The sequence below is a fragment of the Lactobacillus taiwanensis genome, from assembly GCF_017894345.1.
GTDB classification, from domain to species: domain Bacteria; phylum Bacillota; class Bacilli; order Lactobacillales; family Lactobacillaceae; genus Lactobacillus; species Lactobacillus taiwanensis.
The window spans coordinates 519,043-634,385 of the sequence record NZ_CP059276.1 but is presented as its reverse complement, the minus strand read 5'-3'; the positions used below and the strand labels follow the sequence as shown (position 1 = coordinate 634,385).

Annotated in this window: 99 protein-coding genes, 2 tRNA genes, 9 pseudogenes, 1 riboswitch and 2 other annotated features (2 of these 113 only partly in view); of the genes and pseudogenes, 32 read left to right on the top strand and 78 right to left on the bottom strand. The window is 33.6% G+C overall.

Features of this window, described 5'->3' with window-relative positions:
- The 18 genes and pseudogenes from H1A07_RS03010 to H1A07_RS02925 form a co-directional block, all read right to left on the bottom strand.
- Nucleotides 1-144 carry the beginning of a bacteriocin immunity protein gene (locus tag H1A07_RS03010; protein WP_094499126.1) on the bottom strand. Its footprint begins 171 nt before the window's first position, so 144 of the gene's 315 nt are visible here — the first part of the coding sequence; it begins with the start codon at nt 142-144; its stop codon lies off the left edge, out of view.
- A gap of 130 nt (nt 145-274) precedes the next feature.
- The gene (locus H1A07_RS10595) at nt 275-583 is read right to left on the bottom strand and encodes a LacI family bacteriocin immunity protein (protein WP_210145313.1); all 309 of its coding nucleotides are present in this window, start codon (nt 581-583) and stop codon (nt 275-277) included.
- A 486-nt stretch (nt 584-1,069) separates the two neighbouring features.
- On the bottom strand, nt 1,070-1,351 hold the full coding sequence (locus H1A07_RS03000) for a hypothetical protein (RefSeq protein ID WP_210145312.1): 282 nt from the start codon (nt 1,349-1,351) through the stop codon (nt 1,070-1,072).
- Nucleotides 1,352-1,724: 373 nt separating this feature from the next.
- Nucleotides 1,725-1,970: a hypothetical protein gene (locus H1A07_RS02995; RefSeq protein WP_210145311.1), complete on the bottom strand. Its 246-nt coding sequence runs from the start codon at nt 1,968-1,970 to the stop codon at nt 1,725-1,727.
- 520 nt (nt 1,971-2,490) lie between these two features.
- A complete protein-coding gene (locus tag H1A07_RS02990; RefSeq protein ID WP_210145310.1) occupies nt 2,491-2,775 on the bottom strand; it encodes a bacteriocin immunity protein in 285 nt (94 codons plus the stop codon).
- A gap of 49 nt (nt 2,776-2,824) precedes the next feature.
- Nucleotides 2,825-3,417, bottom strand: a pseudogene (locus H1A07_RS10465) (hypothetical protein).
- Between the two features lie 10 nt (nt 3,418-3,427).
- Nucleotides 3,428-5,270: pseudogene (locus H1A07_RS02980) on the bottom strand (peptide cleavage/export ABC transporter).
- A gap of 12 nt (nt 5,271-5,282) precedes the next feature.
- Nucleotides 5,283-6,080 (bottom strand): LytR/AlgR family response regulator transcription factor, encoded by a 798-nt coding sequence (locus tag H1A07_RS02975; protein WP_210145309.1) that lies wholly within the window; start codon nt 6,078-6,080, stop codon nt 5,283-5,285.
- A gap of 7 nt (nt 6,081-6,087) precedes the next feature.
- Nucleotides 6,088-7,395, bottom strand: a complete 1,308-nt coding sequence (locus H1A07_RS02970; protein ID WP_244974163.1) for a sensor histidine kinase — start codon at nt 7,393-7,395, stop codon at nt 6,088-6,090.
- Between the two features lie 4 nt (nt 7,396-7,399).
- On the bottom strand, nt 7,400-7,552 hold the full coding sequence (locus tag H1A07_RS10105) for a lactacin F inducer peptide precursor (RefSeq protein WP_244974162.1): 153 nt from the start codon (nt 7,550-7,552) through the stop codon (nt 7,400-7,402).
- A 256-nt stretch (nt 7,553-7,808) separates the two neighbouring features.
- Complete coding sequence (locus H1A07_RS02960; RefSeq protein WP_023599436.1) at nt 7,809-8,858, bottom strand: IS30 family transposase; 1,050 nt, start codon at nt 8,856-8,858, stop codon at nt 7,809-7,811.
- A 359-nt stretch (nt 8,859-9,217) separates the two neighbouring features.
- The gene (locus H1A07_RS02955) at nt 9,218-9,592 is read right to left on the bottom strand and encodes a LacI family bacteriocin immunity protein (RefSeq protein WP_011161713.1); all 375 of its coding nucleotides are present in this window, start codon (nt 9,590-9,592) and stop codon (nt 9,218-9,220) included.
- A gap of 86 nt (nt 9,593-9,678) precedes the next feature.
- A complete protein-coding gene (locus H1A07_RS02950; RefSeq protein ID WP_011161712.1) occupies nt 9,679-9,867 on the bottom strand; it encodes a Blp family class II bacteriocin in 189 nt (62 codons plus the stop codon).
- Between the two features lie 10 nt (nt 9,868-9,877).
- Entirely contained in the window at nt 9,878-10,105 is a 228-nt protein-coding gene (locus tag H1A07_RS02945) for a bacteriocin class II family protein (RefSeq protein ID WP_014567249.1), read from the bottom strand.
- A gap of 126 nt (nt 10,106-10,231) precedes the next feature.
- On the bottom strand, nt 10,232-10,825 hold the full coding sequence (locus H1A07_RS02940) for an HlyD family secretion protein (RefSeq protein ID WP_210145308.1): 594 nt from the start codon (nt 10,823-10,825) through the stop codon (nt 10,232-10,234).
- Nucleotides 10,826-10,835: 10 nt separating this feature from the next.
- The gene (locus tag H1A07_RS02935; RefSeq protein WP_210145307.1) at nt 10,836-12,995 is read right to left on the bottom strand and encodes a peptide cleavage/export ABC transporter; all 2,160 of its coding nucleotides are present in this window, start codon (nt 12,993-12,995) and stop codon (nt 10,836-10,838) included.
- Between the two features lie 12 nt (nt 12,996-13,007).
- Nucleotides 13,008-13,805, bottom strand: coding sequence for a LytR/AlgR family response regulator transcription factor (locus tag H1A07_RS02930; protein WP_210145306.1), 798 nt, complete (start codon nt 13,803-13,805; stop codon nt 13,008-13,010).
- A gap of 2 nt (nt 13,806-13,807) precedes the next feature.
- On the bottom strand, nt 13,808-15,004 hold the full coding sequence (locus H1A07_RS02925) for a sensor histidine kinase (protein WP_244974161.1): 1,197 nt from the start codon (nt 15,002-15,004) through the stop codon (nt 13,808-13,810).
- Nucleotides 15,005-15,579: 575 nt separating this feature from the next.
- Here H1A07_RS02925 and udk point away from each other — a divergent pair.
- Nucleotides 15,580-16,215, top strand: a complete 636-nt coding sequence (gene udk, locus H1A07_RS02920) for a uridine kinase (RefSeq protein ID WP_200953884.1) — start codon at nt 15,580-15,582, stop codon at nt 16,213-16,215.
- Between the two features lie 26 nt (nt 16,216-16,241).
- Here the strand turns inward: udk and H1A07_RS02915 are convergent, their stop codons facing one another.
- The 5 genes from H1A07_RS02915 to H1A07_RS02895 form a co-directional block, all read right to left on the bottom strand.
- The gene (locus tag H1A07_RS02915; RefSeq protein ID WP_210145304.1) at nt 16,242-16,469 is read right to left on the bottom strand and encodes a hypothetical protein; all 228 of its coding nucleotides are present in this window, start codon (nt 16,467-16,469) and stop codon (nt 16,242-16,244) included.
- Between the two features lie 7 nt (nt 16,470-16,476).
- Complete coding sequence (locus H1A07_RS02910; RefSeq protein WP_210145303.1) at nt 16,477-17,271, bottom strand: DUF4097 family beta strand repeat-containing protein; 795 nt, start codon at nt 17,269-17,271, stop codon at nt 16,477-16,479.
- A 100-nt stretch (nt 17,272-17,371) separates the two neighbouring features.
- Nucleotides 17,372-17,905, bottom strand: coding sequence for a PadR family transcriptional regulator (locus tag H1A07_RS02905; RefSeq protein WP_094499135.1), 534 nt, complete (start codon nt 17,903-17,905; stop codon nt 17,372-17,374).
- 64 nt (nt 17,906-17,969) lie between these two features.
- Nucleotides 17,970-18,530, bottom strand: a complete 561-nt coding sequence (locus H1A07_RS02900; RefSeq protein ID WP_210145302.1) for a phenolic acid decarboxylase — start codon at nt 18,528-18,530, stop codon at nt 17,970-17,972.
- Between the two features lie 134 nt (nt 18,531-18,664).
- Nucleotides 18,665-20,593: a PTS sugar transporter subunit IIABC gene (locus H1A07_RS02895; protein ID WP_210145301.1), complete on the bottom strand. Its 1,929-nt coding sequence runs from the start codon at nt 20,591-20,593 to the stop codon at nt 18,665-18,667.
- 193 nt (nt 20,594-20,786) lie between these two features.
- Here H1A07_RS02895 and treR point away from each other — a divergent pair, with 193 nt between their 5' ends.
- The 3 genes from treR to H1A07_RS02880 all read left to right on the top strand — a co-directional run bounded on the left by treR (nt 20,787) and on the right by H1A07_RS02880 (nt 24,137).
- Nucleotides 20,787-21,512 carry a trehalose operon repressor gene (treR, locus tag H1A07_RS02890; RefSeq protein ID WP_210145300.1) on the top strand — a complete coding sequence of 242 codons (726 nt, stop codon included), beginning with the start codon at nt 20,787-20,789 and terminating at the stop codon, nt 21,510-21,512.
- 14 nt (nt 21,513-21,526) lie between these two features.
- On the top strand, nt 21,527-23,185 hold the full coding sequence (gene treC / locus H1A07_RS02885; protein WP_210145299.1) for an alpha,alpha-phosphotrehalase: 1,659 nt from the start codon (nt 21,527-21,529) through the stop codon (nt 23,183-23,185).
- 103 nt (nt 23,186-23,288) lie between these two features.
- The gene (locus tag H1A07_RS02880; RefSeq protein ID WP_057718997.1) at nt 23,289-24,137 is read left to right on the top strand and encodes an Rpn family recombination-promoting nuclease/putative transposase; all 849 of its coding nucleotides are present in this window, start codon (nt 23,289-23,291) and stop codon (nt 24,135-24,137) included.
- Between the two features lie 61 nt (nt 24,138-24,198).
- Here the strand turns inward: H1A07_RS02880 and H1A07_RS02875 are convergent, their stop codons facing one another.
- From H1A07_RS02875 to H1A07_RS02810, 14 genes and pseudogenes are all read right to left on the bottom strand, one after another.
- Nucleotides 24,199-24,588, bottom strand: coding sequence for a hypothetical protein (locus tag H1A07_RS02875; protein ID WP_094496031.1), 390 nt, complete (start codon nt 24,586-24,588; stop codon nt 24,199-24,201).
- Nucleotides 24,589-24,777: 189 nt separating this feature from the next.
- Nucleotides 24,778-25,428: an amino acid ABC transporter permease gene (locus tag H1A07_RS02870; protein WP_057718998.1), complete on the bottom strand. Its 651-nt coding sequence runs from the start codon at nt 25,426-25,428 to the stop codon at nt 24,778-24,780.
- Between the two features lie 13 nt (nt 25,429-25,441).
- Nucleotides 25,442-26,080: an amino acid ABC transporter permease gene (locus tag H1A07_RS02865; RefSeq protein WP_057718999.1), complete on the bottom strand. Its 639-nt coding sequence runs from the start codon at nt 26,078-26,080 to the stop codon at nt 25,442-25,444.
- On the bottom strand, nt 26,077-26,901 hold the full coding sequence (locus H1A07_RS02860; protein WP_210145298.1) for a transporter substrate-binding domain-containing protein: 825 nt from the start codon (nt 26,899-26,901) through the stop codon (nt 26,077-26,079). The genes H1A07_RS02865 and H1A07_RS02860 overlap by 4 nt, the downstream gene beginning before the upstream one ends.
- A gap of 1 nt (nt 26,902) precedes the next feature.
- Complete coding sequence (locus H1A07_RS02855; protein ID WP_057719001.1) at nt 26,903-27,652, bottom strand: amino acid ABC transporter ATP-binding protein; 750 nt, start codon at nt 27,650-27,652, stop codon at nt 26,903-26,905.
- Nucleotides 27,653-27,785: 133 nt separating this feature from the next.
- Nucleotides 27,786-28,034 (bottom strand) — a binding site (T-box leader).
- A 56-nt stretch (nt 28,035-28,090) separates the two neighbouring features.
- Complete coding sequence (locus tag H1A07_RS02850; RefSeq protein WP_094496027.1) at nt 28,091-28,912, bottom strand: transporter substrate-binding domain-containing protein; 822 nt, start codon at nt 28,910-28,912, stop codon at nt 28,091-28,093.
- Between the two features lie 22 nt (nt 28,913-28,934).
- On the bottom strand, nt 28,935-30,704 hold the full coding sequence (locus H1A07_RS02845; protein ID WP_210145297.1) for an ABC transporter ATP-binding protein: 1,770 nt from the start codon (nt 30,702-30,704) through the stop codon (nt 28,935-28,937).
- On the bottom strand, nt 30,697-32,430 hold the full coding sequence (locus H1A07_RS02840; RefSeq protein WP_210145296.1) for an ABC transporter ATP-binding protein: 1,734 nt from the start codon (nt 32,428-32,430) through the stop codon (nt 30,697-30,699). The genes H1A07_RS02845 and H1A07_RS02840 overlap by 8 nt, the downstream gene beginning before the upstream one ends.
- On the bottom strand, nt 32,431-32,871 hold the full coding sequence (locus tag H1A07_RS02835) for a MarR family winged helix-turn-helix transcriptional regulator (RefSeq protein WP_210145295.1): 441 nt from the start codon (nt 32,869-32,871) through the stop codon (nt 32,431-32,433).
- Nucleotides 32,872-32,957: 86 nt separating this feature from the next.
- Nucleotides 32,958-33,808: pseudogene (locus tag H1A07_RS02830) on the bottom strand (alpha/beta hydrolase).
- Nucleotides 33,809-33,910: 102 nt separating this feature from the next.
- Nucleotides 33,911-35,143 (bottom strand): MFS transporter, encoded by a 1,233-nt coding sequence (locus H1A07_RS02825; RefSeq protein WP_210145294.1) that lies wholly within the window; start codon nt 35,141-35,143, stop codon nt 33,911-33,913.
- 90 nt (nt 35,144-35,233) lie between these two features.
- Nucleotides 35,234-36,640, bottom strand: a complete 1,407-nt coding sequence (locus tag H1A07_RS02820; RefSeq protein WP_210145293.1) for a C69 family dipeptidase — start codon at nt 36,638-36,640, stop codon at nt 35,234-35,236.
- A gap of 170 nt (nt 36,641-36,810) precedes the next feature.
- A complete protein-coding gene (locus H1A07_RS02815) occupies nt 36,811-38,304 on the bottom strand; it encodes a peptide MFS transporter (RefSeq protein ID WP_210145292.1) in 1,494 nt (497 codons plus the stop codon).
- Nucleotides 38,305-38,497: 193 nt separating this feature from the next.
- On the bottom strand, nt 38,498-38,650 hold the full coding sequence (locus H1A07_RS02810) for a beta-galactosidase (protein ID WP_244974185.1): 153 nt from the start codon (nt 38,648-38,650) through the stop codon (nt 38,498-38,500).
- A gap of 416 nt (nt 38,651-39,066) precedes the next feature.
- On the opposite strand from H1A07_RS02810, the gene H1A07_RS02805 reads away from it, so the two are divergent.
- The 4 genes from H1A07_RS02805 (at nt 39,067) to H1A07_RS02790 (ending at nt 44,587) form a co-directional block, all read left to right on the top strand.
- The gene (locus H1A07_RS02805; RefSeq protein ID WP_210145291.1) at nt 39,067-40,353 is read left to right on the top strand and encodes a phosphatidylserine decarboxylase family protein; all 1,287 of its coding nucleotides are present in this window, start codon (nt 39,067-39,069) and stop codon (nt 40,351-40,353) included.
- A gap of 161 nt (nt 40,354-40,514) precedes the next feature.
- The gene (locus tag H1A07_RS02800) at nt 40,515-41,801 is read left to right on the top strand and encodes a phosphatidylserine decarboxylase family protein (RefSeq protein ID WP_210145290.1); all 1,287 of its coding nucleotides are present in this window, start codon (nt 40,515-40,517) and stop codon (nt 41,799-41,801) included.
- A gap of 39 nt (nt 41,802-41,840) precedes the next feature.
- Nucleotides 41,841-43,274: a basic amino acid/polyamine antiporter gene (locus tag H1A07_RS02795; RefSeq protein WP_057719012.1), complete on the top strand. Its 1,434-nt coding sequence runs from the start codon at nt 41,841-41,843 to the stop codon at nt 43,272-43,274.
- Between the two features lie 26 nt (nt 43,275-43,300).
- Entirely contained in the window at nt 43,301-44,587 is a 1,287-nt protein-coding gene (locus H1A07_RS02790) for a phosphatidylserine decarboxylase family protein (RefSeq protein WP_057719013.1), read from the top strand.
- 262 nt (nt 44,588-44,849) lie between these two features.
- Here H1A07_RS02790 and H1A07_RS02785 read toward each other — a convergent pair whose 3' ends face one another.
- Complete coding sequence (locus H1A07_RS02785; protein ID WP_210145289.1) at nt 44,850-45,935, bottom strand: M42 family metallopeptidase; 1,086 nt, start codon at nt 45,933-45,935, stop codon at nt 44,850-44,852.
- A gap of 537 nt (nt 45,936-46,472) precedes the next feature.
- On the opposite strand from H1A07_RS02785, the gene H1A07_RS02780 reads away from it, so the two are divergent.
- From H1A07_RS02780 to H1A07_RS02750, 7 genes and pseudogenes are all read left to right on the top strand, one after another.
- Entirely contained in the window at nt 46,473-46,790 is a 318-nt protein-coding gene (locus H1A07_RS02780; RefSeq protein WP_244974160.1) for a MarR family winged helix-turn-helix transcriptional regulator, read from the top strand.
- A 15-nt stretch (nt 46,791-46,805) separates the two neighbouring features.
- Nucleotides 46,806-47,012, top strand: coding sequence for a hypothetical protein (locus H1A07_RS02775; protein ID WP_094522520.1), 207 nt, complete (start codon nt 46,806-46,808; stop codon nt 47,010-47,012).
- A 1-nt stretch (nt 47,013) separates the two neighbouring features.
- Complete coding sequence (locus tag H1A07_RS02770) at nt 47,014-48,225, top strand: MFS transporter (protein ID WP_210145288.1); 1,212 nt, start codon at nt 47,014-47,016, stop codon at nt 48,223-48,225.
- 73 nt (nt 48,226-48,298) lie between these two features.
- A pseudogene (locus H1A07_RS10515) lies at nt 48,299-48,991 on the top strand (PD-(D/E)XK nuclease family transposase).
- 212 nt (nt 48,992-49,203) lie between these two features.
- Complete coding sequence (locus H1A07_RS02760) at nt 49,204-50,853, top strand: APC family permease (protein WP_094496016.1); 1,650 nt, start codon at nt 49,204-49,206, stop codon at nt 50,851-50,853.
- A gap of 186 nt (nt 50,854-51,039) precedes the next feature.
- The gene (locus tag H1A07_RS02755; protein WP_210145287.1) at nt 51,040-51,888 is read left to right on the top strand and encodes an Rpn family recombination-promoting nuclease/putative transposase; all 849 of its coding nucleotides are present in this window, start codon (nt 51,040-51,042) and stop codon (nt 51,886-51,888) included.
- A 374-nt stretch (nt 51,889-52,262) separates the two neighbouring features.
- Nucleotides 52,263-53,248: pseudogene (locus tag H1A07_RS02750) on the top strand (IS30 family transposase).
- A gap of 445 nt (nt 53,249-53,693) precedes the next feature.
- On the opposite strand, the gene aspT reads toward H1A07_RS02750, so the two are convergent.
- Nucleotides 53,694-55,352, bottom strand: coding sequence for an aspartate-alanine antiporter (gene aspT / locus H1A07_RS02745; RefSeq protein ID WP_057718846.1), 1,659 nt, complete (start codon nt 55,350-55,352; stop codon nt 53,694-53,696).
- 25 nt (nt 55,353-55,377) lie between these two features.
- Nucleotides 55,378-56,994 (bottom strand): bifunctional aspartate transaminase/aspartate 4-decarboxylase, encoded by a 1,617-nt coding sequence (locus tag H1A07_RS02740; RefSeq protein ID WP_210145286.1) that lies wholly within the window; start codon nt 56,992-56,994, stop codon nt 55,378-55,380.
- A 317-nt stretch (nt 56,995-57,311) separates the two neighbouring features.
- Between H1A07_RS02740 and H1A07_RS02735 the strand changes: the two genes are divergently transcribed.
- The 9 genes from H1A07_RS02735 to H1A07_RS02695 all read left to right on the top strand — a co-directional run bounded on the left by H1A07_RS02735 (nt 57,312) and on the right by H1A07_RS02695 (nt 71,985).
- Nucleotides 57,312-58,700, top strand: a complete 1,389-nt coding sequence (locus H1A07_RS02735) for an APC family permease (protein WP_210145285.1) — start codon at nt 57,312-57,314, stop codon at nt 58,698-58,700.
- Between the two features lie 509 nt (nt 58,701-59,209).
- Nucleotides 59,210-61,048 carry a tyrosine decarboxylase gene (gene tdc, locus H1A07_RS02730; protein ID WP_210145284.1) on the top strand — a complete coding sequence of 613 codons (1,839 nt, stop codon included), beginning with the start codon at nt 59,210-59,212 and terminating at the stop codon, nt 61,046-61,048.
- A 19-nt stretch (nt 61,049-61,067) separates the two neighbouring features.
- A complete protein-coding gene (locus tag H1A07_RS02725; protein WP_210145283.1) occupies nt 61,068-62,495 on the top strand; it encodes an amino acid permease in 1,428 nt (475 codons plus the stop codon).
- 542 nt (nt 62,496-63,037) lie between these two features.
- Nucleotides 63,038-64,687, top strand: a complete 1,650-nt coding sequence (locus tag H1A07_RS02720; RefSeq protein ID WP_210145282.1) for an APC family permease — start codon at nt 63,038-63,040, stop codon at nt 64,685-64,687.
- Between the two features lie 33 nt (nt 64,688-64,720).
- Nucleotides 64,721-66,046 (top strand): C1 family peptidase, encoded by a 1,326-nt coding sequence (locus H1A07_RS02715; RefSeq protein ID WP_094499157.1) that lies wholly within the window; start codon nt 64,721-64,723, stop codon nt 66,044-66,046.
- A gap of 40 nt (nt 66,047-66,086) precedes the next feature.
- A complete protein-coding gene (locus H1A07_RS02710; RefSeq protein ID WP_210145281.1) occupies nt 66,087-67,511 on the top strand; it encodes a C69 family dipeptidase in 1,425 nt (474 codons plus the stop codon).
- Between the two features lie 71 nt (nt 67,512-67,582).
- Nucleotides 67,583-69,244 carry an APC family permease gene (locus H1A07_RS02705; protein ID WP_210145481.1) on the top strand — a complete coding sequence of 554 codons (1,662 nt, stop codon included), beginning with the start codon at nt 67,583-67,585 and terminating at the stop codon, nt 69,242-69,244.
- 25 nt (nt 69,245-69,269) lie between these two features.
- Nucleotides 69,270-70,598 (top strand): C1 family peptidase, encoded by a 1,329-nt coding sequence (locus H1A07_RS02700; protein WP_210145280.1) that lies wholly within the window; start codon nt 69,270-69,272, stop codon nt 70,596-70,598.
- Nucleotides 70,599-70,629: 31 nt separating this feature from the next.
- Nucleotides 70,630-71,985, top strand: coding sequence for a C45 family autoproteolytic acyltransferase/hydrolase (locus H1A07_RS02695; protein ID WP_210145279.1), 1,356 nt, complete (start codon nt 70,630-70,632; stop codon nt 71,983-71,985).
- An 89-nt stretch (nt 71,986-72,074) separates the two neighbouring features.
- On the opposite strand, the gene H1A07_RS02690 is transcribed toward H1A07_RS02695, so the two are convergent.
- From H1A07_RS02690 to H1A07_RS02655, 8 genes and pseudogenes are all read right to left on the bottom strand, one after another.
- Nucleotides 72,075-72,695 (bottom strand): phosphatase PAP2 family protein, encoded by a 621-nt coding sequence (locus H1A07_RS02690; RefSeq protein ID WP_057718833.1) that lies wholly within the window; start codon nt 72,693-72,695, stop codon nt 72,075-72,077.
- 260 nt (nt 72,696-72,955) lie between these two features.
- Nucleotides 72,956-73,327: a dihydroxyacetone kinase phosphoryl donor subunit DhaM gene (gene dhaM, locus H1A07_RS02685; RefSeq protein WP_094497337.1), complete on the bottom strand. Its 372-nt coding sequence runs from the start codon at nt 73,325-73,327 to the stop codon at nt 72,956-72,958.
- On the bottom strand, nt 73,324-73,908 hold the full coding sequence (dhaL, locus tag H1A07_RS02680) for a dihydroxyacetone kinase subunit DhaL (RefSeq protein WP_210145278.1): 585 nt from the start codon (nt 73,906-73,908) through the stop codon (nt 73,324-73,326). The genes dhaM and dhaL overlap by 4 nt, the downstream gene beginning before the upstream one ends.
- 12 nt (nt 73,909-73,920) lie before the next feature.
- Entirely contained in the window at nt 73,921-74,916 is a 996-nt protein-coding gene (dhaK, locus tag H1A07_RS02675) for a dihydroxyacetone kinase subunit DhaK (protein WP_057718830.1), read from the bottom strand.
- 217 nt (nt 74,917-75,133) lie between these two features.
- The gene (glsA, locus tag H1A07_RS02670; RefSeq protein WP_210145277.1) at nt 75,134-76,054 is read right to left on the bottom strand and encodes a glutaminase A; all 921 of its coding nucleotides are present in this window, start codon (nt 76,052-76,054) and stop codon (nt 75,134-75,136) included.
- A 93-nt stretch (nt 76,055-76,147) separates the two neighbouring features.
- On the bottom strand, nt 76,148-76,333 hold the full coding sequence (locus H1A07_RS02665; RefSeq protein ID WP_210145276.1) for a hypothetical protein: 186 nt from the start codon (nt 76,331-76,333) through the stop codon (nt 76,148-76,150).
- Between the two features lie 132 nt (nt 76,334-76,465).
- Nucleotides 76,466-77,554, bottom strand: a complete 1,089-nt coding sequence (locus tag H1A07_RS02660) for an AAA family ATPase (RefSeq protein ID WP_210145275.1) — start codon at nt 77,552-77,554, stop codon at nt 76,466-76,468.
- 109 nt (nt 77,555-77,663) lie between these two features.
- Nucleotides 77,664-78,104, bottom strand: a pseudogene (locus H1A07_RS02655) (family 1 glycosylhydrolase); the annotation flags it as partial.
- A 243-nt stretch (nt 78,105-78,347) separates the two neighbouring features.
- Between H1A07_RS02655 and H1A07_RS02650 the strand changes: the two are divergent.
- Nucleotides 78,348-79,679: a solute carrier family 23 protein gene (locus H1A07_RS02650; protein ID WP_210145274.1), complete on the top strand. Its 1,332-nt coding sequence runs from the start codon at nt 78,348-78,350 to the stop codon at nt 79,677-79,679.
- A 286-nt stretch (nt 79,680-79,965) separates the two neighbouring features.
- On the opposite strand, the gene H1A07_RS02645 is transcribed toward H1A07_RS02650, so the two are convergent.
- Nucleotides 79,966-80,394 (bottom strand): AraC family ligand binding domain-containing protein, encoded by a 429-nt coding sequence (locus H1A07_RS02645; RefSeq protein WP_210145273.1) that lies wholly within the window; start codon nt 80,392-80,394, stop codon nt 79,966-79,968.
- A gap of 89 nt (nt 80,395-80,483) precedes the next feature.
- Here H1A07_RS02645 and H1A07_RS02640 point away from each other — a divergent pair, with 89 nt between their 5' ends.
- Complete coding sequence (locus tag H1A07_RS02640) at nt 80,484-81,272, top strand: Cof-type HAD-IIB family hydrolase (RefSeq protein ID WP_210145272.1); 789 nt, start codon at nt 80,484-80,486, stop codon at nt 81,270-81,272.
- Between the two features lie 43 nt (nt 81,273-81,315).
- Here the strand turns inward: H1A07_RS02640 and H1A07_RS02635 are convergent, their stop codons facing one another.
- The 3 genes from H1A07_RS02635 to H1A07_RS02625 all read right to left on the bottom strand — a co-directional run bounded on the left by H1A07_RS02635 (nt 81,316) and on the right by H1A07_RS02625 (nt 82,605).
- Nucleotides 81,316-81,528: a P-loop NTPase family protein gene (locus H1A07_RS02635; protein WP_094503384.1), complete on the bottom strand. Its 213-nt coding sequence runs from the start codon at nt 81,526-81,528 to the stop codon at nt 81,316-81,318.
- 93 nt (nt 81,529-81,621) lie between these two features.
- A complete protein-coding gene (locus H1A07_RS02630) occupies nt 81,622-82,050 on the bottom strand; it encodes a GNAT family N-acetyltransferase (protein WP_057718823.1) in 429 nt (142 codons plus the stop codon).
- A gap of 228 nt (nt 82,051-82,278) precedes the next feature.
- Complete coding sequence (locus tag H1A07_RS02625) at nt 82,279-82,605, bottom strand: helveticin (RefSeq protein ID WP_210145271.1); 327 nt, start codon at nt 82,603-82,605, stop codon at nt 82,279-82,281.
- 93 nt (nt 82,606-82,698) lie between these two features.
- On the opposite strand from H1A07_RS02625, the gene H1A07_RS02620 reads away from it, so the two are divergent.
- Complete coding sequence (locus tag H1A07_RS02620) at nt 82,699-83,277, top strand: hypothetical protein (RefSeq protein WP_057718821.1); 579 nt, start codon at nt 82,699-82,701, stop codon at nt 83,275-83,277.
- A 9-nt stretch (nt 83,278-83,286) separates the two neighbouring features.
- On the opposite strand, the gene H1A07_RS02615 is transcribed toward H1A07_RS02620, so the two are convergent.
- Both H1A07_RS02615 and H1A07_RS02610 read right to left on the bottom strand, forming a co-directional pair.
- A complete protein-coding gene (locus H1A07_RS02615) occupies nt 83,287-85,017 on the bottom strand; it encodes a glycoside hydrolase domain-containing protein (protein ID WP_244974158.1) in 1,731 nt (576 codons plus the stop codon).
- A gap of 175 nt (nt 85,018-85,192) precedes the next feature.
- Nucleotides 85,193-86,965, bottom strand: a complete 1,773-nt coding sequence (locus H1A07_RS02610; protein WP_210145479.1) for an oleate hydratase — start codon at nt 86,963-86,965, stop codon at nt 85,193-85,195.
- 110 nt (nt 86,966-87,075) lie between these two features.
- Here H1A07_RS02610 and H1A07_RS02605 point away from each other — a divergent pair, with 110 nt between their 5' ends.
- Entirely contained in the window at nt 87,076-87,594 is a 519-nt protein-coding gene (locus tag H1A07_RS02605) for a TetR/AcrR family transcriptional regulator (RefSeq protein WP_094517325.1), read from the top strand.
- A gap of 111 nt (nt 87,595-87,705) precedes the next feature.
- Nucleotides 87,706-88,269, top strand: a complete 564-nt coding sequence (locus H1A07_RS02600; protein ID WP_210145270.1) for a hypothetical protein — start codon at nt 87,706-87,708, stop codon at nt 88,267-88,269.
- A gap of 63 nt (nt 88,270-88,332) precedes the next feature.
- On the opposite strand, the gene H1A07_RS02595 is transcribed toward H1A07_RS02600, so the two are convergent.
- Both H1A07_RS02595 and H1A07_RS02590 read right to left on the bottom strand, forming a co-directional pair.
- Nucleotides 88,333-89,784, bottom strand: a complete 1,452-nt coding sequence (locus H1A07_RS02595; protein WP_210145269.1) for an MFS transporter — start codon at nt 89,782-89,784, stop codon at nt 88,333-88,335.
- 105 nt (nt 89,785-89,889) lie between these two features.
- Nucleotides 89,890-91,368: an MFS transporter gene (locus tag H1A07_RS02590; protein WP_210145268.1), complete on the bottom strand. Its 1,479-nt coding sequence runs from the start codon at nt 91,366-91,368 to the stop codon at nt 89,890-89,892.
- 202 nt (nt 91,369-91,570) lie between these two features.
- Here H1A07_RS02590 and H1A07_RS02585 point away from each other — a divergent pair, with 202 nt between their 5' ends.
- Nucleotides 91,571-92,326, top strand: a complete 756-nt coding sequence (locus H1A07_RS02585; protein WP_210145267.1) for an MIP/aquaporin family protein — start codon at nt 91,571-91,573, stop codon at nt 92,324-92,326.
- A gap of 39 nt (nt 92,327-92,365) precedes the next feature.
- Here H1A07_RS02585 and H1A07_RS10450 read toward each other — a convergent pair.
- From H1A07_RS10450 to H1A07_RS02570, 3 genes and pseudogenes are all read right to left on the bottom strand, one after another.
- Nucleotides 92,366-93,374, bottom strand: a pseudogene (locus tag H1A07_RS10450) (AEC family transporter).
- Nucleotides 93,374-93,940, bottom strand: a complete 567-nt coding sequence (locus tag H1A07_RS02575; RefSeq protein ID WP_094497313.1) for a DNA-3-methyladenine glycosylase I — start codon at nt 93,938-93,940, stop codon at nt 93,374-93,376. The pseudogene H1A07_RS10450 and the gene H1A07_RS02575 overlap by 1 nt, the downstream one beginning before the upstream one ends.
- 22 nt (nt 93,941-93,962) lie before the next feature.
- Nucleotides 93,963-94,958 (bottom strand): class III bacteriocin, encoded by a 996-nt coding sequence (locus tag H1A07_RS02570; protein WP_094503431.1) that lies wholly within the window; start codon nt 94,956-94,958, stop codon nt 93,963-93,965.
- Between the two features lie 888 nt (nt 94,959-95,846).
- Here H1A07_RS02570 and H1A07_RS02565 point away from each other — a divergent pair.
- Entirely contained in the window at nt 95,847-96,305 is a 459-nt protein-coding gene (locus H1A07_RS02565; protein WP_153938958.1) for a GAF domain-containing protein, read from the top strand.
- A 53-nt stretch (nt 96,306-96,358) separates the two neighbouring features.
- On the opposite strand, the gene H1A07_RS02560 is transcribed toward H1A07_RS02565, so the two are convergent.
- The 16 genes and pseudogenes from H1A07_RS02560 to leuS all read right to left on the bottom strand — a co-directional run bounded on the left by H1A07_RS02560 (nt 96,359) and on the right by leuS (nt 112,710).
- Nucleotides 96,359-96,991: an NAD(P)H-binding protein gene (locus H1A07_RS02560; protein ID WP_210145266.1), complete on the bottom strand. Its 633-nt coding sequence runs from the start codon at nt 96,989-96,991 to the stop codon at nt 96,359-96,361.
- Between the two features lie 73 nt (nt 96,992-97,064).
- Complete coding sequence (locus tag H1A07_RS02555) at nt 97,065-97,733, bottom strand: type 1 glutamine amidotransferase (protein ID WP_210145265.1); 669 nt, start codon at nt 97,731-97,733, stop codon at nt 97,065-97,067.
- Nucleotides 97,734-97,748: 15 nt separating this feature from the next.
- Nucleotides 97,749-98,285: a hypoxanthine phosphoribosyltransferase gene (hpt, locus tag H1A07_RS02550; RefSeq protein ID WP_094499181.1), complete on the bottom strand. Its 537-nt coding sequence runs from the start codon at nt 98,283-98,285 to the stop codon at nt 97,749-97,751.
- A 648-nt stretch (nt 98,286-98,933) separates the two neighbouring features.
- Nucleotides 98,934-100,160, bottom strand: coding sequence for an IS110 family RNA-guided transposase (locus tag H1A07_RS02545; protein WP_210145264.1), 1,227 nt, complete (start codon nt 100,158-100,160; stop codon nt 98,934-98,936).
- Between the two features lie 330 nt (nt 100,161-100,490).
- A pseudogene (locus tag H1A07_RS10095) lies at nt 100,491-100,702 on the bottom strand (putative quinol monooxygenase); the annotation flags it as partial.
- A gap of 26 nt (nt 100,703-100,728) precedes the next feature.
- Nucleotides 100,729-101,173: pseudogene (locus H1A07_RS02540) on the bottom strand (GNAT family N-acetyltransferase).
- 2 nt (nt 101,174-101,175) lie between these two features.
- Complete coding sequence (locus tag H1A07_RS02535) at nt 101,176-101,496, bottom strand: hypothetical protein (RefSeq protein ID WP_210145263.1); 321 nt, start codon at nt 101,494-101,496, stop codon at nt 101,176-101,178.
- Nucleotides 101,497-101,562: 66 nt separating this feature from the next.
- Entirely contained in the window at nt 101,563-102,480 is a 918-nt protein-coding gene (locus tag H1A07_RS02530; RefSeq protein ID WP_004896844.1) for a class II fructose-bisphosphate aldolase, read from the bottom strand.
- Nucleotides 102,481-102,590: 110 nt separating this feature from the next.
- The gene (gene argS, locus H1A07_RS02525; RefSeq protein WP_210145262.1) at nt 102,591-104,267 is read right to left on the bottom strand and encodes an arginine--tRNA ligase; all 1,677 of its coding nucleotides are present in this window, start codon (nt 104,265-104,267) and stop codon (nt 102,591-102,593) included.
- A 279-nt stretch (nt 104,268-104,546) separates the two neighbouring features.
- Complete coding sequence (locus H1A07_RS02520) at nt 104,547-105,152, bottom strand: D-alanyl-D-alanine carboxypeptidase family protein (protein ID WP_275952022.1); 606 nt, start codon at nt 105,150-105,152, stop codon at nt 104,547-104,549.
- A complete protein-coding gene (locus H1A07_RS10380; RefSeq protein ID WP_275952020.1) occupies nt 105,149-105,499 on the bottom strand; it encodes a hypothetical protein in 351 nt (116 codons plus the stop codon). The genes H1A07_RS02520 and H1A07_RS10380 overlap by 4 nt, the downstream gene beginning before the upstream one ends.
- A 25-nt stretch (nt 105,500-105,524) precedes the next feature.
- Entirely contained in the window at nt 105,525-106,370 is an 846-nt protein-coding gene (locus H1A07_RS02515) for an NAD(P)H-hydrate dehydratase (protein WP_210145261.1), read from the bottom strand.
- Between the two features lie 43 nt (nt 106,371-106,413).
- Nucleotides 106,414-107,160, bottom strand: a complete 747-nt coding sequence (locus tag H1A07_RS02510; RefSeq protein ID WP_210145260.1) for a hypothetical protein — start codon at nt 107,158-107,160, stop codon at nt 106,414-106,416.
- Nucleotides 107,161-107,247: 87 nt separating this feature from the next.
- Nucleotides 107,248-108,429 carry a DUF2974 domain-containing protein gene (locus H1A07_RS02505; protein WP_210145259.1) on the bottom strand — a complete coding sequence of 394 codons (1,182 nt, stop codon included), beginning with the start codon at nt 108,427-108,429 and terminating at the stop codon, nt 107,248-107,250.
- Nucleotides 108,430-108,535: 106 nt separating this feature from the next.
- Nucleotides 108,536-110,194 carry a putative polysaccharide biosynthesis protein gene (locus tag H1A07_RS02500; protein ID WP_210145258.1) on the bottom strand — a complete coding sequence of 553 codons (1,659 nt, stop codon included), beginning with the start codon at nt 110,192-110,194 and terminating at the stop codon, nt 108,536-108,538.
- A gap of 101 nt (nt 110,195-110,295) precedes the next feature.
- Nucleotides 110,296-112,710 carry a leucine--tRNA ligase gene (gene leuS / locus H1A07_RS02495; protein ID WP_210145257.1) on the bottom strand — a complete coding sequence of 805 codons (2,415 nt, stop codon included), beginning with the start codon at nt 112,708-112,710 and terminating at the stop codon, nt 110,296-110,298.
- A gap of 44 nt (nt 112,711-112,754) precedes the next feature.
- Nucleotides 112,755-112,953 (bottom strand) — a binding site (T-box leader).
- Between leuS and H1A07_RS02490 the strand changes: the two genes are divergently transcribed.
- A complete protein-coding gene (locus H1A07_RS02490; RefSeq protein ID WP_210145256.1) occupies nt 112,954-113,664 on the top strand; it encodes a phosphatase PAP2 family protein in 711 nt (236 codons plus the stop codon).
- A 216-nt stretch (nt 113,665-113,880) separates the two neighbouring features.
- Here the strand turns inward: H1A07_RS02490 and metK are convergent, their stop codons facing one another.
- The 3 genes from metK to H1A07_RS02475 all read right to left on the bottom strand — a co-directional run.
- Nucleotides 113,881-115,089, bottom strand: coding sequence for a methionine adenosyltransferase (gene metK, locus H1A07_RS02485; RefSeq protein WP_210145255.1), 1,209 nt, complete (start codon nt 115,087-115,089; stop codon nt 113,881-113,883).
- Nucleotides 115,087-115,160: riboswitch (SMK box riboswitch) on the bottom strand. Its footprint overlaps the gene before it by 3 nt.
- Before the next feature lie 77 nt (nt 115,161-115,237).
- Nucleotides 115,238-115,310 (bottom strand) — tRNA-Val (locus tag H1A07_RS02480).
- Between the two features lie 23 nt (nt 115,311-115,333).
- Nucleotides 115,334-115,343, bottom strand: a tRNA-Glu gene (locus H1A07_RS02475); it runs 62 nt beyond the window's last position.

Below are 115,343 nucleotides of genomic sequence, written 5' to 3'. Positions count from 1 at the left end.
ATCAATGTCATCTTGAACATTATGTTCTAACTTGTCTAAGGCAACTTCAAGTTGTTCTAATAAGTATTCGTTGCCTTTTCTATCATAATAAGTCTTAGCAAGTGAAATAAAGTCATTTAACACTTGTTCCAATTCATTTTTCATATTTTTGTCCTCCAAAGAGTAGTTTTGTTTCCAAATATTATCATTTATTCATTAATTTTACTATCATTTTTTTATAAAAAATAAAAATGGAATAATTTCGCATATTTTATGACCGATCTGGTATTTTTTATTATCTCCTTCGAAAATATTGAATAAGCATGGATAAAAGGCTTCCTCCTCCAAAGAAAGATAAAAATAATATCGAATACCAGACATGTGTAAAATTATATAAATTGCCTAGGAAAAAAGTCGGGAAAATAATTAGCTCACCGATCCACTGAGCTCGTTTATACTTTTGATTCCATTCTAATAAGTTCTTCGTAGAAGTAAATATAATAGAAGAAATTAGCAATAAAACAACTAAAATTAAAGCTACTACCTGATTAAAACTTCGCCAAGAAAATCCATAACTGTAGATATCACCTAGAAATACAATCAACCCAACTGATGTAATAATCTACGATAAAATTCTAAGACCAATAATTTTTTCTTTTTTACTCATGAATATTTTTCTTACTCTTTAAACGTTGTTGGATCCTATCTTTGCCATAATAATACGTGATCGAAAACACACTCATACTTATAATTCCGACAAAAAAGCTTAGCATAATGCTGTCACTATTTGTTACATATAAAAACAGCTTATTCATGCAAAAGGCAAAGATCACACTGAGTGTAATTATCGTCCATTCTTCTGTATTTGTATCTTTATTTTGACGTGTTTTACTCAATTTTACGTATATCCTTTCTTCTCATCTGCCTTAGCTTCACAAGTTTGAACATTAAATAGCCCAAGATCATTCCCCAGAGAATGTTTCCAAGAATTATATAAATAGTTAATGTGCTCCCTACTACTAGGTCTATTACAGTTTCAAGAGTAAAAATAATTGTCCCAACCAGAGTACTAAGAATAATTAATTGTCTATTATTTAGCCTTTTTTTCATCTTTACCATCTTCTACTTGTAAGTGATATTCATCATAAAATTCTTTCAAAACAACAATACTCATGAAAACAGTTGCTATTGCTGAACTCCAAGAAAACGAACTTAAATCTTTCAAAGCAAAAATAACCATTGCTGCTATTCCAAGGATTAAGATATTTGAAACATCAGTCGTTTTTACTAGCTTATGTAATTTTAGTGAAACAACGATATCAACTAAAACTATTAGTAAAAGTAAAATAATTGGGATATATCCTACTGACATTCTATTTTCCTCCAAAATCTTTGCTATGAACCAATTCTATCATTTAGAAAGTTCTCAAAAATAAAAAAGACCTATTCGGTCTTTTTCGTAACAAATTCGGTACTTATTGAGTGGCTTTATAGCAAACTATCTAATAAAATAACTCCATATTGCATTATAAAAAATTAAAAAGCAGCCTACTAAGCTCATTTGTAAAACTAATCTTTTCGAATTTTCATCCTGCTTAATAGTAAATTTAATTAAAGCAAAAAATATTAATCCAACACTAAAAACAATAGTTTTTACCACTGATTCCATAAACTACTAATCATACAGATGGCTATACCAACATAGGTTGCTAAAAATGCGTCTGCGGACAGCCCTAATCCTGCACTTAACCTCCTAAGTTATCTTCTAACTTTTCTAACCATTTTTTAATATCGTTTCTGAAGTAATAGTATCCGCATTCAAACACATACATACTTCCTACTCCAATCAGCATTGATAAAACAAAACTATCAATTGAAGTTAGACGCAAGAACAACTTATTCATTAAAACACCGAAAACTAGACTTACACTTAAAATTATCCATTTTTCTTTTTTTGAAGCTTCCTTTTCATTTTCTTCAATTATTTTCATTTTTTCACCTTTTAACTCAACACTTCTACTAATAATTTAAATTTTAGTATTTCAAAACCAGTAAAAATTAAAAAGAACCCAACTAGCCTTGTTTACGACTAATTAGGTTCCTCGAATCAACTTGCTTAGTAGCCGAAATTTCAGCTACATAAGCCAAATTTAATTTTTAAGAATGCATTTTTTGCTTCATTCAAAACTTGGAATATTACTGAAAGTAAAAGTTAACTTTTAATAATTACGATTATTCGCCAAATAATAGCACTGATCCAAATAATAATTCCAATAATTAGAAGAACTAACTCAAGAATATTTAATTCTTGTTTCCATATATTAATTAAAACTACGAGTAAAAATAAAAATGATAATCCTAATATTGACCTAATTTTTCTTTTCTTATTGGGTAACATTTTTTCTACCAATTAAAGTTCAATACTAAAAGTTCTCAAAATAGCACTATATCTTGTGATCTTTCATATCTGTATTGAATTTATAAATAAAAATATTATTATTAGATTAATTTTTAAAAATTAGTAAGTGACATTGTTTCTCCAGCGCCAGCCCACTTATTTGGATCCTTATCTAATAAAAGCTGCAATTTAGTTAAAGTTTCTGGCAATTTAAAACCATGCGCTACAGAATACATGCTAATATCCTGCTTCAGTTTAAATATTACCTTCTGCAAATCACCATTCTTACTTATTCTTTCAATAGCTGCTTCAATCAAATTTTGTGCTTCTGGATCAGTTGCAATATCGGAATTTGCTTTTATTTTAGTTAACATCTCTTTTAATTTAATTTCGTTCATCTTTTTATCCTCACATAATATAATTTAATATTGTTTTATTCTATCAAATTTATCTTTTATTCAATACCTTATCTAAAAAATATTTAAAATATGTGCTACGACCTGTCACTATTGTGGCATTGCCTTGCATTCCGTACCTAACATTTATATCACTAACTTTGGCAATCGAAATAACTTCATACATACTTTGCTTGTTCACATTTATTGGATAAACACCAATCTCCTCTACCTTGCCAGTTAATCTACTAGTCAAGCCCTCTCCTGTAGGTACAAAAAAGTTTAACTTCTGACCCTTCTTAATAGACGAGATTTTATTAGCAGGCACATAGGTAACAATCCTAACTTTTCCTTTGGCTTTCATCATAGGCATTAGACTAACTTCGCTGTCTTGATCAACATGTGCCATCCATTTTTGACCATTTTTTTAACAACCTGTCCCTCATCATAATTAGCATTCTTCTGCTTAATTACAACTGTCGGTTCAACAACTCCAATCGAAGAAACTATACTTTGTCTTACGACAAAGAAAGAGCCAATAAATAAAAGCAAAACCAAAATAGCAGCTAGAATAATAATAATGGTTGAGAAGTTCTTGAACTTATAGGAATAGAATTCCGTGCTTTCATACTCTTTTGCATCCATCTGTATTTACCTATCCCTTCACCAAGTCATAATAAAAACCATGCTCATCCATCAATTCATTATGACTCCCTTCTTCAACTATTTGACCTTGATCAATTACAATTACCTTGTCTGCACGTTCTGCAATTGCTAGGCGGTGGGCGATAAAAATAATTGTCTTATCCTTTAGCTTCATCAAATTATCAACTACCTTCTTCTCGGTAATTGTATCTAAGCCACTTGTCACTTCATCAAAAATAAATACCTTTGCAGGAGACAATAATGCCCGAGCAATTGTTAACCTTTGTTTTTGGCCGCCAGATAAAATTTTGGCATTTTCATCTAATTTTGTTTCAAATTGCAGTGGTAGATTAGTTATCTCCTGGTCAATCCCAGCAACCTGACAAGCCTTTATTACATCTTCTTCAGTGATATCTGGTCTAGATCCTAACAACGAATTCTCCTTAACCGTTCCAGAAAAGATATATGGGTTTTGAGGTACATAATTCACATATGACCGCAACGTATGCTTATTAATTTCACTTGTTGCATGTCCATTTAATATAACCTGACCTTTACTTGGTGAAAAGAAATCTACTAACAACTTAACCATCGTAGACTTTCCAGAACCACTCATTCCAACAATCGTTAATTTTTCGCCTTGGTTAATTTTTAGATTAATATCTTTTAAAACATCTGCGCCATAGTCATAACGATAATCAACATTATCATACGTGATTGTTCCTTTTAACAACGCTGGATCGTTAACCATAGTTTTCTTATCAAATTCACTCTTCACTTGATAAACTTCATTTAATCTGTTCTGCGCAACACTGGCTGATTGCAGACGCGGTTGCAAATTAATAATATTTTGCAAGGGATCAATGAAATATGCTAGTAAGGCATTAAATGTCATTAACTGACCAATGCTCAATTGTCCTTGCATTACAATCTTTGCACCCATCCAAAGAACAATTACATTAAGAGATAATTGAATAAAGGTCTTGAGTGCTGTCTGTAAACTCTCAGTCTTACTATATTTAAATGACTTCTTTAAATAATCTACAAATTGACTGTCGATTCGTCTATATCTTATATCCTCACTGTTTAAAGCCTTAATAGTTTCAATTCCTTGAATATCTTCAATTACAGAAGAACTAAGAACCGCGACCTAAAATATTTAATAAAAAATTCTGTCCATAAGAAAAGATTGAATTAAAAATATAAGCAATTAATAATCCAATAGCTAAAATTGAAAGAGTTTGATAAGTTCCATCGGGAATATAAGTATCAATTATTCCTTGAACAAAGTATGAACTACAAATACTAATTATTGTCATTAATAAAGCGGCTAAAATGATATTAATCATCAGCCGCTTTTGTTTAAACATATATGGAAAGAGAGACCATAGGTTATTTTTCTTTTCTTTGATTGGTTCAAAGTCTTCGTTAGGAACCATAAAGAGTGCAATACCAGTCCATTCTTGAGCAAACTTATCTTTAGGCATCTTTACCACACCAACTGATGGATCGGGATCTGCAATTACTAAATAGTTTTTAGCATTTTTAAGAACTACATAATAATGAAGTAATTCCCCTTGCTTAAGAACATGCACAATAAAAGGGTATTGAATACTATCCTCATTAAAAAGAGACATATCAGCTTTTACGGCTTCAGTTTTAAAATTAAATTTCTGTGCTGTTTTAACTAGTCCCAGCGCAGTTGTACCTTCAAGATTAGTGCGAGCTTCATGACGCAAATGTGCTAAAGACACACGAGAATGATACTGCTTTAAGATCATTGCTAGACAAGCAACCCCGCAATCCATTTCATCTACTTGAGCTACATAAACAGATTTATATTTGAATAACATAAGTCTTACCTTTTATTTAATATTAATTTCTGGATATTTACTTAATAAATCTTTGACATTTCTTCTATAGCTACGAGTAAATATTACTTCATCACCATTTGGAAATGTTATTGTTTTTTTCGAAAAATCAATGCTATCAATGTTATTTGGATTTACTACACTAGATTGAGAGACCTTAACTAAAAAATCATTTTCATCATCAACTTTTGAAATATTACTTCTAAATTCAGCTGAACCAGTTTCAGTTATTAACGTAACTTTATGTTGTGTAGGGCTATTTTCAAGATAATAGATATTAGTATCTTCTACCTTATTTATCCTGCGGCCTACTTTATAAACAAGCTCTTTTCTTCCAGACTTTGTAAGATTGTTAATGCTTTGAACTGCATCCGTAATTGTTTCTTCTAGACGTTTCATCATATCATTTTGGTCTAGTGCTTTATTAATATAATCAATTGCAGCAATTCGTCTTCGATAAGTTAAGGGAGCGTACTTATCATAAGCAGTAACAAAAATAATCTGAGCATTCGGATCTTGTTTTTTGATGAATTCTGCTAAATCTACTCCATTCTTAGCTTCAGAATTTTGACTTAATTCAATATCTAAGAAGTAAATTGCATTTTGAATATCCTTAGCCACTACATAACTTACGACTTGCTCAAAGGTAGTGGCAACTTGCTCTACACTAATCTCCACATTTTCATAAGCTGTATTGTTTTCAACTAAATTCTCAGCTGCGTATTTCACATTATTTGCTAAATTATTTGCTAGTGTTTTATCGTCATCACAAATAATTACTGGATATTTCAATATTTTTTCACTCCTCTGGTTCAATTACGAGATAGAAATCAAAGTATCCCTTCGGCACCTCATAAGAGATTGTCATATTTTCATATTTATTCTTAATACTATTGATATTGGCTAAACCCATGCCAGAATGACTTTTCTTCGTTGAATAACCACGTTGCTGGATTTGTTTAAGTGAAATTTCTGAATCTCTTCTTTTATTCTGAATTTCATATTCAAATTCGCCATCCTCATTTGAACTAATCATAATTTCAATATGAGCTTTTTTCGTCTGTTTCAATAATGCCTTACTTTCTTCAATTGCATTATCACAACTGATGCCAATAATTCTAACTAAATCCAATTCATTAATATTGTTAGGGATTTTAGTAATATCATCTCTACATTCGAAATTATATGGAATATCTTCGCCATACATTTCTGTTAACTTAGCAATAATGATACTTTTCAGAGACTTTATTTTTATATGATTAACATCCCTATATTTTTCAAAAGCTTTTGCATTTAAGTTGGCATTAGTATATTCATCAAGCTTTTGGATTACTTCTTTGGTATTTCCTTCTTGGGCACTGATTTTTAATGAGTTTAACATGTTTCGATAATCATGCCGAAAAGCACGAAGTTCATCTTCACTCTCTTCAAGATATTTTGTATATTCTTGAAGCTGTTCTTGTTCTTGAATTATTTTATCTTGTTCCGATTTTTTTAATAAATTACTTTGAATTTTAGTTAGTTCGTAATAAGCACCAACTGCAAAAATAGATTGAATAATTAAAAATGCAGTAAAAAACATAACTAATGGAGTATTTATCTTTGATTCAATGAAAAAAATCGTAATTATTTCACTTGAAACATATAAATATATTAATAAACCTAAAAATATTTTTTTATTTTTACTGATTAATTGTTCATTAATTTTCTCTGATAGTGTATGTGCTATATATAATGAAATTATTAGCAACCCTATTCTTAATATAGAATCATTGATATAAACTGAATATATCGATTTACACAATACTTCAATTATAGAAACTGCTATATCACTTAATAAATCAATTATGCAAAATGAAAAAATAGATCCGAAAAGTAGACTGATTGGTAATTTTTTAATAAAAAATATTGTAAAAATAATAATTTCAATAAAATTAGTAATAGGAACATTACCTTGGAACAGCATAGTGCTTATACAAATCAAAATCCCTAGAGTAATCCAAACAAAAATGTTTGTTTTATCAATTTTCGAAACTTTTTTAAATATCCAAATATTTAAAAATATTGATAATATAACTATAATCAAAGAAATAATTATTTCTTTCACCCTTTTAAAAAATTCTCTTTCTCAACCACGATAAATTTTTTCTCCACACATCGCGTCCAACAATCGTCTTTGTAGTTACCCCACCAACAACTTCAATCATTTCTTCTTCACTCAAAGTAGTAGCTTTAACAACATTTTCTTTTCTAATATCTTTCATCATTTCTTCTCCTTAAATAATCAACATTATTTTTTATGTCTTAAATATTACCATCTTTTATCTCTCAAAAATATAAAAAATACCGAATCAGTCAATTTTACGACTAATTCGGTATTTTACTATTATTATTCAATTATCAATGAATTATTTCCTATCAGAGTTACTCTTCTTTTCAGCCAAGATCCAATTATATTGTTTAGCAAACATTACAATCAATAAAATACGCAAATTGCAATAATAAATTGAACACTTTTAGTTAAGCTGCTTGATAGATTAGATCTAATTCTCTTTCAAAGATTTCATCTGGTGTATGATAGGCCAGTATCTTTCTTGGCAAAGAATTGCACCAGGTTTCAATATTAATGATGTCTTGTAAAGAATAGTTAGCTATTGCTTCTCCCTTAGGAATGAATCTGCGAATAAGACCATTGTGTCTTTCAACTGTTCCCTTATCACAAGAAGTGTAAGGATGGGCATAGTAAACCAGTGTATTGGATACTTTTTCTAGGTTGGAAAGATCTGCAAACTCTGAGCCATTATCAGTGGTAATGGTTTTAAAAATATCATTCCAATGTTCGCTGTATTGCCTTTGGAGTTCTTTAAAGGCCTGCATGACACTGACAGAAGTCTTGTCAGGAATACGAAGAATTAAAAACTCACGACTCATACGCTCAGATAAGGTTAGCAGTACCTCATCATCTTTGCTCTTATGTCCGAGAACTAAATCGCATTCCCAATGACCGAATTCATTACGTTTATTGATCTCTTTAGGACGTTCTTCAATGCTTCTGCCAAGTTTTTTCTTATTTTTGCGAATACGATGAAGCTTAGTATTGCGTTTAAGCTTCTCTGGCAAGTCGTAATTATGTATATCTAATAGACCTTGGTCGACATAATTGTAAAGAGTCTTAGTACAGACAACATCTCTGCTGCTAAATGCGCCAACAGCAGTAGCACGATTACTGCACACATCAAGCGACCAGCCATCTTTAAAAAAATGCTTGTGGACATAGCGCATGAATTGAGTTTTCCTGAGAAAGTCTGATTTGCGCCCACAATTTTTACGATGAGCTTGATATGCATCATGCCCTTGAGTAGCCTTATATCTTTTGACTTTGCCATGATACAGTTCTACAGTACCACGCTTAACCTCATAGCTGATAGTAGAAGGAGAACAGTTTAATTCACGGGCGATGGCACGCAAAGAATAGCCATCTTTCAAACGCAATTGAATAATAACTCTTTCCTCGAATGATAAATGCTTGCCTTTAATGTGCTGATTCATGGTAGAATGTAAAGAGTCCATTTTGACCTCCAATAGAAAGTTTTTGTGGTTATTAACATTCTATCAAACAGGTCCGAATGGACTTTTTATTTTTTATCAAGTGTTCAATTTAATTTTACAATCAGCGAAAACAATTTATTCATTGAATATCCAAAAGCAGCAGCTAGAATTAGTGTTATCCATTTTTCTTTATTTGATGCTATCTTTTCATTATTTTTAATTATTTTCATTTTTATCACGCTCTCTTTTTTACCTTATTAAAAATTTTATCAGGTTCAAAATTTCATAAGATAAAAAATACCAAATTAGTCGTTTTACAGACCAATTTGGTATTCTAATTTTTATTTATATACGATTGAAATAGATAAATTATTTAGACTTTATTTTTTGTTTTTCAAAATATACTTACTTATGATTATTAAAGCTGCTCCTCCACCAAAGAAAAGCCAAAACTTGATAGTATAACCAAGATCTGTTGAATTATATAAATTAGTTAAAAAGAGATATATAGGAGCACATAAATAGCATAACCACCATACAAGCTCATATTTTTCATTCCATTTCAATAATTTGGGTGTAACTGAAAAATACATAGTAGTAACTAAAAGTAAAATCACAATAATTATTGCCAATACTTGATTATAAGTAAAATGTAAGCCATACTCATGAACATTTCCGATAAATATTATCAATCCAGTAATCGTAATTACCCATGACAATATCCTTAGACCAATAATTTTATAATGTTTAGTCATTTAAACTACCTACTAATGAATCTATGAATAAAGTAATGCAGTGCTAAATATCAAATCATCACTGTTTTACTTTAATTGACTATAGTTTAATTATGAGTATAGCCAAAATAACCTCCTATTGCTGCACCTCCTACACCACAAATTGCCATTCCCCATGGGCCAAAACTTTTACATGCTTTAATACCAGTTCCTGCGCCACTAGCAGCTGATAAAACAGTATCTCCCCATCGATTTCCACCAACAATCTTTGATAATTCTTTGTCATTTAATTTCATTGTCAAAATCCTACTTTCTTATCTTGCCAAAACCACCTGTTGCAGCTGTAACCCCTGTCCATAAAATAGGAAGATAATGGGCACCAGCTACAGCACATGCAGGTCCACAAATTGTACCACCAACTGTAGCCCCAATCATAGCTGATCCCACTGCTCCTCCCACATTTGTTTGCCAATTATTTCTTCCACCAACAACGACTGCTAAATCTTTATGTGATAAATAATTAAATTGTTTCATGATAGAAACCTCCTAAAATTTTATTTATATGCATAGCTTACTAAAGTTATCATCTTAAGATATAAAATTGACCAATATTGTTCTATTTGTGTCTAAAATTACTTTTATTAACTAAATTAGTATTTTTTACTTATTATTCCTTACCTTATCCAAAAGATATTTTAAATACGTACTCCTACCGGTCATTATCGTCACATTCCCCTGCATCCCATATTTAATATTCTCATCATTAACTTTTGCAGTCGAAATAATTTCGTACATATTTTGTTTATTCATGTTCACAGGATAGACTCCAATTTCCTTTACCTTACCAGTCAAGTGTCTAGTTAAGCCATCTCCAGTAGGTACAGAAAAGGTTAACGACTGTCCCTTTTTAATAGTCGAGACTTTGTCGCTTGTCACATAAGTTACAATTTTTATTTTATTCTTAGCTTTCATAACAGGCATTAAACTAATCCCACTATCTTGATCAACATGAGCTACCCACTTTTGACCATGTTTCGTAACGACTTGTCCCTCATCATAGTTAACATTTTTCTGCTTAATTACAACTGTCGGTTCAACAATACCAAGTGAAGAAACTGTACTTTGTCTAACAGCAAAGAAAGAGCCAATAAATAAAAGCAAAACCAAAATAGCAGCTGGAATAATAATCATGGTTGAGAAGTTCTTGAACTTATAGGAATAGAATTCTGTACTTTCATACTCTTTTGCATCCATCTGTACTCACCTATCCTTTCACCAAGTCATAGTAAAAGCCATGCTTACTCATCAATTCGCTGTGACTGCCTTCTTCAACTATCTGGCCATGATCAATCACAACAACCTTATCTGCTCGTTCCGCAATTGCCAAACGGTGTGCAATAAAAATAATTGTCTTATCTTTGAGCTTCATCAAATTATCAACTACTCTCTTCTCGGTAATTGTATCTAAGCCACTTGTTACTTCATCAAAGATAAATACCTTTGCAGGAGATAATAATGCCCGAGCAATTGTTAACCTTTGTTTTTGTCCACCAGATAGAATTTTTGCATTTTCATCTAATTTTGTTTCAAATTGCAAAGGTAGATTAGCTATCTCTTGGTCAATCTCAGCAATTTGACAAGCCTTTATTACATCTTCTTCTGTGATATCTGGCCTACAACCTAACAACAAATTCTCTCTAACTGTTCCAGAAAAGATATATGGAGTTTGAGGTACATAATTCACATATGATCGCAAGCTATGCTTATTAATTTCACTTGTTGCATGTCCATTTAATGTAACCTGACCTTTACTTGGCGAAAAGAAATCTACTAACAACTTAACCATCGTAGACTTTCCAGAACCACTCATTCCAACAATCGTTAATTTTTCGCCTTGGTTAATTTTTAGATTAATATCTTTTAAAACATCTGCGCCATAGCCATAACGATAATCAACATTCTTATATTCAATATTTCCTTCTAGGAGCTTACAATCTTCAATAGTAGTCTTCTGATTGAATTCACTTTTTACTTGATAGACCTCATTTAATCTGTTCTGCGCAACACTGGCTGATTGCAGACGCGGTTGCAGATTAATAATACTTTGAAGTGGATCAATGAAATATGCTAGTAAGGCATTAAAAGTCATTAACTGACCAATGCTCAATTGTCCTTGCATTACAACTCTTGCACCAACCCAAAGAACAATTACATTAAGAGAGAGTTGAATAAATGTTTTAAGTGCTGTCTGCAAGCTCTCAGTTTTGCTGTATTTAAAAGATTTTTTTAAGTAATCTACAAACTGACTATCAATTCTTCTATATCTTGTATTCTCACTATTTAAAGCTTTAATAGTTTCAATTCCTTGAATATCTTCAATAACTGAAGAACTCAAAACAGCGTTACTTTCCATTTGTTCATTGTTTAATTTTTCGAACTTCTTAGTAAAGCCTAGAATTACAACTGCATACACTGGTAAAGCCACCAATGTAATTCCAAATAATGTCATATTCTGAGCTGCTAAGACCAGTCCCATTACAATAACAATCGACAAATCTAAAAAAAGCGAAATAACTGTACTTGCCAAAGCGTCAATAATTCTACTTGCATCAGAAAAACGTGAAGTAATTTCACCGGTTCTTCTAGTCACAAAGAATTCCATTGGCAATTCAAAAATATGCCTTATATATTGGAGGTTTAAATCAATACTTAATCTTTGACCTAGAACATTTAATAAAAAATTCTGTCCATAAGAAAAGATTGAATTAAAAATATAAGCAATTAATAATCCAATAGCTAAAATTGAAAGAGTTTGATAAGTTCCATCGGGAATATAAGTATCAATTATTCCTTGAACAAAGTATGAACTACAAATACTAATTATTGTCATTAATAAAGCGGCTAAAATGATATTAATCATCAGCCGCTTTTGTTTAAACATATATGGAAAGAGAGACCATAGGTTATTTTTCTTTTCTTTGATTGGTTCAAAGTCTTCGTTAGGAACCATAAAGAGTGCAATACCAGTCCATTCTTGAGCAAACTTATCTTTAGGCATCTTTACCACACCAACTGATGGATCGGGATCTGCAATTACTAAATAGTTTTTAGCATTTTTAAGAACTACATAATAATGAAGTAATTCCCCTTGCTTAAGAACATGCACAATAAAAGGGTATTGAATACTATCCTCATTAAAAAGAGACATATCAGCTTTTACGGCTTCAGTTTTAAAATTAAATTTCTGTGCTGTTTTAACTAGTCCCAGCGCAGTTGTACCTTCAAGATTAGTGCGAGCTTCATGACGCAAATGTGCTAAAGACACACGAGAATGATACTGCTTTAAGATCATTGCTAGACAAGCAACCCCGCAATCCATTTCATCTACTTGAGCTACATAAACAGATTTATATTTGAATAACATAAGTCTTACCTTTTATTTAACGTTAATTTCCGGATATTTATTTAGTATTTCTCTAATTTTCTTTTTAAAGCTGCGAGCAAAAATTACTTCATCACCATTAGGAAATATGATGGTCTTTTTCGAAAAATCAATGCTATTAATATTATTTGGATTTACTACACAAGATTGAGAAATTTTAAATAAAAAGTCATTTTCAGCATCTATTTTAGAAATATTACTCCTAAATTCTGTTTCACCAGTTGATGTTACTAAATTAACCTTATGTTGCATGACACTATTTTCAACATAATAAATTAAACTTTTTTCAACTTTTCTAACTCTTCTTCCTATTTTGTAAATCAGTTCTTCACGATTTACTTGAATAAGCCTATTTATACTGTTAATCGCATGAATGACAGTTTCTTCAATCCTTCTAAGCATCTCACTTCGTTCTAATGATTTATTTATATAGTCAATAGCGCCAATTCTTCTACGATAAATTAAAGGCGCATATTTGTCATAAGCAGTAACAAAGATAATCTGGGCATTCGGATCTTGCTTTTTAATAAATTCTGCTAAATCTACTCCGTTTTTTGCTTCGGAATTTTGACTTAATTCAATATCTAAAAAATAAATTGCATTTTGGATATCGTTAGCAACTACATAACTTACAACCTGCTCGAATGTACTAGCAACTAAATCAATATTTAATTCGGTCTTTTGATAAATAAGGTCATTGTCTAACATATTCTGAATTGCAATATGAATATTATGAGATAATTCTTTCGCCAAAACTTTATTATCATCACAAATAATTACAGGATATTTCATTTTTACACCTCTTTATCAATCACAAGATAAAAATCAAAATAATCATTATCTATATCATAAGTAATAGACATATTTTCATAATTTTCAGTTATTCTTCGTATTATTGTCAATCCTAGTCCAGAATGCTCTTTCTTAGTGGAATATCCTTTTTGTTGTATTTTTTTAGTAGAAATCGAAACATGTCTTTTACGATTTCGAATTTCATACTCAAATTCTCCGTCTATTGAATAAATCATTATTTCAATTTGAGCCTCTTTTTTATCATTTATTAATTCTTTACTTTCTTCAATCGCATTATCACATGTTATTCCTATAATTCTTATTAAATCCATTTCATTAATACCGGAAGGAATATCAGTCATTATTTCACTACATTCAAAATTATATGGAATTTTCAAATCATACATCTCTGTAAGCTTTGAAATAATAATGCTTTTTAAAGACTTAACATGTACATGATTGACGTCTTTATATTTTTTAAATGCATCTGCATTTAGATTAGTTTTTGTATATTCATCTAGCTGTGTGATTAATTCCTTCGTATCGCCTTCTTCAGCACTAATCTTTAATGAATTGAACATATTCAAGTAGTCATGTCGAAAAGCCCTCAGCTCATCTTCATTTTTTTCAAGGTAATGTGCATAGTCTTCCAGTTTCTTTTGTTCTCTTTCTAATTCTTCATTTTTGGATTTCTTTAATGCCACTTTTTGGTTTTTCTGCATTAAATAATAAATTCCAATTGCAAATAATGTTTGAAATAGGAGAACACTTCCAAAAAAGAAATACACTGGTGGGATATTATTAGTAGTTGTATAAATAATCGCAATTGCAATATTTACTACGTAAATATAGAAAATTAACCAACTCAATATTCTTCCGTTTGAGCCTACAAACTCTTGGTTTAATCTATTATTAAATCTTTGCATAATAAACACTATTATTGCCAAAGGCACTATCATCAATACTATATTTGCTAACATTATTAACTTAATATCTTTAATAACTTTAACTGTGACATCTAACAAAATAGCTCTGCAAATATCTCCAACTACTTCTACATTAAAAACAAAAAGTATTGCTCCTAAAATCGAATAAGAACTTATTTTCTTTTTAAAAATCAACCATAAGAACACTATTGTAATTAATTCTGAAAAAACAATAGCTAAATAGTTAAAGCCACTTGCTAAAATATTTATCAATATCAAAAAAATTAGAACTAAAAAATGTCGTTTTCTTAATGGTAACCTTAACACTTTAAAAAAGAACACTAAATTTAATATGCTTGAAAATAAATATATTAATAAGTACGTCCAGAACTTAAGATTCATTATTGCCTAATCCCTAATTACATATAAAATACGTCTTAAATATTACCATCTTTCATCCCCCGAAAATACCAAAAATACCGAACCCGTCATTTTCACGACTAATTCGGTATTTTAGTATTATTCTTTAGTATTATTCTTAAGTTATCAATTACCTCTTTTTCTCAAAAATCTAGTTATATTGCGTAGTAAACATTACAATTACTATCATATATAGAGCAGTTGCAACGCAATAGACGTTCCTTTTGTATCGTGGATTCTAATTTTTTATTGCAGCTTTTGACATAGTCAAAATGAGATCTTTTTACTAAATTATATATGTACTTTCAAGTCCCTTTTACTTCAGATACCCGAAAAAACGCATATTTGTCAATATTCTTGCCTATAAATCTATCACAGAGCCTAATTTTAAGGTATTATTGTAATAGTTTAAAAAAGGAGATTTTATTGTGCAAAGTAAACGCCCTATTATCATTGGAATTGCCGGTGGTTCAGGTAGTGGTAAAACAACCATTGCCCATGAAATTTATGACCAAATACAACAAGACGACCATATCTTAATTATGACGCAAGATTCTTACTACAAGAACAACGACAACTTATCAATGGCAGACCGTAAAAAAATCAACTACGACCATCCTGATGCCTTTGATATGCCACTTCTTGTTGAACAATTACGTCAATTAATGGACTATAAGGCAGTTGAAATGCCAGTTTACGATTTTACTGCTCATACTCGAAGTGAAAAGACCATCCATACTGAACCAGCAGATATTATCATCTTAGAAGGTATCTTAGTTCTTGGAGAAGAAAACTTACGGAACTTGATGAGTATTAAAGTATTCGTTGACACTGATGATGATATTCGTTTTATCAGAAGATTAGAACGTGATACTCAAGAACGTGGTCGTTCTGTAGAATCAGTAATTAATCAATACTTAGCAACGGTTAAGCCAATGTATAATCAATTCATTGAACCAACTAAGCGTTATGCAGACATCATCGTTCCAGAAGGTGGAGAAAATGATGTTGCCATTGATATGCTTACAACTAAGATTCGTTCCGTTTTAAGTACAGTTAAATAAAAATAACCTCGTGGTTTTCCACGGGGTTATTTTTCACCAAAAAAGAAACCCATTATAATTCCAGCAATCAGACTTCCACCTATTAATCCAAGATATTCAGACGTTTTCAATATTAAACTTTGAGATTCACTCCAATTAGAAATTCCCACTACTATAGAACTCATTACAAAGAATGAGCCTGTATTAATAATAACTGATTTCAAGCTACTATAAATTCCTAAATTTTTCTGCTTAGATTTCTCTCTTTTCACCATTCTTCTCCTATTCCACCACATTATCTCCATCTACTGTTGTCATTGTTAAGATCACTCCAGATGGTTGCGGATCAAACGAAATATTATTTAGTCCATTAGCTGTTCTTACACGGGCATACTTTAAATTTGCACTCCAGACAGTATTATTTCCTTCAATATTATTAATCTCATAATCGCTCTTAAAGACAGCATGATCTAAGGTGAAATTACCAGCCTTTAAGTTTGCACTTCCACCATCAATAGTTACGTCAGTTAAATTCATGTCTCCATCGGTAACATTCAATGAAATTTGTGATAAGGTAGATCCAGATACTTTAATTTCTCCATCATATGTAGCAAGCTTCCCATCAGCTAAATCACTGTTTCTCACGGTTACATTACCATCTGTTGATTCTAGAAGAGATTCAGCAATTGCAACACGTCTTACTCTAACTCTACCCTCAGTCGATTTAAGATATGCTTTTTCCACTTTGGTATCAACGATTTCAATATCACCACTATTAGTTTGAACATCAAGCCTATCTAAGGTTACCTCTGCTGGTACAACGACGTTAAGATGAGCTTCACCATTATCAATTAAATTAATTCTTTGCTTAAGCTGTAACTTTCCATTTTCTAATTGAACAACAGGTAAGTAGTGCCGTTTACCCATAAAGTTAACTGCAAAACGTTCTCCTTGTTCAACTGTTACATCCCCGCTACTTAGTTTTATCTTCAACTCATTGAACTCTTTATCGCTTATTTTTACCTTAACAATCTCATCTTTTTTATTTTCTTTAGAAAAAAGCTTTTCAAAGATCATAGCCTTTCCCCCAATCTACGACATAATTAAATTATTATTAATTATATTAATACGATTTAATATTTTCAACTATTGAATTCAAAAAAACAGCGCTGAATTATCAACGCTGTTTTATCGTTTTTAGCCACTTAATTTGGTTATCAAGCCTACTAATTGCACGCTCTAGGATCAAATAGTGTCCATAATTTTTATTTCTTTTTTCTTGAGTATTAAAGAGTAATTTTTCTCTATCATTTAAATGAGCAAGTTGCTTTTCTAATAAATCAAGCTGCTTCTTAACTAAAGCCGAGATTCGGGGATCATTAGGATTATGAATAAAAAATAGTTTTAAAGAAAACAAATCTTCAACCACGGGAAGAGCGGTAATAGGAAGATCAATCCATGAATTTAATTTTTCTTTTCCCAGATTAGTTAAATGATAATACTTTTCTTTTTCATTATTGCTGTCACTTGTTTGTTTAATCCAATTATCTTCAACCATTTTCTTTAGTTCAGGATAAATCTGACTATGAGAAGCTTTCCAAAATTCTCCAATTTCATTTTTAAATTGATTAGTAATAAATTTTCCTGTTGACCCAGGATTCTGATCTAAAATTCCTAGAATAATATAAGGTAAAATTCGCTTTTTTGGCATCTAATCATCTTTTCTATTCTATAGCTAATAATTTTATTCTACCAAAAAAGTTAATATTACCTCATTACTTTTCGAGATAGGTGTGCCCTTCTTTTTGAATAATTTGATAATGCCCATCATAGTAATTACCATTTCTGATATCATCAGTCATCCCTTCATAAGGAGCCTCGGCAATTACTTCATTATTATTTACGCCAGCTTCTCCAATATAAGTAATTTTCGCAAATTCTGGGACAACCGGCTTAGGATAAGTTTCATATTTTTCTCGTGATTCGTGCATTAAATCGATGTGGTCATTTTGATAGCAAACAGTAATCTCGGGATGATCTTGTACCCAATTAGGAAAGAAGATAGTTCCATTTAATTTATGTTCATTAGGAACAAAATCTAGAGCAACATCAGTACCAGTTGGTTCAGTCCATGCAATTTTGTAAATTACATCAGTTAAAAGATTAATATGCGCTTCTTGATCTTTGACCCAACGTCCTTTTATGATTCCACGATGAATACGATAATCAACAGTATAATCATTTTTACAGTACCATTCATATTCCCAACCATTGTCATAAGTATAAATAAAGTGAGTACCTACAAAATCATCTAAGGTCTTAAATTTTTTATTCATTTTATTTAAATTAGTCATTTTCATCATCTTTTTGTATTTTATGTTTTTATCGATACATTTATTATATGACTATATCGACATAAAAAGCAAACAAAAAAATAGAGAACTATTTTTCAATAATTCTCCACTTTATATTACTTACTACCTGGTCTCTTCTTTTTAGCTACCTTTGCACCTTTAGTCATATTGTCATTGTAGCCCCAAACCCAGGTAACGATAAATGAAACAACAATTGTGACTGCACTAGCAATTAAGAATGTATAGAAACTAGATAAGTCAGTTGGATGTTTTGGATTGAAGAATGAAGAAAATCCAATTAGACCACCAGTAAACCCATACATTGTTCCGTGCATTAAGCCAGTAACTAATCCACCAAAGGCAGAACCAATACATCCAGAAATAAATACTTTCTTATATCTTAAACTAATACCATAAACGGCTGGTTCTGTTACACCACACATTGCAGAAATAGTTGAAGCAAAACCTAATTCCTTTAGGTCTTCCTTCTTAGATTTAATAGCAACTGCTAATACGGCAGCACCTTGAGCAATCATTGATGAACAAATAATTGCGTTTAATGCACTTTCACCAGTTCCGGCAATTTGTTGAGCAACAAGTGGAACGACACCCCAGTGCAAACCAAAAATAACCAACACTTGATAAAATCCACCAATAATGAAGCCGCCAACCCAGCCAGATGCATGAACTAACCAGTTAATGAAGACAGCAATACCGTTAGCAACACCTTGAATAATTGGACCAGTTACCATCAAAGTCAAAGCTGATACAACTAAAACAGTAATTAATGGAATAAAAATCATTTGTAAGTATGAGGGTAGCCACTTTTTAAGCCAATCTTCACATTTTTTAGCAAGCCATGCAGCTAAAATCATTGGGAAAATTGAGTACGTATAGTTCAAGAACTCAAACTTAATTCCGCCAATTTCAAACATGGTCTTGAAAGCTTTACCCCAATCAACTAATTGCGGATAAACAAGCACTCCACCAATAACTGCGGCAATGATTGGATCAGAATTTAATCTCTTTGCTGCACAATAACCTACTAAAACAGGTAGGAAGAAGAAAGCTGAATCAGCAATTGCGCTCGTAGTAATATAAGCTGTGCTCTTTACACTAAGCAAACTTCCCAATTGAGGCAAAGTCAATAAAGCTAAAATACCTTTAATAATACCTGCTGCAGCAATTACACCAATAATTGGGCTCATTGAACCAGTAATAAAACCAATTAAATTACCAAATGCTCTTGAAACTGGATTTTTACCGTCATCTTCTGGAGCTGGCGCTGCTTCACTATCTAAAGGTCCTAATTGTTTAACTACTTCGTCAAAAACATTAGCAACCTCATTACCGATTACCACTTGATATTGACCCGAAGCATGCATTACATCCAAAATTCCGCGCTGATTTTTCAAAGCTTCATCATTTGCCTTAATTTCATCCTTTAAGTAAAAACGCAAACGTGTAATACAGTGAATTACATTATTAACATTATCTTTGCCACCCACATTTTTAATAATAAAGGCAGCTAATTCTGGATAAGGTAATTTTTTGCTTGAGGTGTCTTCCGCTTCAGCTGCTTTTAAATATGCAGTTGCAACTACTTCACCAGCTTTTGCTTCACCTTCAGTTACATCTAGTCCTGAGAGCTTATCTGCTGAATTAGTAATTAAAACCATGATTGTTGTATCCAATCCCTTGGCTTTAATTTCATCTAAGTTCATCTCAGCAATTTCTTGGCCCGCCTCAATTTTCTGACCATTTTCAATCTTAATAGTAAATGGTGTACCTTTTAGACCTACAGTATCAACACCCATATGTACTAATACTTCTAGTCCTTCATCGGTTACAATTCCAACCGCGTGCTTTGTATCAGCGACCATACTGATTTTTCCTGAAACAGGAGCTACAACTTTCCCAATTGTTGGTGTTAAACCAAAACCATCTCCCATAGTTCCTTGAGAAAAGATCGGGTCCGAGGTTTTAGCTAAAGCAATAACTGCTCCAGTAGCTGGAGCCAATAAATTAGTAGTATCTTGTACCATAATTTCATTCTCCTCTTTGAAAGTATCCGCTTTCATTTATCCTGATTTAGATATTATACTTGTCTGTACAAGTTGTCAATATGATTTTATAAAAAAGCTTACTTTACTTATAAATTAGTATTTGTGTTTTAAAAATACTTTTTCTTTACTTGTCTAATCAAGTGTATATAATTGAAGACAAAGGAGGATTTTTATGACCCAATCAAAAGCTAGAGTTATTGCCCAAGATTTAGTTGATAAAATTAAACATCAACAATATAAACCCGGCGAATATCTCCCTAGTGAACATCAATTAATGGATCTTTATGGCTCTTCCCGAGAAACCATTCGCAAAGCTCTTAATAGCTTAAATGATCTCGGCTTGATTCAAAAAATACGAGGAAAAGGATCAATAGTGCTAAATTTAGATCGTTATACATTTCCTATTTCTGGTATTAGTAGCTTTGCTGAATTAAACAACCAATTAGGATTAAAAGCTGAAACAAAAGTTTTGCTTTTACAAAAAGAAGATAAATTACCAATTCAGTTTATAAAGTATTTTCCTGAAGAAGAAAATACTACTGGCTTTCATCTTGAACGTTTACGTTCAATAAATGGAGAAGCAGATGTATTGGATTGCGACTATTTACTCTCTCCTCCGATTAACAAACTTCCAATCGAAGCTGCAGAAACATCGATTTATAATTATTTAGAAAATGATCAAAAATTAGAAATCTCATATGCGACAAAGGAAATTTCTGTCTGTCAAGTTGACGAAAGAATTCAAAATCTACTGCAATTAGACAATAATATGGCTGTTTTAGTTGCAAGCCGTAATTACTTAGCTGATACAACTAAATTCGAATTAACTTTGTCTTATCACAGACCTGATAAATTCAAATTTGTTGATTTTGCTCGTAGAAAAAAGATCAAGCTTTAGAAAGGTACTATCCAATGAATAATTTAGGCAATAAGGTAATCTACCAAATTTATCCAAAATCTTTTTATGACTCAAATAATGATGGTATCGGTGATTTACGTGGAATTATTCAAAAAATTTACTATATTAAGAAGCTAAATGTAGACTTTATTTGGTTCAATCCATTTTTTGTTTCCCCGCAAAATGATAACGGCTATGATATCGCTGATTATAAAAGAATTGATCCTCGCTTTGGAACTATGGAGGACTTTGAAGAACTGGTTGCTAAATTAAAGGCAGTTAATGTTAATGTGATGCTTGACATGGTTTTAAATCACTGCTCAACAGAACATGAATGGTTTAAAAAAGCCCTAGCCGGAGATAAAAAATATCAAAAATTTTTCTATCTTAGAAAAGGCAAAGACGGACAACTACCTAATAACTGGCAATCAAAATTTGGCGGTCCTGCATGGTCAAAATTTGGCGATACTGATTATTACTATCTCCATCTCTATGATCCAACTCAAGCAGATCTTGACTGGCATAATCCTGAAGTTCGTGCTGCCTTGATAGATGTTGTAAACTTTTGGCGTAACAAGGGAGTTCATGGCTTCCGCTTTGACGTAATTAACGTTACTGGAAAAGATAATGTACTCGTTGATTCAACCGATCCAGTTCAAGAAAAATCGCTTTATACTGACACACCTGTGGTCCAACAATACTTAAAAGAACTAAATGCAAAATCATTTGGGCAAGACCCAGAATCAGTTACTGTTGGAGAAATGTCATCAACTACCATTGAAAATTCGATTGCTTATACTCGACCAGAGGATCACGAACTCTCCATGGTCTTCACCTTCCACCATCTAAAGGTTGATTACAAGAACGGTGAAAAATGGTCTAAGATGCCTTTTGATTTTAAGAAATTAAAAGATATTATGCTTACATGGAACAGCAAGATTGATCAAGGCGGTGGCTGGCAAGCTCTCTTTTGGAATAATCATGACCAACCTTGGGCTTTAAACCGTTTTGGTAACACAGGAAAATACCACAGCAAATCTGCCGAAATGCTCGCTTTAGCTCTTCATCTGTTGCGCGGAACGCCCTACATTTATATGGGTGAAGAGATCGGTATGATGGACCCCCATTACCTTTCCATGAAAGACTATGTTGATATTGAAGCCTTGAACGCCTACAACACATTAATCAAAAAAGGACTTTCTGAAAAAGAAGCTTTTGAAATCGTTCAGTCTAAAGCACGGGACAACTCAAGAGTTCCAATGCATTGGGATAGTTCTAAATATGCTGGTTTTAGTGATCATAAGCCTTGGCTCATGCCAACAGACCAAGATAAAATCAATGTCGAAAAAGAACTTAAAGAAGGTGAAATTTTTAACTTCTATCAAAAATTAATTAAACTTCGAAAATCAGAAAAAATAATTTCCGAAGGCCACATTAAGCCAATTTTGATGGAACACCCACAAGTTATGGCATATGAACGCTATTTAGATCATTCTGATGAAAAACTTTTAGTGTTCGCAAACTTCTATGAAAAAGAAACGGAAGTTACGGTACCAGCAGACTATTTAAATCAAGCTGGGCAAATTTTAATTCAAAATTACAATGAAACTTTTGTTTCTCTTCCTTCAATTTTGCATCTGAAACCTTATGAAGCTTTAGCAATCAAATTTTAATTTAAGAAGATCATATTGATCTTCTTTTTTCTTAAAAAATAAAACTCCTTTTTGCGTAATTAAAATTAGAGATCTTTCTCTAATACACTTAAAGGAGCGGTCTATGAACAAAAATGAGCTTGAAAAGCGCGTTGATGAAGCAGATATCACTGCTGATCCAATTTTTAGCTGGGTTATGGAACAAGGAACTAATTGCCGCGATCTTTTGCGGGCAATTGCACCTGAATTGCATATTCAAACTGCTAATTTTGAAACGCAAAAAAGATTGAAATTTCACCCTGCTATGCATGGAATTATTCCGGATATCTACGCTACAGACGACAAGGGACGAGTCTTTGATATTGAATTACAAATGACTCTGCCAGACTTTTTAGGAAAGCGAATGCGGTATTATTTTTCAATGATGGATCAAAGTCTGTTTATGCAAGGTGAAAATTATCGCAATTTGCCTACTACATACTTAATTTTAATTCTGCCAACTGATCCTCTTGGGCTTGATCAGTATCGGTATGATACGACTTGGAGCACCAAGGGATTCAAGTATGATCCACTAAATATTGGTCAAAAATTAATTTTACTTAATGCAAGTGGAACAAAGGGAAAAATCACGCCACGTCTACAAGGATTTTTCGATCTAATGCGTGGTAAAATTAATACAAATGATAGCTTTATCCAAAAGCTACAAAGCGACGTTGAGAAATACAAAACTAATCCAGAAAGAAGGAAAGAACTCATGGATTACCAAATGAAACTTGATGACATGCGATATGTCGGAGAAAAAGCGGGTATCAAAACCGGTAAAGAAGAAGAACGAATTGATGCTATTAAAAAGATGATTAATGATTATCGTGACTTAAGTGCAGACAATCAAACTATTCTTAAATTTCTTACTAAAAATTATGGTGCATATTTTTCTCAAGAAGAATTAAAGCAATTTATTAAAAATAATTAGATAGTCAAACAGGCCACATGAACACTTAAATTCATGTGGCCTGTTTTCAATTTCTCAATCTTTATTTAAAAAAGTTTACAATACCAGTAAACAAGATTACTGTACTTATCATATAAATTTGCCATATGGTTAGATTGCTATCATCTTTACCCAGCTTTTTTGCCATTTTATGTCCACGACGATACATCAAAATAGAGACAATAATCAATATAATTCCAAGAATAATGTAAAAAATATGAGGAATTTTAGGGTTAGTATCTCCTAACATAAACATCATAGGCACAATAATAAATACACCACTGACAAAAGTACCAAAATATATTACATATGGTGCTGTGGCGATTTCTTTAGATTTTTTATCCCATTTATAAAATTTAAATGTTCTATACAATTCAAAAAATCCCAGTAGCATTGTTACAATATATAAAGCTGTTAATCCCCAATCTTTCATTTTATATACTCTTTCTAGTAGCTTAGCCTTATAAATATTTATTTCATTATAAACTATTTTTCTATTTTTTAAGTAAAAAGGATCGAACATGTAAACTTATGTACTAATTTAGTATTTTTTACATCAAATTAGTCTATTTTTTTAGATACAAAAGGCACGTGAACTTAACTCACGTGCCTTCTTTCATAATTAATACTTACTTTGTAAATGCTTAGCAACCATTGAAAGTGAGAAACAAACAATAAAGTACATCACTGCAATAATTACATACATTGGAATTAAATAAGTAGTATTTTGACTATAAATAATCTGTGCATGGAACAATAATTCTGGCAAAACAATAATTGTTGCCAAAGATGTATCCTTAACTAATGACACAAATTGTGATAAAAGAGAAGGAATCATCTTATTTAAAGCCTGGGGAATGATTACATGATACATTGCCTGCATATAAGTCATCCCATTTGAACGAGCTCCTTCCATTTGGCCGGGATCAACGGCTGCAATACCACTTCTAACAATTTCGGCAAGCATTGCTCCTTCAAACACAACTAGGGCAATAATTGAAGCTACAGTTGGATTAGTAATAATTCCTAATTCAGGCAATCCAAAATACGTAAAGAAAATTATCAGCAACAATGGCAAATTTCTAATAATATCAATCACAAAGCCCACAATAGCTGAGAGATACTTGATCTTCACATATCTAATAAAGCCAAATACTAAACCTAGTATAAAACTTAAAGCAATCGAAATTAATGATACATATATAGTCACCCACAAACCTTGTAAGAGAAAGCGAATGTTAATCCAAGAATATGCATGAATAAAGTTTTCCATCTTTTTCTCCTTCCTAGGCTAATTTCTTTTCTAAGTGACGCATGTAGTAACTCAATGGCAAGGTTAAGACTAAGTAAAACAATCCAACAACTATATATGTATTAATAGTTTCAAATGATGAAAAAGCAATTACATCTGCTTGATACATTAAATCAAACCCCGCAACAAAGGCTAACACAGATGAGTTCTTAATTAAGTTAATAAACTGATTTCCCAATGGAGGAATCACAATCTTCAAAGCTTGTGGCAAAATGACGTATCGCATTGCTTGCGTATAAGTCATCCCATTTGAGCGAGCTCCTTCCATTTGACCATCCCCAACTGAGTTAATTCCTGCTCTAACAGTTTCTGCAATAAATGCTGAAGTATATAGAGTTAATCCAATTGTACCAGCTGCGAAACCTGATACCTTAAACCAAATTTGCGGTACAACAAGGTAGAAAATCATTGTAATAACCAACAAAGGAATATTACGGAAAATCTCGATGTAGACATGAGCTACCGCCCTTCCAAATTTATTCGGTGCAACTTCTAACAAGGCAAAGCCAACCCCAAGAATTAAACTAAAGAACAGAGCAATTAGACTACATAAAATTGTGTTCCAAAAGCCTGATAAGAATTCAGACCAATGATTTGTTAAAATTCCTATCACGAATTTTCAACCTCCTTAATATTAAATCCTGGAATACCACTAAACCATTTAACTAATAAGCGATGATATGTTCCATTTTTCTTTAACTCATTTAGTGCTTTATCGATATGATCAACAAAATCAGTTTGACCCTTTTCTACAGCAATTCCATATGGCTCACTTGTATAAGTACCACCAACTAATTTATAGCCCTTATTTTCACTAGCAATACCTGCAAGCAATCCATTATCAGTTGTCATTGCTTGTCCCTGACCGGCTTTTAAAGCTGTAAAGGCTTGTCCATAATCATCATATTCTAAAACTTTTGCCTTAGGTGCAAACTTTTTAACGTTATCAACTGCTGTAGTTCCTTTAACTGCTAAAGCAGTTTTACCATTAAGGTCTTTAATATTCTTAATTGTTGAATCATCCTTAACTAGTAAAGATTGGCCAGCTGTAAAATATGGCTCACTAAAAGTTACTTGTTTTTTACGATCAGGTGTAATCGTCATTGTTGCTAAAATAGCATCAATATTTCCATTTTTTAGCAATGGAATTCTTGTTTTTGGGGTAGTCTGTACAAATTCGGCTTTGGCATCTTTCCCCAACATTTGCTTAGTTAAGGCTTTTGCCAAGTCAACTTCAAAACCCTCAATTTTTCCAGTTTTAATGCTCATTAAACCAAACAAACGAGTATCAGCTTTAACACCCCAAGTAATAGTTTTACTTTCCTTAACTTGGTCATAAACATTACTTGACTTCTGCTTTTTTGCGCATCCTGTCAAAGTAATCAACAAAACTAATATCAAAGGCAAAACAAAAATCTTAGTTGATTTTTTCATTTTAGCCACCTAGCTTTTCAGTAATAACCTTACTTAAAAATTGACGAGCACGTTCAGTCTTAGGATGTTCAAAGAATTCTTCTGGTTTAGCATCTTCTAAAATTCTTCCTTGATCAAAGAAAATTAATCTATCGCCAACTTCACGTGCAAATCCCATTTCGTGCGTTACAACAACCATTGTAATTCCTTCGTCTGCCACATATTTCATAACGTCCAAAACGTCCTGAATCATTTCAGGGTCCAGAGCACTAGTAGGTTCATCAAATAAAATAGCCTTCGGTCTCATTGCTAGTGAACGTGCAATTGCAACACGTTGCTTTTGTCCACCAGAAAGTTGTCTTGGATACATATTGGCCTTGTCTTCTAAACAAACCTTTTTCAAAAGATTCATAGCAATGTCATGATTTTCTTTTTCAGGGCGGTGCAAAACGATCTTAGGTGCTAAAGTAATATTTTCAAGCACAGTGTGGTTGTCATATAAATTAAAATGCTGAAACACCATTCCCACATTTTTACGAATTTTATTCAAGTTTGTATGCTTATCAGCTAAATCATAACCAGTAACCATTAATTTTCCAGAATTAATTCGTTCTAATCCATTCATTGTTCGAATCAAAGTACTCTTACCAGAACCAGATGGTCCGATAATTGAAACTACTTGACCTTCTTCAATACTCAAATTAATATCCTTTAAAGCATGAAATTTACCGTAATATTTATCTACATGCTTAAACTCAATAATTGCAGCCATTGTGCTTCCCCTCTCTTTTTTATTCACGTTTTCCATTTTACTCTAAAATTATTAAACTTAACTTTATAACGTATTAGCTAACGACTCCTTATTTTTATTTGGAGTAAAGAAAAAAGCCCTTCGCTCCCAATTTACTCAGGACGAAAGGCTTCTTTCCGCGGTACCACCTAAATTGTCTACTTAAAGACCAACTTGACTAGAGCACAACCATGCTCCAGCGGCTAGATAACGTGCCGCTTACGGCTTAACTTACTCTCGTACTCGATTTCAGCCAGCAGCATTGTAAAAGTGTCTTTCAATAATCCAGGGTCTGCTAACTTTTTCACTACCGTTAACTCACTAAAAGAAATAAATTATCTACTTTTCTTTTCATCGCTTTTTTAATTTAAATGTTGATTACATTTAATAATATTTTTTCAAAAAAGGCAAGTAAAAAATTTATTTTTCTCCCTCGGCTTCTTTAATATTAAAGCCCGGAACCCCGCTAAACCATTTCTTTACTAGGGCATCATAAGTACCATTCTTTTTTAATTTATTCAAAGCCTGGTTAATCTTATTTCTCATCTGAGTTTGTCCTTTATTGACAGCTATTCCGTATGGCTCATTTGTATAAGTACCACCAACAAGCTTGTATCCTTTGTTTTCAGTTGCTATTCCTGCTAATAAACCATTATCAGTAGTCATTGCCTGACCTTGTCCTGCCTTTAATGCGGTAAAGGCTTGACCGTAATCGTCAAATTCTAATACTTTAGCTTTTGGCGCAAACTTTTTAACATTGGCAACTGCCGTTGTACCTTTAACAGCTAAAGCCGTCTTGCCATTCATATCTTTTATGCTTTTAATATTTGAATCATCCTTAACTAATAAAGATTGACCAGCATAAAAGTATGGTTCACTAAAGTCAACTTGTTTTTTACGTTCTGGTGTAATCGTCATTGCAGCTAGAACAGCATCAATGTTTCCATTTTTTAAAAGTGGAATTTTAGTTTTAGCAGTAGTTTGTACAAAATTTGCTTTAGCATTTTTTCCTAGCATTTCTTTTGTCAAAGCATTGGCTAAATCAACTTCAAAACCTTCAATTTTTCCAGTCTTGATACTCATTAACCCAAATAATCGGGTATCGGCCTTAACACCCCAAGTAATTTCGTTGCTTTTTTTAACTTCTTGATAAACATTACGCGTATTTTTCTGACATGCAGAAAGTAGAAAAACGCTAAATAAGCCTATAAATAAAGAAAAAAATCGTAGCTTTTTCTTCAATTTTTAACTTTCCCTCTAATTTTTATTCAAACGCCATTTGATTAGTATATAAGCCATAGTAGAAACCATGCTTTTTAATTAATTCATCATGATTTCCTTCTTCAATGACATTTCCATCTTTCAATACTACTATTTTATCTGAATTTAAGATAGTCTTCAAACGGTGTGCAATAACAAAACTTGTTCTACCTGCAATAACAGTATCCATTGCTTTTTGAATTTTAGCTTCAGTAACTGTATCGACGTTTGAAGTAGCCTCATCTAAGATTAAAAATTCTGGATTAGTCAAAATAGTTCTCGCAATTGAAATTAATTGTTTTTGACCAGTTGAAAAGACAGAATTTTCTTCAGAAACTTGAGTATCATATCCGTCAGGTAGCGTCATAATAAAATCATGAATATTTGCTTCTTTAGCTGCTGCAATAACTTCATCACGGCTTGCAGTTGGCTTACCATATTTAATATTGTCCTCAACTGTTCCAGTAAATAAGACAGAATCTTGTAACACAATACCAACATTATTTCTTAATGATTCAAGCGTAATATCGCGTACATCTACACCATCAAACGTCACCTTACCGCTATTTACATCATAAAAACGATTAATTAAATTCATAATCGTTGTTTTTCCTGATCCAGTTGGTCCAACAACAGCGACTGATTTTCCTTTGTCTACATCAATTGAAACACCGTGCAAAATTTCTTTATCTTTATTATAGCCAAAGTGAACGTTTTCTAATTTAACGCCCTTCTTTATTCCTTTCAAAACCTTGCCATTTGGCACAGTATTTTCTTCATCCTGTTCTTCAACAGTTGCTAATCTTCTAGCCCCTGTCAAAGCAAGCTGCGTCATAGAATAGATTGAAGTAAGTTGCGTTAATGGTTGGAAATAAGTTTGAGAGTATTCAACAAAAGCAACAATTAAACCTAGTCCTACCGCTTGACTGACTTGACCGCTAACAATTAACCATGCTCCTCCACCGATTACAATTGCAAGATTTAATAAAGAAATACCCTGGAGTAATGGGAAAAGCATCCCTGAATAAAATTGCCCTTTAAACATAGCACGACGAACATCATTGTTGTATTTTCTAAAATTTTGAACAGATTTTTTTTGCAAACCATTAGTGATAATAACCTTTTCTCCATTGATCTGTTCATTCACATATCCATTCAAATCACTAATTTTATCTTGTTGTTTATCAAGATAAATTCTAGCTTTTTTCATAATAAATACACTAATAATCACAATAAAAGGCGTTGTTGCTACCGTAAAAATAGCCATTGTTGGATTTACGATAAACATCATAATGATGGTTCCAATTAATAAGGCGCCTTGAGAAATAATTTCAAAGATTGCATTATTCAATGCGTTAAAAATATTATCTAAATCAGAGTTAAATAAAGAAAGTAGTTTTCCATCTTGATGAGTATCAAAATAGCGAATCAACATTCTTTGGAATTTGGCAAAAAGATTTTCTCGCATATCATTTGTTGCATTAGCTGTAAATTTTGACATAACCATCCATGCAATAAATGAAGCAATAATTCCCGCAGCGTAAACACTAATCATTGAGCCTAAAGATTGGTAAAAACTGCTTAAATCGTGACTCTGACTAGATACCTTGTTAACTGCCTTAGTTAATCCTTGGACAGCATTTCCCAAGAAAAGTGGTCCAAGAACCTGACTTAAAGTTGAAATTAGGGATAATACTATAACAATAGTGACGCCCTTCCAATAATTTTTTAAATACTTTGCAAAGTACTTTAGAGCCTTTTTAGTATTACTCATCAATTTCACCTCTCTTTTCCTTTGCTTTCTGTGTACGATATATATCTTGGTAAATTGGCGAAGTCTTAAGCAATTCTTCGTGCATTCCTTCAGCAACTAATTTTCCATCGTCCAAAACTAAAATCTTGTCCGCATTCATAACGGACACAATTTTTTCAGCGATAATCACAGTAGTCGTATCCTTTAAATCATGTTCTAAAGCTTCTTGAACTAACTTCTCAGACTTAGCATCCAAAGCAGAGGTTGAGTCATCTAAAATTAAAATTGGTGGTTGTCCAATAACGCCACGTGCAATGGATAAACGCTGCTTTTGACCACCAGAGAAATTTGCTGAGCGTTCTTCTACTTCATGATCAAATTCATCAGGATATTGACCAACAAATTCTTGCGCTTGTGCAATTTCAGAAGCACGTTTCAATTCATAATCTGTTGCATCTTCTTTCCCTTGACGTAAGTTAGAAGCAATTGTTCCAGAAAATAGAATTGCCTTTTGAAGCACCATTGAAACGGTGTTCCGTAGAGATTTTTCACCAATCTTCTTTAAATCTTTGCCGCCAATTTTAATAGTTCCCTTGCTTGGATCATAAAGTCTAGGTATAAGCTGAGCCAAAGTACTTTTACCAGAACCAGTTGCTCCAACGATACCAACCATTTCACCAGCTTTAACTTTAAATGAGATATTTTCTAAAGTTGGCTTATCACTATCGGGATAAGTAAATGACACATTATCAAATTCAATGCTTCCCTTTTCTGGTGCAGTCGGCGCATTAGGATCGAATTTTACATCTGGTTCAGTATCAAGAACTTCCTTAATTCTTCTTAAGGAAACCATACCACGAGTAAAATTCATGATCACAAAGCCGCCAATTAAAATTGCAAATAATAAAGTTAAAATGTAAGAAACATAAGGTGATACAACTGCTACATCGGTTGGATTAAGGTTAGCACTGCGACCTACTAAAAACACAACTAATGCAATTACTAAATACGCAATTAGCATAAAAGCAGGCATAATAGTGGAAATCCAGTAACCAATCTTAATGTTTAATTCATTCAAAGAATCAGAGGTTTTATTAAATCTCCTAATTTCATTTTCTCCCTGATTAAAAGATTTAACTACCCGTACTCCTTGAAGATTTTCCTTTACACGAGTAGAAATTTTATCCATGTAATGTTGAAATTTATCAAAAAGTTTATTCATATTTTGAATTACAATAAAACCTACACCCATCATTAGGGCTAACATCAATACAGGTGCCCACCAATAATGAGGAATTGTAATAATACTTAAAACGAAAGATCCAACTAAAATAATTGGCATTCTAAGGAGCTGCATGAATAGGATCATCATCATATTCATAACCTGGTTCATATCGTTGATTAAACGAACTACTAAAGAACCACTAGAAAATTTTTCAATATTACCAAAAGAAAAACTTTGAATTTTTGCATAAGTTTCTTCACGCAAATCTGAAGTTATTCCCTGGGCAATTTTAGCAGCATAATAAACATTAAAAATCCCAGCTACAATTGCTAATAATCCCAAAATCACTAAACCAATACCGTCTCTTAATACTGTACTCTTGTTATCAGCTAAAATAGCTTTTTGGATATTTTCTAACAATCTTGGTTGCCATAAAGTTGCAAAAGCTGAAATTAAAATTGTAACAATAGCTAAAATAATTTCTTTACGATAATTTTTGAAGTGTGGTTTCAAAATCCCCATCTATTTTTCTCCCTTCTTTCCTAAACACTCCCAAAAAGTATTACTCCATTCTTCATTAAGAGCTACTAATTGCTTCATCTTTTTAGCTCCCATTTTTTGAGCAATTCTATTTTCGATTTCAAACAAAGATGCCATTTTCTCTTGAGCATACTTCTTACCTATATCAGTTAATTGACAATACTTAACTCGATTATCATCTGGATCAACTGTTAACTCTAAATAATCCTTTTCTAATAAGCGATGTATTCCCTTATTAATTGACTGTTTTGGTAAGTCACTTAACTTAACTAAATCCTTTTGTGTCAATTTTTGCCGCATTAATAATTCATATAAAATAATCGTCAAATAAGTAGGCATATTTTGGCGACGATCCCATTCTTCATAGGCCTTGCTACCACGAATAATAGCGAAGTTTAACTTTTCCGTATCACTTAGTTTCATACTTCACCTCGCAAAAATAGTCTCTGTAGATACTAAATATTTAAATATATTAGTATTTACAGAGACTATTGTCAATGCCTATTATTTTATTTCCATAAAAAATCTATTAATAACTGATCTACTTCTTTATTTTCATGTAATTTACTATGTTGAGCATTTTTTCCTTTAATTTCAACTTCATGATATGCCTTTGCACGCCCGTTGATTAGGTATTTATAACCTTGTGCAGATGCCACAGAAACTGACCCATCTGAATTTGATCCATCTTCTTTATTACCATAAATATTCAAAACCTCAATTTGTTTTGGATAATGTTTACGCAGAGGTAATAGCTGCTTAAAGCCATCACTATAGATATCTGGTTCACCAGTTTCTTTATTTTTAATCTTAGCCTTTTGACCTGCTTCTTCGCCAAGATAGCCATCATAATGACCTGCAATTGAAACTACTTTATTAATCTTAGGCATTTTTTATTGTCATAATTTTCATTAATGTAATTAGCTATCTGCAAATTTCCCATTGAATGGCCAACTAGATTAATTTTAGCGTAATGATATTTATTTGAAATAGCAGTAATAACAGATTTAACATAAGATGTTTTACCACTTTGGTTGTCCTCAAAATTAACCTCAACAATTGGATTCTTGGCATTTTTTGGAATAGTATTATTTAGCTTAACAGTTCCATTTTTACTTACGTCAGCTTGAATAATAGTATTCGTAACACCAGCCTTTTTAGCTGCGTTAGTCATGTGTTTTTCAGCATTTACGCTTGACCCCCAACCATGGAAGAAAAACGTTGGAATTGTCTTGGTATTAGTTAAAGATGCAGTTACTTTTTTTGCAGGAATATTTTGCGTTTTTTGACTACATCCCGCTAAGATGAATAAAAATGCAGCAATAAAAAAACTAGCGAGATAAATTTTTCTTTTCTTCATAATAATTTTTGTTCTCTTACACTTACTTTTCTCTAGTATACAGAGACAATTATGAATTGAAAAATATTTATTCTCACTAGTTTACTATCGTTAAAAACTATACTAATTTAGCTCTTTAGATAAATCTTTTAATCCAGGCAAGGTAACCATTACGATGAAACTAATAATGTACAAAGCTGATAAAAAGCCCATTACTACGCTTAGATTGTATTTATCCATTAAAATCCCAATTACCACTGATGAAAAGCCACCAATTGCTCTTCCGACATTAACAATAATATTATTAGCACTAGATCTAATCTCAGTTGGATAGAGTCTACTAATCACAGCGCCATATCCGCCAAACATTCCATTTGAGAAAAAGCCAACAATCGCACCAATTACTAAAAGCGTTGCCATATTTTGAGCTAAACTCAAAGTGTACACCATTAATGCAGAACCAATTAAAAAAATCGCAAAAGCTCTTCTTGGTCCAAAATAATCAAAAATTGAACCAAAAGTCATCATACCAATACTCATTCCCACGATCGTCGCAATCATCCAAAGACTAGAATTTGAAACATTTAAATCAAGTTGTTTTTGAACGATTGTTGGTAGCCAGTTCATCAAACCAAAGTAGCCCGCAATTTGAACTGTCATCATGATCATCAACCCAACGGTTTGCCAAGCAAGACGAGGTGTAGAAAACATCATTTTAGCTACATCTGATAGCAAGGAGCCCCTTTCTTTTTCTTTAGCTTCGACAAATTGTTGACTTTCATGAACATGTTTTCTAATGAATATAGTCAAAATTACTGGAATAATCCCCACTAAAAACAGCATGTGCCAACCAGCAGTTGGAATAATCCATGCTGCAATTAATGCTGCCATAATTGCACCGATCTGACCTCCAATCGCAGCTACTGAAGTCATCTTGCCAATTTGATTTTTATGAAAATTTTCAGCAATCAAGGCAATTCCAACTCCATATTCACCACCTGCTCCAATTCCGGCTAAAAATCGAAGTGCACAAATCATGTAAATATTATTTGCAAATGCCATTAAAGCTGTTGCAATCGCAAAAATAATTACTGTATGGCTAAAAGTCTTAACACGACCAATTTTATCGCCCAAAATCCCAAAGGCAATTCCGCCAACTAACATTCCTAAGTTAGTAATAGTAGAAATAAATCCTGCTACTCCTCCTGATAAATGGAGATCAGCAATCATTGAGCTCATTGCAAACGATAAAAAAAGCACATCCATATTCTCAAGAGCAAAACCTGAAGAAGTAGATGCAATAACCCACTTCTGATTTTTACTTAGACTATGCCTGTGCTTAACCATTGTATCCATATTAAATTCCTCCAAAATGAATGCTCTCTGTCATTCAATTATTTCTTCAGAATTCATTCTACACGCTTTTTATAAATTTACAATCTAAAATTATAAATCTGGATCTCTTCTAAAGTGTAATGGAGACTTCTTTATTTCCTTGGTAATTAATTTACCAATTAATTCTTGATAATCTTTAACTGCGGTATGTGCTAATTCTTTATTAGCTTCGTTAATCAAAGCTAATCTCTTCTTAGCGTCCTTTTCCTTGTCAATCTTGACATCATATTCTTGACGCATTTGACTCAATTTTTGCTGAGTAGCATTTCTAGTTTGATATAGTTGCAAACCATAATCTTTCCATGAACGGTCAGCCAAAACTTGAGCTTCCTTGTAAATCCAATAAGCTGAATTTGAAGCATACTTATCTTTGCCGTGTCTATAGAAGCTTGGTACTACGCTACCTTGTGGGTAGAAAGGAACATATACATTTTGACAAGTAATGCCTAAAGATAACCAGTGAATCCAGTCCTTATCCTTAAGTTGCAATAAGTGAGATTCTTCAGTAAAGTCAACACTAATCGGACGATAAATAGCAGTATCTTTGTTTACCGGATTTGCTACATCATATTTAGTTCCATCATAGTGATCCCTTAATACTCGTTGAGCATCAGTAATAGAAATTGGATGATCAGCTTTTTGGATAAATGGAAGATCAAAACTATTTGGATCTTGTTTGATCGAAGGACTTAAAATTCTTTGACCAGTCCAAACACGAGCAGTGTTGTAAGTTGTATCTAATAAGTTATGAGTTCCAAAAATTCTACGCCAATTAAATGGTTTACCATTTGGCCATAGGTCATTTTCTTCAACAAATTTTTGTAAACCTGGTGAAGTAATAAAGTTATCAGAATCATTAAAGTCAATTTCTTGAATTGCTAATTCATTAGCTGCAACAGCATAGCAATCATCTGGAATACGCTCTGCTACCCAAGTATGAGCAGTACCAATTTCAAAGTACCAAGCTTCATTAGGATCAGCAAATAAAATACCATCAGATTCGCCAGCACCATGATCCTTTATAATTTCGCCAAAGCGTGCAATAGCTTCACGCGCAGTCTTTACATAAGGCAAAATACACGTAACCATTGCTTCTTCAATAATACCAGTCTTCTTAAATGGATCATATGCTTGAACTTGATCATTAGCATACGTAGTTTCAGTAGCACTCATTGCTACACCAAATTGGTTAATGCCGGATTCCTCATAAACACCCTTTTTATCACTCCAGTTAGGAGTTGATGAATAACCATATCTATGAGTTGGTAAATCCATCTCAAACTTATTCAAATTAGACTTGAAATGATTATTAGGAATATCTTTTTCCTCATGAAAAGCTAAATGCTTGGCACAATTTGGCTTATCATCTTCATTACGACCAATGATAATACTGCCATCAGTGGTAGCATTTTTTCCTACTAAAATTGATGTACATGCACTGTGATTATTTTCTATCATTAGATATCACACTTTCATATTAATAACATATCTTATTCAATTGATATTGTATTACGATATGCTACTAAACTTTAATAAAACGCATTCAAAATAATAGAATCTTATGCTTCTATAAAGCAAAAAAGATTCGAAAATTATCGAATCTTTTAAGTAACTATTTAATTTTTATGCTATTCAGCATCTGCCATCAAATTGTGAATCTTCTTGGTAAAGAAGAACATCACTATACCAAACAAGACACTTACAACACCAACTGCTAAGAAGTAAGCTACTTCCGTTTTACTTGAGTAGTATCTAACAATTTGTGAATTGATAGCCTGTCCTGTCGCATCTGCTAAAAACCAGAGACTCATCATTTGAGAACGAAAAGCTTTTGGTGCTAAACGAGTCGTCACCGATAATCCAATTGGAGAAATAAGCATTTCAGCAATTTCCACAATAAACCATGAACCCACTAGCCAGAATGGACTAACGCGTCCATTGGTTCCATAAAGCATACCCGGCAGTGCCATCCACATATAAGATAAACCGGCAAATACTAAACCAGCTGCAAATTTTCCAGCTGCACTTGGTTGTTTCTTCCAGTTATCCCATAACCAAACAAAGAATGGAGTTAAAATCATAATAAATACTGGGTTTAGTGTTTGAAAGTTAGCCGCAGTAAAATGCCAACTTCCAATATGAAGAACAGTTCTTTGGGCAGCAAATAAGGCTAAAACAACAGAACCAGATTCTTCAATTCCCCAGAAAATAGAAGCCGCAATAAATAATGGAATATAAGCCCAAACTTTTGAGCGTTCTTCCTTAGTAACCTTTGGACTTCTAAGCATTAAAACAAAGTAATAAATTGGTAAGGCAATAGCAACAATAGTAATTAAAGTAATGATATTATCAACATTCAGCTGATCAAACGCAGCCATTAATCCTAATACTACTACTAAAGCTAAAACCCCTAAACCAATTCTCTTCAAGATTTTGTTACGAGTTTCTGGATCAATCGGATCAGTTGGATGTATCCCATCATCAGATAGATACTTTCTACCGCCCCAAACATATTGTACTAAGCCAAAGAACATCCCAACTGCTGCTAAAGAGAAACCAGCATGGAAATTAAAATGATTTCCAAATAAGTTAAGACCAAAACCTTCACTTGCCCAAGGAACTAACCATGGAGCAAGAGCAGAACCTAAATTAATACCAAAAACAAAGATACTGAAACCTGCATCACGTCTACGATCATCTAATGAGTATAGACCACCAACCATGTCAGAAACATTAGGTTTAAGCAATCCTGTCCCAACCACAATAAAGGCAATTGAGATATACAAGCCAAGTTCTGCCATTGGCAAAGCTAGGATAATGTGTCCAATCATAATTAGGACACCACCAAAGAAGACAGTACTTCTTGCACCCCAAATTCTATCTGCTAGCCAACCACCAGCTACCGTAGAAAGGTAAACCAATGATCCATAGATAGACATAACGGAGGCAGCCGTAGTCTCATTCATGCCAAGGCCGCCACGTTCTACCGCATAGTACATGTAGAAGAGTAAGATAGCACGCATACCATAGTAACTAAATCTCTCCCACATTTCTGTGAAGAACAGAGTAGACAAGCCACGAGGCTGTCCGAAGAAAGTCTTCTCTGTCGTCGAATTATTCATTAAAAACTATCCTTTCTGTTTTATGTGCTTTATTCACACAGAAAGTTTTATTTTATACCTATTTATAATAAGTAGTCAAATTGGTATAGAGCAGCATATTAAAAAATGAGTATCTTTACTTTTAAAGATACTCATTTTATCTATTTATTTTTTATAAATCTTACTTCCAAATGGATTAAGAACAACTTCACCGCTAATTATCTTCTGTTTGTGGTGTATTTTCCATTACTAAAAAGTTCTGATGTTTCAAACTCCTAAAGCAGTTATGAATTAGGCTAATATTTCTGCCTAATTCTTCTATCGTCTGATTGTCATTACCCCAAGCTGGATAAGAATCCCAAGAGATAAGATCTCCATGCTTAGCTACCTTTATCCATGAAAAATTCCTACAGTTACTGTCTGAATATCCGCCTGTTTAAAAAAGTGCGAAGTCTTGATTAATAATATCTGGTTCGTCCCATCATTGTTCAGGATTATAATCTCCACCGTGTAGAAATTAGTTAATTTTTAGTATTCGTTCCATGATTTTTCTGTCCTATAATATTTATATTTAGTATAAAAAGTAACTTTCCTCCATAAATATAATATCGCCTTCTTAGTAACAATTCTTATCATTAAATTTAATTTTATGAATATATGTTAATTTGGAATACTACTTTTTATTTTTTGACGTTATTTTTATTTGAGCCTATAGTGATAGTGAAAGTGTGCACATTATTTAGACTTAACATTGTCTTTTAATAATTATAGAGGTGCAAAATTATGTCAAAAACAATTCCATACAATGTAGGTAAATGGTTGCCTACTGATCAAAAGTTTTTTAATCAATGGCTTAATAAAGTATTAAAAGAAGCAGAAAACGAAGAAAATCAATACTTACTACCCCCTGTTCAAGCTCTTAAACATTTAATTGAATCTGATCGATATATTTATAATATTACTCAATTAATGTTTGAAGAAATTCCAGTAAATGATGTAGATACACCAACTGGTACTCCACAAGTCCGTAATTATGAACAAATGCTTTTAATGCTTAATCGAATTATTCAAAGAGCACCTGAATTCAATAAAACTGGATTAGTTGGAACTCCTATTAATGCTATTTTCGATTACCCAATGGCGACTAAAGCTGGCTATGTATTTTTTAACAATCCTAAAGTCAATGCTTGTTTGAAAAATATTTTAAATTATTGGGGAAAATTTCTTCAAACAGCAGATTCAACATATGTTCTTAATACTTCAGAAAATGGCTGGCTAAGTGACTACGCCCTAAACGAAATGTCAAAAGCTGCTTACGGCGATAATTTCTTTAATCTTTTTGACTGCCCTACTCACGATAAAACTGAACACCTAGGATTTTCTTCTTGGGACAAATTTTTCACACGTACATTTAATCCTGGAATTCGTCCTGTTCAAAATGCAGATGATCCCGATTCAATTGCTAACGCTTGTGAATCTGCTCCTTTCCGCATTGCTCATAACCTACCGCTGAAAGCTAAGTTCTGGATTAAGGGGCAACCTTATTCTTTAGTTGATCTCTTAGATGGAGACCCATGGGCATCTAAATTTGAAGGTGGTACTCTATATCAGGCATTTTTAAGTGCACTTAGCTATCACAGATGGAACAGCCCAGTATCTGGAACTATCGTCAAAGCTTATAATTTACCAGGAACTTATTACGCAGAAAGCCTATATCAGGGTTTTGAAAATCCACGAGGAGCTGATCCAGTAGCTGCTAATGATTCACAAGCCTTCCTTACTTCTACTGCCACTAGAGCAGTCATTTTTATTAAAGCGGATAACCTTAAGATTGGTCTAATGGCTTTTATTGCAGTTGGAATGTCCGAAGTATCGAGTGATGAAATTACTGTTAGAGTAGGGCAACACATTAATAAGGGAGATCAATTAGGCATGTTCCATTTTGGTGGTTCAACTCACGTCCTACTTTTTAGACCTGAAACTAATGTTAAATTTAACCTTCATGGACAAAACCCAAGTATTGCTGGTAATAATATTAAGGTAAGATCTGAAATTGCTCACATAGAGTAAAGACTACAATTTAAATTTGACAAAACAAAGAGATTGTTATATATAATTTTAGAATAAAGTCTATAGATCCTTGACCACCCCCCCCCCTTAATGCTACCTTTAACTTGAAAGTGCACTTTTTCTAAATGTTATTAATTTTTTCATAAATAGAGGTATAAATTATGAAAAAGAATATTCAATACAATGTAGGACAATGGTTACCAAGTGACCAAGAATTCTATAATAAATGGTTAAAAAAGGTTCTAAAAGAAGCAGAAAGTGAAGAAAATCAAAAGTTACTTCCTCCCGTTCAAGCCTTAAAAAATTTAATTGAGTCTGATAGGTACTTGTACAATATTACTCAAATGATGTTTGATGAAATTCCTGAAAAATATGTCGACACACCGATGGGGACTCCTCAAGTAAGAAATTATCGTCAAATGCTTTTAATGCTCAATCGTATTATTCAAAGAGCTCCAGAATTTAATACTACTGGATTGGTCGGAACGCCAATCAATGCAATTTTGGATTATCCAATGGCTACTAAAGCTGGATATGTATTTTTCATGAATCCGAAAATCAATGAGAAATTAAGAGATATATTAAATTATTGGGGCAAATATTTGCAAACTCCTGCATCTACCTATGTTCTTAACACTTCTAAAAATGGTTGGTTAAGTGACTATGCATTAAACGAAATGTCTAAAGTAGCCGATGGCGATAATTTCACAACTATTTTCAAATGTAAATCAAATGATCGTGAAAAGCATTTAGGCTTTACTTCCTGGGATAATTTCTTTACTCGTTTATTCAATCCTGGCATTCGTCCTGTCCAAGATCCTGATGATCCAGATTCAATCGCTAATGCATGTGAATCTGCTCCATTTAGAATTGCCCGTGATTTACCAATGAAAGCAAAGTTCTGGATTAAAGGACAACCCTATTCATTAATGGATCTTCTTCATAACGATCCATGGACATCAAAATTTGAAGGTGGCACTTTATACCAAGCCTTTTTAAGTGCTTTAAGTTACCACAGATGGAATAGTCCTGTTAGTGGAACTATTGTTAAAGCATATAATTTACCAGGTTCATATTACTCCGAAAGTCTATATCAAGGCTTTGCAAATGAACGTGGTGCTGATCCTGTTGCTGCAAACGATTCACAGGCTTTCTTAACTGCTACGGCTACTCGTGCTGTTATTTTCATTAAGGCTGATAACCCAAAGATTGGTCTCATGTGCTTTGTCGCTGTAGGTATGTCAGAAGTTTCAAGTGATGAAATCACTGTACGTGTTGGTCAACACGTTAACAAGGGCGATCAACTAGGGATGTTCCATTTCGGTGGTTCAACCCACGTACTTCTATTTAGATCTGAAACTCAAGTTGAATTTAATTTACATGATCAAGAACCTGGTTTAGGCAGTTCAAATATTAAAGTTCGTGAAGAAATAGCTCGTGTTAAATAAGGATGAATTTTTATTGATTAAGAGAAAGAAGATCTCATAATGACTAAATCTAACAGTCGTAAAATTGGTCTCTTTGGCTTAATTGCGATGGTTGTCGGTGCCATGATTGGTGGAGGAATTTTTGATATTCCCCAAAATATGGCTGCTTCATCTTCACTTGGTGCCGTCATCATTGCTTGGATTTTGACTGGTATTGGTATGTTTGGACTTGCCTTTACCTTTAAAATCCTAGCTGAAGAGAGACCAGACTTAAATATTGGTATTTATTCCTATGCACGTGCTGGTTTCGGTAAATACGTTGGTTTTAACTCAGCCTGGGGTTATTGGATTGAAGCAATTACAGGAAACGTGGCCTATGCAGTTATGCTTAATGACTCCTTCGGTCGTTATTTTCCGGTCTTGCTTAAACACCAATGGCCAACTGTTATATTCGGTATTGTCTTAATTTGGATTTATAATTTTTTAGTTCTTAATGGTGTTAAAGAAGCCTCATTTCTTAACAATATTACAGTCATCATCAAGTTCATTAGTTTAGGAATCATTTTAATTTGTATGCTAATCTTCTTCCGTTTCCCAACATTTTTCTGGGGATTCTGGGGACAAGGTCTTCATTTAGGAAATTTTGTTAGTCAAATTAAGGCTCCTATGTTAGTAACGTTATGGTGCTTTATCGGTATTGAAGGTGCAGTTGTTATTTCTAACCACGCTAAAAATCCTAAAGATGTTGGTAAAGCAACTGTAATGGGTTATTTAATTTCATTAATCGCCTACATTCTAATTAGTATTGTTGCTTATGGTATTTATCACCAACCAACTCTTTCTAAACTCACTGACCCATCAACAGCTTACTTAATGAAAAACTTATTAGGTCCATGGTTCATAGACTTCGTAACAATTTCTGTAATTATTTCCGTTGGTGGTTCATGGGTTGCATGGACAGTTATGATGGCTCAGCTTCCATATGCTGCAGCTAAAGGACATGTATTGCCAAAATTCTTTGCTCATGAAAACAAGAAAAAGGTGCCTAGTGTATCCTTATATATTTCAAGCGTTTTGATGTCCTTGTTCATGATATTAGTAGTAACAGCTAATAACGTTTATCTAGCATGTATCGATATTACTGGGGTAATAATTTTACCTTGTTATCTATTGAGTTCAATGTACTTATGGAAAATTGCGCAAAAACGCGAAATTTTTACAAACGATTCTCATAAACGTAATAAGAGTTTATTCATAGGTATTTTATCAACTATCTATTGTCTATGGCTCTTATATGCAGCAGGACTTAATTACCTACTAATTTCGACAATTATTTATGCTGTAGGCATAATCTTCTACTACTTTGCCAGAAAAGAATACGACAAGAAAGGTACCCCTCTATTTAACAAGTGGGAATTAGCATTGGCTATTATTATATGTATTTTGGCTGTTATCTCTGTATATCTGCTAGTTACTAAGAAGATTTCATTATAGTTATTAATATTAAAAAGGTGTTTAAAATGAAAAAAGACGTAAAATTTAACGTTGGACAATGGTTACCAAGTGATCAGGAATTTTACAACAACTGGTTAAAGAAAGTGCTAAAAGAAGCTGAAGCAGAACAAGATCAAGCCCTTTTACCACCTGTTCAAGCACTAAAAGATTTAATTGAATCGGATCGATATCTTTGGAATCTATTCCACATGATGTTTGAAGAAGTGCCAGCAAAATATGTTGAAACGCCAATGGATACTCCAGCAGTTCACAACTATCATCAAATGCTAAGAGTTATTAATCGTGTTATGCACCGCGCTCCTAAATTTAATACTACTGGATTAGTTGGTTTCCCAATTAATGCAATTCTCGACTATCCAATGGCAACCAAGGCTGGATATGTTGCCTTTATGGATCCACGGGTTAACCAAAAATTACGTGATATTTTAGATTACTGGGGAAAGTTTTTACAATCTCCTGATTCTACGTATGTACTTAATCGATCTAAAGAAGGATGGCTTGGAAATGAAGCATTAAAGAGCATGTGTGATGCTGCCTATGGCAAAGATTTCCATGATATTTTTGCTTGTCCTAATAATAATATTGATCAACAATATGGTTTTACTTCATGGGATCACTTCTTTACCCGGACATTTAATCCTGGCGTTCGTCCAGTTGTTAATGCAGACGATCCTGATTCAATTGCTAACGCTTGTGAGTCAGCACCATATCGTATTGCTCATAACCTACCTTTAAAGGCTAAATTCTGGATTAAAGGACAACCATATTCATTAATTGACCTACTCCATAATGATCCATTAACTTCAGAATTTGTTGGTGGTACTCTTTATCAAGCATTTCTTAGTGCATTAAGTTACCACAGATGGAATAGTCCAGTAAGCGGAACAGTAGTTAAAGCCTACAACCTATATGGTTCTTATTACTCTGAAACTTTACCACAAGGCTTTGAAAATCCTAATGGTCCTGATCCAGCTGCTCCTAATGATTCTCAAGCTTATATTACCGAAACTGCATCACGTGCTGTTATTTTTATCAAAGCTGATAATCCAAAGATTGGATTAATGTGCTTTGTTGCTGTAGGAATGGCAGAAGTATCTGGTAATGAAATAACGGTTAAAGTGGGACAACATATTAATAAAGGTGATCAACTAGGTATTTTCCACTTTGGTGGTTCAACACACGTACTTCTATTTAGACCTGGTGTTAACGTCAAATTTAATCTTCACGGTCAAGAGCCCAGTCTAGGTTCACACAATATTAAGGTTCATGATGAAATTGCTCGTGTAGAATAACTAATTTAAATCAACGATAAAAATAGGAGGTAGAGCTTAATCTACCTCCTATTTTTTCATCCTCATTTATTTTTCTTAGGCCAAAAAATCGTCAAAATACAAAATACACATCCCAGTATAAATACCCATATTAACGGATAATCCCATGCAAAAAATGAACCAATATCACTTGCAGTATAGCGAACTATCAAAACCAGAAAACTAATCAAACATAGCATCCAGCATGTAATTGTTATCTTCCTAAAAAAGCTTTTCCAATCCATTAAATCACTTCCTTAAAACTGTCTAATTTTTCTTGTGTCATATCACGAATAATCGCAGTTGCTAAATCGACAGAAGCCTTAAAGTCTTTATATGCTGAGAAACAATACGGCGAATGTTCATAGCGAACTGGAATCCCAATCACAATTGTTGGAGCACCATATTCATAGTAAATGGCGGCTCCATCTTGTCCTCCACCGGTTCTTACTGATCGAGTGTATGGTATTCCATTTTTATCTGCTAAATCACAAGCATATTGTTGGAATTTAGGATTTGGTAAAAATGTAGTATCCATGTCTCTAAGCATTGGTCCACGCTTTAGACCAGTCTGAGATAACCATTCCGGTTCAAAAGTGTCATCGGCTGGACAACTCTCTAGAACAATGCATAAATCAGGCTTAATCTTTCTACCAGTCACATATGCACCGCGAAGACCAACTTCTTCTTGACTTGATAAGGCAGCTACAACATCAAAATTAGTCTCTTCACCTTTTAAATTGTCCAAAACGTCAATCATTGCGCCAGCGCCAAAACGATCATCAAAATCCTTACCAAAGAAAAGACCTGATTTTTCATGATATTCGCATTTTACATCTACAAAAATTGGACAACCAGTATCAATCTTGTAATCTTTAATTGTTTCTTCTCTGCTTGATGAGCCAACATCAATTGACATATCAGCTACTTCTGGAATTGAATTTCTTTCAGCCGCAGTCATGAAATGTGGTGGCTTAGTAGCAACAACACCAGGAATATATTCACCATCACGATTACGAATCTTTACTTTTAAAGCCGGAATATTATATTTTACCCAGCCACCAAGTGGAACAAATTTAATTAGTCCATTGGGACGAACTGCCTGAGTAATAAAACCAACTGCATCAGAGTGTGCATCCATTTGAATAACAGGACGCTTACCTTTATTTTCTTTCCTAGCTGCATATACATTGAGCATCCCATCTGCTGTAATATTAGCAGTATTTTTAGCATAAGTAGAAAACAATTTTACAAATTCTTCTTCAAAGCCAGATGTAGAATTTGCATCTGAAAATTCTTTTAACATTTGAATTTCTTGTTCTTTTTTCATAATTTTTCCTCTCGCAAACGCTTTTATTTTAATTATATTTATGTCTTTAAACTTTTTAAAGAAATTCTTTGTAAATTTTAAATCTTATACCAAACCTTCTTTAAAAAAATAAGGGTATTCTATTAAATAAGTAAGGGAACTTCTACCCCTTACTTATTCTCCCAAAATAACATACGACATTAAAAAGCAGACTTCTAATCCCCCAGAATGTCTGCTTTTTTCGTGTCTTTATTTTCTTATTCATTGTCTTTACTTAGCCTATTCTTCTAGCGATATTCATAGTGTAATGTTCAAAGATAAAAAAGTAGCATTACACTATCGTAAATATGATTTTTCTAAGGTTACTGATCTCTTGAATTAAAAAGGGACTAGTCGTAATTACAATTAATTGCGCTATACTTATTTTAAATTGATAGTTGTAATTACAACTTAGAAAGGATACCTACGAGAAAAAGACCCTTAGCAAATTTACTTTATCATATTGGCAAATTAGAAAATCTTTTGATCAATCAAAAACTAGCTTCTATTAACCTACGAATGTCACACGCTCATGTCTTAAGATATATCCAAAAACATCCTGGTTGCATTCAAAAAGAAGTAGCTGATTATCTTTTTTACCAACCAGCAAGCTTTACCAATGTAGTTAAATTATTAGAAAAGCGCAATATGATTGGGCGAAGACCAGATCCTACAAACGGCTTAAAAAAGCAATTGTTCCTGCTTCCCGCTGGTAAAGAAGTTCTTGATCAAGTAAACGATGCTTTTGATGACGTAAATAAATTAGTTGGAACTGTTGATTCCGAAGCTTTATTAAAGCTTGAGAGAATTTCAACTAATTTAGAAAAACAAATTTAAAGAAAGGCAAAATTAATGAGTAAATTCAAACCCTTGTGGAAATACATTAAAGATAATAAAGACGAAGATTTCCAACTATCTTCTGATCAAATTAAAAAAATTGCAGGTCTACCAATCGATCACTCCTTTTTAACTTATAAAAAAATATTAAATTACGGCTTCAAGGTAGGCAAAATATCTTTGAAAAACCAAACTATAGATTTTAAAAAGTTAGGGGATTAAGATGGTGCAAAAATCAGATAAACCAATTTGGAAAAAGAATCTTTATATCCTTTCAATTGCAGTTTTTATTGCTGGAATTGCTTTTTCCGAAATTATGCCTTTTCTACCTCTCTATATTGATACCTTGGGTCATTTTACTCACCAACAATTAAATTTTTGGTCTGGATTTATTTTCTCAGGTGTATACTTTGTTTCAGCCATTATTTCTCCTTGGTGGGGAAAATTAGCTGATAAAAAAGGCAGAAAATTAATGATTCTAAGAGCTTCTTTAGGAATGGCAATTGTTCTTGGAAGCATGGGATTAGTGACTAATGTCTGGCAATTGTTCTTCCTAAGGATGTTGCAAGGAGTATTTGCTGGTTTTGTCTCTAACTCAAATGCCTTAATTGCTACAGAAACTCCAAAAGAAAAATCCGGTCAGGCTTTAGGAACAATGGCTTCTTCTTTCACTGCCGGCAACTTACTGGGGCCATTTTTAGGAGGTGCGCTAGCTTCTGCATTTAGCTACCGAGTTACTTTCTTTATCACAGGCGGTTTATTGTTACTCTCCTTCCTTCTTTCACTATTCTTTGTTCATGAAGAAGGTTTTAAGCCAATTACTGAAAAGAAATTAGATAAGGCCAGTGGCGTTATCGCAACTCTCCGCTCTCCTACTCTAATTTTTGGACTTTTACTAACCACTTTAATTATCCAAGCAGCTAATAACTCAATTAATCCAATTGTCTCACTGTATGTTAAACAATTGATGAATGGACACGGAGATGTTGTTTTCGTTTCTGGAGTTATTGCTGCTCTTCCTGGTATTGCAACGTTTTTGGCTGCTTCCCGTTTTGGAGCTTTGGGCGATAACATTGGTACTCACAAAATAATTATTGGTGGTTTTATTGGAGCTACAATCCTCTTCTTTTTAACCGCTTTTGTTCACAACACAACTCAACTTGGTATCTTGCGATTTTTAGTAGGCTTTACCGATGCTTGTCTCTTCCCACAAGTTCAAACTTTATTAACTAAGAATTCACCAGCTGCTGTAACGGGAAGAATTTTTTCATGGAATCAGAGTGCAATGTATATTGGAAATATAGTTGGACCTCTTCTAGGTTCCTTTATTGCCGGTATTTCAAGCTACAGCATGGTATTTATTGTCACAGCAGGTATTGTGGTCTTGAATTTGATTTTGTTTAATTTGAATGTCGTTAGAAATCTTGCAAAATAATTTAAAATAGCGTTTCTCAATTTGGAGGAACGCTATTTTTATAAAAAATATTATTCTTTTTGCGTAATAAACTATGGGATTAATCTTCAAATACTTTAAAGTGAGGTTCGATATGACAAAGAAAAAAGTTGTACCATGGTTTGGCTTTACCGAAGATAAAGTCTTTGGGATGGTGATGGAAAATAAAGATTTTTGTAAATATTTGCTTGAGATTATCATTCCAGATCTGAAAATCAAAAAGATTGATTGGTTGGATAAACAAGTTGAGATTAATAATCCAAAGAGAAAAGATAACTCAAAAGAAGTCAGATTGGATGTGTTGGTTACCGATCACGAAGGTAGAGTATTTAATATAGAAATGCAAACAACAGATCAAGATCGATCAAAACAATTGCATGACGGAGCAACAAAGATTATTATTAATTCACAAAAGTCAGCTGCTGGCCAAAGTGAAGACTTACAAGCTTTGGCTAAGCTGATGAATAATGAACCAGTTAGTTTAAATAAACACTTCGATTATGCACAGAAAAGAATTAAAGAAATCAATGAAGATCCAGAAATGAGGGAGAAGATTATGCTTTACGAAACAAGAATGTTAGAACGTGAACAAGATGCTTACAAATAAGGAAAAATTGATACTGCAAAAGTTATTCTTGAAAACCAAATGGATAATGGTAGTACTTTAGAACAAGCAACTGAATTTGTTAGAAATTTGAAGATAATTTCCGATAATGATCTATCTAAGATTGTTGATCTATATAAATAATTTTAAATAGCGTCTCTCCAAATTGAGAAACGCTATTTTTTTACATTTTTCCTAGTCCTACACCTTCATAATTATTAAAATAGTTAAGGATATTAATATTAAGAGGAAAAGTAGCAATTTATGAATATAAAATTTAAGAATAAATCGCCTAGTCTTTTCTAGTAAAATCGCTGTATACAATTTTACTAGTAGAAAAGAGAGAAATTTTAAACATGGATGAATTAAAAGATTTAAACCCTGACAAGAAATTTATTTCTTGGCAAACTTTATTTTTGATGGCACTCTGTACTGTTATCGGTTTAGATGACATAATGTACAATTTCCAAAACCAAGGAATGGCGGTTATTTTCTCATGGATCGTTATGGTTCTGTTTTATGTTATTCCCTATTCCTTAATGGTGGGACAATTAGGATCAGTTTTTAGTACTGAAGGCGGAGGACTTTCTTCATGGGTACGTGGAACTGATGGCGAATTCTTGGGATATTTCACTGCTTGGACTTATTGGGCAGCTTCAATTCCTTATGCTGTTGATTCAGCTAATGAAGTTATTGTTGACTTAGGTTGGGCTCTTACTGGATCAGAAAAGTTTCAGGATCAAATTCCCAACTCTTTATTTGCCCTCCTAACCTTTGTAACTTTTATTGTCTTCATCATTGTTGAACACCATTTTTCAAATTCAATGGAGTTCTTGTCAACCATTGGTGGTGGACTAATGGTTATTATGACCATTCTTTTTGTTGTCCTTGCCTTTGTCGGCTTAGCAAAATCAGGTGGTCATATGGCCACCACCAATTTCACTTGGAGAGATATCTTTCCTAAATTTGACTGGCACTACTTCTCAACAATTGCAATGCTAATCTATGCAATGAATGGTGCCGAATTAGTTGCGCCTTATGTAACTAAAATGAAGAAGCCACAATATGACTTTCCTAAAGCGATGATTGCTTTAGCAGCAATGACAGCATTCTTAACAATATTTGGATCATTCGCCTTAGGAATTTACTTTAACGCAAACCACTTGCCTAACGACTTAAAAATGAACGGTGCTTACTATGCCTTTAAGATGATTGGCCACCAATATGGTTGGGGCAATTTTCTTCTCTACTTCTGGGCTTGGACATCTTTCTTCTTTAACTGTGCATTGCTAGCAGTTTTACTTGATGCAATGACTAGAATGTTAATTTCTGATACTGGTAGTCGCTATATGCCTAAGTTCCTTAGAAAAAAGGATAAGAATGGTTTACCAATTAACGGGTATATATTAACTGTAGCTTTGTCATCATTCATTATGATTTTAGGTATCTTTTTGCCTAACATGAACGATATTTTTAACTGGTTACTTAACTTAAACGCAATTGTTTCACCAGGTGTTACCTGCTGGATCTTCTACTCATTTATGCGGATCAGAAAAGATTCGAAAAAGTTTCCTTCAAAATATGTCTTTATTAAAAACGACAAAATTGCCTATGCTGTTGGGCTAACGCTCCTTCTTGTTACTGCTATAGCCACGATCATGGGAATCACGCCACAAGATGTACCGGAAGGAAGCAATATTTGGTGGTATGAATTAATTATTAATATTGTTGCTGTAATCGTCTTGATTGGTTTAGGAGCAATTCTACCTGGAATCAGACACCGAGAAATTGAATATGGTATTGCTTTTGATAAGGTTCAATGGATTTCAATGATTGCAATCATTATGGGCTCAATTATCTTCGGAATTTACCTAGGAGGATTAAAACACTTATCTGGACGTGGAATCTACATTGCTGTTGAAGGTATACTTAGTCTGCTGATTGTTTGGCTAATTGGTAGAAGAAAACCTAACCTAGCCAACGGTTTTAAGGCTGAAGAAGATTAAAAGCCAATAATAATCATTTGTTAAAGTACATTATTAATTAGAGTGAAAAAGTATATTCTGATTTTATATTGGAATATGCTTTTTTTCTCGAATAAATTCTACAAATTAATTATAAAAAATCCCTCCACTTTGCGTAATAAACATATGGGATGACCCCTCAAATATCTTTAGAGAGGACTTACTCATATGGTAAAGAAAATCGAGCCCTGGTTTGGGTTCACGGAAGATAAGGTCTTTGGGATGGTGATGGAAAACAAAGAATTCTGCAAGTATTTGCTAGAAATCATCATTCCAGATTTGAAAATTAAAAAAATCGATTGGTTAGACAAGCAGGTCGAGATTAATAATCTTAAGCGCAAGAACGAAGCTAAAGAAGTTAGACTTGATGTACTAGTCACAGACCATGAAGGACGAGTGTTTAATATCGAAATGCAAACAACGGATCAGGACGATATTGGTAGACGAATGCGTTACTACCTTTCCAGACTTGATTTACGTTATACTTTAAATAAAGGAAAAACCTATCGAAATTTGAAAGATGCCTATATTATTTTTCTCTGCAATTTCAAACCTAAGAAAGACGATAAATTTTATGAGTCTTATCACACTTACTCTGATCAAGATAAGTCGAAACAATTGCAGGATGGCGTGACAAAGATTATTATTAATTCACAAGTTTCAGCTAAAGGACAAAGCGAAGATTTAAAAGCATTAGCTAAACTGATGAATAATGAACCAGTTAAATTAAATAAACATTTTGATTATGCGCAAAGAAGAATTAAAGAAATCAATGAAGATCCAGAAACGAGGGAAAAGATTATGCTTTATGAAACAAGAATGCTAGAACGTGAACAGGCTGCTGGAAAAGCTGGATATGAGCAAGGGAAAATCGATGTAGCTAAAGTTATTCTTGAAAATCAAATGGATAATGGCAGTACTCTAGAGCAAGCTACAGAATTTATTAGAAATTTAAAGATAATTCCTAATGAAAAATTAGAAAAAATTGTTGCTATGTATAACTCACCTAAAAATTAATACATTTATTTCTTCCAGTACAATAGATGGGCATCATCTTCACATGGCTGATACCACTCAAACACAAATAAAAAAGAACAATGATCAATAATTCAGATATTGTCATTGCCCCTTTTGGATCATACTAAATTTTCAAATCATCATAACTTTGTAAAACTTTGCAGTCTTGATTGTCTCGACTATGTTGTTACAGATAGGCCAGTAGAAGATAGACATATTTTATATGCTCTTAAAGAAAATCATGTAAATATTATTTATCGTAAATTTTTCGCCGATTGTAAAATTAAATTGAACACTTTAGAAAAATAAAAAGTCCATTCGAACCTGTTTGATAGAATGTTAATAACCACAAAAACTTTCTATTGGAGGTCAAAATGGACTCTTTACATTCTACCATGAACCAGCACGTTAGATGGCTATTCTTTGAGTGCCATCGCCCGTGAATTAAACTGTTCTCCTTCTACTATTAGCTATAAGGTTAAGCGTGGCACAGTAGAACTGTGTCATGGCAAAGTCAAAAGATATAAGGCCTTTCAAGGCCATGATGTATATCAAGCTCATCGTAAAAATTGTGGGCGCAAATCAGACTTTCTCAAGAAAACTCAATTCATTCACTATGTCCACAAACATTTCTTCGAAGACGGCTGGTCGCTTGATATGTGCAGTAATGTGCCACTGCTGTTGGCTCATTTAGCAGCAGAGATGTTGTCTGCACCAAAACTCTTTACAATTATGTCGACCAAGGTCTATTAGATATACATAATTACGACTTGCCTGAGAAGCTTAAACGCAATACCAAGCTTCATCGTATTCGCAAAAATAAGAAAAAACTTGGCAGAAGCATTGAAGAACGTCCTAAAGAGATCAATAAACGTAATGAATTCGGTCATTGGAAATGCAATTTGGTTCTCGGACATAAAACTAAAGATGATGAGATACTGCTAACCTTATCTGAGGGTATGAGTCGTGAGTTTTTAATTCTTCGTATTCCCGACAAGACCTCTGTCAGTGTCATGCAGGCCTTTAAAGAACTCCCAGCGAACACCGGAATGATATTTTCAAAACTATTACCACTGATAATGGCTCAGAGTTTGCAGATCTTTCAAACTTAGAAGACGTATCAAATACTTTAGTTTACTATGCTCATCCTTATACGTCTTGTGACAAAGGAACCGTTGAAAGACATAATGGACTCATTCGCAGATTCATTCCTAAAGGAAAAGCAATAGCTAACTATTCTTTACAAGACATCATTGATATTGAAACCTGGTGCAATTCTTTGCCAAGAAAGATACTGGCCTATCATACACCAAATGAAATCTTTGAAAGAGAATTAGATCTAATCTATCAAGCAGCTTAACTAAAAGTATTCAATTTATTATTGCAATTTGCGAAAAAATGATTTATACAAAATAACCCCAAATTCGAAAAAAGAATTTGGGGTTATTTCATTTTTTGATTTTCTCTAAAAGTCCATACCCACTGAATTAAATACTCTTAAATGATACGGAAGACGGCTTTACAGCTGAATCATCAAGAATAAACATGCTTAAAGCGTATGAACTCTATAGAAAATCAATTTACATATCTATTTCATTATAAGTAAATAGATCTCTGAGATTAAATATGTAAGCAACAAATGATAATATCTTTTGCTACTTTTACCCTATTTATCATATAGGGATTTTAAGAGTCAGGTATTTTCAAAAAATAGTAACTATGGTTAAAATTATAAAAAATTCATCACCTCCTTACTTTAGACGATATCAAATATTTTTCTTGTTCTAATTTCTTATCAATCAACTTTATGCTAATAAGGCTACAACTAAAGGAGCCATAACTGTCAAGAAGATATTTCCTAAGGCATAAGTTGGTGTATAACTTAATGCAAAAACAGTAGAGTCAGTTTCTGCATTTACAGCATTCAAAGCCGCAGTAATAGTTCCTGAGCCACAAAGTGACCCAATATTATCAACAATGTCCATCTTTAAAAGGAATTTACTAATAAGTAAAGTAAAGAAGTGAGGTAAAATTGATACAAATACCCCAATTACAAATACTAACCAACCCATTTCCTTTAAAGCAGTAACAAATCCGCTACCAGCTTCAAGACCTACAACACCAATAAATAGGTTCAAGCCTAAACTCTTTAATAACCAGGCTGTTGAAGGCGGAATAACTCCTGTATTTGGATGTCTTTCTTGGAGCCAACCAAAATATAGACCAGCAAATAAGGCACCTCCGCCTCCACCAAGAGTCAAAGGAATTTTATGAATTGTAATAACAATGGCACCTAATAAGATACCTAAGAAAATACCAATTGACATAAAGCTTACATCAGTCTTAGTTCCAGCGGCTTTAACATATCCAATAAGTTTAATATTGTTTTTAAGATAATTTGCTGGACCAACAAGTGTTACGTGGTCACCTGTAGTTAACTTGGTATAATCCTCTATATTTTTACCATCATGTTGTGCACTATCAATTAAAACACCATTAGCTAGGAATTTTTCTAAAGTATTATATGAATATTCTTTAGTTAGTAGTACAGTGGCTTTCTTTAATTGAATAGGATAATTATTTACATCAATTTCTTTAAGTGCAGTGTGAGAGTTACTAAATGAAGCAAAACTCTTTATATTACCAACAACAATTATTACATCAGTTGGCTTTAAAATGATTTTAGAGCTAGTTAAAGGTTGCTTATTTCTATAAATCTCTTCAATAACTAGACCATCATTAGCCTGATCAAAAGCTTGAACGCTTTTTCCAACTAACTCAGAATCTTTTGTAATTTCAAACGCTCTGATTCGAATATTAGAAGAAAGCTTAACACCTTGTGTTTGCGACTTAATATGGTTCGTCTCAATATATTTCTTAGTAGCTTCTTTCAAGTTAACGTGAAGAATTGCAGGAGCAATATTCTTTAAAAAGATCAAAACTCCAACAGTACCAAACACATAGGTCAACGCATACGCAATTGCAACTTGAGACATAGCTGCTTGTTTAGCCGCAGAAGATATATGTAAGGCTTCAATTGCAGAATTAGCTGTTCCAATACATGCTGATTGAGTTAAAGCGCCAGCAATAATACCACCCGCTTCACCAAATTTAACATGAAATACTTTAAAGAAACCAAAAGCGACTCCAAAAGCAATTACTGAAAAGATAACGCTTTGGATAATAAACTTAATACCTTTTTTCTTAAAACTATTAATAAATACTGGTCCGACTTCATATCCAATCGTAAAGATAAAGAGGTCAAAGAATAAGTTTTTAACAACTGGAGCAATTTGAAACTTGCCCATTTGGCCAATAACTAAGCCTACCAACAAAACTCCGACAGTAGCACCAAGTTTAAAGCTCTTAATATGAAACCTACCAAGTAGATAACCTAGTCCTAAGGTAAGAAAGATAGCTACTGATGGATTTGTTAATACAAATTTACATATTGAATGCCACACATTCATTTTTTCTCATCTACCTCTTTTACTTCTTACTGTTTTTATCTTCAAATTCTTTATAGTAATCTTTCAACACATCTAATACTTGTTTACCAATTACTGCGTAGTCATTAGTTGGCAAGTTGGCTTGAGATACTCTTAACTCACCTGGTTTTGCTCCAAAACCAACACCATCAACTAAGACAACACCATTCTTTTCAGCTAATCTCAATAGGAAGTCAACTTGTTGGAAATCATCAGCTAAGTAATCTCTAAATTCTTTTCCATAAGTCTTTTCAGCTAATCTATATACGTCAATTAATGAATAATAGTGAGTATTAGTATCCGTGTTATCTTCTGGAGCACCCATAGCTTTATGCAAATCTTGGTATCTTTTATCAACTAATTTTCTAGCAATTTCAATATATGGATCACTAGTTCCACCATTTGTAGTCGTTAACATATGTCTTAAGGAGAATAGGCTTTCCATAATTTGTTGTGGAGTTGACAACCCAGCTGTGTGATATAAACCGATTGATCTACTATCAGCTACTAAACGGTCAATGAATTTCATCTTCGCAGGATCTAAGACATTGCTGCCATAACGTTTATTTAATTCAGCTTTATCTGCAGCATCTAACTTAGAAATATTATGATCAAAGACGTTTTCATCGTTTAATCCAATAACTCCTAGTCTCCAACCTGTACAACCATATAATTTCGAATATGAGTAAACTAACATGGTATTGTATGGAACAACACTGTAAATACTCTTAAAGTGAGGAACAAAAGCACCATATACTTCATCACTAATAATCATTAGATCCGGATTCTTAGTAGTAGCTTGTTTAATCGCAGTTAAAGCAGTTTCATCAAATTCTTTTGAAGTAGGATTGGTTGGATTAACCACAATGAATGCTTTTACTGATGGATCTGCTAATTTTTCAATTTCTTTTGGATTAATTTCCCAGTTGTTCTTTTCATATGAATGCAAGTCTACTTCGACTAAGTCATAATCATTCAATTCAGGGATTCTCAAATATGGAGTAAAAATTGGAGTATTAATAGCAATTTTATCTCCTTTATTCAACAAATGATTTTCTGATAAAGAATGAAATGCATAAACAATTGCTGCAGTGGCACCCTCAGTTGGAAATAGTTGCGTTTCATTCTCCAAATCTACGCCTTCATATGATAGACCTTGAAGATAATGATTAATTATCACTTGCGTATTCTTCAGACATCTGTCAGGAACTGGATAATCATTTCCAATTACTCCGTTTACCCATTCAGCTACAACATCATCACGATCTAGCTTCAAAGTATCGTGACAATAATTTACGGCATCAATTAGGAATTGATCTTCTTCATTTTTATCTGGATCTAAAAATGCAAATAATCTTTCCCTAATTCCTTCTGTTGGCATATAACCAGCCATTATGCCATTATCAATGGTTTGCTTTGAATCATATACACCAAATTGTACTAATCGTGCAAATGCCAAACGAGAAATAGTTTGTATCCAATTTGGATTTCCTCGACCAGCATTTAAGAAAATATTACTTTGTTTATTCTTTTGAGCTAATGCCAGCATCTTTCTACTTATTTCAAAAGCTCCCAATTTTTCCAGTTTTTTCTCTTCTTGGTTACTAAAACTATCCATAATTCTCTCCTTTTCAAAAACAATAAAGGTTATTAAATAACGCCTTTTTTACTTTTCGCCTTTAGTATAATAAAAAAAAAAAAAATGCAATATATTAGACTTGGCATATACAAATAATTCATATGTAAGGATCTTTTAACCGAAACAAAATCCTTTCTAATGAAAAAGAAAAACGTCCTAAAAAATTACAGTGGTTTTTTAGGACGTTTTTTTACTACATTATAAGGTACTAAAAATTTGTTTTTTTTAGTTACTATTGTTATGTTGGACGTGAGAGTAAATATGTAATACGAATAATTTAAAAGGTGGTAAGTACTATGGCTAAAAAAAATGTTCCTAAAAAGTTAACATTTATGTCCATCTACTTTTTAGGAATTAACGGAATTATAGGTTCAGGGGCGTTCTTGCTTCCTCAATCTATTTATAAAGACATGAATCTGCTTAGTGTTATTGTCTTACTTTCTGCTGCGCTAACAGTAGGATTAATTGCACTATGTTATGCAGACTTAGCTAGTCGGTTTACTGGCTCTGGGGCTGCATGGCTATATTCTTATAATGCATTTGGTAGATTTGCAGGATATGAACTTGGTGTCTTTACATGGTTCTTAGGTTGTTGTACCTATGCAGCAGAAGTAGTTGCATTCTTAACAACACTTAAAAGTTTTATTCCCGCATTTAATCAAAGCTCGATTTATTTTGCAGTTGGAATAGGATTGATTATATTATTTTCAATTATTAATTTCTTTGGTCGTTCCTTAGTTAAAATAATTGATAATACTTCTTCAATTGCCAAATTATCAACAATTATTCTTTTCATTGTTGTTGGCGTATTTTTTATGCATTTCGTTAACTTTCATCCAGTGATGCCTGCAGCCGCTGCACAGGGTGTTGGTCCTTTCCTTCACCATTTTGGGGCTGCCTTCAGTGTTGTCTTTTATTTATTTAGTGGCTTCTCATTTATTCCAATTGCTGCTTCACAAATGAAAGATCCAGCTAAAAATATTCCACGTGCACTTATTGCCGTAATGATTAGTGTAACGATTTTGTATACTTTAATGCTATTAATCGCAATTGGTATTTTAGGTCATAAAATGTCTTGGTATACAATTCCAATTGCAAATGCTTTTAAAGCAGCCGTAGGTGAATGGGGATATATTGTAGTAATTGTTGGAGTATTGTTGAGTATCTTTGGCGTGGCATTTACGTGTTCCTTTAATACGCCTGCTCTAATTGCTTCATTGTCACTTGAACACCACCTATTACCAGACTGGGTAGGAAAGAAAAACAAGTTCGATGCACCATGGGTAGGTATAATTTTGACTGCAGCCGTAACACTGCTTTTAATTACTCAATCTTACTTATTCTTGGTAGGCTGTATAGTATTGGCTTCCTTTGTTCAATACGTACCATCAATTTTTGCAGTTATTAAGTTTAAGCATACGGATCAATATCCAAACCATGGTTTCAAACTTCCTGGTGGAGATACTATCCCAATCTTAGCATTACTAGTCGCTTGCTATTTGGTATTTAATTTCACATGGGAAACTATGTTACTATCAATTGTCGTTGCTGCAGTGACGGCCATTCTTTACTTCTTCTTAGGTAAGAGGAGATTAGCAAAAATCGGTGGTATCCCAACAGCTATTCGCGAGATAAAGAATCATCCCGAGCTAAACAAACATAATCAAAAACCAGATAATAAATAATCTACAATTTAAATTATAGACATACTTTTAAAGTAAATAGCGCCCTAATCTCAAGATAATTAGGGCGCTATTTTTATAATTGTATAGAAATCATCCAATAGAAAAACACCTCATAGTTATTAGTTCAGCAGCTAATAACTATGAGGTGCTTTTCTATTGCTCCTCTCTCACTAAGCAGTCTCTAAAGGGCTATAATTCACTCTATTTTTTCTTTAATTAGTCTTTTCGAATAACCCATACGTACTATACAAATAATCCTCTCCTGCCCCCTTATATTGTTCCTAGAGTCTCTTAATTTATCGCATATAAAATAATATCAATAATTTTATTTATATAGTGTTTTCTATTTTAAATATAGTTTTTAATTGTTATTTAAAGCCCGTCATATCAACGTTTTGTATCCGCTTAAGTCGTTATACTTGTTTTTTTTTTTTATTATGCTAAAAGGTGTCAGGTTAATACAGCGTTATTTAATAAACGCCACTTATTTTAAAAGGAGGATTACTAAAATGAGTGAAGATATAAATTATAAATCACTATTCATTGGTGACAAATCAGAAAATGGGTCTACCTATCTTGACGAATTGACTAGATTGGTACAAAACCACTTAGGATGGAGAAAGAATTATATTCCTTCTGATATCCCTGCTATCACAGATAGCGACGAGACTAAAAAAGAATATCAAGATTCTTTACGTCGTCAGCATGAAGTTCTCACAGAATTAGATCAGAGATTACGTCCAGGTACAATTCCATGGATGTCGGCTGGTCGCTATTGGGGACAGATGAATTCAGATACTCTAATGCCATCAATGCTAGCGTACTGCTATGCAATGTTGTGGAATAGCAACAACGTAGCTCTTGAATCTTCTATGGCTACTTCAAAAATGGAAGCAGAAGTTGGCGAAGACTTCGCTAAGCTTTTTGATTATAAGCATGGCTGGGGTCACATTACTCATGATGGTTCAATGGCTAACCTTGAAGGTTTATGGTACGCTCGTCAATTTAAATCTATGCCTTTAGCTTTCAAAGAAGTTGTTCCAGATAAAGTAAAGGGTAAGAGCGAATGGGAATTGCTCAACATGTCAGTTGAAGACGTTTTGAAGATCCTTGCTACCCTTACACCTGAACAAATTGATGAAGTTAAAGCCCACTCTTCACGTAGTGGTAAAAACATTCAAAAATTAGGTAAGTTCATTGTTCCTTACACTAAGCACTATTCTTGGTTGAAGGCCTTAGATATTTCTGGAGTTGGCTTGGATCAAATGATTCAAATTCCTGTAAAGAGCGACTTCAGAATGGATATTGACAAGTTAGAAAGCACTATTAAGGATCTTGCTGCAAAGAAGATTCCAATCTTAGGCGTTGTAGCTGTTGTCGGTACTACTGAAGAAGGACAAGTTGATGAAGTAGATCGTATCGTTAAGTTCCGCAAAGAAATGGAAAAACAAGGCGTTTACTTCTATCTTCACGTTGATGCTGCTTACGGTGGTTATGGTCGTGCATTATTCAAGGATGAAAATGGAAACTTTGTAGAATACGATCAATTAGCTGATCTCTTAAAGAAACACCATGTATTCAATTACCCAGTTAGAATTTCTGAACATGTTTACCGTGGTTTTAAGGCTATTGAAGAGGCTGAATCAGTAACAGTTGATCCACACAAGATGGGTTATGTTCCATATTCAGCAGGTGGTATCGCCATTAAGTATCAAGCTATGCGTAACGTTATTTCTTACTTTGCTCCATATGTATTTGAAAAGAAGACAGCTTCTGCACCTGACATGTTAGGTTCATACATTATCGGTGGATCGAAAGCTGGTGCTACTGCAGCTGCCGTTTGGGCTGCACATCGTACTCTTCCATTGAATGTAACAGGATATGGACGTTTAGTTGGATCATCTATTGAAGCTGCTCAAAGATTCAGAAACTTCTTAAAGAAATTGAAGTTTAATGTAAAAGGCAAAGAAGTTGATGTTTATCCACTAGATAACCCTGACTTTAACATGGTTGATTGGGTATTAAAGATTAATGGTGAAACTAGTCTAGAAAAGACAAACGAATTAAACGAAAAAATGTTTGACTTCTCATCAATGTACGATAGTCACGTTTACTCAAATAGATTCCTTACCTCCCACACTATCTTTAGAAAAGATACATATGGCGATTCACCAGTTCCATTTATCGAAAAGATGGGCTTTACCAAAGATGAATGGAACAAAGTTGGTTCTGTAACCTTGTTACGTGCCGCTATTATGACTCCTTATCTAAATGACAATAAGCTATTTGACTTCTATTCAAAGGGAATAGCTAAATCTATGGAGAAGAAATTAAACGAAATTCTTTAATCTAAAGGAAGTATAGGTTATGAAAACTCAAACTTCAAAAGTAGGTCTAGGGACCTTCATTGGGATGACGGTGGCATTAGCCGCAAGTATCCGTAATATTCCTGATGTTGCCGGTAGTGGCTGGACAATGTTCTTCTACATGGGGGTAGCTACATTTCTATTCGCTTTACCTATTTGTTTAATATCCGGTGAATTTGGTAGTACTTTCCCTGAAAAAGGTGGTCCTGAGCTTTGGGTTAATAATTCATTAGGTCCAAGCTTCGGATTTGCAACCTCTTGGCTTCTTTGGGTACAAATGTTCCCTGGAATGGTTATGGTTGCTTCCGCACTACCTCCATTATTAGCAACGGCTATTAATCAAGATAAACTAGGCACTAATAACATATTTACTCTTATCGTTATTTTAGTAGTGTATTGGATTATTACATTTTTGAATATGAAATTCGACATGGCTAAGATTACTGGACAAATCGGTGCTTGGCTAGGAATCTATATTCCATTAGCTGTAATGACTATTCTTGGTATTTGCGCTGTAATCAAAAATGGCATTCAACCAGCTTCTATTTTAGGACATTTTAATGCCTCTAAATTAATTCCTGATCCAACTGATATGAAATCACTTCAATTCTTCTCCCCTATAATCTTTATTTTTACGGGAATTGAAATGTCTTCAGTCTACATTACTAGAATTAAAAAAGTATCTTACTACCCAATTGGTGTTTTGGTAACTTTAGTATTCATGTTCTTATTAAATACCGTAAATGGATTTCTAGAAAGTGCGGTAGTTCCATCTTCACAAATTGACTTAAACAATATCGTTCAACCAGTTATTGTTTTTGATAAAATTTTGGGCTTACCATCTTGGATTGCTAATATCTTTAGTATTCTAGTCTTCATTGGGGTAAGTGTTCAATTGTCTGCATGGGCATCCGGACCCGGAAAAACTATTATTTCAAGTGCACAAAAGGGGTTATATCCACCAAAATTCAAATTCTGGAAGACAGATAAATTTGGTGATTCACATACCGTTCTCCTTACTCAAGCTACGATTATTTCCCTCTTTGCTTTAGTATATCTATTAATTCCTGGTATCAACGCTGCCTTTCTAGAATTAGTAAATGCTACGACAGTTCTATACTGTGTAGTATATGTATTTATGGCAATTGGATTTATTAAGTTAAGATTGCAAAAGCCTGACTTAAAGCGTCCATTTAAAGTCGGAAATACATTTGTTGCATGGATTGTTTCTATTGTATTGATTGCCACAATTATCATTGCTTTAATTGCTACTTTCGCAGTTGGTACTTTAAGCAACTTCATTATTGTAGCAATTATCAGTATTGTCTTAACACTTTTACCATTCTGGTTCGTTAAGATTAGAAAAGATTCATGGACAAGTGAAGTTAAAGATTTAATGGCTAAAGAAAATAACGCTTCTAAGCACTAATATTAGTTTTATACTTTAATAAAAATACTACTTACTCATATAAATAGTTAATTAAAAACATACTTTGATATCAAAATACTATCATTAAGTTAAGACATTATTTTGAATTGAAGTATGTTTTTTCGTATCAATTTGATGCTTACAAAATCTATTACTTGTTATTTTTCATCTTTTATTTAATTTTATAACACCGCTTCTATATTAATATATGATGTAATATGATGATGTTTTCTTATAATTGCATGTATATATAATTATAGCTACTTATTTAAATAACACTATAAGTCTTTTCATTTGCTTTTTTTATTTTTAACTTCTAACCTAAGAGACGAATAGATAATTATTATTTTAACTTGCAAGTCGTTATATAAATATCTATTTGTTTTATTAACTTTCTATTTTGATGAAAACTCATGTGAACTAATATCTTTTGTTAACTCTGTTTTTTCATTAATAACAGATGTTGCTAATGAAAGAGATTCACAAGCCTACCATCTTTTTAGTTAGTTTCTTTTGCCTTTTTAGAAGGAGTGGGTATTTTCATGGAAGACAATAAAACTCAACAGAAAAAAACCTATATATCTATCCTTGCCCTAACAATGATGAATGTTTCCATAGTTGCCGGAATCGCAAACGATGTTCAGCAATCATTCTATGGACTTGCATCAGTAACGTACTTCGCAATCGGAGCTATTTGTTTCTTCATCCCAACTGCTTTAGTTGCGGCTGAACTAGCTTCTGGTTGGAGTAACCGCGGAGGAATTTTCCGCTGGGTTGGTGAAGGTTTAGGTAAAGGCTGGGGACTAACCTGTTTACTTATCCTGTGGTTCCAATTAATTTTGAACTTTGGGATGGGAATGCCAAGCTTTACAGCAACTATCATGTTTTATACACCAAACTATGATGCGGCTGTAAAATTCGCTCAAGCACCACAACACGAATTGCTGATCATGACAGGTTGGGTCATTTTCTATTGGATCCTTACTTATTTAGCTACTAAAGGTGTTAAGGCCTTTTCTAACATCGCTAAATACGGTGTTATTATCGGAAGTCTTATTCCTTTAGCCGTTATGATTATTTTAGCTATTGTTTGGGTAGCTCAGGGGCATCAACCTGTTATTCCAATGACACCGAAGGGATTAATTCCTAAGTGGAATGGAATGAGTACATTAGCATTAGCTGCCGGAGTATTCTTCTCATACACCGGTATTGACACTAACGCCGCTCACATTAAGCAATTGAAGCATCCTGAAAAAGATTTCACTAAAGCAATGTTTATCTCAATTATTCTTGCTTTCTTAATCTTTGTTGTTGGTACTGTAATCATTGCAATGATTATTCCTGAAAAACAAATTAATGTTTTATACACTCTCTACTCTGTATTCAGGGTTTTAGGATCAACAATTGGTATGCCTTGGTTGTACATGGTTCTTGTTTGGGCCTTACTATTCAATACTATTGCGATGGTTGTAACTAATATGGCAGGTCCTTCATTTATGTTAGGCCAAGTTGGAGGAAGTGGATTTTTACCACACTGGTTCCAACAAAACAATAAACATAACATGCCTGCACATTTAATGTATACGCAAATCGCTGGAATGACGATTGTTGCCTATCTAGTTAAATTAATTCCAAATGTTGAAGGATTTGTTATTCTAGTTACTCAAACAATCACTGTTCTGTACATGTTTTATTACATTTTAATGTTTACAGCTTTCTTGCGTTTACGTTATGACCAACCTAACCGTCCTCGTTCATTTAAAGTTCCCGGTGGTAGTTTTGGTGCTTGGCTTGTCGCAGGAGTAGGTATAATTTCATCCGTTTTCGGGATTGTTCTTGCTATCTATCCTCCAGCACAAGTTAAATCAGAAGTTGGTTCATCAACAGTTTATATTTCTGTTATTTTAGCTTTAGTCGCTGTCGTTTTAATCGTTTGTTTTGTCTTATATCAACTTTCTAAGAAACACCCAGAGTGGGTAAATCCGAACAATAAATTTGCTCCGTTTACTTGGGAAATTGAAGGACTTAAGAAACCTGGAAAGGCTTTATCAAACGTTCCAACAACTGTTATGTCTGAAGATCAAAATCCAATGGGTATGCCAATTAAGCGCCCATATAAGCCAAATGAACAAATTTCTGATGCCGTTGTTAAAGCAGATGAAAACAATGAGATTTCAACTGATAAAAGTTAAATAAATTATCGATTTAAAGAAAAGAGATTAATTATGGTACAAATTGATAATGAAGATTTAAAACAAGTTAGATCAGAATTTTTAGATACACCAAAGTATCGTAATACACAAAATGCCGTAATGAAAAACGGGATTAAGAAATCAATTACAAATCAAAGTGTAATTAATAGTGCACCATTTGTATTTTCAATTGATGTTGATTCAAATCATGTTCTAAATCAAAAACAATCCGGTCGTTGCTGGGATTTCTCTGGTTTAAACTTTATTCGCTATCACATTGAAAAAGATCATCATATAAAAAATATGGACTTATCAGGAAGCTATGTTTACTTCTATGATAAGTTAGAAAAAGCTAATTATTTCTACCAAAACATTATTAACACAGCTGATCGTCCATTATCAGACCGTCTAGTTAACTGGTTACTTACTACCCCTCAACAAGATGGTGGTGACTGGCAACTATTAGTAGACTTAATTGAAAAATACGGTATTGTTCCAATGGAAGCCTACCCAGAAACTGCTGCTAGTGCTAACTCACAAGAATTAAACCGTATGTTTAACAGAAAGTTACAAAAAGACGCTATGAAGTTACGTGATTTAGCTAATAGCGACGCATCTGATGAAAAGATGAAGAGTGTTCTTCACCACTTAAATGCAGAAAACTACCGTGTATTAGCTATTTCATTAGGTACTCCTCCAGACAAATTCACCTACGAATATCGTGATGAAAACAATGAATATCATACTACTGGTCAAGTTACACCAATAGAATTCTTCAAGAAGTTTGTTAACATCAACTTTGATGATTATGTTGAACTAATGAACTTACCAGGTGAAAATTATCCATACAATACTCCATTTGGCGTTGAAATCTCTGGCAATATGGTTGGTGGTCAACCAAGTCGTTACTTCAACGTTTCAATGAAAGATATGGAAAAGACTGCTCTTGAACAATTAAAGGATGACGAACCTGTATGGTTTGGTTGTGACGTCCTACAAGAATGGGCTCCAGATGCTGGTTTACTTGATGTTAATGTTTACGACTGGGATCGTTCATTTGGTATTAAGTTAGGTACTGATAAGACTAAGAGATTTGAATATCGTGAAAGTTTGCCAACTCATGCAATGCTTATTTCTGGTGTTGACATGCGTGATGACAAGCCAATAAGATGGAAGATTCAAAACTCTTGGGGCACTAAGCCAGGTCACAAAGGTTACTTTATTATGGGCAACGATTGGATGGAACAATATACCTACGAAACTGTTGTCAACAAGAAGTACTTAACTGATGAGCAACTTGCTGCATATGAAAAAGAACCTGTAATGCTTCCATACTGGAACGCAATGAACCCAATTTAAAGAATACTATTTCTTTAGTCTTTAGAAAGGACGATTATATATGGCATGTACCACTGTTATAGTTGGTAAAAAAGCCAATATTGCCGGTTCTACAATCATTGCTCGTAATTGCGATGCCGAAGTTTGTAATGTACCAGTAAAGTTTGTAGTTGTTCCTGCCAAATCAGAAAAACAAACTTTCCATTCATATGTTACAGGCTTAGATATTCCTCTACCTGAAAATGCACTTCGCTATCAAATGGCACCTTTTGTTGATTACAAAATTCATGGTCAATTTGGTGAGTGTGGCATTAATAGTGAAAATGTAGCCATGAGTTCAACAGAAAGCCTATATGGTAATCCACAAGTTTTAGGATTAGACCCACTTGTAAGTAATGGAATTGGTGAAGATGCGCTTTTAAGCATTGTATTACCTTTCATTCATTCTGCGCGGGACGGTGTCCAATATCTTGGTAAACTAATTGAAAAATATGGTTCACACGAAGGAAATGGAATTGCCTTTAGTGACAAAGATGAAGTTTGGTACATGGAAATTCCAACCGGTCACTATTGGGTTGCCGAAAAACTTGATGATGACAAAGCGGCTGTAATTGCTAATCAAGTCTCACTTCAAGATATTGACTTTGATGATAGTAGTCGTTTTATGTGGGCTCATGGCATTAGAGAGTTTGTAGACAGTAATAACCTTAACCCTGATCCTAATGAATTTAATTTTCGCCATATTTTTGGTACGTCTAATGCACGTGATCGTTGCTACAACACTCCACGCGTTTGGTTTGGTCAACGCTACTTGGGTCATATTGCTTTCTCACCTACTAGCAACAATTTAGACTTTAGTTTTAAACCAGATCGTAAATTAAAGCGTGAAGATGTCGGCTATGTTCTTAGTTCTCATTACAATGAAACTATTTATGATCCTTTAGCAGATGACACGCCAAAAGATGACAGAACTAAATTCCGTCCAATTTCTATGGCAAGATGTGCAGAATCGCATATTCTAGAAATTCGAAATAAAGTACCAGCTGGAATTGCTGGAATTGCTTGGTTTAATTTTGCTCCAACGGCCTTTAATCCATATGTGCCATTTTATGCTAATGCAAATGGTACAGCTCCTCAGTACGAGAATACAACTGATGCATATAGTCCTGAGGAAGCTTATTGGTTATCGAGAACTGTAGCTGCTTTAATTCAACCAAGCTATAATGAAATGAAATCTCTATTAAGTGGCTTAGATGGTTTCTTGCCTACTGCTGATCAACTTACTCATCATTTAGTCCATGTAACTGATGAGAAAGCTGAAAAGTTAAATGGACAAAAGCTAACTCAATATCTAACTAAGGCTAATGCAGCTAATGCACAAAAGGTTCTTGACCTTACACATAAAACTGTAGGAGATTTAGTGAAACGTGAATTAACTTTATCTCGTTTAAGTTTTTCAATTAATACTGATCGTTTACAAAATTAATTTAATAAAAGCTAGGTGACTCTCACCTAGCTTTTTCTTTAACGTATGTTATTTAGGAGATGTTAACAATGATGGAAGATGCAAAGGAAAAGGATAAAAAGTCTGTCAAACAGATTTATATTTCCATCCTTGCTCTCACCCTAATGAACGTTACCATTATTGCCGGTATTGGTAATGACGTTCAGCAAGCCTTCTATGGTTTAGCTTCCGTTACCTATTTCGCTATTGGTGCTATTTGTTTCTTCATTCCTACAGCTTTAGTAGCTGCCGAACTAGCATCTGGCTGGAGTAATCGTGGTGGTATCTTTCGATGGGTTGGTGAAGGTTTAGGCAAAGGCTGGGCACTAACCTGTTTATTAATTCTATGGTTCCAAACAATGATTAACTTTGGGATGGGGATGCCTAGTTATGCTGCAACAATTATGTTCTATACACCAATGTATAATAAAGCAGTTCAATTCGCTCAACACCCACAACATGAAGTATTAATCATGACAGGATTCATTATTTTATATTGGGTACTAACTTTTGTTGCCACTAAGGGAGTTAAAGCATTCAGTAGTGTTGCTAAATATGGTGTTTTAATCGGTACCTTTATTCCCTTAGCTTTAATGGTTATTTTAACCATTGTTTGGTTGTGTCAAGGACACGCTCCTGCCATTCCAATGACACCAAAAGGATTAATTCCTAAGTGGAATGGAATGAGCACTTTAGCCTTAGCAGCCGGAGTATTCTTCTCATACACCGGTATTGATATGAATGCCGCTCACATCAAACAATTAAGACATCCTGAAAAGGATTTCACAACGGCAATGTTCTTCTCTATTATCTTAGTATTCTTAATCTTCGTTGTTGGTACTGTAATCATTGCAATGGTTGTTCCAGAAAAGCAGATTAATGTTATTTATACTTTGAACACAGTATTCAGAACACTTGGTGCCACAATTGGAATCCCATGGTTATATATGGTTCTTGTGTGGGCTGGATTATGTAATGTTTTAGCCAGTGTTATTACTAACATGGCTGGTCCTTCATTTATGCTAGGACAAGCTGGTGGTTCTGGATTTTTGCCAAAGTGGTTCCAGGAAAAGAACAAACATCAAATGCCTGCTCATCTAATGTACACTCAAATTGCAGGGATGACGATAATTGCCTACTTGGTTAAATTACTTCCAAATGTTGAAGGTTTCGTCATTATGTTAACTCAGACCATCACAGTTCTTTACATGTTCTACTACATCTTAATGTTCACCACATTTTTAAGATTAAGATACGATCAACCTAACCGTCCTCGTCCATTTAAAGTTCCAGGTGGCAAAGTTGGGGCATGGATTGTTGCTGGTCTTGGTTTAATCTCTAGTGTATTCGGTATTGTATTAGCCATCTATCCACCAGCACAAGTTAAAGCCGAAGTTGGCTCCCCTGTTACTTATGTTGTAACTATTTGTATTTTGGTAGCACTTATTTTAGCTATTTGCTTTATTATGTATCAACTATCAAAGAAGCACCCCGAATGGGTTGATCCACACAACAAATTTGCTCCATTTACTTGGGAAATTGAAGGACTTAAGAAACCTGGAAAGGCTTTATCAAACGTTCCAACAACTGTTATGTCTAAAGATCAAAATCCAATGGGTATGCCAATTAAGCGCCACTATGGTCCAGACGAGCAAGCTGCAGCTAAATTCGTCAAAGAAGCTAATGAGAATAAACTTACCCCTACTGACAATTAATTTTTATTAGAAAAGAGATAATATTATGTCAGAAATTAATCCTACTGATTTAAAAACTATTAGATCAGATTTTCTTGATAATCAAAGATACCGTGTTACTCAAAATGCAGTTATGAAAAATGGTATTAAAAATTCCATTACTAATCAACGTGCTATTGATAATAGCAGTTTTGCATTCTCAGTTGATGTTGACTCTAACAAAGTAATGAATCAAAAGCATTCCGGCCGTTGCTGGATGTTTAGTGGTTTAAACTTTGTTCGTTTCTTAATTGAAAAGCACCATAATTTAAAAGATATGGAGCTCTCTCCTGATTATCTATTCTTCTATGACAAGTTAGAACGTGGTAATTACTTCTATAACAACATTGTAAAAACTGCTACTAAACCTCTTTCTGATCGTGAAGTCATGTTTTTACTTGCTACGCCACAAGAAGATGGTGGTGATTGGAATTTCTTAATTAATTTAATTGAAAAATATGGACTTGTTCCTAATGACTTAATGCCTGAAACCACACCAGCCTGGAATACAACTGAGCTTAATCAGATGTACAACAGAAAACTGGATAAAGATGCAATGAAGTTGCGCGACCTTGTTAACAATGAAGCTTCCGACACTAAAATTAAAAGCGTAATCCGTCAAATGAATCAAGAAAACTATCGGATCTTAAGCATTTGTTTTGGTACTCCTCCAGAGCACTTCACTTATGAATATCGTGATAAAAATAATAACTACCACACAACTGGTAGAATTACACCACTTGAATTTTATAAGAAGTTTTCTGATATTAACTTAAATGATTACATTGAACTTATGAATTTACCTGGTGGTGGCTACAAGTTTAATCAAACTTATACAATTGACCTATGTAATAACGTTATTGGCGGAAAAGATGGTCATTACTTAAATGTTCCAATGCATGATATGAGACGGATGACTATTAATCAACTAAAAGATGGCGATCCAGTTTGGTTTGCCTGCGATGTTTTACAAGAATGGAATAACCCAGCTGGTTTACTTTCACTAGGTGTTTATGACTGGAAACGTTCATTTGGAATTACTTTAGGTAAAGATAAAGCCAATAGAGTTCAATATCGTGAAAGCATGCCAACTCATGCAATGCTAATTTGTGGTGTTGATTTACAGGACGATGAGCCAACTAAGTGGAAAGTTCAAAACTCATGGGGCAATAAACCAGGACACAAGGGATACTTCATTATGGATAATCCTTGGATGGACCAATACACTTATAATACTGTAGTAAATAAGAAGTATTTATCAGCTACGGAATTAAAGTCCTATCAAGAAACTACCCCTATTACTCTTCCTTATTGGACAGCCATGTTATCTGATTAGTTTCTAATTAATTAAAATGAAGGTGAATGCTATGGTATTAACAGATGCGCAAAACAAAATCGTTGCAAAAGCTACTAAAAAAGATGTTAATGGTTGGCATTATTTAACAGTTCAAGGTGACCCCTATGAAATTGGCTTTCAACATGGATACCTTCTAACTGATGAATTTAGAGATGCAATTCGGGTTTATACACATATGACTCTTGAATTATATGGAATGGATTATTCCTTCTTTGTAGAACAAGCTGTCAAAATGCATAAAGATAAAATTCCTGAAGAATATTTAGAAGAAATGCAAGGAATGGCGGATGGCTTCACTGCCAATGGCTTTGAAACCAGTGTTGATGACGTTATTGGCTGGAATGATTGGATGGAACTAACAGGCTATTGGTGGCCGCAAGTTGCTGCTAACTATTCCAATAATCCACCACAAGGTCCACGTGGTTCTCACTGCTCTGGATTCGTTGCAACAGGATCAGCTACTAAAGATGGTAAACCAGTAATTGCCCATGAAAGTTTTGATGATTTCTGGAGTGGTCAGTACTTTAACGTCTGTGAAGAGGTTCATCCAACTAATGGCCATGCATTTAAGATGCAAACTGTTCCAGGCTATCTTGATTCAATGACCGACTTCTATGTAACAGATGCTGGCCTTGGAATTACTGAAACCACTATTGCTGGGTTCGTTGGTTACGACGTAAATGGAATTCCAGAATTTATTAGAGCTCGTAAAGCTACTCAATATGCGAATAATATCGATCAATGGGTAAAATTAGTCAATGAAGGTAATAATGGCGGTTACGCAAATATTTGGCTTCTTTGCAATATCAATACTGGTGAGATCGCTCGTTATGAACAAGGTTTAAAGCATCAGGAATTACTCGAATCAACTGACGGGTTCTATTATGGCTGTAATGCTTGTCACAATCCACGTATTCGTAACCTTGAGTGTGTTGACAATGGCTATAACGACACTCGTCAACAAACTGGTGCTCGTAGAGCACGCTTTGAAGAATTATTACCTGAAGTATCTGGTACGATTGATGATGGAGTTGCCAAGAAGATCTTAGCGGACAAGTACGATCCATACTTAGGATATCAATGTGCTTCTTCACGTAATATTTGTGCTCATTATGACGTTGACCCACAATACTATGCTGACGATCCACATGGCGTCTGGAATGTACCTTTCTTCCCAGGTGGTTCATGTGATGGTAAATGTGCAGATGCTACTGATATTCAAAACCTGAATATGTGGGGTATCTTCGGCCGAGCTGATGGTGAACCATTTGATGCAAAAGACTTTATGAAGCAGCATCCTGAATGGAATTGGCAAAAAGGTTATCTCTATGATAGACCAAGTCAGCCATGGACACTATTTGACTAGATAAGTTCAACTAACTTAATCAAAAATAAAATTATAAAAACTACTCATAGAAATAGGGTTAAGCATTACGCTTAACCCTATTTTGTTATTTATCTGTCTACTATTTGTTTAAGTTTTTCAAAAACAAATTGCATTACACCAACCCAAGTTAAGGCAATTGCTACTGAACCGCAAACATCGGATGGATAGTGAGCATAGACATATACTCTAGAAATCATTACGATGACTAACCAAACAATCAATAGAAAATCAATCCAAAAACGTTTAGTTCTATCTTTCAAAACTACTGGCAAAAGTACCATAATGATCCAAATAACAATCATTCCCATACCTAAAGTATGACCACTAGGAAAACTAAATCCATCATCAACTGCTAAGTGTTGTACAGGACGAGCTCTTTGAATCAAGTGCTTAATTATCCAACCTACCGCATCCCCTGTAATCATTGTTAAAACTAAATTAGTCGCAAGAGGACGTTGCTTTCTAAACCATAAGATTACTGCAATTAATACCATCCAGATCAAGTCAACTTTGGTATCTGCTAAAAATGTAATCTTTAGCATCAATCCCTTTAAATTAGGGACAATATGAACTAATCCTTCAAAGAAATTATCAAAGGCATTAATCCAACCTAAGTGTAAAATAATCGAAATGGCGAGAATCAAACTAATGGGTAAGCCCCAATATATCGCTTTTGAATATCTTTTCATTTTTACTCCTGTTTTCAATAATGTTTTTTCTTATTTTACCACTATGAGCTTAAAAATCATTGGTCATAGTTGAAAATCATCATAAAATAATTAAAGAAAAGGAGCTAGTGAGTACCAGGCACTAACTCCAATCATCGTCACTTAAGACGACTGTTGAGTTTATCTAATCCTTGTGATTAGCTTTTTTTATTATTGCTATTAAAAAAGTAGGATATTCACTACCTATCTAGTAAATATCCTACTTTTTCTTTATCGTTAATTTAATCTTTAATAGTCAATGGTTTGAGTTGTGCTTCAATCTCGTCTAAACCAACCCCAGCTTGAATTAAAGACGCGGCTGTATATGCTCCTTCAATTAAAGCTGTGTCATATAAATGAACTTTTTTATCGCTCATTTCCATCGCCATTTCAAGATTCATCTTAGCACTACCTAAATCATAAAAGGCTAAAATGTTGTCAGCTTCGTTATCATCAAAAGCCTGCATGATCTTTTCCATACTTGTTCCAATATCGCCATCGTTAGTACCACCTGCAGTAGTAATTGAAACATCACCTGCTACTTGCTTTAATAACTTAGGTAATCCTTCCGCAATTTCTGGAACATGAGAAACTATCGTAATACCTAGACTCATAGTAAACCCTCCGTTTCAAGCAGAGCTTCAAATAAATATCCACTTGATTCAGAACCTGGATCAACATGCCCTTTTGAACGCTCGCCTAAATAACTTGCACGTCCCTTTTTGGCTACCATATCCTTGGTTGATTCAACGGCCCTTTCAATCTTATCTTTGGATAAAGTGCCGGCTTTTACTTCTGGTACCAATTCACTCCAAACATCGATCATCGTTTTATCTCCTGGCTTTGCACCGCCACGCTTTTGAATTCCAGCTAAAGCAGCTTTAAGAAGCTCTCCCAGATCATCTGTTGAGCTACTCTTTTTAGCCATTTCTAGAAAAGCCGTCCCATATAACGGACCAGAGGCTCCGCCGACGGTTGAAATTAAAGCCATCGCAATATTTTTGAAACCAGCTTGTAAATCAACAGGCTTTGTAGTTAATTTTTCTCTAACAGCCTTCATTCCTCGGCTCATATTAAATCCGTGATCTCCATCACCAATTGGTGTATCCAAATCACTTAAATATTGTTTATTTACCTCAATCTTATCAGCAAAATTATTCATCCAACTTGTTAACGTATCAACTGTTAATGTCATTTTTATTCCTTTCTACCAAGCAATAGTCTTAACTGGGAAGTTTAAGTAATCAAGCCACTTGTCATCTTTAATCTCAAACAAAGTTAAAGAAATACCAGCCATATCAAGTGAAGTCATATAGTTTCCAACTTTCATAAAACTTGGCTTGATCTTAAATTCATCTAACTTATTTAAAACATCATTAGCAAAAATATATTGCTCCATCAAAGGAGTAGCCCCCATCCCATTAACTAAGCAAGCATACTTTTTACTGCCATCAAGATGCATTTCATCGTTTAATTTACCAACAAGCTCTTCAACTAATTCCTTTGAAGGCTTAATCTTCTCACGGCGGTATCCTGGTTCACTGTGAATACCCACTCCATATTCAATCTCATCTTCCTTTAAGACAAAACCAGGTTTACCAACTTCCGGATTAGTAGCTGCAGAAAGTGCTACAGCAATTGTCTTAATATTTGGCAAAACTTTTTTAGCTAATTCTTCAATTTCATCTAAGCTAGCACCTTGTTGGGCTGCTGCACCTAGAATCTTATGCATAAACAAAGTACCCGCAACTCCGCGACGTCCCTGAGTGTATAAACTATTTTCAACTGCAATATCATCATCAACTACAATTGATTTAACAGGAATATCATCCATATCGGCTAAATCCTTAGCCATATCAAAATTCATGATGTCACCAGAGTAATTTTTTACTACCATGAAGACACCTTGACCTTGATTAGCAGCCTTAATTGCCGCATAAATTTGATCAGGCGTAGGTGAAGTAAAAACTTGACCACAGATAGCAGCACTTAGCATCCCTTCACCAACATATCCGGCATGCGTTGGCTCATGCCCTGAACCGCCGCCACTGATAATACCAACTTTTCCTTTCATTGATTCTTTATCAGACCGAACAACAGCTTCAGTATCTGGAATTTTTTCAATAAATTGAGGATATGAACGAGTCATTCCGGAAACCATTTCTGCAACAACATTGTGTGGATCATTAATAATCTTCTTCATTGTTTTTATCTCTTTTCTTTTTTGAAACCACTTTCACAATATTATTATAACGTAATAGTGCCGATAAGTTTAATTTATTATTTGGAAAGAAAAAGCAGAACTATTTTTCATAGATCTGCTAAAATTACTATTTAAATTAATTCATATATTGAAAAAAGCTAAGCACTCACTATAAAAAATAGTGAAAATACTTAGCTTTTTTATACAAAATTTTTACCTAATCAAATATATCTAATTCTAATCCATCAACAACATCTCTTAACAAATCTAAGCCCGCAATACTGTTACCATCTTTATCTAAGGCTGGACTAAAGATCCCAATTCCATATTTATGAGGTGCAGCTGACATCAGACCACCACCAACACCACTTTTTGTTGGCACACCAATTAGTCGTGAATACGTTCCTGATTGATTATATAGGCCAGTCGTCATCATCAATGACTTAATACAACGAGCTTCTTCATCAGAAATAATACGTTTGTTATCCCATGGTTTTATACCGCCATTAGCTAAAACAGCACCTAAATTTGCTAAAGAACGCGCAGTAACCATCATTGAACATTGCTTAAAGTAAGTATCAAGACTAGTTACTACATCCCCGAGCATCATGTTTTTAGATTCCATATAATATGCTAATGACCGATCTAGATTGCCTGTTCTTCTTTCAGAATGATAAATTATTTGATCTAAGTAAAGATCTGGGTCATTACAAATATCACGAGCAAAATCTAAGATTTCTTCAAATGCATCGTCACCAGTCTTACTTACTACCATCGAAGTTGTAGCAATTGCTCCAGCATTAATAAAAGGATTCAAAGGGTACTTAGATCTTTCAATTTCCATATTTAGAATTGAATTGAAAGCAAAGCCTGTTTGACGAGACCCTACATGTTTAAATACTTCTTGTATGCCCATCTTTTTAATAGCAAGTATTAAGGTAATCACCTTAGAAATACTTTCAATCGCAAAGCGTACTTCACTTTGGCCCGCTTCACCTACTTCACCATCTTCTAAATCATATAAAACAACTCCGAGTTGCTTAGGATTAACTTCAGCTAAAGCTGGAATATAGCTAGCAACTTTTCCTTCTTTTTCTTTAGGTAAATTTTTCTTAACTAATTTTTCTAATTGAATCATAGCTATCTCTTTTCTATGAAAATACACTCTCACTTTAAGCATAGTCGATTCAATTGATTAGGTGAAATATTTAAGATTATAAAAACTATCCTCTTAAAATAAATCTAAATCAATTACGTGATACTCCTTCAATACCAAGCCTTTAAATTCAGCTTTTATAACAAATGGCATTAATGGCTGAATTTTTACAAATTTTTCATAAGTAAAACTAGAATCATAATAATTGATTATTGTTCCTATAGCTGTTCCATGACTCCCCACTATAATAGTCTTATTCAAGTTTTTCTCTATCTTCTAATCCTTTTACACTTTAGTGGACGCGTGGCACCAGTATGAATATCTATATTCGGTTGAGCATGTCTTACAAAGTATACAATCGTCATTTGAATTTATCTCCCCCAAATATTGTTCCTAATATCCCCAATAATAAGCTGAATCGGGATCTTCAGTTTGTTTCAAATACTCATCAAAATACGGAAGCGTATATTGTACTAGTCCATATCCGGCTGGGATTATCAATTTACGCTCAATAGCTCTTCTTCGATATTGAGCTACAAATACTTTATCTTTCCCTAAAATCTTTACTACATCTCGAAGTCGTCTATTTCCCATAACTGCCAGCAAATACTTGCGATCCCATTCAGATAGATCAATAAAGATTTTCTGATATGCATTGTCAAATAGTTGCAACTGAAATGGAATTGAAACTTTATCAAGATCTGCACTTTCGAGGATTTTTCCGTTTAGTTGATCAAACAATAAAAATCCCAATAATTGAAAGGCAAATGCATAACCACCTGTCATTTTCGCCATACGACTTGCTACACTCAAAGAGCAATTAAACACAGAACTATATGCCGCAATTATATCTGCATTTTTTAACGGTAATGTGTGAATTTTTTCTGATCTAAGCAAAAATGTCAATTTATTCTGAGTTTGAATATCTAAAATCAAATCTGGAAGTCCTGTCATTAAAACGAAGATCGGTAAATTATCTCCCTTTAATTCATTGAAGACTTGTGCAAATTCTCTTACTGCTTCGGTATTAGTAATTTCATCAATTGTAACAACCACGTATTTATTTTGTCTTTTTACTTTTTCTAGTATTTTTTCTAAAACAATATCATATTCTGTTTCAGAACTGTTCAAATCGATATTAATTCCTTTTACAGTAATTGAATTAACATTATTTAAAGCTTTTTGAAAAGCAAATTCAGTCTTGATAGCTAACTTTTTTGTTAAACTTGCGACTAGGTTATCTTTATTAATAAGGTTAATCCGATAACAATTATCATCTTGATCCAATTTTTGAGCCACTGCGTTTAAAAAGACAGTCTTTCCTGAACCTCTAACGCCAGTAATAAAAAATGAACGAGCAAAATCACTAGTTTTAATTTTAGAAATTAAATCATTAATTCTAGTATCTGTATCAAGAAATATTTTAGGGACATCACCAAATGTCGGATTAAAAGGATTATTCACCTTAATGTTTTCTTTCATTTTTAAACTCTTTTAAACTTCATATCTACTTTTAAACTCTTTTAAACTTTTCCATCAAAAAGCTAAGTACTTTCATTCAGTACTTAGCTTTTTACAGATGATTATTTTCTTAATCAATAGGAGGGATTTCTCGGATTTCAGCTAATTTCTTATACCAATATACGCTCTTCTTTGCGTAACACTTCTGCGTCTTAAAGTCGACATAGAATAGACCATAACGCTTTGAATAACCATTCGTCCAAGAGAACATGTCTTGAAGTGACCAGACAAAGTAACCATTTACTGGAATACCAGCTTCAATTGCCCTAGCAACTTCTTCCGTATGTTGTCTTAGATAATCAATTCTTGGAGTATCATCAATTATCTTATCTTCACTTTCAAACTTATCCTTATAACCCATGATATTTTCAGTAATATAGATCGAATGAACTAATGGATAATCATCATAGACACGCTTTAATTGATCGTACATCCCTTGTGGATAAATAATCCAGTCCCAATCAGTTGAAGGCAAATCCTTAGGATGAATCTCTTTACCAGCACCCTTCATATGATTGACGTCCGTACCTTAGTTAGAACAATCAAATTTTACGCTTGACTTTTTTCCTATAACTTAGTTAAATAAAAAGAAACAAATGTGATGACCTTTAATATAGTCCCGTGAGGCTATCAAGGAAATCTGCGCGTAAACTATTTTTTATAGTTTTAAACAGAAACGACTATCTTAGAGGCAATTCTTCAGATAGTCGTTTTTTCTTTAGGTCATCCAATCGTCATTTTCAAGGAGGAAAAAATGAAAAAAATGCCTAAAGACACATTCCATAATGATGATGCGATCTTAGACGTTTACGAAAAGCCAGAACTTGGACATGGAATTTTGTTATCCATGCAACACTTGTTTGCCATGTTTGGCTCAACTGTTCTTGTTCCAATTTTGGTCGGTATCAACCCAAGTATTGCACTTCTTTCATCTGGTGTCGGTACTTTAGTTCATATGGTGCTAACGCACTTTAAGATTCCGGCATACTTAGGTTCTAGTTTTGCCTTTGTTGCTACTATGCAGGCCTTAATGAGACAAGACGGGTATCCTGCAATTGCTCAAGGTGCAATTGCGGCTGGGTTAGTATATGTTATTGTTGCCTTAGTTATTGCAAAGATTGGATCTGATTGGGTAAACAAAGTCTTACCACCAATTGTTGTGGGACCAATCATTATCGTAATTGGACTATCTCTTGCAACTACTGCTGCCAACGATGCCATGATGAAGGGGACGAAGTACAACTTAACCTACTTCGGTGTTGCCATCTTTACCTTAGTCATGACCTTAATTTTCCAAATGTGCTTCAAAGGTTTTACTAGTTTGGTTTCAATTATGCTTGGAATCGTTTGTGGTTACGCTCTATCTTGTGTTCTAGGAATAGTTGATTTTTCAGGAGTAGTAAAAGCTGCTTGGTTCTCAATGCCCGCTTTAGATGTGCCTGGAATTAGCTACCACTTCAAATGGTATCCAGCAGCTATCTTAACAATGGCTCCAATTGCCTTTGTTACAATGACTGAACATATGGGACATATTATGGTTCTTAACTCCCTAACTAAGAGAAACTTCTTTAAGAATCCAGGTTTACACCGTACTATGATGGGTGACGGTCTTTCAACAATTATTGCTGGTTTTATCGGTGGTCCTCCGACTACTTCTTACGGTGAAAATATCGGTGTTTTAGCTATGACCAAAGTTCATTCAGTTTGGGTATTAGCAGGAGCTGCAGTATTTGCAATTGTCTTTAGTTTTGTTGGTAAAGTTGCTGCAGTCATCGAATCAATTCCAATGCCAGTTATCGGTGGTATTTCATTCTTACTGTTTGGAACGATTGCATCTAATGGGCTAAAGATTTTAGTTGATGATAAAATCGACTTTGGCGAAAAACGTAATATGTTAATCGCTTCTGTTATTTTAGTTATTGGTATCGGTGGAGCTTATTTACAACTTGGTAGTTTCCAATTAACTTCAGTTGCCTTATGTACAATCTTTGGTATGTTAATGAACTGGATTTTACCTAAGAAAGCTGCCAGTGAAAAGGCGCTAGAAGCTGAAAAGAAAGAAAAAGAACAAAAATACTTTAATTAGTTGAATATATGAAAAGAGCTAGAATCCGTGTAATGTGGATTCTAGCCTTTTTAGTAGTTCATTTCTTGTTCAAATCTATATTGCTGCAATACGTATTCCTTAAAAAATAGCAAAGTAAATGCAACATATCGTCAACCTGAATATCTTCTTGAAAATGATCATTAATATATTTAATTATTTCATCTCCCAGTGGAAGATTAGGACTTTTAGTAACCTGCTCTTCTTTATTAAAATTTTGATCAAGCAAAACAATAATTCTCATCAAATGACTTAAAATCATAAATCTTCAAGCATCAGTTAATGGTTTATGGCGTAATTTACCGAGTTCAATAACTTCTTTTTCTAACTTTTTATAAGAAGTTTTATTCTCAGTGATATTTTTTTCTAACAGATCAAGGGTCCAGTTAATACTTGTAGGATATTGACTTAATAAAAAATCATCATCAATAATCAAACCTTTATATTCCCAATTTTCTTCTTTACCAGATGAACTATGAATCTTTCTTCGATTAACAAGCCAAATATCACCACTATTAAAGTGATAAGTTTTACCTTCAAGTGCAAAACGTAGATCCTTTCCCTTAATTAAATAATTAAGTTCAATTCCTTGATGCCAATGCTCTGACTGAATTGCCTGATCGCTGTGGTAAAAATAAAAAGGCAATCTTTGATTATTTTGAACTCCTTCATGTTCAACTATTGTAATCTCTTTCAAAAAAATTACTTCTTAATTACGAAAATGATACTTCTTTTCTATTTATAGATGGTATCTTAATAATGTAAAAAATATGAGGAGGATTTAAAATGACAAAATTAATCGCCGTAGATATGGACGGTACTTTCTTAAGAGATGATAAAACCTACGATAAAGAAAAATTTGCTCGAATTTATCATGAATTAGAAAAGAAAGATATTAAATTCACTATCGCTAGTGGTAATCAATACTATCAAATTACTACTTTCTTTAAAGATTTTCCTAATGTAATCTATGTTGCAGAAAATGGTGCTTTAGTTAGAAATAAAGGAAAAATTTTAGCACTTCATGCTTTCTCAAACGATACAGTTAAACAGATCGAAGATTTTTTATTAAAACAACCTGAATTACAATTTTTAATCTCAGGTGCAAAAAGTGCTTACTTTCCGATTCAATTTACAGATGATTATTACGAAATTTCTACTAAATACTACTATCGTTTAAAGAAAATACATAACCTTAATGAGGTTGATGATAAAGTACTCAAATTTTCAATTTCCTGTCCGGACAAAAAAACAAATTATTATGTAGACTTCTTAAAAAAGAACCTCGGCCGCTATTGTAATGTAACAAGTAGTGGTCATGGCGAAATTGACCTGATTTTACCAGAGATCCATAAGGCTCATGGTTTAGCTGAATTAGGCCAAGTTTTAGGAATTTCTCTTTCTGACATGACTGCTTTTGGTGATGGTAGAAATGACTTAGAAATGATCAAAGAAGTTGGAGATGGCGTAGCGATGTCAAATGCGGATCCAGCAGTTTTAAAAGTTGCAGATCATACAACTACTTCCAATAATGAACAAGGTGTTCTTACTTACATTGAAAATAATATTCTCTAATAACAAAAAGCTTGAAGCAATCCCCATGCTTCAAAATGCCAATCTAATTGATCACAACCCAGTTATCTTTTTTAGACATCTGATTGCTAATATCACTCAAAAAAATAGTTTTACCTGATCCACGTAAACTATAAACAAAAGTAGTTTGATATGGACTTACAGGTTCCTCAAGGCCCTTGATTACGGTATTTAGCTGTTTCGATCTATCTAAAAATATTTTAGGAACATCACCAAATGTTGGATTAAATGGATTCATTATTTTTCCTCATTTATTACTATAAACCGCTTTATACTCTTTTATACTTTTCTATAAAAAAGCAGCCACTCAATAATTGAGTGACTGCAAATATTATTTTTCAATTCTAAATCGATAAAAACCTAAACTCATTTGCTTCAATGTCTTAGCAAAATCTTTTTTATCAAAGTGATTTTGATCAACTAAGGCTTCAAATTCACCATCCGCGTCAACCAACATCTGGTGCGTTCTACGCCAACCATTCTTCTGGTAAAAACGCAAACGACTAACACGTTGATGATAATTCTCTGCATCAGGATCAAGCGGTTCAATATCTAATACGATTTGCTGATCTGGATATTTTTCTTCAAGCATATGTAAAATTCTGCTCCCATATCCATTGCCACGTAATTCTGGTTCAACAGCTAAGTACGCCAAATAAACAGTATTGTCACTAATATAGTAACAAACCATCCCGCAAAATATTTCTCCATCATAAACGGCATTAAGTTGAAGTTTCTTTCGCAAGCTCATTAATACCATTGAGATCCATGAGAATCTTTCCCATTCCGGAAAAGCACTATAATATAAATCTTTAACTTTATGATAATTCTTAGAGCCCCATCGGGCGGCTTGTTCGTCTAAAATAAGAATCCTTCTCTTTTCTATTAATATAATTTACTTCTCTAATTAAAAAATACTTTTCTTTAAAAATCAAATTTCTAATGCTATACAAAATAGGGACAAGCTTGTCTGCTCGCCCCTATTGCTTTAACTATTAATCTGTTTAAATCGTAAGTCAGTTACTATCTTTTCAATACCAGCAATGATATTTTTTACATCATTTTCAGAAACTACGAATCCTTTTTTCTCTAAGCTGGTCACAACTGCTCTTACTACATTATTTAACTTTTTCTCATTTGAGATAAGTTCTTTATCATAAAAATATACATAATCAATCATTAGCTGTCTAGCAAGTTGGATAAAATATATTTGTTGTTTTTCCTTAAAATGAACATATCCTAATACAGTCACACTAATAATACTAATAATCCATAAAGCCAGCTCTACTAATTCTATATAGTCCTTTGTACTCAATCCTCTCCTCTTTTCTTTAAACTAATTAATTTTGACATTCAACTTTTCATCTTTTAAAATCGTAACATCTATAACTTTCGAAAGGTGTTTTTCATGAATTCACAAGATAACCCTATTTTTGTTTCCAATTTAACTAAATGGGATGTATTTAAGGCAACATGGCTAGTGTTTTTTCTAAATTTAATCTATGTACCCCAAAAGTCTCGCTTTACACGTTTTTTTATACATATAATTTATTTCTTAGCAACTATATTTTTTATATTATCTTTAAATAATGCTAATTTTTTGTCTAAAATAATTTGTTTATTAGGAATATTTTCTCCGTTAATCATAACAATCTATGCTGCATTTTTTTGGGCCCAACAATACCCAACTCCAACATTAATTTCTCTATTTTCTTTATCAAATTCAGATATTTCTATTCTGAAAAATAAATATAATATCTCATCAAAAAATATTAATTCTGCTGGAATCTTAGACTTAGATACTGCCATATTTATTAATACAAAAAAGATGTATATTATTAGTTCGTTTAAAGATTCTAATTTAAATAATCATCATCAGAAGGTAATTATAAAAATAATTTCAAAATCTCAAAATAATACAGTACTCAAAAAAACTAAATTATTTTTAACAATAAAAAATAGATGTAAATACTATTTTAGATTTTAATAGTGTAATTTAAATAGCAGCAATTGCTACAGGAAGCAATTCGGGATTTCCCGTAATTACTAGAGCTAAGGCTGCAATACCAATTAATACCACAGTTCGGCCCGCATCTTCAGCAGATAGATTTACATTTAAGTTAGGGATACCGTTTAAAAATGGTAATGGTTTAATTGTCAAATCAATGATAAGTGAAAGTTCGTTGTCTAATAATTTGTCCTCCTCTTTAATTACATTACAAATAAAGGATAATTTATACTCGTCATTACTATTAGCTGACACCTTAACAGAAATATTTCCAGCAGTAATTTTTGAGGACTCCACTAATGTACCAGCACCATTGACTACAATGCCAAGTTTCTCTGGTTTTAATCCGTAAGTATTAGCTAGCCAATTAGTAATATTTGCTGAATTTAATTCTCCATTACTAATTGTGAATACTGGCGAAGATCCTACTTCTGAAAAACTGTCTGTTGCTGTTAAAGTCACCTTTAAAGCTGGACCATTAGAAATAGTAATTGTTTTATTTAAATCAACTGCAAATTTATTATCTAAATTTTTACGAATATTATCTAAAGCATCTGAAACCGAAATTGTATTTTCAGTACCCGGGCTGAAATATTTAGTACCACTATCTTTACCTGAAGCAGCCACTTGGTCAATTGGCGTTCCACCAATAGTATATTCAACAAACTGATCAAAGGCCCAATTTTTTGGCATCTTAAAGCCTAAGTTGCCGCTCCAGCCATATGACATATCAGCCACAAAGCTATACTTCATTCCAACTTTTTCACCATGAAGACATACATTTCTTGTTCCATAAATGCCTGGATTATATCTAGAAGACGCAAGAGCTGATACTACTCCTTCCATATATGGAACAACTGTCCCATCGATATCACCATCTTGAATATCTACATCTACCGCAAAATAAATTGTTGCTCCAGCAGGAAAGCCTAATTTAGATGCTTGATTGACCGCTTTGATACCATCTCGATATCCTTGTATTCTGCTAAAATATTCTATCTCATATCCACCATCTTCATAAATAGGATAAATTGCTAAACCAGCATCAGTAATTTTCTTAATTTCAGCAGCTGTTAAATACTTATCTCTTTTAGAGACCCCTGCTCCAACTGAACCAGTTAAGTATCTCCCCACAATACTAAAACCATAGTTTTTAAAATTAGTTACGTCCTTTGAAGTTAATTGAGTAGAAGTATCTAACGCAATTGAATCGCGATTTGTATTACCATTGCTTGTTAATAAGCCTTTAATCACTGTTAAGTCTGATGTTCCTGTAAATGGTGGCAAATTCATAAACTTTCTGAATGCGACAACAGCGTTAGATACTTCGCTTGTATAATTACCATTACAGCTACCATCGTAAAATCCATTTACATATAAACCATACTGGATAATTCTCACTACTTCTCCATTGGCACCTTGACTAACAGTTGGAGTAGCAGCAATTGTACCGGGACCATAATTACCGTTAGCACCAGCAATCCCAATAGCTTTCTGTAGTGCAAAAATTAAAGCTGTATTTGTTGCTCGCTGGTAAATTCCGTCACAAGGTAAAATCCCTAATTCATCGCTATATTTACCATTTAAATATCTCTGCATTGAACGTACACCGCTTTTACCTTGGCCTTCAATTAAAACAAAAGCGCTCATATCAAACAAAGCAGCCATTAGATTAACAGTTAATTTACCACTAACTGTTACACCAGCATCGTTTTGCAATTCTTTAATAGCCGAAGTTAGATTATCATTAAATTTACTGGTAAAATCTGTCGGACTAATTCTTTATAAGCATAGTAATGTCCAGCGTTTTTTTTATTTTTTCATTCTACATCAAAAAAGCTTTACTCATCATCAAAACGAGTAAAGCTTTTTAACTATTTAAATTTTCAACCTACTAAATTAACTTATATTTCTTAAGCAACTCTTCTACGTAGGTTCCTTTAACTTTCTTCAAGCCTTCCTTAACTATCAGTTTTTCAGGTAAAGGCAAATCAAGCTCAGTTAACTTCTTTCTGTCATTTAAGTAGTACATTGCATTCATTAACATTCTTACATCAAAGGCAGATGCAAATACTTCAGGAACACCGCGATCTACATTAAGCAAAGTGTAGACAGCTTCCATAGCCGTACGTACGGAATATTCAGTAGTAAAGACAGTATCTCTTTCAGTTTCAGCAAAATTACCAATAAAGGCCAAGTTCTTAGACTTGTCTGGTACTACTTTTGGACGATCCCCTAATGCACGTGGCATAAAGTAAGAAGTAATATATGGCATATGGTTTGGAATTGTAGTAGCATCAATTGCCATCTTCTTAATTTCAGATTCAGGAACTCCCATGTGATAAAGCCATTCTTCACAAAGTTCAATACCATCACACTCCGGCATTGTCTTTTTAACATAGTTACCCTTAGTGTTTGAGTATAACCCATACAGCCAAACGATTAATTCATTTGGCTTTTGATTATGAAATTGTGGCTGACGACTAATTGAATAACCAAGTAACCAATTAGAATCTTTAATTGTGGTTGGTCCACTAGTTACAATTGAACCAGAATGTGGATCCTTCTTATTAACCTTTTCAATATAAGGCACAATATCATCATTAGTGAAAGTAACTGTAGCAGAAATCACCCAGTTAGCAGCTGGTATGTTCTCGCAGAATTTTTCTGGATGACCGAAGTCCTCATCTTGAGCTGCTAAATTCTTCCACAATTGCCAACTTGGTCCAAGTTCATGTTTTTGTTCAGCTGGGTGTGTATTGTCTCCATATGTTGTACTTTCGGTAATTGAACCATTGGTTACGAAGACTAAGTCATTAGGAGTTAACTTAATAACTTTTGGTTCACCTTTTTCAGTCATCTTAATTTCAGTGGCAACTTTTTCATCTTCAGTACGGTTAACGATAATATTATTTACAATTGTGTCGTAGTGGAACTTTACCCCGTGCTTCTTTAAGTAACTAATTAAAGGCAGGATTAAGTCTTCATATTGATTGTACTTAGTAAAGCGAAGTGAAGACAGATTCTTCAAAGTTGCTACATGCTGTACAAACCGCATTAAGTAACGACGCATTTCCATTGCACTTGCCCAAGGCATAAATGCAAACATTGTTTGCCAATATAACCAGAAGTTTGACTTAAAGAATTCATCATCAAAGACCTCATTAATTTTCTTATCTTGTAAGTCCTTTTCTGGTGTCATTACTAAATTCAAGATTTCTTTAACAGCCTTTGGTGAAAGAAGTAAATCACCATCTGTTGGTAGTTCTTGACCACGGTTTTCAATGACACGGGTCTTAGAGTAACATGGGTCTTTTCTGTTTTCACGATAGAATTCATCTAAAACACTCTGATCAGGATAATCTAGTGATGGAATTGATCTAAATAAATCCCATAAGGTTTCAAAGTGTGGTTCCATTTCACGTCCGCCACGCATTACATATGCTTGATCAGCTACATTGTAAATAGCATCCATACTTCCACCAGGGAGAGCTAATTCTTCAAGAACGTGAATCTTGTCACCTTTCATATGGCCATCACGAATTAAGAAAACAGCTGCAGCTAAAGCAGCTAATCCTGATCCAACAATATAAGCTGATTTATTATCTACATCTTTTGGCTTTTCTGCATTTATAAAAGCTTCATAATTTCCATTGCTATAATGCATAACACACACTTCTTTCAATAATCGTTACACTTGTAACTATTTACACTTTATATCATAATGACAGTGCTTACATTTGTCAAACATAGTTTTTTTAGAGAAGATGAATAATTATGAATAAAAAAAGTCTTAAAACACAACACCAAATCGAAAATGCGTTATTTTCATTATTAAAAAAGCATCCCTATAATTCTCTCAATGTTTCTCAAATAACTAAACATGCTGGGGTTTCTAGGATGGCTTTCTACCGTAACTATGAACAAAAAGATCAAATTTTAATTACTTTTTTACGTGATCAATATCAAAAATTCATTGATGATTTATCAGACCACAAGCTAACTGACTTTAAGGATCAACTAGCTGTCTACTTTAATTTTTTTAAAGATCACCCCGACCTAATGAAACTATTTCTTAATGCGGGCTTAGAAGGAGAATTACTTAACCAGCAAACTAAATTTTTAAAAGAGCTAATTAATTATTCTCACCCTAATTTAAAACTTCCGTCCTATGCGATTAGCTACCAATCAGGTGGCATTTACATGCTCTTAATCTGGTGGGTTGGTCATAATTATCAAAAGCCAGTTAGTGAACTCTTATCATACATTGAGAATCATATCGTCATTAATAGCTAATTCTTCTCCTACCATTATCTAGCAATAATTTCTAAGCATAATATTTTCTTCTTTTCAATTTTGCTTTCTATAATACAGTTGAAAGTTTAATTTTTTAGAAAGGAAATTAAAATGAAAAAATATATTGCTAAAATTGGACCACTTAATGCCGAAAAAATAGCTTGCTCTCCTCACGGAACTGCTACTTTTACTGAAGATGAGGAACAAGATACGTTACATATTATGATTGAAATGTTCGACACTCCAGCAAACATCGAACACTGGCAACACTTCCATGGTTTCCCTGATGGTAAAGATGCTCATGTAGCAACAATGGACAATGACTTAAATGGAGATGGATTTATTGATTTACCAGAAACTGAGCCAGTGTCAGGTACAACAATGGTTCCTTTCAATAAAAATCCTGAAAAAATTAATATTCCTACTGATTCCTATCCCCATGCTGATGAATCTGGTCACTATCTATACGAAGCTGATGTTCCTTTAAATGAATTAAAGAAGCATTTTAAAGAAATCTTTAACACAACTGATCTAGCTTTAGATAAGCGCGTAGTTTATATTCACGGTGTGCCCGAGAGCCTATCGCTTCCCAACACTGTCCAAGGCAGCGTAGCAAAATATGGTCCACACGTTACTCTTCCAATTGCAGTTGGAAAAATAGAAAAAGTAAATTAATTAATAATACAGAAAAAGCTGATAGACAATCCCAACTTCAGGACTCGTCTATCAGCTCTTTTCTTATTTAGTATTTTTATTAAAAATAAAATTCAATCCAATTGCAATTATAAGTAATCCAGTTGAACACCACATAATTTCTTGAAGGCCTAAATGAAAAATATTTCTCATCGTTGGCAACAAATTCTGCGGTAAGTTCTTAGCCGAATTAGCATCACTCAATTTATTAAGCATGTTCATCGTTATACCCGAATTTTCAATTACACCTTTAGCTAGTTGCATATTCATAATTACACCATAAACAGCTGCCATCACAGTTTGAGCTAAAATCCTAATTAAATAAGAAAGCGATGTTGCTGGCGCCATATTTTTCTCACTAGCATCAACTTGGACTTTTATTTGAAGTAAGACAAAAATAAAACCAACACCAAATCCTGAAAACATTCCAAGAATTGAAAGCCACCAAATATTGGCATTTTGCGGAACCAGCGCCAAGCCAAGAGATGAAATCAAAATACAAATTAATCCCATTGAGAGCAGAGTTCGATTATTAAAGCGAGCTTTTAATGGATTAACTACTAAAGTGCCTACAACATTCACCAAAGAATTAGGAATTAAGGTCATTCCTCCAATTAGAGCAGTTGTCCCCAGCAAACCTTGTGCCCACATTGGTAAATATGTATTGATTGCTAAAAATGCACCCCAACTAAAAATGAAAAGCAAAAAATCACCAACTAAAGCCCGATTTTTAAACATGCTAATTGGAACTACAGGATTTGCATGTCCCTCTTCATGCACAAAGAATAAGATTAATAATAATAAACCTGCAACAATTAAACTTGTAACAATCCAAATTTTAGTTAAACCTAGCAATTGAATTCCCAATAAAAGTGATGTTAGCCCCGCAATGATTAAACATGAACCAAGCACGTCAAACTTCGGTGTTTCTTTAATCTCTCCCTCACGGTAATAGATTAGTGATAATAAGATCGCTAATAAACCGATTGGAATATTAATATAAAAGACCCAGTGCCAGGAAAGAGAATCTACTAAATAGCCACCTACTAATGGTCCTACGATCGCCGCTACGCTAAAAGCAGCACCTAAATATCCTAGAATCTTAGTTCTTGTCCTAATATTGTCAAAAATAAAGCCAGCCATAATATAAGGCAGCGATCCCATACCTCCAGCACCGATTCCCATTAAGGCACGTGCCAAAAGAAAGAAATACATATTGTCAGCCAAGCCTTGAAAAAGAGAGCCTAAAACAAAAAAGAGTAACGACAATTCAAAGGTGGCTTTATTGCCAATTTTTTCGCCGACTTTGGTCCAAATTGGTGTTGAAACGGACATGCCCAGAAGCATAATTGCAATAATCCACCCCATAAATTGAATTCCATGTAAATCCGCAATAATGGCGGGAATTGCAGTATTAATAATTGTACTATCTAATCCTGCCATTACATTAGCCAAAACCATGGCAAATGTCACCATCGTTACCTGCTTTTTTGTCATATGTACACCTACTTTTCTATAAAATAAAAAGCCCCAATTACTTCGCAATAATCAAGGCTAATAATCTATCTAAAATATACTTGCTTAAACTCTCAAACACAAGCTTTATTTTGATGATCTATTAAGTTTTTTATTTGGCTGCCTAAAATTGAAATAAAAATTAAAGACAGTAGCAATTATCAACAAAATAAATGAGACTGCCATAATTTCATGAATACCACTATGAAAAATTCGGCGCATTTCTGGCAAAAGATATTGTGGCAATAATTTAGCAGATTTTGCATCACTTAATTCATTCATCATCTTCATCGTGATATTACTATGCGAATTGATTCCACTAGCTAAAGCTAAGTTCATAATCACACCATATACAGCTGCCATCACAGTTTGGGCTAAGATTCTGATCAAATAAGAAGTTGAAGTAGCAGTCGCCATGTCCTTCATCCCAGCATCAATTTGAACTTTTACTTGGAGTCCCACAAAGATAAAACCAACTCCAATTCCAGAAAAAGCACCCACTACAATTAACATCCACAAAGGTGTTTGGTTATTTGCTAGAAATAACCCACCGGAAGAGATAATCATGGTTACAATTCCAATCATTACTAGCGTAAATGTTCTAATTTTCTCTTGAATTGTGGCAACTGTTTGAGAAGCAATAATTTCAACAATTGAGTTAGGAATCAAAGTCATCCCACCCATTAATGCTGACATTCCCAAAAGCGCCTGTGCCCACATTGGTAAATAGGTGTTTACAGCAATAAAGGCTCCCCAAGTAGTTGCAAATAAAATAAAATCTCCATTTAAATCATGACTTCTAAAAATAGAGAGAGGAATAATTGGATTTTCTGTCTTTGCTTCGTGAAAAAAGAAAAAAATTAATAAGACAATACTTAATAAAATCAAACCTACAACAATCCAAGTTGCAGTAAGACCTAAGAGTTGAATTCCCATTAAAAACATAATCAGTCCAGTAACCAATAAAAATGCTCCTCCCAAGTCAAAAACTGGAGCAGATTTTGGTGTTACCGGTTTATAGTAGATCAATGAAATTAGTAAAGCTATTAAGCCAATTGGAATATTAATATAAAAGACCCAGTGCCATGATAAAGTATCAATTAGCCAGCCTCCTACTAAGGGACCTAAAATTGCAGCTCCATTGAAACTAGCAGTTAAATACCCCAAAATTTGAGTTCTTTTCTTGATATTTGGAAAAACATAACCCGCAATAATATAAGGCAGTGATCCCATACCACCGCCTCCAATTCCCATGATCATTCTTGCTACTAAGAAAAAGTAGATACTTGGGGCAATTCCTTCTAAAGTTGAGCCCAAAACAAATAATCCTAAGGCAATTTCAAAAGCTAGTTTATTAGTAATTTTTTCACCAATTTTTGTCCAAATAGGTATTGAAACAGACATTCCTAAGAGATAGATTGCAACAATCCATCCCATAAATTGGATTCCATGTAGCGCTGAAACAATTGCCGGAATTGCAGTATTAGTAATTGTTCCATCTAATCCAGCCATCACATTCCCTAGCATCAGCGCTATTGTTACCATAGTAATCTGTTTTTTATTCATTCAAGCACTTCCCTCAATAACAAAAAGAGCTCTTATTACATTAAGTAACTAGAGCTTGGACATTTATCTTTATATTATGCAAACTTTTTGCTTAAAATTGCAAGAATCTTAAAAAAATAGCTATGATTTTTTTACAAACTTAGGTATAATCAATAGCTGTGTTTACTTTTCACTTATTTTTCAAGAGAGGAAAAAGTATCTTATGGAACATAGTTGGATGCTTAAGTATTTTGCCGAGTTTTTCGGTACTTTGATTTTAGTATTATTTGGTAATGGTTCAGTTGCAAATTCTTTCTTAAAAGGTACAACTGGTAATGCTCCTGATGGCAAAGCTAACGGTGGTTGGATCTTGGTTGCCTTCAGTTTTGGCTTTGGTGTAATGCTTCCTGCCATGCTATTTGGTTCAATTTCAGGTAACCATATTAACCCAGCAGTTACAATTGCCCAAGCAGCTGCTGGTAACTTTCCATGGTCACAAGTCGCTCCCTACATTGCTTGCCAATTATTAGGTGCAATTTGTGGTCAATTGCTTGTTTTAGCCGTTTACTGGCCACACTTTAAAGAATCTACTAATCCTGATATCGTATTTTCTTGTTTTGCCACTAGCGATTGTACTAACAGCAAGTGGAACGGTTTCGTTTCCGAAGTAGTTGGTACTGCAGTTTTAATGTTTGTAGCAATTGGCCTTTACAAGGGGATGTTCTTCAAGCAAGCTGTTGATATTGCTAATATCGGTGTCGGATTCTTAATCACTGCATTAGTTATGGCTCTTGGTGGTCCAACTGGTCCAGCTCTTAACCCAGCACGTGATTTTGGTCCAAGACTTGTTTACTCATTATTGCCTATCCCTAATAAAAAGGGTGGCGCACACTGGAGTTATGGCTGGATTCCTGTTGTTGCTCCTATCCTAGGTGCAATTATTGGAATTTTCCTTTACAAGATTCCTTTTGGACTTTAATTAAGTATGTAAAAAAGCAGATCATTTTGATCTGCTTTTTTAATGCCCAAAAACTGTATTAGTCCGTCTATTAAATGCATAAATAGAACTTAAAGAAATAATTATTACTACACCAAACATCAACAAAATCGCTCCCCACGAAGAAGCTAATGTGACCCAAACTAAAACGTATTTTTTACTTTCAAAGATTTTAGTAAATAAATTAAACAGTAGGACTCTACATAAAAATTCTTCTCCAATTCCGGCTGCTAGACAAGCTGCCATAATTAGAGTAGTCATTTTGGCAATTACTGGTAATGGCAAAACGCATAAGATCCCTAAAATAACTATTGAGAAAAATAAGTTTCTAATAAAAATTCCGCTCCAGGCTAACTTATCATACCAATCCTCTTTTAAATTAATTGCACCAAGATTTGTACCGATTACAATCATACTTAAAGGGGTATTCAAATTAGCAATATAATTCATCGGATCAGAAATTACATCAGATAATTTAAACTGTGTTATGAACAAAACCATCCCAATGACTGCCGCAATAATATTAGGATTATCACGGCTTGCTGAAAAATTTCTCTAAATGACTTTTTCTTTTATGTGAATATCCTAATTCCATGCGTCCACATGAAAATGTTATAAACAATCAAATAAAGAGCTGCAAAAAAGACTCCTTAGTTCCTAAAATCGCTTGTACTAATGGCACTCCCATAAACCACCCAGCATTAGTAGAGGTACCGGCATATTGCAAAACTGTTCTTTTCTGGTGATTCTTGACCCACTTCTCATTAAAAATTGTCCTACTAATAATAATTCTAAAGACAAATAAACCAGCTACAAGTGAAAATACTAAACCAAATTGTAATAGTCGTATTTTTGAAAATGACTGTCGAAAAGAATTGACAATTAAACAGAGTGATATCACATATAACAGAATCTTGGTTAAATCTTTAACAGTTTGCCCATGCAAAAACTTAACTTGATAACATACTCAACCAATAATCATCAAAATGAACATAATTACTACTTGTTTTGTCGACAGTATTAAAGCCATTACCTTCCTCCATCTTTAAAACTGCAACTATCTATATGATCATTAATTAATCCCACTGCCTGTAAAAACGAATATATCGTTACTGGTCCAACAAACTTAAACCCTAATTTTTTCATTTTCCTTGAAACTTGCTTAGATAGTTCATCTGAAGCTGGAACATCTTCAACTTTTTGAGGATGGTTAATTATTGGTTCAGGAATAAATTTAATTAAAAATTGTTCCAAAGTTTGTCCTTCTTTTTCCATTTTTAACAAAACTTTTGCGTTATTAATTGCTGCATTAATTTTCAAACGATTGCGAACAATTCCTTTATTTTGCATTAATCTTTCAAAATCTTGTTCATTAAATTTAGCCACTTTATGATAATCAAAATTTGCAAAAGCAGCTCGAAAATTTTCTCTTTTATTTAAAATAGTCTCCCATGATAAACCAGATTGAAAACTTTCTAAAACTAGCATTTCATATAAGTAATTCGAATTTAAATTAAGTTTTCCCCATTCTTTATCATGGTAATATTGATATACAAGATTTTTACTATTTCCCCAACTGCATCGCTTTACTTTCACTTTTATCACCCCATTTTTTATATTAAAATTTCTCAACTTGATATATTCTATTCATCAAAGTCGTTAAGTCGCTATTACGCTGATGATAGGCAACAGTTAAATAAAGGCAGTCACTAGTTACTTGAATGCCCTCAAATTCAGTACAAAAATCTAAAGCATCAAGTTTTAAACTATTGTCTAAGTTAACTACAGACCACTTATCTGCGTTAGATATTCCCCAGGGAATTTTGACTATTTCACGTGGTTTTCCTTGCTTAGGAAATCCTAAAAAAGTCGTATGCGGACTAGGTTGACTTGAAATATAAATATCCTTGTTATCATCTATCGCATAACCCTGAATAGACAGAATCTTTTGATCATTAAAATGCGGAACGTTAAAAGCACCTAGACAGGTTAACTCTTGAATATTAATATCTTCAGAGGTTTCTTCTGCAGCATCTAGCTTCTCATTCACTTCATTAAGATTATAAATGGCGAAGTGTCCCATATGACTATTATCTATACTAGCAATCAAAAAATACTGACCATTGGGCGATACAGCAGCTTCAACTCTAACTAAATCTTTTCCAGGATAAGCCACACTTCCATCACCATAACCTGAGCCTGCACGATTAAGATAAGACAAACGCGGTAAATCGGTATTATTAGTAAATGTTTGCGTCTGATATCCAGAAACTGCTACTCGAGCAATTTGCGTGGTCCAATAAGTATTCCCATGCCTTTTAGGTTTAGTACCAACAAACCACTTATTGTCTTCTCCACTTTGTACCCAAGTCTGAGTATGTCCGCCAGCAGTTCCAGCTGAATTTGGCCCTTTCAAGAATAAAATTGGATGATTTTCATCAAAGGTCACAGTTCCACTATCATTTGGAGTTTGATAAACAATAACATCGCTCTGTTTATGAAGTAGTTGCAAAGCAAAAACATTGCTCCCGACGAGCGCCGATGATTGAACAACAACATGATGTATATTTTCTAATTTATTTACTAAACGTATTTGAGTTTCTTTACCAATCATAACTGGACAAATCCTTTCTTTATTCATCCTACCCTCAAATTTATTATGAGTGATTTGAATCAAGACAACAAATAAAGTAAACTGCTTCATAAATCTTATTTATATAGAAGTTCATTAAGATAATATCTAAAAAAATAAATATTATTATCTTTAGTGGAGTCTGGAGTTTTATCATTGGTATTTTAACTGCCTTATATTTAAATGTTATCAATTACATTATTGATTTCATTTGAGGATATTTTGATCATCATATACATTCTCCGTTGCATACTGTTTATCCCTTTCCTATTTGCATCCCCATGGGAATCATTATTGGAATCTTAGTAAAAAAATTAGGTGCTTATCCACTCACTATCGAAGAGGTGCTTCGCAGCGTTCAAACTTGACTATCATTCCTGCTGAAAATCCCTAACTTAAAGCTATTCTATGGGGATTAGTCCTTAGTAGCTTAACTTTAATTACTGACTATGCACTATTTTCTGGAGAATTTCATATCGTACCATTTTCTAAGACTGCACTTTCATATTCTCCATTATTTTTACTTGTAATAGCGTTAGTCATTCTACTATTAGGCTGGCGAGGAGGTAAGATTTTTCCTGCTATCTTTGCCAGTGTGGCTATTGGAGCAGCAATCGCACAATGTACTCCTATCCAACCAGTAATTACGGTTTTTCTAACCGTTGTCGCAAGTATAACAATAATTCTAAAAAAGACATTCCTTACAGTAATTTTATTAATTTTTTTATTACCAATTTATTTAGCTCCACTAATTTTTATTACAGCATATCTAGTAATGCTACTACATAAGTTTATTTTTAGAAAAGTTAAGCTTGGTTTTTAATTCAATGTTAAAATAAAAATAATTTATCACGAAAAGAGGATCAAATTATGTCAGCATCAACAGAAAGCAATTACCAATTATTAGTGAAACAAGCTGAAGCTCTAGTAAATGGAGAAAGTGATTGGATTGCAAATGCAGCAAATATTTCTGCGTTGTTGTTTAATGCGCTTAATGATGTTAACTTCGCAGGAGTTTATCGCTATGAAAATAACGAACTAATTCTTGGACCATTTCAAGGAAAACCAGCCTGCGTACATATTGCTATTGGCAAGGGAGTCTGCGGAACAGCTGCAAAAGAAAAGCAAACTCAAATTGTAAAAAATGTACACGAGTTTGCAGGTCATATTGCTTGTGATAGCAATTCAAATTCCGAAATTGTCGTTCCCATTTTCAATAGAAATGGTGCTCTATGGGGCGTATTCGACTTTGATTCGACCAAAGTTGCTAATTTTAATGAATTAGATCAAAAATATTTAGAAGAAATCTCTAATATTTTTAAATTTTAATAGTAAACTTCTCAACACTAAAAAAGGCCCCTCACGGAGCCTTTTTCTGTGTATTAAATTTCTTTTAAAGCATCAGCAATTGGTGTCTTACCACTACTCATTGGAATAACCTTACCAATTGTATTTGGATATTTCAAAATTTCAGCTAATGTTTTGGCAACATCAGGAATTGGATTTGAATCAGCTGCTTCAACATTAAGCTGAATTTTACCTGTTCCAGCTTCTTCAGTAAGACTGCCTGCTTGCAAAATAGTATATTCTAAGTTCGTAGAATCCATCAAATAAGTATCTGCAAAGAACTTAGCAGCTAAATAATCTTCTAAGCTCGGAATTTTTTTCCAAGAATTAATATCTAAACTAAGCATTGAACTGAGCATAATATAACGCTTAATGCCTACCTTTTCAGCAGCCATCATTGTCTTAATCGCTCCCATTGCATCCGTCTGAATTAAATCCTTACCTCTTGAACCGGCAGTGAAGTAAATTGTATCAAAACCTTTTACCTGCTTAGCAATATTATCAACATTTGCATGTAAATCTAGCTTGTCGGCTGTAACGCCTTCCAATTTAATAATATTTTCTGGATGACGAGCAGCCGCAGTCACAGTATTACCATCTGCTACTAAATCTTTAATTAAATCTGTAGCCACTCTTCCTGAGCCACCAAAAATAAAAATCTTAGCCATAATTTTTCCTCCTAGAAAAACTTACAGCTTTATTTTAACTTACTTTTTATTAGTAGTCTAAAATTTGCACTTTTTACTTAGTAATGAAATCAAGTAATTTAAACATTACCTCTTGATTTTCTTCTGGTACTCCATGAGCAATAATTTCTTCGCCAGTTTGATGCAAATCATTATTTTCTAGTGGATAATCAACGTCATTGATTGCAATTTCTCTTACGTTATCTTCTTCTGGTTCAAAATGAAATTGTAAGCCAATCACGTTATCACCAAGCAAAAAGCCTTGATTCTCTACTAAATCGCTTGAAAACAATAATTTAGCACCTTCTGGAATTTCAAACATTTGCTCATGCCAGTGGAGAGCCGTTAATTTTTCAGATAAATCTGGGATAGTTGAGTCTTTTAAGTAAACTGGAGCCCAGCCTACTTCTTTATGAGGAGCATCTAAAATTTTAGCGCCTATAGTTTTAGCAATTTGTTGTCCGCCGAAACACGCACCAAGCATTGGTTTATGAGCATGAAGCATTGCTTTAATTAATTGTCTTTCTTGTTTAATCCAAGCTAAATCAGCATTTGGACTCATCGGTCCGCCAAGAATTATTAATAAATCCGTTTCTTTAACAGTCGGTAATTTGCCAAATGTTTCAGGATGATAAACATAGAATTCATGGTGATGTTGATCGGCCCAAGTCTTAATTGAACCTGGTCCTTCATTTGGAGTATGCTGCAAAACATTTACACGCATAATTTATCTCACTTTCTAATTTGCATAAACCTCATGCTTTAAAATTCCCACATAAGGCAAGTTTCTGTACAAGCCATTATAATCTAGCCCGTACCCAACCAAAAAACCATCTGGAGCCTTAAAGCCGTAATAATCAGCATGAAAATCTACTACTCGTGTGTTTGGCTTATCAAGCATTGCAACAACTTCAACACTCTTAGCTCCACGATCTTTCATTACTTCACTGAGTGCTTGTAATGTACGCCCAGTATCAATAATATCTTCCATAAAAATTACTGGACGACCCTTCACATCTGACTTAATATCTTGCGTAATCTTTACTTTTCCAGTTGATTGGCTTCCTACATAGCTAGATGCCTTAATAGGATCAATGATCAACTTAAAATCTAATCTCTTAATCATATCGCTAGCAAAAATCATAGCACCATTTAAGACTGGAATAATAATTGGCTCTTCATTTCTATACTTCACATTTAAGTCAGCAGCCATTTCATCCATACGACCATCTAAGTCGCTTTGACTATACAATATACGTTCGATATCGTTATTCATTCTGTAATTCCTCTTCATTAAAATCGTCAATGATGAAATTTTAACACAAATAAAGAGTTTTTTTTAGTCTTTTTAAGTTATTTATTAATTATCTTTGTTAAGATGTATAAAATTGTTCGTATTTCTTTAAAACGGTAAAATTATTTATATTTTTTAGATTTTCTCTTAAAATTAAGTCACAGAAAATTCATAAATTCACTCTAATATTAATACCAATCAATTAAAGAAAGGAATGGTTTAATGATATTATTACTTATTTTAGGAGCTAGTACGATTGCAGTACTTGCTGCAAATGCTGCTATTATAAATAAACCAGTTCCAGTTCCTCTAAAGGCTCGTCGGAAATAAATCGATATTTTTATTCTTCATTTTCTTCTATTTTTAGTATTGAACAAAAACCTCGTTGCTACTTAGAACTGATATAGTCCTACTTTAGTAGACAGTACAAATATATCAAGTTGTACTATCTATGAAAGTAGGACTTTTTTCTACGTAAAGTCAAGCACAATAAGGTGTTTGACTTTATTTTTTACCTAAATTTTGTCACGAGTATCTTTTAGTGGCGATTTATTTTTAATAGAAAGCATACTAAATAAGCCCATCTCTATATTTAATTTATGGGCTTAGCGTTATAATGTACTTGATCAATTAATTACGACTAAAGTCTTTTTGGTTATGTGTGGCTACGTTGTAATCATATAGTTGATCATTGATAATCAGAGCATAAATAGTTCTGATTAGTTTATGAATTGAAGCAATAGCTATCTTTTTGAACCCTTTGGTTTGAGAAGATAGCTTTTTGCTTTCATAATAATCTGCTATATGACACGGATTTGTCTTAGCTGCATTATCAATTTGTCCAATAGCTCGATAAAGCAGCTTGCGTGCCACTGCATTGCCATGCTTGGTAATACTTAAACTAGAATCCATTTCACCTGACTGATATCTGCCTGGATCAATTCCAATAAAGGCGTTAATCTTATTTGGATTACTAAACCGGCGTAAATCTCCTAATTCCGCTAAAACTCTGACGGCAGTCGTTTGGGCAAAGCCTGGAATGCTTTGAAGATTTTCTAAATCATGACTAGGCAAAGACTTCGCTAGCTTAACCATTCTTGCGATTAAATTTTCTCTTTGATCACTTAAATTAAGCAATCTGTGTGCATAATACTGCACTTGCTCAACTTCTATGCTAGAGCAAGATACAACTGGATAAGCTTGATGAGATAATTCAATTAATTTATCTGCAGTCTTTAGTGCATGTCTAAATCCTATACCCTTTAAGCTCATTAACCAGTTAATAAGTTGTTTTTTATCCTCTCTTCTTACTAAGTCATAATGAGGATATTGCACAACTATTTGCCAGTAATTTTTACCTTTAGCACAAGAAAATAGATTTTCAATTTCAGAAAAAGTGGATTGTAAAGCTTGATGAAGTCTATTTTTAGCCATTACTAAATCAGCCGTTAACTGGTCATAGAAACGACTAAGCGAATTAAGCTGTCTATAAGTTTGAGATTGAAGTTGATTAATTGGATGATGATATAGCCTTTGAATTAAGGCTAAATGATAAGCATCAGTTTTATCAGTCTTGTTATGACGCAGCCCCATATCCATTTCTTTTTTAGCTTTAAGAGGATTAAGAATTACATAATCATAACCATAGTCTTCCAAAAAAGATTGCAGTTTACGTGAATAAACACCGGTAGCTTCAAAAATGATTTGCGGATGTTTAGAAAAAGCAGTTAATTCATGAAGCAATTGGATAAAACCAGGACGATTATTAGTAATGGTTAGTTCATTTTTGCTTTCACCAATTAATTCACAAACAGTAGAAGTAGACTTGCTTACATCAATTCCAAAAGTAACTTGCATAATAAAAACCTCCAAAACTTAGTAGTAAAACGTATTCACTTAAGAAATCAGATCTAATTTTCTAAACTCGACATCTAGTGTCCACATTCTTCGAAGAGATTATTGATAACTTAAGTAAAACTGCCAGTTTTGTATACGACATCAAGTGTCTAAAAGCCTCAGGGCATATGGTTTTACTACTACTTTAATTCTACAAGAGAATAAAAATAGTGAATCAATTATCCCGTCGGATAATCAATTCACTATTTAGCTTAGAATGTTTTGTATGTCCAGAAAAAGTAAATTTAGTTATGAAATCAAACTTAAAGCAGTTAAACAATATTTAAATTGTGAAGCATGATACGCATCAAGTGATTTTTGATCTTTCCAGCTATCAATCAAAAGAATTGTTTCAGAATCATCTATAGGAATGAAATAATCATGTTTTTCATTTCCTGGTTCTTATCTAATCCGATCTGCTACACCGCTTTTTTCCATTTCTTCAGCAAATTTACGTGCACTACCATTTTTTCAGTGTAATAAAGATTAACTGTTAAAGACATAATTAAAGCGCTTTCGTTTATAAATACTAGTTTCTTTTCATTACTAAAATTGGATAAGCTTTTCCTTGATCATCAAATTTTGATCTTTCTACTACTTTAAAACCCATATGTTCATAAAATCCACGTGCTTCTGGATTCTGTTCATTAACGGCAAGTTAGTTAACATCAAAATTATCAATTCCATAAGCGATTAATTTTTTACAAATTCCTATTCCATGCTGTCTATCATCAACAAATAAAATTTCTAGCTTTTGATCATTAACTCCCATAAAAGCAACGGGTACTTTTTTATCATCGTAAACTACTAGCAGATGGATTTACCCCGTTTAATGCGTGGGGAACATATTCTTTTATATCATTACTCTCTTCGTCTGATAAAAAATGATGCGTCGCACGCACACTATTTTCCCAGACAATTAAAAGCCTTCCTTCTGTTACCTTATCTAAATTTTTAACTTCTACTATATTCATTACTATCCTTTTTTATTAATAATTTTTTCAAACTCTTTACTAAAAGACGATTTCTGGATATCTTTACTAATAAAGTAAACAATTGCTTGATCATCAAAAATTGAAAAAGCAATTCGAGCAGAACCAAGAGTACTAAGATTTAAGCGAAATTCATAAATTTTTTGTCCATTAATTCTTTTTCTACTAGCTAGTTTAACCTTGCTCATCCCTATTGCTATTTCCTTAATAATAGCTTTCTCAATTAGCTCCTTTATTAGGGGGACTTGCTTATTATATTTCTTAAAGAAGCCCTTACATCCACGCTCATCAAATTTTATTTGCATTTTATTTATCCAGATTAACAAAAAAGGCCTCAGTTTCCTGAGGCCTTTTTCTAATAGACTTATTGATTATTCTTCGTTTAATGAAGCTTCATCAAATTGAACTGATGATTCCTTTGAGTCGATTGGTGCAGTACCCATCCATGAAATCATTTCCTTCATAGAATCAGTAATTGCGTCAGTACCAGCTCTCAAAAGCTTACGTGGGTCGTAACCCTTGTTGCCCTTGTCTAAGTCCATCTTGTCTTCGATGTACTTACGAGTTGCAGCTTGGAATGCTAATTGGAATTCAGTGTTGATGTTAATCTTAGCAATACCTAATTGAATTGCCTTTTCGATTTGGTCTTGAGGAATTCCTGAACCACCGTGAAGAACAAGTGGTTCGTTTGGAACTGCTTCTGCAATTTCCTTCAAACGATCGAAGTTTAAGCCAGTCCAACCTTCTGGGTAAACACCGTGGATGTTACCAATACCACAAGCAAGCTTGTCAACACCAGCAGCAACGAAAGTCTTAGCATCTTCAACTGATGCTAATTCACCACCATCGGCACCTTGGTTTTCACCAATCTTACCGATTTCAGCTTCAACAGAGATACCTCTTTCGTGAGCTAACTTAACGATTTCCTTAGTTTTAGCTAAGTTTTCGTCAGTTGGTAAGTTGTGACCATCAAACATAACTGATGAGTAACCAAGTGCAATACATTCCTTAGCTGATTCAAAGTCACCGTGGTCCAAGTTCAAAATAACTGGAACATCGATATCCATGTTGTCCATTTCGTTAAGAACTAAGTCCTTAACAGTCTTGTAACCACCCATGTACTTAGCAGCACCAGTAGAAACTTGAATCAATAAAGGAGTTCTAGTTTCCTTAGCACCTCTTAAAAGTGCACGAGTCCATTCAAGGTTGTTAGTGTTGTATGCACCTACAGCGTAGTGGTTTTCACGAGCAGCTTTGAAAATGTCATTACCATTTACTAAATAAGCCATTAAAAAAATACCTCCTAAATTTTTAACACATCATTAGTTTAACCCATTAGTGCAAAAATTAACATACTTTAGCTTAAAAAAATTCGTGAATATTTTTATTTCAAAAAATACTACATTTCTTTAGGTGCATTTACACCTAAAAGTCTCAATGCTTCAGTTAAAACAATTGAAGTTGCTTGAACTAGTGCAAGACGAGCATTTAATTGATCATCTTCGTCCAAAATTCTAACATTTGCATAATACTTATTAAATTTCTTACTTAAATCCAAGGCATATTTTGCAATAATTGATGGTTCAAATTTTTCTGAGGCTTTTTCTACAATAGCAGGGAAATCAGCTAATGCTTTTGCAACTGCAAAGGACCAATCATCATTTAAGCTTAAATTATCCATTGAGATTTCTTTATTAGCCTTACGTAAAATACTTTGAGCTCTAGCATTAGTGTATTGAACGTATGGACCAGTATCTCCTTCAAAACGAACAACTTCTTCTAAGTCAAAATCAAAGTTATCCATTCGATCATTCTTTAAGTCATGGAATACAACGGCGCCCACACCAACATCATGAGCAACTTGTTCCTTATTAGATAAGTTTGGATTCTTTTCTTCAATTTGCTGTTCTGCTAAAGAAACTGCATCCTTTAAGACTTGATCTAAGAAAACAACGTTTCCTTTTCTAGTAGATAGTTTCTTTCCGCCTTGAGTAATCAAACCAAATGGAATGTGGTGAATATTATCTGACCAATCATAACCCATCTTCTTCAAAACTTGTTTTAATTGCTTAAAGTGACCAGTTTGTTCACCACCGGCAACATAAAGGGACATTACAAAGTCATATTCCTTTTTACGGTATAGAGCTGCAGCTAAGTCACGGGTCATGTACAAACTAGAGCCATCTGATTTCAAAATTAAGGCTGGATTTTCATCTTCACCCAAGTTAACTACTTGAGCTCCTCGTGATTCTTCGAGTAAGCCTTTTTCCTTTAATTCATCAACTACTGGTTGCATCTTATCGTTGAAGAATGCTTCACCGTTATATGAATCAAAAGTCACACCTAATTCTTTATAAATTCGGTTAAATTTTTGAAGAGAAACTTCACGGAACCATTTCCATAACTTAATTTCTTCTTCGTCCCCATTTTCAAGTTTCTTAAAGGCAGCACGTCCTTCATCTTCTAATTTAGGATCTTTTTCTGCTTCTTCATGGAATTTAACGTAGTAATGGAAAAGATTGTTGATTGGGTCCTTCTTAACGTCTTCTTCATTTCCCCATAAACGATAAGCAGTAATTAACTTACCAAATTGGGTACCATAATCTCCAAGATAATTAATTTTAATTGGAGTATATCCTACTTTTTCTAAAGTTTTAGCAATTGAATTGCCAATTACAGTAGAACGCAAGTGTCCCATAGACATTGGCTTCGCAATATTAGGAGAAGACATATCGATTGGAACATTACCTTCACCTAATTTTTGATCACCAAAATGATCTTTTTCAGTTAAAACGTCATTTAAAGTCGCATTAACAAGTTTTGCATGATCAATCGCAAAATTCACGTATGGTCCAACCGCCTGAATACTTGTGAAATTATCATCACTAATCTTTTCAGCAATATCCTTAGCAATTAAAGCAGGATTTTTATGTTCAATTTTTGCCAAAGCAAATGCTGGAAAAGCATAGTCACCCATTTTAGCATTCTTTGGTCTTTCAATTAACATAGAAATTTTTTCTTTAGGTAAATCTACCTGTTCACTAACTAAATCAACGACTTTTTGTTTAAAATCCACTTATAACACCTCTTGCATAAAAAAAGTCTCTTCCTAGTAAACTAGAAAGAGACGAGAAAGTTCCCGCGGTACCACTCTACTTGATACAACGTATCCGCTTATTAATTGATTTTAAAGTTAAAGTTAAACACGCCTTCATATTGCCCCATTGTCTAACTCCCACCAACCATAGACTCGCTGAACATAAATGCAATACTACTACTTTTAACCTTTTGTCATGAAGATTATATCAGCAAACTTAGGGAAAGTGCAATATTAAATCGAATACATAGTAAAACTTTAATTAAAACAATAACTTAATAACTTTTTGGTCTCCACAAACCGTTCATTATCATTTTCAGCACCTAAAATTACTGTAATTATTCTTTTTCCATTTTTATCTGCTGTACAAGTAAAACACGAACCAGCACCATCAGTAGTACCCGTCTTTAAACCATCCACAGAAAATGTCGAATCATAGTATGAGAGACCATTTAGCATTTTATTACTATTAGTCATAAGTGTATTTTGAAAATATGCTCTAGATAGTTTCGTAGTATTTAAAATTTCAGGATAATCAGTTATTAATTTTCTCGCTACAATTGCCATATCATTAGCACTCATTTTATTTTCAACTGTTGTCATCATCCCTAAAAAATTTTTTCTTTTCTCCGGTAAACCATCAACAGTTACGAATTTAGCATTATTGAGTTTCCATTTATAAGCTTGCTGGCGCATTTGATTTAGAAAATTTGTCTCGCTTCCACTAACTGCAATCGCAAGTAAACGAGCTGCATTATTTGCCGACTTTATTAAGGCTGCATCATAGAGCTGTCTTACGGTATATTTTTGCCCTAGCCTAAGCGGAACACTTGCATAATCTTGATTTGAGCCTAAGTCTACTATTTCTTGAGTTGGGGTAACAGTTGTATCCCAAGATTTTTTTTCTCTTTAATTGCTTGTAAAGTTAAATAAACAGTTAAAAGCTTGGTCATTGAGGCAATCGGCAAGCTTTGATTAGCATTTTTAGCGTAAAGAGTTGCTCCATCTTTTGCATTAATTGCTACTGCAGCTTTAACATTTAAATCCACTTGGTCAGTATGATAATTCGATGGCATTCTATTTGAGTTAAAATTGTTTTTCCATACAAAAAAACAAATAGCTGCTATTACAAATATAATTAACCATAAATACTTTTTCTTAGTTTTCTTCTTTGCATGTCTCATTCGGTCACCCAATTTCTCTTTATGCAATTTAACTCATTTCGTCATTACTTCATTATTTTTCATATTGCTTCATTATCTCTGGAAGATGAGCCGATAATTGAGTTGGTCGAACAATATATTGCCTCTCTGCAATTTTATCAGCAGCTAAAGAATGAATCCCCACAGCAGCTGCCACTGTTTCTAAGTTAGGCGTAAATTGACCACAAAATCCGCCAATAGTTCCAGCCAATGTATCTCCCATGCCACCAATAGCCATTCCTGGATTACCAAAAGGATTTAAATAAATATGCCCTGCTTGATCATAAACTTTAGTGTGATTGGATTTCAAAACCAGAATTGCATTCTTATTTTTAACTAATTTATTCAAACCTGCTTGATTCAATTCATCATTCTGATCAGAAATTTTTATTCCACTTAATCGTTCCCATTCCATTTGATGAGGGGTAAAAATCAGAACTTTTGAATTTAATGGTAGTAAATCGTTTTGCTGACCAATTAAATCTAATGCACTAGCATCTAAGATTAGTGTTTGCTTTAAGCTAATGTTATCTCTAACTAGCCCTAATATTTGCTCTGCTTTTTTATCTAATCCAAGACCCATTCCGCAAATTACTACATCAGAGCTTTTAATTAAATTTTTTAACTCTATGCTTTCATCCCAATTAAGAGCCATAATCTCTGGATCTCGAGTATGAAGAGCAGCAATATTGACTTGGTCTGTAGCTACTGTCACTAAACCTGCACCACTGTTCAATGCACCTTCTGCTGCCATAATTAGTGCTCCACCATATTTTTTACTACCTCCAATTAGGAGTAAACGACCATAATTTCCTTTATGTGTAGCACTTTTTCTTTTCTTTATTACTCTAGATATTAATTCTTTTGAAATAGATTCCATTTTATCCTATCCAAAAAAGCCCATCTAATCGATGAGCTTTACTTTAAATACTGTCATTATTTTCTTTTTTCGCAAGTTGTACTGCATATTTAGTTAATTTATCTGCAGCTACTTCACGTGCATCAGTTTGAACACTTAAAGCATAATGTTCCAAATTATCTCTAAGCTCCTGTGAAATTGTATTTTCGTATTTTCCTAATTCACTGTCACTAAATGGCTTAAGAAAATCAGTTATATTGTCAAACAAACGCTCCATTGCATAACGCAATTTTTTATCATCAACACGTTTACTTGATGCAATCTGCTTTTTAATTCTTTCAAGGCTATGAATAGTATGTGGTAATAAAATATATTCATCTTTTCGTCTTTGCCAAATGATTACGCCATTGGTTTCAATATCATTTAAATTATTTTGTACTTCATCTAAATTACTATCTGGACCAAAAGAATAACTCAAAGAATTATCATCTAGGTAAGCTGCATAATTATCATGCTTATCGTCTGCATCACCATTGTAATTATCCAAAAAGTTACGGGCTGCATTAATATCATGTTGAATTTCTCTCTTTTGAGCTACACTCAAGTATTCCGGATCATAATCTTGATAAAGATGCGTGCCTTCTTCAAATTGAACTAATAATTGCTCATCCTGTGCATCCTTTAATATTTTGTCAATTTTTTTATAGGTATCAGTTCCTAAATAGAAATCTTTCTCATCAATATCAAAATTGAAATCATTGTAACAAGTATCACGCAATCCTAGTAAAGTCATATATGTATCTTTTTTCAATTTTGTCCACCTCTTTCAATCGTTATTTTACTCTTTTTCTAGATAAGCAGGTAGTTTTTAATTCAAGATAGACTCTTATAACTTAACCTATTTATTACGTTGTTCATCTAAAAAATTTTTAAAGTTTGCTAATTGATTTTTTCTTTGTTCATCTAAAAAATTTTTAAAGTTTGCTAATTGATTTTTTCTTTGTTCACTAAAAGCTGTTGCTGCTGAATTCACATAAGCTTTAAAAAGTTTTCTTATTATTGGTTCCCAAACATTCTTTTGGGTAGAACTATTTTTTATCAAACGAGTAGCTAATTTATATGTCGTTTTAGACGTTAACAGCTTCCTGAAATAAATTTGATTAGTGTCACTAACTGTTAGATATAGCATTTCAATAAAATCTTTTCTTTCCGTATCGTTTGTATTTTTTAGCCATTCAGCAATTGCCTTCCATGAAACTTCGGATGTGCTATCTAATTGCTTTAAAACTACAAATTGATCATTGATAACGTGCCAAGTAAACATATCATGCTGAAGTAAACTATTTCCAGAAGCTGCCACAATAGTACAATAATCTTTTTCTCCAATCAGATCATCTTGCAAGATGCCAATCAATGAACCTTGCGGAATATATTTATGAATTTTACCCTTTAATTTTAAGAATCTATCCTTTAATCGTTCTTGATTATGAAAACCTGGTCCATCAAAGCAGTCGATTCTACCAATATGAGACAAGTCGGATTCTTTTAGGTTCAATGCAACGGCAAACGCTAAATTTCCACCCTTTGAATGCCCACCAAGATAAAATTTTCCTGAAAACAAATTTTTGATTTTTCGATAATAAGAACGAGCAAAATAATGAGCTGGTACCCAATCATTAAAAGACATATTAAAATTTTCTTTCCAACCGATGGTAGTAGCCGTTGTTCCCCGATATGCAATATAATATTGATTCTCTGCAATACAAAAGGTAACAGCATTAAATTGCATTTGTGTTTTTGCATCTACTTTACTAACCACATTGCGCCAACATAGGTTTTTAAAGCGTGGATTTTCTAACATAATCTTGATCAGCTTTTCAGTATTCTTTCCACCGAGATTCCCTTGAGTTAAAGTCTTAATCTCGTTATCAGAAGCCAAACTTTGTAAACTATGATGCTGAGGAAGAGTATCAAAATTACAATATGCTAATTGAGAAAAAATCATACTATCTACTTCATTTAAGGAAAATTCATTAAAACTTCGCTTCTCTTTTGCAGCATATACAAGCATATTATCCACTTTTTTCTTCCTCACTTTCTCCGAAAATATTATATAATAGACTTCCTTGGCAGGGGCAAAAAAGGAAACTTAGGTAAGTATCTTACTCAAGTTTCCTTTTTCTCTTTTAAACTTTAATATGTAATTTTTCTAAGACCCTATCAACTTTTGGTCCAATTATCTTTTGAGCTAAACCAAATTTTACTGTTAAAAAGGCATAGAGTAAGCCGCCAATAACCACTGCAAGTGTAACAAGAACAAATGAGGTTGGTCTGCGTTCGGGTGAAATAATTCTTCCACCGAAATCAACTACTCCGGTAACTATCACAAACATGGCCATTGAAAAGATTGCAATTCCAATAAATCGTCTCGATGTACGATTACTATTATATTTGTACCTAACCTTTAAGTGTTTTAAAGAAAGCCAGATAGTAATAATCAATCCAATATTTGTAGCTAAGAGCGGCCCATATACTTTAAAGAATTTAATCATTGGAAGTTGGACAGCAAATTTAATGATAATTCCTAAAATTAGGTATTTTATAGCTAGTCCGTTCTCTGATAGACCTTGTAAAATTGCCATCAAAACTGTAAATAGTCCTAAACTAATTGCCGTAAATGATGATAAGTACAAGACATTTGAACCTAGTTGATCGTAGCCATAAAAAATTGTATAAATTGGCGTTGCAATAGCAGCCATCCCCAATGAAGCTGGAATCATAACAAATAAGAATAATTCCAAGGTGTTTTCAATTTGGTTAGAAATGCTGGCGTAATCACGTCGTGCATGGGCACCTGATAAAAGTGGAATAGCAGTTACTGACATTGCAGTTGCTAAAGATACAATAATCATGATTAATTTATTTGCATTTAATCCAAACAATGCATACCATGATTCAATTTGATCAGAACTAGCATGAACAAACATAGCAATCATTGGATGGAAGGTATATTGGTCAATTAATTGAAACAAGGTGATTCCAGAATCAATGATGATAAATGGAATAGATTGATTAATAATTTCCCAGAAAATTCCTGCAGTAGAAATTTTAATTGCGTGGTTTGATTGCTCCATTAATGCGTTCAGTTCATTTCGCCTACGATATAAAAACCATACTAAGAGCAAAATTCCAAATACCGCACCAATAGCTGCAGCTAAATTTGATTGAACAACCGCATGAACATAGGATCCGTGTTGAACTTGCATAATAATATAAGCTGTCAATAGCATCCATATTACTCGGGCCAATTGTTCAATAAATTGAGACATAGCTGGAGGCATCATATCTGCATAACCTTGGAAATACCCACGCATGATACTCAAAATTGGAATAATTAAAACTGCATAAGAAAGACTTCTCATCACGGCAACTTGACGTGGATCACTTTTAGCTCCATGCAAAAGTGCACCAATGATATCATCAGTAGCTAAAATTGGAGCACCAAAATACATAATTGCTGCACAAATCACACCAAACATGGCCATCAAAATTAAGCCGCGTCTAAATAGTTTTCGCCCAATATCATATTCATTTAAAGCATTATATTTCGCCACCTGCTTGGCAACCGCTCCGGGAATACCTGCGGTAGAAATAATAATAAATAAACTATAAATATTATAGCTTTTCGCTGTTAAAGCATTGGCAATGTTCCCATGACTCCCCATCCAGGCATACCATGGAATAATATACAATGCTCCTAAAATTCGTGACACAATAGAGCCAAAAGTCATCCATGCGGAGCCTTTGACCATTGTCTCTTTAGTATTTTTAGTATTGTTTTCCATAAAGATAAATTTTCCCTATATCCAGTTAAGCGTCTGAATTATATATTACTCATTAATGTAAATTGTATTTACAAATATTAATTATTTAGGAAAAACTTAAATTACTTAGCAACAATATTAACAATCTTGTTTGGAATAACAATGACTTTTTTGACATCTTTTCCATCTAAGAATTTTTGAACATGATCAAGAGCAAGAGCTTCTTTTTCTAAGGTATCTTTATCACTATCCTTAGCAGCCTTAAATTTACCACGAAGCTTACCATTAACTTGAACCATAATTTCAACTGTTGATTCAACTAATTTTGTAGGATCATATTCTGGCCATTTAGCATATGCAATAGATTCATCATGACCAAATACTGACCAAATTTCTTCCATCATGTGTGGAGCAACTGGTGCAAGAAGCTTAACAAAACCTTCTGCATATTCACGTGGAATAGTCTTAGCTTTTTGAGCTGCATTCATAAAGACCATCATTTGACTGATTGCAGTATTAAAGTGTAAAGCTTCAAAGTCTTCAGTAACTTTCTTAACTGTTTCAGCATAAACCTTATCAAGCTCGCCATCATTTTCTTTAACAATCTTTTCTTGTGGAATTGCCTTTAAATCAAGATCATTAACAAATAGACGCCATACACGATCTAAGAACTTCTTAGTAGATGCTGGACCGTTGTCATCCCAATCAATTGACGCATCTAATGGTCCCATGAACATTTCATACATTCTAAGTGAATCTGCACCATATTCATCGATTACTTCATCAGGGTTAACAACATTTCCTTTAGACTTAGACATCTTTTCATGATTCTTTAAAATCAAGCCTTGGTTGTATAATTTTTGGAATGGCTCCTTAGTTGGGACAACGCCTAGATCATAAAGAACCTTGTGCCAAAATCTTGCATAAAGAAGGTGACGAACAGCGTGTTCTGCCCCACCAATATAAAGATCAACTGGAAGCCACTTCTTAAGTAAATCATAATCAGCTAATTCTTTATCATTATGTGGATCAACATAACGTAAGTAGTACCAGCTTGAACCAGCCCAGTTAGGCATAGTATTGGTTTCACGCCTACCTTTTCTACCGTTCTTATCAACAACATTTACCCAATCAGTCAGATTAGCTAATGGACTTTCCGGGGTACCAGATGGCTTAATGTCAGTTGCATGAGGCAAGCGAAGTGGTAATTCATCTTCAGGTACTAATGAAGTAGTACCATCTTCCCAGTGAATAACTGGAATTGGTTCACCCCAGTAGCGTTGACGAGAGAAATCCCAATCACGTAACTTATAATTTACCTTCTTTTGACCTACATGATGGTTTTCAAGCCATTCAATTATTCTCTTCTTAGCTTCTTCATTATCTAAACCGTCTAAAAATTCGGAATTAACATGCTTACCATTTCCAGTAAAGGCTTCTTTTTCTAAATTTCCGCCTTCAATTACTCTGTTAATTGGTAAATTAAATTTAGTTGCAAAAGCATAATCCCGATCATCATGTGCTGGTACAGCCATCACTGCACCAGTTCCGTAACTAGCTAAAACATAATCGGAAATCCAAATTGGTACTTCCTTACCATTTACTGGGTTAATTGCATAAGCACCAGTAAATACACCAGTTTTATCTTTGTTAAGATCGGTTCTTTCAAGATCTGACTTTGATTCAATCTTTTTAATATAAGCATCAACTGCTTCTTTTTGTTCAGGAGTAGTAATTTCTTGAACTAATTTACTTTCTGGGGCAAGAACTGTATAACTTACTCCAAATAGGGTATCTGGTCGCGTGGTAAAGACATCGAAAGTCTTATCGCTATCTTTAACTTTAAACGTAACTTGTGCACCTTCTGAGCGCCCAATCCAGTTACGTTGCATCTCCTTAACTGGTTCTGGCCAATCTAAATCGTCCAAATCCTCAAGCAGACGATCTGCATAAGCAGTCATTTTAAGCATCCATTGACGCATATTACGACGATAAACTGGGTAACCACCACGTTCAGTTTTACCATCAACTATTTCTTCATTAGCAACCACAGTACCCAAATCTGGTGACCAGTTAACAGGGACCTCCGCTTCATAAGCTAAGCCCTTCTTATACATCTGTTCAAAAACCCACTGAGTCCATTTATAATAATTTGGATCTGACGTTGTAACTTCACGATCCCAATCATATGAAAAGCCTAACTTATTGAGTTGTTTTTTGAAGTTAGCAATATTTTCCTTAGTAACTTTTTCTGGATCTTCACCAGTCTTCAAAGCATATTGTTCAGTTGGTAAACCAAAAGCATCCCAGCCCATTGGATGAAGGACATTATATCCTTGAGCCCGCTTCATTCTAGACATAATATCGGTTGCAGTATAACCTTCTGGATGACCCACGTGTAATCCTTTACCAGATGGGAATGGAAACATATCTAGAGCATAATAATTTTTCTTTTTAGGATCATTTCCTGTTTTAAAAGTATCATGCTCTGCCCAGTATTTTTGCCATTTTCTCTCTACAGTCTTGTGATTATACAATTAAATCTCTCCTTAAAACTAAAAAACGCCCTATGATCATAAAATCATAGGACGAAGTTCATTTCGCGTTACCACCTAAGTTCCACACATATTGTGCGACACTCCTGCCCCTTAACGCGGAAAGCAAACGATAGACTTTATCTATAAGGGCAAGTTCACAAGACAATTGTTAAGCTTTGCACCAACCAGCTCATCTCTAATAACAACCATCACTTGCTACTACTCCCTAGTCTTTATTTTTTTATGGATAATGATTATAATTTACCACATCTACTAGAAATTACAAGAGGAGAAATATTTTTGAAAAAGAAACATAATAATTTAACCATCCATGATACCCTAATTCCGGGATTTATTTTTTTAATTCTCTATGTAATCTGGGCACTTTTAGTTATTAATCAAACTTCATTTATCCAATCTTTTGATAAAACTATTATTGATCTAGTTTCTAATAACAATGCAACTAATATAGCAATTGCAACTAAGTTAACAGTAATTGGCAATACTAGTACCTTAACAGTAGCAACAATCGTATTATTCATCGGATTATTATTCGCTAAAAAGTTTGCTTACGCTTTTTTTACGGCAGGATTAATGATTTGTGCTAATGGATATAACTGGATTACTAAGCATGCAGTTGAACGACATCGACCTTTAGTCCATCACTTAGTTTATGCCGATGGCTATAGTTTCCCATCAGGACACTCTGTAGGAAGCGCCACATTCTTCGGCATTCTAATTGTGCTAACTATTTTATTAGTTAAAAGTAAGTTTTGGCAAACTATATTAATTATTATTTGGGCTCTCTTCCCGCTTTTTATTGGGTACACTAGAATTTTCTGTCACGTTCATTACCCTTCTGATGTTGTTGGCGGGTGGCTAGAAGGAACGACTTTTGTTTTACTGGGTTTTTCAGTTTTATACCATCTATACTTAAACAAAAAATATGAATAAAAAAGCTAACTGAGATCAAAATTCTCAGTTAGCTTTTTTCGTATACATTTTTTTCTGTTTGTATAGTTGATTAAGTAATAAAGATAGAATGATGACGATTAAAGAGACAACATACACCGACTTTGAAGCAAAATACCCAAAAAGACGTATAAATTGGTACTAAAATTAAAGCTAAGTCTGCGGCTACTAAAATGAGTAACATATTTAGTATTACTTTTATTTTACATGTTCACTCACATAATTTTTTAGCGCTTCTACCTTATCTGTATGTTCCCAAGGTAAATCAACATCAGTTCTTCCAAAATGGCCATAAGCAGCCGTTTGACGATAAATAGGACGTCTTAAGTTCAACATTTCGATAATACCTGCTGGTCTTAGATCAAAAACATTTCGAACTGCTTCAACTAATAAATCTTCACTTACCTTACTTGTTCCATGAGTATCAACCATAATTGAAACTGGGTGAGCTACTCCAATCGCGTAAGCTAATTGAATTTCACATTGATAAGCTAAATCTGCAGCAACAATATTTTTGGCTACATATCTAGCAGCATAACTAGCACTCCGGTCAACTTTAGTTAAATCCTTCCCAGAGAAAGCACCACCACCATGGCGAGCATATCCACCATAAGTATCAACAATAATTTTACGACCAGTTAAACCTGAATCTCCTTTAGGCCCACCGATAACAAAACGACCTGAAGGATTGATCAAAAACTTAGTACTCTCATCAAGATATTGAGATGGAATAACTTTTTTAATAACCATATCAATCATGGCCTCACGAATTTCATCATTAGTTACTGTTGCATCAGTTTGAGTAGAAATGACAACTGTATCAACGCGTTTTGGCCTATTTTCCTCATCGTATTCAACAGTCACTTGTGCTTTTGCATCTGGTCTTAACCAATCAAGACGTCCTTCTTTACGAAGACTAGACACGCGACGCATTAAAGAGTGCGCTAAAGAAATAGGTAGTGGCATTAGTTCGGGAGTTTCTTTAATGGCAAACCCAAACATTAGACCTTGATCTCCAGCTCCAATTTTATCTAAATCATCTTTATCTTCATGATTTTCACGTGTTTCAAGCGATTCATTAACGCCACCGGCTATATCACTTGATTGTTCATCAATATCAACTAAAATAGCACAGTTATTTCCATCAAAACCAAGTTCTGGACGATTATAACCAATCTCTAAAATGGTTTTTCTAACTACTGATTGAATATCAACGTAAGCAGACGTTGATATTTCTCCAACTACTAAAACAAGACCAGTAGTAACAGTAGTTTCGCAGGCTACTCGTCCATTAGGATCCCTGGCCAAAATTGCATCTAAAATCGCATCAGAGATTTGATCAGCAACTTTATCTGGATGTCCTTCTGAAACTGATTCTGAAGTAAATAAACGTTTTTCTTTTTTCATAGAGTCCCCCATCTTTCGGTTACAAGGCATCTTCGCTGTTAAAAACGAATCCTTTCGGGACCTTAACCGAATAAACAATATAACAATAAAATTTCGTTCAATTTTAAACACAAAAAAGGACTACCATATTTGGTAGCCCCCTGAACGATGGAGGATACAGGGCTCGAACCTGTGACCTCCTGCTTGTAAGGCAGATGCTCTCCCAGCTGAGCTAATCCTCCAACAACCATATTTAATATGGCAATGACCCGTAC

Coding starts and splice junctions, on each gene's coding strand:
- H1A07_RS02990 (WP_210145310.1), bottom strand. CDS start 2,775: ATGAACGAAATTAAATTAAAAGAGATGTTAACTAAAATAAAAGCAAAT.
- H1A07_RS02930 (WP_210145306.1), bottom strand. CDS start 13,805: ATGAAATATCCTGTAATTATTTGTGATGATAATAAAGTTTTGGCGAAA.
- H1A07_RS02610 (WP_210145479.1), bottom strand. CDS start 86,965: ATGCATTATAGCAATGGAAATTATGAAGCTTTTATAAATGCAGAAAAG.
- H1A07_RS02910 (WP_210145303.1), bottom strand. CDS start 17,271: ATGATCTTTGAAAAGCTTTTTTCTAAAGAAAATAAAAAAGATGAGATT.
- H1A07_RS02565 (WP_153938958.1), top strand. CDS start 95,847: ATGTCAGCATCAACAGAAAGCAATTACCAATTATTAGTGAAACAAGCT.
- H1A07_RS02805 (WP_210145291.1), top strand. CDS start 39,067: ATGTCAAAAACAATTCCATACAATGTAGGTAAATGGTTGCCTACTGAT.
- H1A07_RS03000 (WP_210145312.1), bottom strand. CDS start 1,351: ATGTCAGTAGGATATATCCCAATTATTTTACTTTTACTAATAGTTTTA.
- dhaL (WP_210145278.1), bottom strand. CDS start 73,908: ATGACATTAACAGTTGATACGTTAACAAGTTGGATGAATAATTTTGCT.
- H1A07_RS02880 (WP_057718997.1), top strand. CDS start 23,289: ATGAACAAAAATGAGCTTGAAAAGCGCGTTGATGAAGCAGATATCACT.
- H1A07_RS02755 (WP_210145287.1), top strand. CDS start 51,040: ATGGTAAAGAAAATCGAGCCCTGGTTTGGGTTCACGGAAGATAAGGTC.
- H1A07_RS02590 (WP_210145268.1), bottom strand. CDS start 91,368: ATGAATAAAAAACAGATTACTATGGTAACAATAGCGCTGATGCTAGGG.
- H1A07_RS02950 (WP_011161712.1), bottom strand. CDS start 9,867: ATGAAATTAAATGACAAAGAATTATCAAAGATTGTTGGTGGAAATCGA.
- H1A07_RS02605 (WP_094517325.1), top strand. CDS start 87,076: ATGAATAAAAAAAGTCTTAAAACACAACACCAAATCGAAAATGCGTTA.
- H1A07_RS02660 (WP_210145275.1), bottom strand. CDS start 77,554: ATGAAAGAAAACATTAAGGTGAATAATCCTTTTAATCCGACATTTGGT.
- H1A07_RS02535 (WP_210145263.1), bottom strand. CDS start 101,496: ATGCAAATAAAATTTGATGAGCGTGGATGTAAGGGCTTCTTTAAGAAA.
- H1A07_RS02715 (WP_094499157.1), top strand. CDS start 64,721: ATGGTACAAATTGATAATGAAGATTTAAAACAAGTTAGATCAGAATTT.
- H1A07_RS02845 (WP_210145297.1), bottom strand. CDS start 30,704: ATGAGTAATACTAAAAAGGCTCTAAAGTACTTTGCAAAGTATTTAAAA.
- H1A07_RS02790 (WP_057719013.1), top strand. CDS start 43,301: ATGAAAAAAGACGTAAAATTTAACGTTGGACAATGGTTACCAAGTGAT.
- metK (WP_210145255.1), bottom strand. CDS start 115,089: ATGAAAAAAGAAAAACGTTTATTTACTTCAGAATCAGTTTCAGAAGGA.
- H1A07_RS02500 (WP_210145258.1), bottom strand. CDS start 110,194: ATGGAAAACAATACTAAAAATACTAAAGAGACAATGGTCAAAGGCTCC.
- H1A07_RS02705 (WP_210145481.1), top strand. CDS start 67,583: ATGGAAGATGCAAAGGAAAAGGATAAAAAGTCTGTCAAACAGATTTAT.
- H1A07_RS02735 (WP_210145285.1), top strand. CDS start 57,312: ATGGCTAAAAAAAATGTTCCTAAAAAGTTAACATTTATGTCCATCTAC.
- H1A07_RS02870 (WP_057718998.1), bottom strand. CDS start 25,428: ATGGAAAACTTTATTCATGCATATTCTTGGATTAACATTCGCTTTCTC.
- H1A07_RS02700 (WP_210145280.1), top strand. CDS start 69,270: ATGTCAGAAATTAATCCTACTGATTTAAAAACTATTAGATCAGATTTT.
- H1A07_RS10105 (WP_244974162.1), bottom strand. CDS start 7,552: ATGAAAGATATTAGAAAAGAAAATGTTGTTAAAGCTACTACTTTGAGT.
- H1A07_RS02760 (WP_094496016.1), top strand. CDS start 49,204: ATGGATGAATTAAAAGATTTAAACCCTGACAAGAAATTTATTTCTTGG.
- H1A07_RS02940 (WP_210145308.1), bottom strand. CDS start 10,825: ATGGATGCAAAAGAGTATGAAAGTACAGAATTCTATTCCTATAAGTTC.
- H1A07_RS02775 (WP_094522520.1), top strand. CDS start 46,806: ATGAGTAAATTCAAACCCTTGTGGAAATACATTAAAGATAATAAAGAC.
- H1A07_RS02650 (WP_210145274.1), top strand. CDS start 78,348: ATGAAAAAAATGCCTAAAGACACATTCCATAATGATGATGCGATCTTA.
- H1A07_RS02725 (WP_210145283.1), top strand. CDS start 61,068: ATGAAAACTCAAACTTCAAAAGTAGGTCTAGGGACCTTCATTGGGATG.
- H1A07_RS02585 (WP_210145267.1), top strand. CDS start 91,571: ATGGAACATAGTTGGATGCTTAAGTATTTTGCCGAGTTTTTCGGTACT.
- H1A07_RS02690 (WP_057718833.1), bottom strand. CDS start 72,695: ATGAAAAGATATTCAAAAGCGATATATTGGGGCTTACCCATTAGTTTG.
- treC (WP_210145299.1), top strand. CDS start 21,527: ATGAATAATTTAGGCAATAAGGTAATCTACCAAATTTATCCAAAATCT.
- H1A07_RS02630 (WP_057718823.1), bottom strand. CDS start 82,050: ATGGTATTAATGAGCTTGCGAAAGAAACTTCAACTTAATGCCGTTTAT.
- H1A07_RS02490 (WP_210145256.1), top strand. CDS start 112,954: ATGGATAATGATTATAATTTACCACATCTACTAGAAATTACAAGAGGA.
- H1A07_RS02515 (WP_210145261.1), bottom strand. CDS start 106,370: ATGGAATCTATTTCAAAAGAATTAATATCTAGAGTAATAAAGAAAAGA.
- H1A07_RS02840 (WP_210145296.1), bottom strand. CDS start 32,430: ATGGGGATTTTGAAACCACACTTCAAAAATTATCGTAAAGAAATTATT.
- H1A07_RS02995 (WP_210145311.1), bottom strand. CDS start 1,970: ATGAAAATAATTGAAGAAAATGAAAAGGAAGCTTCAAAAAAAGAAAAA.
- H1A07_RS02820 (WP_210145293.1), bottom strand. CDS start 36,640: ATGATAGAAAATAATCACAGTGCATGTACATCAATTTTAGTAGGAAAA.
- H1A07_RS02960 (WP_023599436.1), bottom strand. CDS start 8,858: ATGGACTCTTTACATTCTACCATGAATCAGCACATTAAAGGCAAGCAT.
- H1A07_RS02635 (WP_094503384.1), bottom strand. CDS start 81,528: ATGAATCCATTTAATCCAACATTTGGTGATGTTCCTAAAATATTTTTA.
- H1A07_RS02825 (WP_210145294.1), bottom strand. CDS start 35,143: ATGGATACAATGGTTAAGCACAGGCATAGTCTAAGTAAAAATCAGAAG.
- dhaM (WP_094497337.1), bottom strand. CDS start 73,327: ATGAGTCTAGGTATTACGATAGTTTCTCATGTTCCAGAAATTGCGGAA.
- H1A07_RS02770 (WP_210145288.1), top strand. CDS start 47,014: ATGGTGCAAAAATCAGATAAACCAATTTGGAAAAAGAATCTTTATATC.
- H1A07_RS02895 (WP_210145301.1), bottom strand. CDS start 20,593: ATGGTACAAGATACTACTAATTTATTGGCTCCAGCTACTGGAGCAGTT.
- H1A07_RS02855 (WP_057719001.1), bottom strand. CDS start 27,652: ATGGCTGCAATTATTGAGTTTAAGCATGTAGATAAATATTACGGTAAA.
- H1A07_RS02555 (WP_210145265.1), bottom strand. CDS start 97,733: ATGCGTGTAAATGTTTTGCAGCATACTCCAAATGAAGGACCAGGTTCA.
- H1A07_RS02835 (WP_210145295.1), bottom strand. CDS start 32,871: ATGAAACTAAGTGATACGGAAAAGTTAAACTTCGCTATTATTCGTGGT.
- H1A07_RS02695 (WP_210145279.1), top strand. CDS start 70,630: ATGGTATTAACAGATGCGCAAAACAAAATCGTTGCAAAAGCTACTAAA.
- H1A07_RS02915 (WP_210145304.1), bottom strand. CDS start 16,469: ATGGTGAAAAGAGAGAAATCTAAGCAGAAAAATTTAGGAATTTATAGT.
- H1A07_RS02935 (WP_210145307.1), bottom strand. CDS start 12,995: ATGTTATTCAAATATAAATCTGTTTATGTAGCTCAAGTAGATGAAATG.
- dhaK (WP_057718830.1), bottom strand. CDS start 74,916: ATGAAGAAGATTATTAATGATCCACACAATGTTGTTGCAGAAATGGTT.
- tdc (WP_210145284.1), top strand. CDS start 59,210: ATGAGTGAAGATATAAATTATAAATCACTATTCATTGGTGACAAATCA.
- H1A07_RS02620 (WP_057718821.1), top strand. CDS start 82,699: ATGAATTCACAAGATAACCCTATTTTTGTTTCCAATTTAACTAAATGG.
- H1A07_RS02800 (WP_210145290.1), top strand. CDS start 40,515: ATGAAAAAGAATATTCAATACAATGTAGGACAATGGTTACCAAGTGAC.
- hpt (WP_094499181.1), bottom strand. CDS start 98,285: ATGAATAACGATATCGAACGTATATTGTATAGTCAAAGCGACTTAGAT.
- H1A07_RS02945 (WP_014567249.1), bottom strand. CDS start 10,105: ATGAAACAATTTAATTATTTATCACATAAAGATTTAGCAGTCGTTGTT.
- H1A07_RS02955 (WP_011161713.1), bottom strand. CDS start 9,592: ATGACTAAACATTATAAAATTATTGGTCTAAGGATATTGTCATGGGTA.
- H1A07_RS02595 (WP_210145269.1), bottom strand. CDS start 89,784: ATGACAAAAAAGCAGGTAACGATGGTGACATTTGCCATGGTTTTGGCT.
- H1A07_RS02600 (WP_210145270.1), top strand. CDS start 87,706: ATGAAAAAATATATTGCTAAAATTGGACCACTTAATGCCGAAAAAATA.
- H1A07_RS02720 (WP_210145282.1), top strand. CDS start 63,038: ATGGAAGACAATAAAACTCAACAGAAAAAAACCTATATATCTATCCTT.
- H1A07_RS02860 (WP_210145298.1), bottom strand. CDS start 26,901: ATGAAAAAATCAACTAAGATTTTTGTTTTGCCTTTGATATTAGTTTTG.
- glsA (WP_210145277.1), bottom strand. CDS start 76,054: ATGATTCAATTAGAAAAATTAGTTAAGAAAAATTTACCTAAAGAAAAA.
- H1A07_RS02905 (WP_094499135.1), bottom strand. CDS start 17,905: ATGCCAAAAAAGCGAATTTTACCTTATATTATTCTAGGAATTTTAGAT.
- H1A07_RS02710 (WP_210145281.1), top strand. CDS start 66,087: ATGGCATGTACCACTGTTATAGTTGGTAAAAAAGCCAATATTGCCGGT.
- H1A07_RS02570 (WP_094503431.1), bottom strand. CDS start 94,958: ATGATTGGTAAAGAAACTCAAATACGTTTAGTAAATAAATTAGAAAAT.
- H1A07_RS02875 (WP_094496031.1), bottom strand. CDS start 24,588: ATGAAAGATTGGGGATTAACAGCTTTATATATTGTAACAATGCTACTG.
- treR (WP_210145300.1), top strand. CDS start 20,787: ATGACCCAATCAAAAGCTAGAGTTATTGCCCAAGATTTAGTTGATAAA.
- H1A07_RS02785 (WP_210145289.1), bottom strand. CDS start 45,935: ATGAAAAAAGAACAAGAAATTCAAATGTTAAAAGAATTTTCAGATGCA.
- H1A07_RS02900 (WP_210145302.1), bottom strand. CDS start 18,530: ATGAATAAAAAATTTAAGACCTTAGATGATTTTGTAGGTACTCACTTT.
- H1A07_RS02530 (WP_004896844.1), bottom strand. CDS start 102,480: ATGGCTTATTTAGTAAATGGTAATGACATTTTCAAAGCTGCTCGTGAA.
- H1A07_RS02815 (WP_210145292.1), bottom strand. CDS start 38,304: ATGAATAATTCGACGACAGAGAAGACTTTCTTCGGACAGCCTCGTGGC.
- H1A07_RS02780 (WP_244974160.1), top strand. CDS start 46,473: ATGTCACACGCTCATGTCTTAAGATATATCCAAAAACATCCTGGTTGC.
- H1A07_RS02795 (WP_057719012.1), top strand. CDS start 41,841: ATGACTAAATCTAACAGTCGTAAAATTGGTCTCTTTGGCTTAATTGCG.
- H1A07_RS02740 (WP_210145286.1), bottom strand. CDS start 56,994: ATGGATAGTTTTAGTAACCAAGAAGAGAAAAAACTGGAAAAATTGGGA.
- H1A07_RS02545 (WP_210145264.1), bottom strand. CDS start 100,160: ATGCAAGTTACTTTTGGAATTGATGTAAGCAAGTCTACTTCTACTGTT.
- H1A07_RS02560 (WP_210145266.1), bottom strand. CDS start 96,991: ATGGCTAAGATTTTTATTTTTGGTGGCTCAGGAAGAGTGGCTACAGAT.
- H1A07_RS02640 (WP_210145272.1), top strand. CDS start 80,484: ATGACAAAATTAATCGCCGTAGATATGGACGGTACTTTCTTAAGAGAT.